Below are 115,343 nucleotides of genomic sequence, written 5' to 3'. Positions count from 1 at the left end.
AATCTTACCTCAAGGATTTCATTCTTGAATCTTGTTCCTTTACAAACCTCACATTCAAGCTCGATATCTGCCATAAACTGCATGGAAACATTGATGACACCTTCACCTTTACATTCATCACATCTTCCGCCGTCTACGTTGAAAGAGAAATGTTTAGGCTTGTATCCCATCATTTTGGCTACTTTCTGTTTCGCGAAAAGATCACGGATGTCATCATAGGCTTTCAGATAAGTTACCGGGTTTGAACGGGATGATTTTCCAATCGGGTTCTGATCAATCAGTTCAATATTTTTGATCAGCTTTTTTGGAAATTCTACGGAATCGTAATCTCCTTTTTTACCACCCATTCCTAACTGAATCTGAATGTCATTGGTAAGAATTTCTTTCATTAAAGTAGATTTTCCACTTCCTGAAACTCCGGAAATCACCACCAGACTTTCAAGGGGAACATCTACATCTATATTTTTAAGATTGTTCTGGCGGGCACCTTTAATGTGAATCCATTCTTTGCCTTTTCTTCGCTTCTTCGGAACCTCAATTTCCAGTCTTCCGGTAAGGTATTCTGAGGTAAGTGTGTTGGCTTTTTTCAGATCTTTATAATCTCCGGCAAATACCAGTTCACCACCAAGATAGCCTGCTTCCGGACCAATATCAATAATATAATCAGCGGCTCTCATAACATCTTCATCGTGTTCTACCACAATTACGGTGTTTCCAAGGTCACGAAGGTTTTTCAGTACTTCAATCAGGTTTTCCGTGTCTTTGGAGTGAAGCCCGATAGAAGGTTCATCCAGAATATAAATAGAACCTACCAAAGAACTTCCTAAGCTTGTGGCAAGATTGATTCTCTGACTTTCTCCTCCCGAAAGGGTATTGGAAGTTCTGTTTAATGTTAAATATCCTAATCCTACTTTTAATAAAAATTCAAGGCGAGTTGTGATTTCATAGATCAGCCTTTTGGCAACTTCTTTGTCATGATCTGAAAGCTTTAATCCGTTGATTAATGGAGAAAGTTCGTCCAGAGGAAGCTCAATCATCGACTGGATATTGTGTCCGTCTACTTTTACCCAGCTGGTTTCTTCGCGAAGTCTCAATCCTTCACAGGTAGGACAAAGGGTTTTTCCTCTGTAACGGGAAAGCATCACTCTGTACTGGATTTTATAGAGGTTTTCTTCAAGCATTTTGAAGAAATTATTAATGCATGGGAAATTACTTTTTCCGTCACCTTTCCAAAGGAAGTTTTTCTGCTCTTTTGTTAGCTGATGGTAAGGTTTGTGGATAGGGAAGTCACCTGCTTTTTTGATGAAATCCTTTTTCCATTCGCTCATTGTTTCTCCTCTCCAGCATACGACTGCATCTTCGTAGATGGACAGCGTTTTGTTGGGAACCACAAGATCTTCATCAATTCCAATTACTTTTCCGTATCCTTCACATGCCGGACATGCTCCGTATGGATTATTAAAGCTGAAAAAATGAACATTCGGTTCAAGGAACTCCATTCCGTCCAGCTCAAATTTATTGGAGAATTCTTTTACTTTTTCAGTATCTGTATTCTTTAATGAACAATAGCCACGTCCTTCATAGAATGCCATTTGAATAGAATCGGCAAGCCTCTGTAAAAAACTTTCGTCTTCTTCATAAGAGAAACGGTCAATAACAAGATTGATTGCCATTCCTTTTTCAGGAGCAAATCCAAAGCTTTCCAGATCTTCAATACCCGCTACATTTCCATTGATTTCCAGTCTTGTGAAACCTGCCAGTTTTAAAACATTCAGCGTTTCTTTAAAATTGTCTGCATCATATTCCAAAGGAGCCGTTAACAGAAAAGAAGTATCTTTTTTGGAAGCTTTAATGAAGTCTACTACATCAGAAACCGAATCTTTTTTCACTTCTTCTCCGGAAACCGGTGAAAAGGTTTTCCCGATTCTGGCAAATAAAAGCTTCATATAATCGTAGATCTCTGTAGAAGTTCCCACAGTAGAACGCGGATTGGAAGAAATTACTTTCTGCTGGATGGCAATGGAAGGGGCAAGTCCTTTGATATCATCAACCTTGGGTTTTTCTAATTTTCCCAAAAACTGACGGGCATAAGAACTTAAACTTTCAACATACCTTCTCTGTCCTTCAGCATAAATAGTATCAAAAGCCAAAGAGGATTTACCGCTTCCTGAAACTCCTGTAATAACAATCAGTTTGTTTTTCGGAATCAGGACGTCTATATGTTTCAGATTGTTAAGATGTGCGTTCTTAACGAAAATCTGTTTTTTTATATCTATTTCTGTTGTGTTAGCCATATTTTGTTTATTCATATAAAGTATATTCTGCCTGGTAGGTATCACCAGTCAGCGTGATTGTTTTATTTCCGTAGCTAATATTTACATTGGCCACAACTTTATTTTCTGATTGAGTGTTGACTCTAACTATTCTTTTCTGGTCATCATAGGAAAATGTTTCAACATAGGCGGGCTCTTTACCATCAAATAATGTACTTCTTTCAGCAAGTAAGTCATTTTTATAATTGTAGTTAAAAACAAGTGAGCTGGTACTTGTAGAAGTATTCTTATCTGGATTATATGATGCTTTTATCATTTTTTTTATCCTACGATTTTCATCATAATCATATTGCTGATCTTCTGCTTTATTACCATTAAAAGTAAGCGTATATTTTGTAAGGAGATTATCCGTATAAGAATACTTTTTTTCTATAATGGATTCTTCATCTTTCAGCAAATTTGATATGATATTGCCCTTCATATCATATGCAAAAGTATGAAAGCTTGTTGATGGCTTTTCTTTGGAAGAAATATATTCACTGGATATTCTAGTCACTTTTCCTGCAGTATTATATTGATAAATACTAATTGTCTTTCCCCCAGAATATTTTTCAATTTTTTTTATCAATCTTCCATTTTCATATAGGTATTCAAATTCTTTTCCTTTACCGATTATTTTCGAAATATTATTTTTTGAGTCATAGAATATCTCATTTTTATGGGTTGGAAAATCAAGAGACGTTTCTTCAAATGAAGCAATTTTGCCTTCTGATACAAGAATTTTATACTCATCTTTTCTTGTTGGTTTATCAGATGGTATTTGTGTTATGTCACTTGCAAAAAGTATGTTTCCAAGAAGATCATACTTTCTAATCTCTATATTAAACTCATTTTCTATTCCTCTTGTTTTTTGATAGGATTCTTTAATTTTTTGCCCACCAATAATTAAATTGATAAGCTCATCCTTTTCTTCTATATCTTCTTCAGGACTAGATATTTTAGGATCCGGATAGGTGAACTGAGCATTTACAAAAATGCCTATAAAAAATATTGAAAAAAAGAATACTTTCATTGTAAAATTAAGACCCACAAAATTACGAAATTTTAGTGAAAATTTTATGCTTATCTTATTGTTAAAAATTATTATTGTAAACGTTAAATGAGAGGGATGAAATCAAAATATTTCATTCAAAAAATGATAGAAATGAATATATTTTGTGGACTTATTTTTATTTTACTATTTATTTTACAGTGGTTTTTATAAATTTTAAAAATATGTTGTGTTTTTTTATTTAAGTATTGTTTTATGTTGTAAAATTATTTAAAATTGTACCCGTAAATATGTAATATAGAAATGAGAAAATTATTCAGAGATCTAGTTACACATTTAATGAGAAAAAGATAAAATTACTCCCTCACACAGATGCAGCATTATGTTGCATCTTTTTTTATGACAACTATCATTTGCCTGTCTTGGTGAACTCCCTTACTTTTGGACTCTGTTAAAAAAACTACGGAAACGATTATGATCAAAAAGATAGGAAGTGCTTTTTTTCTGGGATCTTTACTTTGGGTACATGCACAGGAAAAGACAACAGATATTGAAAGCATTGAATTTCAGGGGAAATTTATCTCTACACCTTATAAAAGTGCTAATCAGAATATCAGTGTTATCACCAGAGAAGACATTGTAAATTCGCCTGCTAAAAGTATAGACGAAATTCTTCAGCAGGTACCGGGCATGGATATCAGAAGGAGAGGAGCCAATGGGGTGCAAAGTGATATCGGTTTTCGTGGAAGCTCTTTTGAACAGGTTTTGCTGATGCTGAATGGAATCAGGATGAATGATTCCCAGACCGGACATAATAATATGAATATTCCGGTAGATCTGGATGACGTAGAAAGGATAGAAATTATAAAAGGGCCGGCAGCCAGACGTTTTGGTCAGAATGCTTATGCCGGTGTTATCAATATCATTACCAAAGCCACTCCTGGAAAAAGAGTGAAGATAAGTGCAGATGGAGGAGACTACAGCACCTATGGTCTTGGATTCAATGCGCAGATTGGAAATGAGAAGTTTACGAACTCTCTTCAGGCCAATTCTGCTTCTTCAGAAGGCTACATGTTCAATACTGATTATGAAATCAGAAATGTATTTTATCAGGGAAAACTGAATATCAAAAACGGAGATGTAAAAGTACAGGCTGGTTTTTCAGAAAAGAAATTCGGAGCCAATGGTTTTTATGCTTCCAGTGCTGCCACAAAACAGTATGAGGAAACACAGGCTTCTATAGTAAGTGTAGCCCATCAGCAGACTTTTGGAAAGCTAAAGCTTAATTCAAATGTATATTGGAGAAGAGGACAGGATATGTACCTTTATGACAGATGGAATCCGGAATTTTACAGAAATATGCACATCGGAAATAATGTAGGAGGAGAAGTCAATTCCAGCTATCAATGGGGATTGGGAACAACCGGAATTGGTGTGGAATTAAGAAAGGAGTTTCTTGCAAGCAGTAATTTAGGGAACAGAAACCGTTTTGTCTCTCAGGTTTTCTTTGAACATCATTTTTCATTACTGGATAAAAAACTGAACATCAGTCCGGGAATTTCGTGGGCTAACTATTCTAAGGAAGGTAATTTTTTCTATCCGGGGCTTGACGTAGGATATAACTTTAATACCAATAATAAAATCTACGGAAATATCGCAAAAGTACACCGTATTCCTACTTTTACCGATCTTTATTATATCAGTAAAACGGAACAGGGAAATCCTGATTTACGACCTGAAAATGCTGTTTCATCAGAGGTAGGATATCAGTATCAGGATAGTAAAATCTTAGCGAAAGTCAGTGGATTTTTAAGAAACTCCAGCAATTCTATTGATTGGGTGAAAAAAGACCTGAATGATAAAGTATGGTATGCCCAGAATGTAGGAGATATTAAAACCAAAGGGATTGAAGCAGAGTGGAGCCATAGACCTGTAGATTGGTTAAAATATACGGTTGGATATACTTATATTGACAGCAAATATGAAGAAAAAGATGGCCTTGTTTCAAGATATATTCTGGATAATCTGAGACACCAGTTTGTTTCCAAATTAGAAGTAAAATTCCTGAAAAATTTCACCAATGAGCTTGTTTACCGTTACAATGAAAGGGTAAATCTGGGAACCTATAATCTTGTAGATGAGAAGCTAAGCTTTGCTAAAAAAGACTACTCAGTGTATGTGTTGATTAATAATATTACCAATACAAAATATACGGAAGCATTTGGAGTGGCAATGCCGCAAAGATGGTTCCACATTGGGTTTTCTTATACAATTAATATTAAGTAAATGTTAATTTGAAATGAATAAAAGTTAATATTAACAAATTGTTAAAAAATATACATTTGCAAAAATTTTTTATGAAACGTCTTATAGGCTTAGGTTTATTACTTGGAATTTCTTTTTTTAAAGCACAGGAACATATTTCCAGCTTCAATGCAGTGACTCTGACGTATAAGTTTCATCCAAAATTTTTCCTTTATGCTGAAGGGCAGATGCGTGGTAACGAAGATTATACCTACCCTGATTATTATGAAATAAAAGGGGGATTAGGGTATAATCTTACCAAGAATCACAAACCTTTCGTAGGATTGGGAAGATATGTGAACTATAAAGAGCATAGCCTAAGCAGAGAGGAGTTCAGGGTATGGCTTCAGGATGTTATCGATATTAAAAAAGGTATCGTGAAGTTCGAAAACCGTTTTCGTGCTGAAAAAAGCTGGTTCTATGAGCCTAAAACAGATCAGACTTCCCAGAGAATGCGTTACAGATACCGTTTGAATGTAAGTGTTCCTTTAAATGCGAAAACCATCAAAAAAGGAACTGTTTTTGCCAATGCCTATGATGAAGTTTTCTTTGTCTCTCCGATGAAGCCTACTTTTGCCAGAAACAGAGTTTACGGCGGTTTCGGCTATCAGATCGATGATTATTTTGGAATTGTGAGCGGATATCTGTGGCAGCGTGAATTCGAAGCAAAAGGAAATAAAAATTTACATTTCGTTTACCTTGCGTTAAACATTAATATCGACGGAACAGACCATCACACGAAAACTTACGATTTCCCGGGTGCGGATTAATATTTCTCTATCAGATAACGGTAAGCTTTCAGATATTTATTGAACCTTTTGATGTCTTTGGGAGTAAGCTCTCTGTTTACTCTTCTAAGATCCATATTATCACGAAGGTCATTCAGTTTTACCGCAACAGAAAGGAGAGATCTTTCTGTTCTTTTGATAAATTCATCGTAATCTTCTTCCGGATCAAGCTTCGTAAGACAGCTGATGGCAAAAATAATATATTCGGGAAATCCTTCCGATCTTAAATAATCCAGGCTGAACTCCAGAGGATGATCTTCTACTACATCATGCAGTACTCCAACAATTTTTTCATCCAATGTTTTACCATAGTTCATCACACGCATCACGTGAGCGATGTATGGAGCATGGTATTTATCAGTTTGTCCTTTATGAGCCTTATCGGCAATTTTGATTGCTTTATTCAGTAATTCTTCTTTTGTCATTTCTAATGAAAAATAGACTACAAAAATAAAAAATGCCTTAAAAAATAAAGCATTTTTATCAAGAATATTTCAGATGATTTTTAGACATTGGTTTCATCCTCTATATGAGCATGTGGCGCATTGTTTTTTACAGATTCGATTCCGTTTTCCATGCCGTTGTCAGATTCATACATTTGGCTGGTTCCTATGATCTGTCCGTTTCCGGCTTTAAGGTTGAAATAATATCTGCCATCATTGGCTGTATTTCTTTCAAATTTGGCATCTTCCTGTGAGTTGGTTTTTACAGTTCCGATTCCGTTTTCGCAGGATGGCTTGGTGCTGTATCCCTGACTGGTTAAAATTACCTGTCCGTTTCCCGCTTTGAGGTTAAACTGAAAGTCTCCGTTTATTCTTTTAGAGATAATAAATTTTCCCATGGTAATAGTTTTTTAGTTTGTGTTGTGTTTATTTGGATGGCGTTATCTTTTTCCGATCCACCTGAAGTTTATCGGGTGTAATCGCGTTTAAAATTTTATATTGTGAATAATCTTTTGAAGGCTCTTTTAAAGCCATGTAAAGAATTGTATCATTGGGTTTAATGGTCAATATCTTGTAAAGTTCTTTTTGAGAATGATCTGATTTAAGGGCAAAAGATCCTGGAAACTTCCCTTTAGAAACAATTTTTGTGGTATCAATCTTAGAAACAGGAACTATATTGTCTTTTTTTTGGGCTGAAAAAGCTGCTGAAATAAGAAGAAGGGGAAATAATAGAATTCTCATGTGTTTATTAATTTATAATAAAAATAATAATTTTTTTTGAATAACTTTATATAATACCCTGAAATTCAACGATGGATATTGGGAATACGGGTGAAAAAAAAGCGCCTCAAAAAATGAGACGCTAAATCAAATTTATGTTATTAAAGACTAATAAGCTCCTTTCCCGATATAGTGAGCTGCTACTTTTTCAGTAAGAGCTACCACATTCGGATGATTGGTATACTTTGTGAATCTTCTTAATCCTGAAAGCATCATTCTCTGCTCATCTCCTTCAGCAAAAGAAACGATTCCTTCTTTAGCAGAAGTAATGATTTTCTCAACAGCTTTGTAAAGGTTCAGCTGAGCCATAGCTGCTTCCACAGATTCAGGAGAGAAATGTTTCTCTGCTCTTAATATTGCAGATTCTGCCATATAGATCTGGTTAAGGATTTCAGAAGCATTCAATAATAAATGTTGTTGTTTCTCAATATCCATCATGAATTTCTGTAGTGCTGCTCCGGAAACCATTAAGAATACTTTCTTAAGATTAGCAATAATTGCTTTTTCTTCACTCATGAATTCTGAATAGTCAGGAACTTCAAATGAAGGGATACCCATCAATTCTTTGCTGATTGCCATTGCAGGAGATAAAAGATCTAATTCACCTTTCATTGCTCTCTTAATAAGCATTCCTACCGCTAATAATCTGTTGATTTCGTTGGTACCTTCATAGATTCTACCAATTCTGGCATCTCTCCATGCAGATTCCATTGGGGTATCTTCTGAGAATCCCATTCCTCCATAAATCTGGATTCCTTCATCCGCAGTATTTTGAGTAAGGTCAGAAACGAAAACTTTAAGGATAGAAGCTTCTACTGCAAATTCTTCAACCCCTTTTAATTCCGCTTGTTGATGATCCATTCCGCCAGCAACTAATTCTGCAATTTTATCTTCAACATTTTTTGCTAAACGGTAAGAACCTGCTTCACTCACAAAAACTCCGGTTGACATTTCTGCAATTTTCTTTCTGATAGCTCCGAAAGTAGAAATAGAAACACCAAATTGCTTTCTTTCATTGGAATATTGAATAGCATGGTTTAAAATTCTTCTTTGTCCGTCAAGGTTTGCAGCAGCTAATTTAATTCTACCAACATTTAATGCATTCAAAGCGATTTTAAAACCGTTGTTTCTTTCACCCAACATATTTTCAACAGGAACTTTCATATCATTGAAGAAAACCTGACGGGTAGAAGAGGAACGAATACCTAATTTATGTTCTTCTTCACCAAATGTTAAACTTTCCGGATTTTCTAATTCTGAACGGTTGATTACAAAACCTGTAATATTTTTATCATCATCAATTTTTGCAAATAATGTGAAAGTATCTGCAAAACCTGCATTGGAAATCCACATTTTTTGTCCATTGATAATGTAATGTTTTCCATCTTCAGACAATTTTGCTCTTGTTTTCCCTGAATTGGCATCAGATCCTGCATCCGGCTCAGTCAAACAATAGGCTCCGAATTTTGTTCCTGTAGCTAAATCCGGAAGGTATTTCTTTTTCAATTCTTCACTTCCGTAAAGCAAAGTAGGAAGAGTTCCAATTCCCGTGTGTGCTCCATAAGCTGTTGCTAATGATCCATTTCCACCTGAAACATAATCGCAAGCCAACATTGTGCTCACAAATCCCATTCCCAAACCTCCATATTCTTCAGGAACAGTGATTCCTAACAGTCCCATTTCTCCTAATTTACGCATTGTTTCTTCAGTCAATGCATAATCTTTTTTCTCAAAACGATCGTGTTGTGGAATAACTTCTCTGTCAATAAATTCTTTCGCAGAATCACGAAGCATTTTTTGTTCTTCAGAAAGTTCTTCCAAAGAGAAAATTTCATTAGCTGGAATTTGTTTAATTAGGAATTCCCCACCTTTAAGTATATTGCTCATTTGTTATTATTTTAAATTTTAGATTATAAATTTTAAATTAGATTTTGTTGTTATAAATTTTCAGATGATGTTTTAATGATTTTAGTTAAAATATTAATGATCATTTCAATGTCTTTTAAATATGAATTGATCTCAATTTGAACGAGATTTGAAGAATCATAAAGTTTCAGCCAGTATCTTGTTTCTCTCGCTTCTTTATTTGCAATAGAGAGCTTTGATATAAAATCTTTTTTAGATTGAGCCGCTATAGCTTCTTCTACATTTGCTCCAATGGAAGTCCCAGAACGAAGAATTTGTTTTGATAAAATAAACTCGTTTTGAGATTTGCACTCAGTATAAAATTTAATTATTCTTAAGGCAAAATCAAAAGTTTTTATTTGGATCAAATTGTCTTCTTTGAAACCCATTGCATCTAAAATTTATAATTTAAAATCTATAATTAAAGAAGTTCAAAGATTGAAGCCGCGCCTTGCCCCGTTCCAACGCACATAGAAACCATTCCGTATTTGTTTCCACGCTTTCTCATTTCATCAAGAAGTTGAACTGTTAATTTCGTTCCTGTACATCCAAGAGGGTGACCCAAAGCGATGGCTCCTCCGTTTACGTTTAAGATATCAGGATTTAAGCCTAATTCTTTCTTAATGGCAACAGATTGAGATGCGAATGCTTCGTTTAATTCAATTAATTCAATATCTTTTAATTCTAAACCTGCCTGTTTCAATGCTTTTGGAATAGCGTAGATAGGTCCCATTCCCATGATTCTTGGCTCTAATCCGGCTGCAGCATAAGCAACTAATCTTGCTTCAGGCTCCAATCCTAATTCTTTTACCATTTCCTCACTCATTACCATTACAAAAGCGGCTCCGTCACTCATTTGAGAAGAGTTTCCGGCAGTTACGCTTCCTCCGTTGGCAAATACGGGTCTTAATTTTGCTAAACCAGCTAAAGAAGTGTCGGCTCTAGGCCCTTCATCTATTGAAAAATCAAACTTTTTAGTTTGTATTTTCTGATTTTCATCCAGAAAGTTATATTCTACAGGAATCGGAACAATCTGGTTGGCAAATTTTCCTTCCTGATTAGCTTTTAAAGCCTTCATGTGAGATTCAAAAGCAAACTGATCCTGCTCTTCTCTTGTAATGTTATACTGTTTTGCAACTTCTTCCGCTGTGTAACCCATTCCCCAATAGTAATCAGGGTTGGTTTTTGCGATATCTGTTTCAGGAACCGGTTTGTAACCTCCCATTGGGATGTATGACATGGATTCTGTACCACCCGCGATGATACAATCTGCCATTCCAGCCTGAATTTTTGCAGAAGCAATCGCAATCGCCTCACTTCCTGAAGCACAGTATCTGTTTACGGTTACTCCCGGAACTTTATCAGTATTTAATCCCATCAAAGAGATCAGACGTGCAACATTCAGCCCTTGTTCAGCTTCCGGCATTGCATTTCCTACGATAAGGTCATCAATTCTGTTTTTATCTAATTGTGGAAGCTCAGCCATTAATTTTTCAATTACGGTAGCCGCCATGACATCAGGTCTTGTAAATCTTAAACTTCCTTTTGGAGCTTTTCCAACGGCAGTTCTGAAACCTTTTACTATGTATGCTGTTTTCATTTTTTGTAATTTTTTGTAAAATGTATAATGTAAAATGTCAGTTGTACCTTATTCAGTAGTACTGCATAATACCTTGTACGATTCTATTTTGAATAATTTTGTTTTAATTTAATTATCATATTTTGAATATGTCTGATTTCTGTCATTAGTAAATCAAAATCATTTTTCTGTATAAATTCCAAATCATTAGCAATTATGATTTGAGTTTCAAATTCAAATGAAGAACCTAATGCAATGTTCAAGAATTGACAAAATTGAGGGTTGGTATCTCTTCCTGCTCCTTCAGCAATATTAGATGGGATAGAATATAAACTCCTCCTTGATTGTGAGGTCAACCCAAATAACTCATCTTTAGGAAAATCTTTGGATATTACATAATAATGCTTACAAAGCAGAATTGATTTCTTCCAGACTTCTAAATCCCTAAAGTTATGCATGCCAATACTTTTTACATTTTACATCCGACATTGTACAAATTAATTTCTTAATGGTTTTCCGTTCTGTAGCATGTACTGGATTCTCTCAAGAGTTTTTCTCTCCCCACAAAGCTGAAGGAAGGTTTCTCTTTCAAGGTTCAACAGATACTGTTCTGTTACCACTGTGGGTTCAGATAGATTTCCACCTACCATTACGTTGGCTAGTTTATCAGCAATTTTCTTATCGTGTGCAGAAATGAAATTTCCGGTTAACATCTGGTCTGTTCCTACGTAGAACATTCCTAATGCATCTTTACCAAGAACTTTTACTTTTTGTTCGATAGGTTGGGTATATCCTTGTTCTGCTAATAATTTTGCTACTTTTTTAGCTTCCGCTATCTGTCTGTTTTTGCTTACGGAAACAATGTCTTTCCCTTTTTCAAGGATTCCCATATCGTAGGCTTCATAAGCTGAAGTTGCTACTTTACCCATTGCGATATTCATGAAAGCATCACGAAGTCTGTTATTTTTAACATCATCGTTGTGGAATTCTCTGGAAGTTCTTAAAGTCAATTCTTTAGTACCACCACCGCCAGGAATTACTCCAACTCCTGTTTCAACAAGTCCGATATAGGTTTCTGCGGCTGCAACCACTCGGTCTGCATGCATTGTCATTTCACATCCTCCACCTAGAGTCATTCCGTGAGGAGCAACGACTACAGGGATAGAAGAGTAGCGTACTCTCATCATTGATTTCTGGAAGTAAGCGATGGCCATATTCAAATCATCCCAATCCTGCTCGATAGCCATCATAAGGATCATAGCAAGGTTGGCACCTACGGAGAAGTTAGCTCCCTGGTTTCCTACAACCAATCCATCGTATTCTTTTTCTGCTAAATCAATTGCTCTGTTTAATCCGTCAAGAACTTCGCCTCCAAGAGAGTTCATTTTTGAACGGATCTCGAAGTTGATGATACCATCTCCTAAATCTTCAATAGCAGCCCCTGAATTACTCCAAAGGGTTTTGTTTTTTCTGATGTTATCTAAGATGATGAATGCATCCTGACCTGGGATTTTGTTGTATTCTCCTGAATTTTTATCCACGTAAATACTTTGTCCTTCGTCATTAACTTTATAGAAAGTCTCTACATTTTTCACCCAGTCTGAAACTTCATATCCAGCATCTTTTGCCAGTTCTATACCTTTTTGAACGCCTACAGCATCCCAGATCTCAAATGGTCCGTTTTCCCATCCGAAACCTGCTCTCATGGCATCGTCAATTTTATAAACTTCATCAGAAATTTCAGGAACTTTATGAGACACATAAGCGAATAATGCTCCTAAAGATTTTCTGTATAATTCGCCGGCTTTATCTTTACCGCCGATCAGAACTTTGAATCTGTCAATTGGTTTATCGATAGCTTTTGTTAATTCCAGAGTAGGGAATGATGATTTTCCTTGAAGTTCATATTCCAAAGTATCAAGGTTTAATCCGTGAATTTCAGATTTTCCTTCTGCATTTTTCACTTTTTTATAGAATCCCTGTTCTGTTTTTGAACCCAGCCATTTATTATCCATCATTTTCTGGATATACCCTGGAAGAGCAAATACGTCATTGAAATCATTCGCTTCAGCACCACTTTGACGAACGCCGTTAGCTACCATTACCAGAGTATCAAGACCTACAACATCAGCTGTTCTGAATGTTGCTGATTTTGGACGGCCGATCACCGGACCTGTTAATTTATCAACATCAGAAACGGTAAGTCCTAGTTTCTGTACATTATGAAGAAGATCCATCATAGAGAATACACCGATTCTATTGGCGATGAAAGCTGGAGTATCTTTAGCTAAAACTGTTGTTTTACCTAAGAATTTTGCTCCATAGTTCATATAGAAATCGATGATTTCCGGAGCGGTATCATTGGTTGGAATAATCTCCAAAAGAGGAAGATATCTTACCGGATTAAAGAAGTGCGTTCCTGCAAAGTATTTTTTGAAATCCTCGCTTCTTCCTTCTGTAAGGAAATGAATAGGAATACCGGATGTATTAGAAGAAATTAATGTTCCCGGTTTTCTGAACTGTTCAATTTTTTCATATACGGACTTTTTGATATCAAGTCTTTCTACTACTACTTCAATGATCCAGTCAGTGTTTTTTATTTTCGGCAAATCATCATCGAAGTTTCCGATGGTAATTCTGTCTGCAAACTTTGGTGAATAAAGAAGTGCAGGACTTGCTTTTTTAAGTTTTTCAAAGTTTTCGGAAGCAATTCTGTTTCTTACTACCTTGTCATCTTTGGTCAAACCTTTTTTTTGTTCAGCTTCAGTAAGTTCGAAAGGAACAATATCCAAGAGTGATACTTCAACGCCGATATTGGCGAAGTGAGCAGCGATACCGCTTCCCATAATCCCTGAACCAAGAACCGTTACATGTTTGATTCTTCTTTTCATATGTAAATTTTTATTTGTATAAGATTATATGAACCCGAAGGTTTCATCATAATTTATTTTCTGTTATTTAATAATTCGTTTGCTATTTTCATGATTTCAGTCATCACATCTTTAAAAGCATCCAGCTTTTCGGGGGCAATTTTTTCCATTACCTTTTTGTTGAAATTCACAACAACTTCCTTAGACATGTTTCTTGAGTTGAGTCCTTTATCCGTAAGTTTGATGATAACCTCTCTTTTATCAGTGGTTGTTTTTTCCTTATAGATATATCCGTTATCTTCCAGAAGTTTGATAATTCTGGTTAAAGAAGTAGGCTCAATAGCCATTTTTGGACCCAGGTTAGTACTTCGGGTTCCTTCTTTGGGATCAATTTTAAGAAGAGTAAGGGCTTGCACCGCTGTGGAATCATGTTCCTGGGCTAATTCTGTGTACATTTTAGAAACAGCCAACCAGGTCTGCTTTAAAATTAAATCTACGTTTTCTATTTTTTCCTTATTATTATCCATCATTTTTGCGCCAATGGTTTTACCCAAATTTAATAAATATTATGCATGCATAATATTTATTAACGTTAAATTTTGTTAATAACCTGGAAATAAAGCGATTAAATTGTATGATTAGCATAATACTATGCATGCATAGTATGTGGAATAGTCAAAGAAAACGTAGTATTAATGAATGTTTTGGATTAAATTGATGATTTCTTCAAAAGATTCACATTGGTAAGTGGCGGAATCTTTAGTAATTACCCAAAAAGTGTTCTGGAACTCGAAATTAAGGTCAGAGAGGTCTTTTTGGAAGTTTTTTTGAAGCAGAGAATACAGCATTTCCTTGTGAAATTGCGGTGCTGAGATAAAAGGTGGAATAAAGGTCTCGTTGAATTGAAATAACGAGGCGTTGGTGAGTTCATCATGCTGAAGCAAAATATCCTCCACAATCCCTGAATACAAATGGTTTTCCTTTACATACCATATTTTATCGGCAAACTCTTTGGCCAGCCGCCAGTCATGGGAAGAAAACAGGATAAGTTTGTTCTGTTCTTTAGCCAGTTTTCTTAAGGTTTTTAGAATAATGATTTTATTTTTTTCATCCAGATGGGTAGTCGGTTCATCCAGAATGATGATAGGAGAATTCTGGGTAATCGCACGCCCGATAAATGCTTTTTGAAGATTTCCGTCTGACAGGTTTTTCAGAAGGGTGTATCTATATTGATTTAAATCCAGTTCCTCAATAATGTGAGCAACTTCTTCACGGTCTTCTTTTTTTAATTCAAAATAAAAAGGGTAGTAGATATATTTTCCCAGAGAAATTAGATCCTCAACCGTATAATGCTGTGGAATAACCGATTTTGAAAAGACAATGGCAATATTTTCCGCCACTTCTTTTACAGAAAGATGCTTTATATTTTTTCCGCCAATAGAAATCTCCCCATTGAGTAATGGGAGCTGATGGAGAATAGATTTGATTAATGTTGTTTTTCCCACCCCATTATTACCAATCAGCAGACCTACATCACCGAGCTTTAAATCTGCATTGGCATTAGAGATTAATGGAGTATTGTAGCCGATATGAGCCTGTTTGATCTGTAGGTGCATGTTTAAAAGAAAAGGATTAGAAATAAAAGGATAGGTAGAAAACTTAAAAATAGATATAAGAATTTATTTTTTTTAACTTTCCATAAAGTGTACCCGCCTAAAATAAGAGAACCCCAAAAGGCACATGGCAACGCAAGCATAATCCACCAATTATGTCCCCAGGAATAAATCCAATGTAGTTTCTGGTTCATTCGAAACATTTTTGAATACTCCAAAAATACAAAACTGATTACAAACAAAATGATGTGTGCAGTAATTAGTTGTTTTTGTGTTATTCTGATGTTCATTACTTTGTTTATAGTTAGATAAATTGTGTTTAGTAGGTCATGCTGAAAGCATCTCTACAAAGATAGTTTAGATTCCTTCGGAATGATACATTATAAATAGGTCTCTCTTTTTACTTACAGAGGAAAGCTATGAAATTATCCTCAAATATCTGAGTTATTATTTTGATCCACAATGAATTTAAAGGTAACAATTTATATATGGATTATTACACCTTATTCTGTTTCAAAAGCATCATCAGAATCACAGGAATTCCAAATACGGAGCTTATTACATTCAGGGGAATCTGTGTTTTTTCTGCAATAACTGAGAAAAACAGCATAATCAGCATTCCCAGAAACATATTAAGAATCCATTGCTGCCATAATTTTGAAGGATTATAAACGAGTCTGCAAAAGTGAGGAACAATAATTCCGATAAATAAAATAGGGCCTAAAAATGCTGTAACAGAAGCTGAAAGTAGGGAAGAGGCTACTATTATTAAGAGTTTCAGTTGCTTCAGGTTTACTCCTAAACTTTGTGCATAGGAATTGCCAAGTGAGTTTCCAATGAGAGGTTTTATAGCCCTGAAACAAATAAACATTCCCATTAAAACCAATATAAGCAGTACATAAATCTGATTTCTCGTTACCATATTATTCGCTCCGAAAGACCATAAAATATAGTTTTTCAGGCTTTGATTTTCTGCGTAAAACTGAAGTAGTGATACAATAGCTCCGGCAAAAGCAGAAACCAGAAATCCGAAAATAATAAGATACGATTTGTCCTGAAATCTATTAGACATTGAAAGCAGTATCAACATTAACAGTAAGCTTCCTCCAATAGCTGATAAGCTGAGAAAACTATTTTGTAAAAATTCAGGAAGGAAAATGTTATGGGAAAAGAAAATGTAAAAGGCAACCGATAAGCTGGCAACCGAAGTGATTCCTAATATATCAGGTCCTGCCAGCGGATTTTGAAAATATTCCTGCATCAGAAAACCAGAGGTAGGAATTGAAATTCCGGCCAGCATCATAACCAGAACACGGTTGATACGGATTTCTGCAATTTGATTATGGGCAGAGTCCTGAAAGAAATCCTGGAAGCTTAAATGTAAAAATCCTGTGTTCAGATTAATGACAGCGCTTGCAATAATGGCAATCACGAATAATAAACACAGGATTTTAAATCTTTTTGACATGATTCAGAAAGAGTTCAGTCTATTTTATTTTAGGAAAGAATCGATTTTTGAATTCAATACATCTTCTGTCATCATTCCCAGATATTCATCGGTTTTATCTCCTTTTCTCATGAAAGTAAAAGGAATAGAACCTCCATCCCATTGCTTGAAGTTGTTATGGAAAAAGTTTTGATCCAATTTTTGTCCATCCAGTAAGATAATGCTGCCTCCCAATTTGTTTTCAGTAGCAAAGTTTTTAACAGCACCTTCCCAATCTGCCTTTTCATCAAGATTTACGAAAGTGAACTTTACAGGTTTTCCTTTTAATTCTTCCATTTTACTTTTAAAACTTGGAATCTCTCTCATACATGGACCGCACCAGGTGGCAAAAAAATTGGTTACATATAGAGTATCATTGTTTTTTGCTAAATGCTGGCTTACATTTTCAGGAGAAAATTCTTTGGGAATGGCTGCACTTCCTTCATTTCCTGTATTTTGAGATACGGAAACAGAGTCTGCAGTTACAGTGTTTTCAGTTTTCTGACCTTCTTTTTTACAGCTGTACAATGCAGTAAGAAGTAACGTGGATAAAATTATCTTCTTCATAAATTATTTTTTATCTATTTTTGAATTGAAGTTATGGAACAACAAATCTATAAAGGGAAACTGATACAGTTTCATCCGTTAAAAATAGCGAAAAAGGAAGAGCTGACCAAAAATACTTTTTCTCTGGAGTTTGATATTCCTGAGAATTTAAAGGAAAATTTCAGGTTTGAAGCAGGGCAGTTCGTCAGCATACGATTTCAATCACATGGGGAAGAGGTTATTAATGATTATTCAATGACTTCAGCTCCTTATGAAGGTAAAATCTGTCTGGGGATCAAAATAAATTCTGCTGAAGGCGCGACTTCTCAGTTATTTCAAAACTATAATACAGGTGATGAACTGTGGGTGAGTGAACCTGCAGGAAGGTTTACCATTGTATCTAAACCCAGTGAATTCAGGACTATTGTAGCTTTTGCTGCTGGGATAGGAATTACTCCTATTTTGAGCCACTTTAAAAATATTCTTCACAACGAACCCCGAACAAGATTGTTTTTATTTTTTGGAAATAAAAGTTCAGAAGATCTGGTTTATCGTGAGCAGTTGGATAATCTTGCCAGAACATGTGGTGACAGACTTCAGATATTTTATTTTTTCTCACAGGAAAAAACTGCAGATCAGTTTTTCTACGGCAGGCTGGACGAAAAAAAATTACATCTTATCATCAATCAGATCCTTCATTTGGATGATACAGATGAAGAATCTACCATTTGGGATGCTGTAGATGAAGTATTGATCTGTGGAAAAGGAGAAATGATCAAGACATTGGCCAACGCATGCTACCACCACGGAATTCCGAAAAAGAATATTCATTTTGAACTTTTTGAAGAATTTAATGATGATATTTATCCTGTAGAAAAAGAATTTCCTCTGATTGAAAATATAGAAGTGGAATTTACCATGCTGGGAAAAAAATATACGACACATCTTGCTGATAATAAGGATAAAATCCTTCAGCAGCTTCTTATTCAGAAATTTCCGGTACCTTATTCATGTAAGTCTGGAATCTGTGGAAGTTGTGAATGTTCTTTAGAGGAAGGAGAAGTGGAACTGTTGGAAAATGAGTATCTTACCGAAAAAGAAGAAGAGCAGGGGCATATATTGGCTTGCATGTCTATAGTGAAAAGTAAAAAAATAAAGCTTAACTTTGATCTTAGTTGAGAGTCATTAGGAACATATTTAACCTGGGTTTTATATCATTGGAATTAGGAATTCTGATGATATGTTTCTGTAATGTGTGGGTTTTCGGGCTTACCAACGGGAGAACCTATACTAAAATCTCAAAAATTCCCCCAAGAGAAATAGCACTCGTTCTGGGCACATCTCCAAAAATGAGATCCGGAAAATCGAATCCTTATTTTACGAAAAGAATGGATGCCGCAGCACTTCTTTATCATCACGGGAAAATCAAAAAGATTATCGTGAGTGGAGAGAAGAGTAAGGGGTATAATGAGCCGGGTGCCATGAAGAATTATCTGGTTAATCAGGAAGGCGTTCCGGAAGATATTATTGTAGAAGATCCGAAAGGCTTTAATACCTATAAAAGTATTCTCCGTTGTAAGGATGTTTATAAAAAGAAAAATGTCATTATCGTCTCCCAGGGATACCACAATCTAAGGGCATTGTTTTTTGCCAGAAATAATGATATGAATGCGTTGGGATTTGATGCGCAGGATGTCACAAAACCTGAGAGCTTCTACAGAAACCAGACGAGGGAAATCCTCGCCCGTGTGATTGCTGTAGTGTATTTTATTTTGGGTGTTTCTCCGGACTAGAAAGGATATCCGAACGCTATATTAACTGTTGGTTTGAAAGGCTGGATGTTTTTGAACCTCCATCGGTCACCTTCAGGTTTATTCGGGTCATAGATCTTGTATGCAAGGTCAATTCTTGCTGTTACATAGGCAATATTTAACCTTAGTCCGAAACCACTTCCGATACCCACCTGTTTCCAGAACTTACCGAATTTAAATTCATCTCCATACCCATCATTATAATTACGAAGACTCCATGTATTTCCGATATCAGTAAATAATGCTCCTTCATACGTTTTATTGAATGGAATTCTGTATTCAATATTGGTTGTAAGCTTTAAGTTATCGGTCATATAGGTACGTACTCTCTCATCCACCTGAGAATCAGCAGGACCTAACCCTCCAAAGGCTACCCATGCCCTGATATCATTGGAACCTCCATTGAAATAAGACTTGATGATTGGCATATCCTGAGAGTTTCCGTACGGTATTCCGACCCCGATAAACTGACGTAATACCAATGTCTGGTTTCCGTTAAACTTGAAATATTTTCTTGTATCAATATCAAATTTTACAAACTGTGCATAGGGCAGTCCGAAAATAGTTCCTTGCGGACCTGTAACAATACCTCCGCCGTTATCTTTTTTATTGAATATACTTAAGATGTTACCCGCAAGCTCCACTTTTCCGTTAAAATAAAAGGCATTTGGATATTCTTTCTTTCCAATTTCACTATAAACAAAATTGTAGATCATGGAAGAAATAAGAACATCCTGCGTCTGTCTGTCTTTGTTCACCAATGTTCCGGTAAATGCGGTTAAAAGATCTCTTCCCTGTTGATTAAGACTTCCACGGTAAGCGTCATTTTCAATGATTTTTTTAGAAACCTCATCTACACTCAGCTTTCCATCTCTATAATCTTGTCCGGTTTGCGCGGTTTCTGGGTTAAACATAAAATAATTCCCGAAAACCTCATCTTTTACTCTTCCGTCATTCACAAAGTAGTCATAGTAAGCATCTTTGTTTTTTGTCAGGCTGACCTGAGTATTGAATAAAGTAAGCTTATGATATACCTGATCATTAACACTTGCCTGGTAGTTTAATCCCGTGTTAAAAATCAATCTTCCCAAACCGATATTGTTCTGTATGGATGCCCCAAGCAAAATAGATGATGTAGGCGTATATCGTTTTGGAATAAACTTATAATAATTAAAAGGAAGCAGCAGTCTGGGGAAGTTCAGCGATGCCTGAGCTGATATTTCGTATGCCGCAACTCTTTTACTGATATCTTTTGTACTTCTGATAGAACCAAATGTCCCTGAAAGGCTGGTAGAAAGGTTTTCTGCTCCTCTGAAGACATTTCGGGTGGTAAGGTCAACAGAAGGAGAGATCCCCAGATTTAAAACCTGAGAATAATTGATATCTGTCCCCACTTTAAGCTCATACTTCGGAAGGGGTTTCAGTACATATAGCACATCAACAATACTGTCGTTAGGAGAAGTCATTCCACCTTGTCTCAGAGAATCTCTTGCTTTAACGATGCTAAAGTTATTCATCGCTAAAATGTTTCTCTTGGTTACATCCAGTTTCGTTTGGTCAAAAACTTTTTTACTGTCCGGAATAATAGCCCTCCATATCGATGACAGTTTGTATTTATCATTCATCGTATGGAATCTTATTCTCCTTAAGCTGTCTTTATTTGTATTTTTAGGATAATCGCCCGGTTCATCCACAATAGCAACGTCAATATTTCCAAAAGTGGCTATCTTATAAGGAGTATCCAGAGAGTCTTTATGAATTTCCAGGGTTAAAGGAACCTGTTTTCTGCTTTTAAGAGAATCGGCCACAAAATAAACCTCATCATTGGAGGCATTGAATCTATAGAAACCAAATTCTCTCATCAGGTCGGTAATTCTGGTTACTTCTCTTTCCAGAACAGTCTGATCAAGAATCTGTCCTGATCTCACAAGGCTTCTGTTTAGGTTATAGTTGTAATATCCTTTGATTCCCTGATCCGGAATATTATAGAAATAATCCTTAATGCGTGTAGGCTCGTTATGTTTGATAGAATAATTAACAGATGCCTTTTTGGACGCGGAATCCAATGTGTGTTTAAAGTTTACATCAGCATCCCAAAATCCTCTGTAGGTAAGCCTTTTCTTAATAGACTCCGCACTTTTTTCACTTCTTGTCTGATCAAGAATTACCGGTGGTGTTCCCCAATTGTGCAGTAAACGATCGAAAAGAAGACTTTTTCCGACACTGCTTTTCATATTATATTTAAGGAATAAAGAGTCTCTCAGTTTCTGATTTCTCATCTCACCGGGATAGGTCATATATTCATTAAGTATTGTATCGTATTTCGTATCCGCCATATTGTAGAGCAGTAAACTCAATGGCATGAAAAGAAATTGCTTCTTGTTAGGCTTTTGCTGAATGTAATCTTTCAGTTCTTCATCGAAAAATTCTCTCTTATCCTGGAACTCTAAACTGTTCTTGGTAAGCAGATATTCGCCTTCCGGAACTTTTTTTGTTGTACTACAAGCATAAAGGAGACCAACAAATGTTGCAAATGAGATAATTTTATAATATTTTTGAGGAGAATTCTTATAATGCTTACAGCTCATACAATAAAAGTTTTACAATCTTTAGATAAAAAGAAGTTCAGACAAAAATACAATTTGTTTTTGGTTGAAGGTAATAAAATCATTTGTGAACTTTTTAATTCTAACATTAAAGTTAAAGAAATATTGTCAACCGATCCACAAAAATTGGACCGTACTGATACTCTTGTGACCCATATCTCTGAAAATGAATTAAAAAAAATTAGTTTTCTTAAAACACCAAAAGATTCTGTAGCGGTATGTTATCTTGCCGAGGAAGAAAAATGGGAAGATAAGAAGATACAGCTGGTTTTGGATGGAATACAGGATCCCGGAAATTTAGGAACGATTATACGTCTGGCAGACTGGTTCGGAATTGAACAGATTATTTGTAGTGAAGATACGGTAGATGTATACAATCCGAAAGTAATTCAGGCGACAATGGGTTCTTTTACCAGAGTGAATGTGGTTTATACTGATCTTGTGGAATATCTTTCTTCAACAGAAAATGTAAACATAGGAACAGATATGGAAGGGGAGAACATCTATACTTTTGAGAAACCGGAAAAGATGAATCTTATTTTGGGGAATGAAGGAAACGGAATGAGACCGGAAACGGAAAAACTGTTACAAAAAAGTATAAGCATTCCGAGGTTTGGAAAATCCCAGTCTACAGAAAGCCTGAATGTATCTATGGCGGCCGGGATTATTTTAGGGCAGTTATTTTCAAAATAAGAAGCTAGAAACTAGAGGTTAGAATTGAGTATAAACTACTGATGAGTATACGCTAACTTCTAGTTTCTAGCCTCTAACATTTATATAAGTTGTTCCATACTTGAAACACTTTTGTTTTTCTGATAGACCTCCATTTTTTTTCTGACATATTTCAGCGCAATAGGAGCAAGGTAGATCAATGCTGCGCCAATCAGTTTTTTCTTCCAGTTGGAGCTTTTCATATTCTTTTTGGCATAGTTTCCTACGATCGCAGTAACACCAAGCTTAACAAGGCTGTCTGTAATATTTCCCCCCTTGAAAGCAGAGCTGGCAATTCCTACAGCCGTATTTTTATTAATCAGTAAATCTTTTACCTCTGAGGTAAGTTGTTTCGCAATGACATCCTTTCTCAGAACTACTTTTTCATCACCGTCTTCATCTACTTTTTCCTGAAGATACTGGTCACTTAAGCCATTGGTAAATGCACTTAGGCTTTCCTTCGTGTTTTTGAAGGTAAGAAGATTCTCCAGATCACTTATTTCACCTTGAAGCAGTTTTTTCTTTCTTCTTAATTCTTCTATGCTCTCGTATTTTCTGCCCATAGTTTAATGATTTAAAAATTTAATAACCTGATCTGCAACAGTGTTGACAATTTTACCTTTGAAGGCAATAACGAATGCCATTACCAACGCATAAAATCCAGCAACAATTAAGAATCCATATGAGTAATTATCCAGTGCTTTTCCAATAAGGAAAGCAATTCCAAAATTGAAAAGGATAATAAAAAAAGCAAAAGCAACAAGTAATACTACAAAGTAAGTAATGAGCCCAGCAGAAAGAGACGACTTTTCAGTCGCTTCAATTTTCAGAAGATCTATTCTCTTGGAGGCGTATTCTTTAATAGTTTCTATCATTGTTTTTTTTTAAAGTTACAAAAAAAGGAACTTTCGCACAAAAGTTCCTTTCCGTAATTTACTTAAAAAGATAAATTACTTATTTTATTTTTTCAGATCATTCAGTTCCGCTTCTACATCTTTTGCCAAATCTGCAGTTTTGGAAACAATCTGATCTTTGTATTTATCATATCCGTCTTTCACAGTATGTGCTACGCTGTTTGCAGTTTCTTTGAAAGTAGAAGAAATATTGCTGTACTGGTCTTTCATTTTTTCAGAAACCTCTCCGTATTTATCTTTAGCCTGATCTTTAAGATCATTTGCTTTATTTTTAATTTTTTTTCTGGTTTCTTTACCTTCTTCCGGTGCGTATAACATTCCTAAGATTACACCTGCCGCAGCACCTGCAAGAAGTCCTGCCAATATACCTGCTGTATTATTTCCTTTTCTAGACATTTTAAGTTTTTTAATAATTAATAATAGATTAGTTTTTACAGTAATAAAACTTGCAATTTGTATACCAAAGGAGGCCTGATGCCTATTAAAAATTGTTAAATCTTTTCGATGTGAGATAAAATAAGTTCTATGGTTTCTTCTTTGGTTAATTCAGAATTGTCAATCACGATAGCATCGTCAGCCTGCTTTAATGGGGCTATTTCACGCTCACTGTCGATCTTGTCGCGTTCTATAAGGTTTTGCTTTACCTGTTCTTTATCGGCTTCTATTCCCAGGCCTTTCAGTTCTAAAAACCTTCTGTTGGTTCTTTCATCAATACTGGCAGTCAGGAAGAATTTATAGTCCGCATTTGGCAGAACTACTGTCCCAATGTCACGTCCGTCCATAATTACGCCGCCTTTCTCTGCCAAAGTGCGCTGTGACTGCAGCAAAAAGTCTCTTACTTCTTTCTGTTTGGCAACAAGGCTTACGTGGTCAGATACGATATTAGTACGGATTTCTTTAGAGATATCTGTGTCATTCAGGAAAAGAATAAGGGTTCCGTTGTTGTTTTTAAATTCAAGTCTGATCTGATCAAAAGAAGAAAATAATGTATTCAGATCAATTTCACCATTTTCATTCAGACAGCGCTGCAGAGCGTACCAGGTAACTCCTCTGTAAAGTGCTCCTGTATCCATATGAATAAGTCCCAATTTATCAGCAATGATTTTAGAGATAGAACTTTTTCCGGTAGACGAGTACCCATCGATAGCAATTACAGGTTTTTTCATACTGCAAATTTCAAGATTTTTTTTAAAAAATCAAGAGGAAGTAAGAAATTTTCGGAATAATTAAAAAAATCAGTTGAAAAGATTACTCTCCTCTGTGGCTGGAAAGATCCATGGAAATTCCTATCTGGTTGACATTTGAAGAGTTGTGATACCTTACGTGGGCATAATCAATACGGAATCTGGAAATTTTAATTCCAAATCCTGCAGAAAGTCCTGAAAAGTTTCTCTGATCTGCAACAGCCAGCTCATTTCCTCTTTTCACATTATAACCCAATCGGATATTGAAGTTCTTTTCCGGAAACAATTCTGCTCCCAATGAAAAGTGGTCTGCAATTTTTCTTCCGGTTTTTACTTCCTGTCCATCCAGATTATATTCTGAAGAAATATCAAATTTCTGAAGATCATGTGCTGTAATGGTGATTGCAAGAGGGAAGTTCTTGATAATTTTGGTATATCCCAGATCAACTCTGAACGGAAGGTTTTCTCTTGTTCCGTTGAATGATTTCAGCTGGAAACCAAAGTTTCTCATCACCAGGGAAAGTACTTCTTTGGTCTTTTTATTATGATAGGTAACTCCCGCTGTTCCTGAGATGGCGGAAGAAGTATAGTTGTCAATTTTTGAGGTAACGAAATTAAGACCTCCACCAATCGTCCAGTCTTCTTCAAACTGGTAAGCATAGCCTGCGCCAATGGCTACATCTGAAGCTTTGAATTCTCCGTTTTCGAAACCGCTTTCGTCAGTCCTCGGAATACTTCCATAGCTCATATACCTAGCATTGATGGTAGCCATGTGGCCATTCTCAAAGTCTTTGGCATAAGCGATAGTTCCGTATTTCGAATCGGCAAGGTAAGCCGTTGCGTTTACAGAAAGCTGTTTATCAGAATCTTTGTTTAACAGGGCAGGGTTTGCAATAGCAAAGGAAACATCATAATCTCTTATCGAAATTGCATCGCCACCCAAAGCAGCCTGTCTTGCAGATACAGGCACATTTAAGAACGGATAAACATTTGTTCCTGTTTGCGCATAAGAAACAATTCCTGATAGAAATAATGAAAAAATGATAATTTTCTTCAACTCAATTTATAATTAATGCAAAAATAATCCTTTTTCGTACTTTTCAAAATATTTCTTACATTATTTCTATTTAAATATTTTTCTTTTATCAATATTTTTAATGATTATATTTGCAAAATCAAATTCTGGGGAAACCAGTACTAATAAAAAGTTACTAAAAATAAAAGATGAAATATAAAAGAATCCTTCTGAAACTAAGCGGTGAGGCATTAATGGGGAACAGACAATACGGTATTGACAACGACAGACTGCAGGAATATGCTGCTGAGATCAAAAAAGTAGTTGATAAAGGATGTGAAGTTGCCATCGTAATTGGAGGAGGAAATATTTTCCGTGGTGTAGCAGGAGCTGCCAAAGGAATGGACAGAGTGCAGGGAGACTATATGGGAATGCTGGCAACTGTTATCAATGGGATGGCCTTGCAGGGAGCATTGGAAGATGCAGGAATCAAGACCAGACTTCAGTCTGCTATCGAAATGGATAAAGTGGCTGAACCTTTCATCAAAAGAAGAGCTGTAAGACACCTTGAAAAAGGTAGAGTAGTAATCTTCGGAGCGGGAACAGGAAACCCTTATTTTACTACAGATACCGCTGCTACATTAAGAGCCATCGAAATTGGAGCTGATGTCATTCTGAAAGGAACAAGAGTAGACGGAATCTATGACAGTGATCCTGAAAAGAATGTTAATGCAGTAAAATACAATTCATTATCGTTTGATGAAGTATTCGAGAAAAATCTTAAAGTAATGGATATGACTGCATTTACTTTAAGCCACGAAAATAAGTTGCCAATCATTGTATTCGATATGAATAAGGATGGAAATTTAGAAAAAATCGTAGACGGAGAAAATGTAGGTACTTTGGTTGATTTATAATCAATGTAACCCCTGAAAATATAAAAACACCTGTTGCAATAGTTATTGTGACAGGTGTTTTCTTTTTAACACTAATCTTAATTATTTATCCACACTGGCATTTTGCGTGGCATTTTCTTTTTCAACCAAAACATAACGGGAAGAAATCCACCCAATGATCTGATCTATTATTTTAAGAATCATCTCCAATTCTGTAACAGCAGTTACTCCCGGTACCAGTTTCAGATCTGGTTTTGGTAATGGCTGTGTTAAAATAAGACCATTCACTTGTGGATTAGACCCTTCCGCAGGAATACCATTATACATTCCCACATGCTGTACGGATAGCTGAAGCATATAGTCTTGCAAAGACTCAGGCGGTGTTTTGATGCTAATCGAGGAGGCACTTGAGTGTTGAAGTTGCCCCGGAAGCGATTGGTTCTGTATTCTTGTATAGCTGGCTCCTGAATTTGAAGAATCACTAATTGCCATCTTTTGTAAAGCGTTTAATAAAGCAGCCGTCATATAAGTAGGGGCCTGGCCATAAATAGTTGCGATTTTTGCCAGTTCCGATACCGGCCATGCATGAGGCACTACATCCAGATCATTCCAGTGCATGGTATTCCAGCTTTGGTAGGTGCCTGTCTGTTGCTGCCACCCTGAAGGCAATGGCGGGAATTTACTGTTGAACAGATTGGCAAATGCAGCCTCACCGGGAGTTGGTCCGGCAGTAGGATATACAAGCGTTACCCCGAAAGCATCCAGATCTTTATTCTCTTTCAGATAAAGGGCAAGGGTAGGAGATAATGCTCCGGCAAGGCTATGTCCACAAAATATAATGGCTGTATTCGGGTCAGGATTTAAGCTGGCAATAAACTGTTGCAGTGTGGTATTAGGTGAAGCGGCAGATTGAGGACTTGTAAGCCCCAGCAGTATACCTATTCCAGTAGCAGTTCCTTTTGAAATATATGGATCTGTACCATTATAAGGTGACGGAGCGAAATTGGAAGGGTTATAAGTGGTCCAGTTGACCACTTCTGAAACTGAAAAATCTTCTGTTTCCCAATCGTAAAGTGATGAAGGATTGGTAGCAGCAATAGCTACAACATAAGTAGGCAATGTAGGTCCTCCGGGAAATGCGACAGCATTAGACTTAACGACATATAATGCATTATCTGCAACTCCGGTAGGAACTCCCTTTTCATTTTTCTCTTCGATCAGGGCTGGCCCCCAGACCAAATCCCAGCTTCCTAATTCCGATACGGCTGAAGGATTAGCTATGGAAGGTGTTTTCTGATCCATTATTTTAACCGGAGGAACATTGTTAAAATAATAGGATAAATCATACTGAAGCTGTTGCTGCAGCTGGATACCAAAACCGTTGTAGCCTCCGGCACGGTTGGCAAGACCTGCCATACCGAAAACTTGTTGATAGGCATCTAATGATGGATTTGTCATGATGTGATGGGTTTAAATTAGTTTTAAATTTTTAGTTCATAAGAAAATGTCTTCTTTGAGACTTTCTGTTTGCCTTCCAGATATTATACTCAAATACCTGCTAATGTTCTGTTTAAAAGACATAGTAAAGGAAGCTAGAAAAAATGAAATCACACTAAGTAGAAATAACCAAAATATTCGGTAGGTGTTTGTACCCGAAGTTTTTGCTTTTGTTGAGTTTTTAGGTAAAAACAAATTTCTTGTTTCAAAGAAAAGGCAAGTACACAAAATCATGTTGGAAATAGCTATTATTCGAAAACAATCATTATTTTTGCAGCACTGAATAGTAAAAAATAATTTAAAACAGTAAGAAAACCCTGATGTTTACAGTGTTTTTGGATTTAATTAGTTGATATTCAGTTGAATTAATAGATGTGTAATTTATCAAACTTTAATATAATAATGGAAGAATTAGATCTTATATTAGAATCTGTAAAACAAGACATGGATGCAGCGGTAAAGCACCTGGATCACGCATTTCAAAGAATTAGAGCAGGACGTGCTTCTACATCAATGGTTCAGGATGTAATGGTAGAATACTATGGAGCAATGACTCCTATCAACCAGGTTGCGAATGTTTCTGTTCCGGATGCAATGACAATCTCTATTCAACCTTGGGACAGAACTGCAATCAATGCGATTGAAAAAGCGATCATCAACTCAAACTTAGGTTTTGCACCTTCTAACAATGGAGAAAACATTATCCTTAATGTTCCGCCTTTAACTGAGGAAAGAAGAAAGGAACTTGCAAAGCAGGCTAAAGTAGAATCTGAGAACACTAAAGTAACGGTAAGAAACGCAAGACAGGATGGTTTGAAAGAACTTAAAAAGCTGGATGGAGTTTCTGAAGATGTATTGAAAGGAGTAGAAGAAGAAATTCAGACTTACACTGATAAATACGTTAAGCTTTGCGAAGAGCATCTTAAGACAAAAGAAGCTGAAATTATGAAAGTATAATTTCCAGCTGTTGAAAATACTAAAGAGGTTTCCAATGGGAGACCTCTTTTTTTGTTTTTTTGCTATTTTATTTAACTTTTTATAATGCAATGCATTCTTATTCCATACTATATTGTGAAGTATTTACGTTCATTCATTATATTTAATAAAATTATTCCTGGTGTCTAATTAAAAAAACAGGAGACGAATACTAAAATGATGACAAAAATTATCGGGGTAGGAAATTATATCCCATCGGAAACAATAACTAATTTATTTTTTGATAACCATGTTTTTCTTAATGAAGAAGGGATATTGTTAAAAGAGGATAATGCCTCCATTACGGATAAGCTAAAAAAGATTACAGGCATTGAAGAAAGAAGATATGCGCACAGTACACAGGTCACCTCAGATCTGGGATTGATTGCAGCGCGTTCAGCAATAGAAAATGCAGGAATAGATCCTGAAACATTAGACTATATTATATTTGCCCATAATTTCGGGGATGTTCGTTTCGGAACAGTTCAGTCGGATATGGTGCCCAGCCTTGCCGCCAGGGTAAAACATTTATTAGGAATCAGAAATAATTTCTGTGTTGCCTATGATGTTGTTTTTGGATGTCCGGGATGGATTGAAGGGGTAATACAGGCTCATGCATTTATTAAGTCCGGTATAGCGAAACGATGTTTGGTGATTGGAGCAGAAACCCTTTCCCGTGTGGCGGATATTCATGACAGAGATAGTATGATCTATGCTGACGGCGCAGGAGCAGCGGTTCTGGAAGTGAATCAGAATGATGATTCCGGGATTAAAGCTCATTTATCAGCTTCTTATACATTGGAAGAAAAAGATTATCTGTATTTTGGAAAATCTTATAACAATGAGAGATGTCCGGATACCCGATACATTAAAATGGATGGCCGAAAAATATATGAATTTGCCCTTGTCAATGTTCCCGATGCCATGAAAAAATGTCTTGACAACAGTGGATATTCTATTGATCAGTTAAATAAGATTATTATTCATCAGGCGAACGAAAAAATGGATGAAGCCATCGTGAGCAGGTTCTATCAATTGTATGGAAAACCGGTTCCGGAAAACATTATGCCTATGGTTATTCATAAACTGGGAAACAGCAGCGTGGCTACTATTCCTTCTTTGCTGACAATGATTCTGAAGGATGAGCTGGAACATCATCAAATCAGCAAAAATGATGTGGTTTTATTTGCTTCTGTAGGAGCAGGAATGAATATTAATGCTTTTGTTTATCAGTTTTAAAATATAAAAAAGAGATTGGCTCAAAGGTCAATCTCTTTTGTTTTTATAAACATTGTATGGAGCCTTTCTGGTCTTTATGTTTTAATAGAGATAGGTAGCTCTTAAGGATTTCATCCACACTACACTGAATTTCTTTTCCCGGAATAGTATCAGGAGCTGTTTTTTCTTTCTGATCGGATTTTATGCTGTATTTCTTTTCAAGACATTTCAGCGGCTGATTATTCTGAAGGTAGATACGGGTTTCTGTAATGTCATCTTTGGTCACTGGTTTTTCGGGAGTGCCGCCATCAAAACTCCACACGGTCTCTTGTCTGAAAATAAAAAATGGCTTTCCATCTTTAATAAAATACTTTTCAGATCCGGAAAAATGACTGTGTTCTGCATAAAAATGTTCTATCACTTTAATTCCATCCTTGTCAGAATAGAAAGTAACTTCCCCTGAAGGTTCGTCATTACAATCATAATTGAATTTTGAAGAACTCAGCTTTTTAGTTTCCAACTGAGCCTGAAGGGCAGCATATTCTTTTTTGATCTCAGCAATAGGGTCTTCTTCAGTGCTGCTCTGCATTGAATCCTTTTTTATGACAAGACTATCCCTGGAAACGGATTCTTTATAAGAAGTTTTCTCTTTTTCATTTTTACAGGAAACAATAAGAAGCAGACCTGCTGCCAGAAATAAGGTTTTCATATGATAGATACTTTGATGGCTGATAAAAATACAAAAAAATTAAAAGCATGAATTATCAATATAAAATCGTATAAAAAAGCTCCGGAATTTCTCCGGAGCTTTCTTTTATTTCAATATCAGATTTATTGGTATCTCTGATGTTCTTTACTTTTTGTAAACCTTTTCGTAATCGGTTTGAATAATGCTTTGTATTTCTCTGCATCAAATAACTGTGAATCTGTAAGGGCTTTATACGTCATCCAGACTCCAAAAGGCAGAAGGATCAGGTTGGGAAGCCACGCCGCAAGATAAGGGTTCATTTTCCCGCTCCAGGACATATTTTCCACCCCAACATTCATGACATAAAAGACAATGAAAATAACAATGGCGATGATGACCGGAAGTCCCATTCCTCCTTTTCTGATAATGGAACCTAAACTTGCCCCAATCAGGAAAAAGATAATACAGGTTACGGAATAGGCCACAATTCTCTGCTGGTAAATCACCACTTTACTGAAGTACTTCACATTGGAACTGTATTCATTCTTTTTAGATTCCAGTGTTGATTTCAGATTATCAAGCCTGCTGTAGGAATTGTAAATAATTTCCAGCTTTTTTTCTCCTTTCACGGTATCCAGTTTGATCTGGGTTTTGGGCGCTACTTTATGCTTGTTGCCCTTATCCATATAGGTAATGACAGAATTGGTCTGGTTAAGAACTTCCGCCCCGATATTATCAAAGAACTGTTTGTTATCTTTCTTGTTTTTGGCAATCGTTCCGTCAAGCTGGTTATAGGTCTGGAAACGATAGTCATCCGTAATCTGTTCTTTTTCGATGGCTTTATTGATGATTTCACTGATGTCAAAGTGAGAAACCAATGTATCAAATTTAATGGCTTGATCAGGCTGTTTTAGTCTTACATTATCACCTTTTCCGGCAAAAGCATCTTCAAAAACATATCCGTTATAAAGGACAAGCTTTAGGAAGTTCTTGTTGGCAGCCGGAACAAATTTTCCTTTTTCTGCTACCACAGATTGCTGATTTTCGTAAGCGTTTGCTTTCTTATGCACAAAAACACCTTCAATATTCTCTCCGTTTTCTCCGTATATTTTGTCAAACTTCACCATATACCCGGGAATCTGATCAATAAACTGTCCGGGAGTAAAGTTGATGGCCGGTTTTGTCTGGGCAATATTGAAAAGCATGTTTTTTGCCTTTTTCTGAAAATCCGGGATAATATTATTGGAGAAGAAAAACAACATGATGGCAAGTGCCGTTGAAATTCCAAGAAGGGGAATCATTACTCGGGTCAGAGGAATTCCCGCGGCTTTCATTGCTGCAAGCTCATAACGTTCTCCAAATTCACCGAATGACATAATGCTCGCCAGAAGGATCGTAAGGGGAAGAACCATACTGATTACGTTTACCCCCAGATAAAAGAGTAGTTTAAGGATTTGCCAGTAGCTTAATCCTTTTCCCATAAATTGTCCTAACTGAACCCAGATAATGTTTACAATAAAAATGAAAAACAATACGCTGAATATAAAGAAAAACGGTCCAAAGAAGGTTTTTATGATATATCGGTCTAGTATTTTTAACATGCGCCAAAATTAATCAAAAAGCCACAAAGTTTACTTGTGGCTTTTTATATTTTGTTATTTTTTTAACTTAAAAAGGAAATTTGCGTGGTTGCGAATTCACTTTCAGCTTTTTAAAGTTCTGTAATGATGTAGTTTTTGAACTTATTTTTGTCGAAAACAAACATATTAGGATCCAACTCCTGGTTTTCTTTGTATTCTTTAATAGCGATTACCGCAACATCTTTGTTGTTGCCATGCTGCTCAAGTTTTACCATTTGTTTTTTCGCAGAGTCTACAAAAAGGTATACATACTTTATTCCGTTTGCTTTTACCGGAGTCAGTTTAATAAAATCGGAATTAACCCCATTGACCATTTTCTTACCGTTGTAGGTTACATTATAATCGTTTCTATAGGTCGTCAGGTAGTTGATAGGGGAGAACATGGTGCTGTTTCCGTTAGGTTTTGCAATGGTTACTTCCATATCATCCGCGTTGATATTATAAATTTTGTTTCCGTCGAAGATCTGTTCTGTATCCATGATCTTCAGTTTGTATTTTTCTCCGGCAACATAATAAATACCAGGTTCTGTTTTTGCCACCTGCCCGTTAAGACCGCTTCCAAAAGAAAATTTGAAGTAAGAATTCTTTTTAGAATTGTAGTTGGCTGTAATATCATCCAATATCTTTTTAGCTTTAGCATCAATCTTCTGAGCGTTCGCCATACCTACTGCACTTACAACAAAACTTCCTAATATAACTTTTGAAATAATATTTTTCATTTTTTTATTTAATAATCTTTAGACATTTTTAATTTTGAAAGGTTAAATCATTCAATTTTTTCCTTTAACTACGCAGATCTTCCAAAAACTGTTCCAAAGAATGCAAGTCACTGATCAGAACCTCTCTTGCCTTAGCTCCGTTGAAACCGCCTACAATACCACTTGCTTCAAGCTGATCCATAATTCTTCCGGCTCTGTTATATCCCAGTTTCAATTGTCTCTGAAGCATCGATGTAGATCCCTGCTGTGTAGAAACGATGATCCTTGCTGCTTCTTCAAATAAAGCATCCTTTTCGTTCGGGTCAAAAGTACCTACTGTACTTGTAGAGTCTTCAGAAACATATTCAGGAAGCAATAACGCTGAAGCATAGCCTTTCTGCTCTCCGATAAATTCTGCCAGTCTTTCCACTTCCGGAGTATCTACGAAAGCACACTGAAGTCTTAAGATCTCGTTTCCGTTGAAATAAAGCATATCCCCTTTACCAATCAGCTGATCTGCACCTGGCGAATCTAGAATGGTTCTGGAGTCTACACTGGAAATTACCCTGAAGGCAGCTCTCGCCGGGAAGTTGGCCTTGATCATACCCGTAATTACGTTCACGGATGGTCTTTGTGTGGCAACAATAAGGTGAATCCCTACGGCTCTTGCAAGCTGAGCAAGTCTGGCAATGGGTAATTCAACTTCTTTTCCTGCGGTCATGATCAAATCTGCAAACTCATCTACTACCAATACAATATAAGGTAAGTAACGGTGACCGTTTTCAGGATTTAATTTTCTCTCGGTAAATTTCTTATTGTATTCTTTTAAGTTTTTACAGAAAGCATTTTTAAGAAGATCATATCGTGTATCCATTTCAATACAAAGAGAGTTCAGTGTATTGATTACTTTATTGGTATCCGTAATGATTGCTTCTTCAGCATCCGGTAATTTTGCCAGATAGTGTCTTTCAATTTTTGAGTATAATGAAAGTTCCACTTTCTTAGGATCTACCATGACGAACTTCAGTTCGCTTGGGTGTTTTTTGTAAAGAAGAGAAGTAAGAATTGCATTAATACCAACAGATTTACCCTGACCTGTAGCTCCCGCCATCAATAAGTGAGGCATTTTTGAAAGGTCAGCCATGAAGATTTCGTTGGAAATAGTCTTTCCGAAAACTACCGGAAGATCCATATCCGTATTCTGGAATTTCTGAGAAGCAATCACAGAACGCATGGAAACCATGGTAGGATTTTTTCTTGGCACTTCAATACCAATAGTTCCTTTTCCAGGCATTGGAGCAATAATTCTGATCCCTAATGCAGAAAGGTTCAGTGCGATATCATCCTGTAGTTTTTTAATGGCTGCTACTCTGATTCCTGCTTCAGGAACAATTTCGTACAGCGTAACAGTAGGACCAATTGTTGCCTTGATCTCTGCAATTCCAACGTTGAAATTCTTAAGAAGTCCAACAATCTTATTTTTATTTTCTTCTAATTCTTCCTTATTGATAGAAATTTCTTCATTTCCATAATCTTTCAGTAATTCTACAGGCGGCATCTGGAAATTGGGCAGATCAAGCTTATGGTCATACAATCCGTGCTTTTCTACAAGTTCCTGAGACTTTTTATCAGAATCGTCCAAAACATCAATCACCTGGGCTACTTCTACATTGAATTTAATGTTTTCCTGTGCAGGTGTGGGAGTTGCCACTGGAGACGGAGCAGAGGGTCTGATGTCAAATGCTTCCTCCGGACTGGAAACCGGAACAATGGGTTTTGCAGAAAGGTTTAAACTTACCGGTTGAGAAACATCCCTCGGTTCTGCTTCAAAAGAAGTATGGTTGGGAGTAGTAATCGTTTCTATCTCACTTGAAACCGGAACTTCAGGAAATCCTTTCGGAGTGCTTACCGGTTCTGGTTCTTTCATTGTATTAATCGGATTATTGGGAGAGTGGTTTGTAACATCAGTTACTGTAACTCTGGATGCCGTTTCCTCTGCTGTTTCCTCTGCTTCTTCTTTCAATTCCTCATCGGCCTCGAAATCATCATTAGAGTCCGGCATCATAGATTTTACTTTTCCAATAGTATTTTCATTGATCTTATCCAGTTTTGCTTTGATAGAACTTGGACGAAGATTAAATTCAAGAATAAAATATAAAAGGATACTGGCCACGAGAACGGTCCACAAACCTACCGTTCCGATAATAGAGTTAAGGTAATCCATGATCTGATATCCGTACACACCTCCTAAAACCCCTTGTCCTTTAGTAAGTGCTCCCATAAAGATAGGAAGCCAGCAGATAAAAAATAAAGAATGACCAATAGTTTTCCAGGGCTTAAAGATCTTCTTTTTCAGGATCAGTGTACCCACAACAAGAAGTAAAAAAGCGATGATAAATGAAGCAATCCCAATACTTTCAAAAATAAAAATATTCCCAAGCCAATCACCTACCTTGCCAAAGATATTTGAAGATTTTATACTCTTGTCAAGCATCGTTCCAGCCTGGCTTTGATCTGCCTTCCAGTTCATCAGATAAGAGACGAATGAGAATGCAAGAACAGCCGATAAAAGTATAAAAGTAAGCCCGAAAAAAATACGTGGCTTAGATAAGATTCTGCCTTTTTCAGGCGATTCAGTCGGTTTTTTTTGTGTCTTTTTATCCATAATATCAATGTCGCAAATTTAATGTTTTATTCAACACTAAATGAATCTTTTTTATCCAAAAAACATTTTGGTAATCCCGCTTTTATAAAGGTTATTTAAATTTTTCCCCTTAAAAATATTTTCTTTTACAGTACAATAAAATAAGGCTATTTTTTTTGCTTATCCAAATCTGATACCGTTAAATTATATTAACGGATTAATATTTATATTCTTTAAAAAAGATAATAAAATTTCTTATTTAAATTGATGTAAATGAAAAAAAGTAGCAATATTCAAAATTTGATGGATATTATAATATATCAGTGGTGTTTTTTTGAACTAGTTCAAAGGTCAGGAGGAGAAGCCTGTGTAATTTTGACCTATAAAATTTGAGACATGAAAAATACATTCAAAACTATTCTGACTCTAGGTCTGATAATAATTTCACTGATTACAATGAACGCACAAAAACAAAAAATGGAAAACACAGCACTATTAATTATCGATGTACAAAACGATTATTTCCCGGGAGGAAAAATGATGTTGGAAAATGCCGAACAGGCTGGAGAAAACACCCGGAAAGTTTTAGAGTATTTCAGGAAAAATAATCTTCCTGTTATTCATATTCAGCATATTTCTACCAATGATGGAGCTACTTTTTTTCTTCCGGATACGGAGGGTGCTAAAATCAATCCTAGGGTTTTACCTCGCGAAGATGAAAAAATAATTATTAAACATTTCCCCAACAGCTTCAGAGAAACGGATCTGATGGATTATCTTCGGTCAAAGGAAATCAAAAATCTGGTGATCACAGGGATGATGACGGATGTTTGTGTAGAGGCAACTACCAGAGCTGCTTTTGATTTTGGGTTTACGAATACAATTATCGGAGATGCAACAGCAACCAGAAACCGGGAGTTGAATGGGGAAGTGGTGAAGGCGGCAGAAGTACAAAGGGCTACTTTGGCCGGAATATCTGCTCTTGGAAATCTTTATGCACGGGTCATAAATACTCATGAACTTTTAAAATAAGCTATCGGGGAAATGGAAAGGCACAAAGATTTTTTGATAATCTTATAGGTAATCATTTGAAAAATCAGCTCAATCTGTGAGAAAATAAAATATTAAAAACGCAAAGACGCAAAGATTTTTTTTGAAATATAAGCGGTTTTTAGGTCGCAAAGATTTTATCTCCGATAAAATTTAAAACAGTTCAACTTGCTGAAAATCTTCGATTTTCTTGCGCCTAAAAGATAATTACAATGTATTATGAGCTTTTTGCGCCTTTGCGTTTACCCAATAAAAATTGGAGCTCTACTGCTTAGTACAACAATAACTTAACATAACTTAATTTTATAAAGGTGTCAATAATTTTGATACCTTTATTTGACTTAAACAAAATAATGTCCGATTTACTTCTTAAAAATATCAGTCAATATATCAACCTTTCGGAAGAGGATTTTAAACAGTTTGTAAAGCCATTTGAATACAAAAAGTTTAAAAAGAAAGAAGTTGTTCTCAAAGAAGGAGATTGCTGCCTCTTCGAAGGATTTGTTCTGAATGGTTGTTTCAAAATCTATTACCTGAATGAAAAAGGATTTGAGCAGACTTTATATTTTGCTGTGGAAGGCTGGTGGATTACCGATATAGACAGCCTTATCAATAATGTTCCGAGCATTTTGAATATTGAAGCCCTGGAAGACAGTGAAGTTTTGATGATTGCTAAAAAAGATAAAGAATATCTGTACGAAACAATGCCACAGATAGAAAAGCTTTTCAGGATCATGAATCAAAAATCTTCGGTAGCCCTGCAAAGAAGAATTCTTTCATTAACTGGCAAAACAGCAGATAAACGGTATCTTGAATTCCTTGAAAAATATCCGGGACTCGAACAGAAGCTTACCCAGCAGCAGGTTGCTTCTTATCTGGGAATTACTCATGAATTTTTAAGCAAAATCAGAAAAAAAGTACCAGTGTAGAAATTGTTTTATTGTCTTTTCTTTTTCTGAAAAACACAATTGACATTTGTTGTTTGATAATCAGATGATTAGTCGTTATTGTTCTATTTTTGAATAGAAGTCTTCAATCATTGAGATAGGTATTATAAATCTGTATTCAGTTGATTTCCGGAATTGAATTTTTCCCAATGTTTTCAGGCTTATTAAGAATGTTTCAAAATAAGCAAAACCGAGGCCAAAGTGATAAAAAACAGCTTTTTTTAAGCTCTTTGTAGTTTATCATGCTTATTTTTGCATGTCAAGTACAATAAATCATGAAGAAGCTCCAAGATATTCTTATCTCAACCAGGACAATGGCTGTATTGTTGCTGGTGTACGCATTCGCGATGGCTTATGCAACGTTCTTAGAAAACGACTACGGAACTCCTACAGCAAAAGCATTAATTTATGAGGCTAAATGGTTCGAACTGATCATGGTCTTACTGATTCTCAATTTCATAGGAAATATCGGAAGATACAGGTTGTGGAAGAAAGATAAGTGGCCGGTTCTTGTTTTCCACCTTGCCTTTATTTTTATTTTTATCGGTGGTGCCATCACCAGATATATCAGTTTTGAAGGACAAATGCACATCAGAGAAGGTGAAACATCCAACGAAATCGTAACCGATAAAAATTTCTTTAAAATTCAGATCGAAGAAAAAGGTGATGTGCTGAACTATCAGGATGTTCCTTATCTGATGTCTCCGTTACACAAAGATTTCAATGCAACCTATGACTTCCACGGAAAAGAAGTGAAAGTGTCTGCAAAGGAATACATTCAAAGAAAAAAAGACAGCCTTGTCGCTGAGCCAAACGGTGCTGAGTATCTTCATTTGGTTTCTACCGGAAATACAGGAAGACAAAATATTTACATCAAACCGGGGGAAACAAAATCCATCAACGGAACTTTGGTGACATTCAACAGAGCGATTGAAGGCGCAGTGGAATTCAAAAACGAAGGAGGAAAATTATTCATTAAAACTCCTGTTGATGCAAGCTATATGACCATGGCGACTCAGGCTACAGGAAGTACAGCGAAAGATCAATTCCAGCCTTTGGCACTAAGAAGTTTATATACGATCAACGAACTGAAACTGGTAGTTCCTGAAGGTCTTAAAAAAGGAAGACTGATGGCTATTGAAGGGGACAGAAAGAAAGATGCTAATGTTCCGGATATGCTTCAGATTGAGCTTCAGGGACCAAAAACAAAACAAATTGTAGACCTTTCTGTTGAAAAAGGAAACCCAAATGCTTACAAGCAGGTGACTATGGATGGATTAAACATTATGGTAGGTTTCGGACCAAAAGTATACAACACACCTTTCGCTCTGAAATTAGATGATTTCGTAATGGAAACTTATCCTGGAAGTTCATCTCCAAGTGCTTATGAAAGCCATGTGAAAATCATTGATGAAGGTAAAGAAACTCCTTATAAAATTTATATGAACCACGTTCTTAACCATAAAGGTTACCGTTTCTTCCAGTCGAGTTTTGATCCGGACAGAATGGGAACTGTTCTTTCTGTAAACCACGATTACTGGGGAACTCTGATTTCCTATATCGGATACGGACTTTTATTCTTAGGAATGTTTGTGATCTTCTTCTGGAAAGGAACTCACTTCTGGAAACTGAATAAAATGCTGACTGATGTTAACAAAAAGAAAGCAGCAGCAGTACTTTTACTATTCTTAAGTTTAGGGTTAAATGCTCAAAAAATTGAAACTCATGGAACAACTGATGGAAGCAGAGAACACATTCATGTAGAAGGAGACAACCATTCTCATGCTCCAGCTCCGTCTGCCCAGCCGCTTGACGGTGCTGCTCCAAAGCAGAACTCTTTGGCAACGCCAATGGGTAAAATGAGATCTATTTCTCCGGATGAGATCATTGCAAGAAACAAAATCAGCAAAGAGCATGCGGATAAATTCGGATACCTTCTGGTACAAAGTTTTGAAGGAAGAATTGTTCCTATCAACACAGAAGCATTAGATGTTTTAAGAAAATTATACAAAAAAGACGAATTCAAAGGAACAGACGGAAAGTCTCTTACAGCTAACCAGTGGTTCCTTTCTATCAATACAGACACACCAAGCTGGACGATGGTTCCTATGATCAAAGTGGGACCTAAAGGTGGTGATGAACTGAAAAATAAAACCAAAGCAAACGAAGACGGGTATACTTCATTAATGAACCTTTTCCCGGCAGATGCAAACGGTAATCTTACTTATATTCTGGAGCACGATTACAATACTGCATTCCGTAAAAAACCAGCTGAACAAACGAATTATGATAAAGAAGTAATTGCTGTAAACGAAAGAGTGCAGATCTTCAACGAATTCTTCAGTGGTCAGTTTATGAGAATTGTTCCTGTAAAGAATGATGCTAATCACACGTGGCATTCATGGTTAGACCAGAAATTCGAACCGGATATGGAATCTCAGCAGGTAATGGGTCCTTATTTTGCAGAAGCTCTTACAGCACAGAAAACAGGGGACTGGAGCAAAGCAGATACAGAATTGGCGAAGCTTTCAGAATACCAGCAGAAATGGGGTAAAGCTGTTGTTCCTGCTAAATCTAAAGTTGATCTTGAGGTTTTCATGAATAAAGCAGATATTAACTTTAAACTGTTGATTTTCTATACTATTATTGGAGGACTTCTTTTAATCTTAGGATTTGTTGAGCTGTTTAAATCTAATAAAGTATTAAATAAAGTAATTAAAGTAATCATCGCGGTTGGTTTAGTAGGATATCTGTGTCATTTCTTAGGACTTGTCGCAAGATGGTATATCTCAGGACACGCACCGTGGAGTAACGGATACGAAGCGATTATCTTTATCTCATGGGTAGGTATTACTGCTGGTTTATTACTATATAGAAACTCAAACGCATTAATTCCTGCAGCCGGATTTATGGTAGCAGTGATTATGATGGGATTTGCTCACGGAGGTTCAGCTCTTGATCCGCAGATTACACCGCTTGTTCCGGTATTGAAATCATATTGGTTAATTGTTCACGTAGCAATTATTACCTCCAGTTATGGATTCTTCGCACTGTCGATGATCATTGCAGTGATCTCATTGGTATTCTATATTATATCCAATAAAGAAACTTATAAAATTCACCATGATACTACATTGAAGGAATTGGTAATCGTTTCTGAAATGTCATTAACCATAGGATTGTTTGCTTTAACTGTAGGAAACTTCTTAGGAGGAATCTGGGCAAACGAATCATGGGGAAGATACTGGAGCTGGGACCCGAAAGAAACATGGGCTTTCATCTCTATCATGGTGTACGCGTTTGTATTGCACATGAGATTAGTACCTGGATTGAGAAGCAGATGGGCATTCCACGTAGCAACGATGTTTGCGTTCTGCTCAATGGTAATGACTTACTTTGGGGTAAACTATTACCTAAGCGGACTTCACTCGTATGCAGCAGGAGATCCGGTACCAGTACCGGCATGGGTATACATTGGAGTAGGTACAATGATCCTTTTATCAGCGGTTTCTTATATCAAGTTTAAAGCTTTAACGAAGAAATAAAAGATTGAACATATCAATTAAAATCCCGGAATTTACTTTCCGGGATTTTTTTATTTCTGTTGTTTCTGACTTTGGGATGAGTTGTTTTAACGCTATGTTCGCAATGATGTATATTATGATGAAAGAACGTTCGCAAAGGCGTTTCACTCAGCAAGAGAAGAAGTGTTTATTTAAGCTGAAAGTGTTGTAAAATGTAAAGAACTTGTGTTCTTATAAACGCTATGGTTCGCAATGATTTTGTTGATGAGTTGTCGTTCGCAAAGGCGTTTCACTAAGCAAAGAAACTACTGGTCGCAGCTAAACGAAGTGGCTTTGCGAACAAAAATATAATGCATCCTAATAAATTAACCTCGTGAACTTTGCGTCAGTTAAAAATACCCGAATCCCGAAATCTGCAGCTCATTCAAAAAACTCAAAATTTATCATTCATAATTCAAAATTCATTAGTATCTTTATGATATCAAAATAATATCAAATTAAAAATTCAATCATGGAAAAAACATTAAAACCCATGTCGGGTTATCTTACACTGGTCATCTGCCTTGCTCTGTTTGTTGCAGCAGTTTACTTCTTTGTTAGTGGAGTAGATCAAAGTATCGTCTATGTGGCTATCGCTATGCTTTGTTTTCTTCTTTCGTGCTTTTTCTTAAAAGGGTTAATGATTATTCAGCCTAACCATTCAAGAGTGTTAAACTTTTTTGGAAAGTATGTAGGGAGTGTAAAAGAGAATGGGTTATTCTTTATCAATCCTTTGTATTCATCACAGAAAATATCTTTACGTTCTGAAAATTTACAAGGTCAGACTTTGAAAGTCAATGATAAAATGGGTAACCCTATTGAAATTGCCGTTGTAATCGTATGGAAAGTGGGAGATACTTACAAAGCTGCTTTTGATGTAGAGCGTTATTCAGACTTTGTAAAAATGCAGAGTGAAGCAGCTGTGAGACATTTAGCGATGAGCTTTCCTTATGATAATTTAGAAGATGATCATGCTCCGATTACATTGAGAGAGGGAGGTGATAAAATCAATTCTATTTTGGAACAGGAGCTTACAGATCGTCTTTCCAAAGCAGGAATTGTAATTCAGGAAGCAAGAATTTCGCACCTGGCTTATGCTTCGGAAATTGCGGGAGCAATGCTTCAGAGACAACAGGCTACAGCAATCGTTGCTGCAAGAACCAAAATTGTAGAAGGAGCTGTGGGAATGGTAGACCTTGCATTGAAAAAACTTTCAGAAGATAATATCGTTGAATTGGATGATGAAAGAAAAGCTGCAATGGTAAGCAATTTAATGGTAGTTCTTTGCGGTGAAAAAGCGGCAACTCCAATATTAAATGCAGGAACACTTTACAATTAAAAGTGAAAAATTAACAGTTAGATTTTAGTGAAGATATTTCTGCGCTAAAATAGTTAGAAATAATGTTAGAGAATTTAGAAAATGAAATCAGAAAAAGCTCAGAACTCTTCGGAAAGCAAAGGTAAAAAATCCTTTGTGATAAGGATAGATGAGTCTACTTATAAACTTCTTGAAAAGTGGGCCAATGATGAATTCAGAAGTGTGAACGGACAGATAGAATTCCTGTTGCATCAGAGCCTTGTCAACGCAGGGAGGAAGAAGAAAGAGTAGTTTAAAAGGGTGGATCAAACAGGGAAAATAACCTTTTTGGGAAATACTCGCACAGAAATCGAATATTTTTCCCCTTTTTAAAATTACAGAAAGTATAAAAAAGACCTCCTTTTTTAGCTTTTCAATAAAGAAATAACAATTCAGTTAACCTTCGCCTAAAAAAGAAAGCAGAGAAATTTTCTCTGCTTTTTTATTGTATACAACTCTGGAGACTATCTGCTCCAACGTAGAATATAACGAGCCAAATCAAGCCTTTAATGGTAAAGAAAGCTAATCCTGCCCATCCCACACGCTTGAACCACTTTTTAAGCTTTGAGTTGTTTTCTTGTGAATTTTCCATTGGTGATTATCAAAAAGATTACGCTACAAAGATAAGCATGTTTATAATTAGTCCAAATAAAAAGCGTATTAAAAATTAAAGTTTTGAGGTTCACATAATATTTTTATCTTTAGAGAGAACGAAAAGTAAGATTTTATGTCAAAAAAAGTAAAGGATTTCGGAATCGAAAAAACGCTGAAAAATTTAGGTATTAAAGAAGAGAACAAAGGTACCTCAACAGGCGGGAAATATTTCGCTTCAGGAAAGGTGATAGAAAGCATTTCTCCTGTGGACGGAAAGTTGATCGCTAAAGTAAAAACTTCCGGAGAAAGTGATTATGACAAAGTAATTGAAACTGCTCAAAAGGCATTTCAGGAATTCAGGCTGATCCCGGCTCCCAAAAGAGGAGAGATCGTAAGACAGCTGGGCTTAAAATTAAGAGAATATAAAGATGACCTTGGTAAACTTGTTTCTTATGAAATGGGTAAATCATTGCAGGAAGGACTTGGTGAAGTTCAGGAGATGATTGACATCTGTGACTTTGCGGTAGGACTTTCAAGACAGCTTCAGGGGTACACCATGCACTCTGAAAGACCAGGACACAGAATGTATGAGCAATACCACCCGCTTGGAGTAGTAGGAATCATTACTGCATTCAATTTTCCGGTGGCTGTATGGTCTTGGAATACAGCTTTAGCATGGATCTGTGGTAATGTTACCATCTGGAAGCCGTCTGAAAAAACACCACTTTGTGCTATTGCATGCCAGAATATCATGATGGAAGTTCTGAAGGAAAATAACCTTCCTGAAGGTATTTCAAGTGTATTGGTATCAGACCACGAAATCGGACAGAAATTAGTAGATGATAAAAGAGTAGCGCTGGTATCTTTCACAGGATCTACAAGAGTAGGAAGAATGGTTTCTTCGAAAGTAGCAGAAAGATTCGGGAAGTCTATTCTTGAATTAGGAGGAAACAATGCGATTATCATTACTAAAGAAGCTGATATCGACATGTCAATCATCGGAGCTGTTTTCGGAGCGGTAGGAACTGCAGGACAGAGATGTACTTCAACAAGAAGACTGATCATCCACGAAAGTGTTTACAATGAAGTGAAAACAAGATTAACAAAAGCTTACGGGCAGCTGAAAATCGGAAATCCATTGGATGAAAACAACCATGTAGGACCACTTATTGATACGGATGCTGTAAACCAGTACGAAGAAGCGATCAAAAAATGTAAAAAAGAAGGCGGGAAATTCGTTGTTGAAGGTGGCGTTTTAACAGGAAAAGATTACGAATCCGGATGCTATGTAAAGCCTTGTGTAGCAGAAGTGAAAAACTCTTATGAGATTGTTCAGCACGAAACTTTCGCACCTATCTTATATCTTATCAAATACAAAACATTAGAAGAAGCTATCGCTATTCAGAATGATGTTCCTCAGGGATTATCTTCTGCTATCATGACTCAGAACCTGAGAGAAGCAGAGTTATTCCTTTCCCATGCTGGTTCAGACTGTGGTATTGCCAACGTAAATATCGGAACTTCCGGTGCTGAAATTGGTGGAGCTTTCGGGGGTGAAAAAGAAACCGGAGGAGGAAGAGAATCAGGATCTGATGCCTGGAAGTATTATATGAGAAGACAAACCAATACTATAAATTATACCGCGCAACTTCCTTTAGCGCAAGGTATTAAATTCGATTTATAAAAGCTTTACTTAAAGCACTTAAAAAACAAAAAAATTAATAACCTGAATGGTTACATGTTTCATTCTTTGAGCCATTTGAACATTCACTTATTAAATCACACTACAAATTTATTATGGAACACACATTAGATATAAAAGCAAATAAAGTAAAAGAAACAGTAGGAAGACATGTTCTTGCAGACGGTTTCGATTTTGTGATGGACATTGAAAAATCACACGGATCATGGCTTTATGATAAATTGACAGACAGAGAATACCTGGATATGTTCTCTATGTTTGCATCAGCATCCATCGGATACAATCACCCTTATCTTGTAGAAAGATCAGAATGGTTAGGAAGAATGGCTGTAAACAAACCTACTTTGGCTGACGTTTACTCAGAAGAATACGCTCATTTCCTTGAAGTATTCGAAAGAGTGGTTATCCCGGAAGAATTACAATATGCGTTCTTTATCGAAGGCGGAACTATGGGCGTTGAAAATGCTATGAAGGCATGCTTCGACTGGAAAACCCGCAAAAACTTTGCAAAAGGACTGGAAACGGAAGCAGGAATCTGTATCCATTTCAAACAGGCTTTCCATGGAAGAAGCGGTTATACTTTAAGCTTAACCAATACTTCTGACCCAAGAAAATACCAATATTTCCCAATGTTCAACTGGCCGAGAATTTTAAATCCAAAATTAAAATTCCCGATTACAGAAGAGAACCTTGAAGAAACCATCAAAAATGAAAACCTTGCGCTGCTTCAGATTGAAGAGGCTATTCTGATGAACCCTGATAAAGTGGCTTGTATCATCATTGAACCTATTCAGGCTGAAGGAGGTGACAATCATTTCAGAGATGAATTCTTATTAGGATTAAGAAGAATCTGTGATGACAACGAAATCTTACTTATTTTTGATGAAGTTCAGACAGGTATTGCCATTACAGGGAAAATGTGGGCTTTCCAGCATTTTACAGCAAAACCGGATATCATTTCTTTCGGGAAAAAAGCTCAGGTTTGTGGTGTTTTGGCCAACAAAGAGAAGTTTGATGAAGTTCCAAACAATGTTTTCAGAGAAAGTTCAAGAATCAATTCTACATTTGGAGGAAACTTTATTGATATGCTTCGTTTCCAACTGGTAATGGAAGTTATCGAAAAAGAAAACCTTGTGGAGAATGCAAGAGTAGTTGGAGATTTCTTATTAGAAAGCTTAAAAGCCATGGCTGAAAAGTATCCTGAAAAAATTTCAAATGCAAGAGGAAGAGGTTTAATGTGTGCTATTGATCTTCCAACTGCAGAGCAGAGAAATCACCTGATGAATGAGCTTTTTAACGATGGATTGATTATTCTTCCTTGTGGAGATCAGTCTCTTCGTTTCAGACCTCATCTGAATGTTACTAAAGAAGAAATCCAACTTGCTTTAGATAAAATTGAAAACAAGATTAATAAAATTTAAAACCCGGTATTTGTAATTTTAAAAAATATATCGTATATTTAGATACTTAAACAGTTAGAATATGGAAAGAAGTACGAGAGTATCAGTTTATGTAAGTGATAATCCTTCAGAAATTCAGTTGGTTAAGTCTAAATTGGATGACGCTCAAATTACAAATACCGTTGAAAATAACTATCTTACATTTACTACAACCCCAACAGCTACTTCGCTGAAGGTAATGGTAGATTTGGAAGATGAAAAAAAAGCATTTGAAATTATTGATGCTTACCTTCAACAAAGTGAAAATCAATAAACAATTTCATAATTTTAAATTTTACTACTTCAAACCGAAAATTAATCTTATTAGTTTTCGGTTTTTTAATTAATTACAAACGATTAAAAAAAATTATTCTTGCAATTATTAGTTATTCTAATTTTTAAATTTTTAAATCAAATTTTACCACATGAATCCAGAGATTAAGCTAAGAAAAGCGGAAATTGAAGAAAGAAACATTATTTGGGAAATCATCCAGCAATCTATCGAAAGAAGAAGACAGGATGGAAGCACCCAATGGCAGAACGGATACCCTAATCTTGGAACCGTAGAAAGTGATATTGCCAAAGGATTCGGACATGTTCTGACGGTAGATGGAGAGATTGCTGTGTATGCAGCTTTGATTTTAAATGATGAACCTGCTTACAGTACTATTGAAGGCGCATGGCTGAGCGATGGTGAATTTGTAGTGGTTCACAGAGTTGCTGTAGATGAAAAATTTGCAGGACAGGGCATGGTGAAAAAGTTTTTTGACCATATCGAAGAATTTACAAAATCCCATGGAATTCAGAGTATTAAAGTAGATACGAACCATGACAATATTGCTATGTTGAAAATCCTTGAAGGCAGAGGTTATTCTTATTGTGGAGAAGTTCTTTTAAGAGACGGAATGAGAAAAGCTTTTGAGAAGATTATATTTTAAGCCAAAAGTTAAATCCTATTTCATTGAATTTTTAAAACGCCCTGTATTTATAAACTCTATCAGGTTTGTTCGTTTGGTTCTGAACTAATTTCTACTTTTGTTCAAAATTTTTATATTATGCACCAAAGTATAGAAATTGATGAGAAAATTTTTCAGGATGCCGTAAAATTCTATGGCACCGTGTTCAGCTTACCCCCTTTAGCATCGAAAATTTATTCCTACCTTCTTTTTGACTATGAGAAAGTAGGAATTACTTTTGACGAGTTTGTTGAAGTATTATCCGCCAGCAAAAGCTCTGTTTCCACCAGTATTTCTTTGCTGTTGAACGCCCAGCTTATTGTTGATCATAATAAGATGGATGAGCGCAAACGATATTTTTTCATCAATGATGAATACAAAAAAATACGATTCGAGAAAATTGTCCAAAAAATGCAGGACGAACTAAAACTATTAGATGATTTAAACAATTTTAAAAAAAGTAAAGACGATGGATACAATGAAAGAATAGAAGTTTACAAAGCACTCTTAAATAAAAACATAGAAAATATACAGGAATCTCTTAATAAACTATAAAATGAATAATAAGCTAGTTATACTTTCCCTTGCAGCGTTTTCACTAACTGCCTGCAAAAAAGAAGCTCCGAAGCAGGATGGTGCCAAGCCCTATCCGGTTGTTTCCGTGGAGTCGAAAAATATAGTGGGTTATCAGACGTTTCCGGCTACCATTCAGGGTAGGGTAAACAATGATGTACGTGCAAAAATACAGGGGTATATTACCCAGGTATTGGTAGATGAAGGACAATATGTTACCAAAGGGCAGCCTTTGTTCCGTCTGGAAACCAATATTCTGAATGAAAACGCCGCAGCTTCCAAAGCCGGAATCGGTGCTGCTGCATCCAGTGTTGCTGCTGCTCAGGCTTCTGTAAATGCTGCGCAGGTTGAAGTAAACAAACTAAAACCTCTGGTTCAGAAAAATATCATCAGTAACGTACAATTACAGACTGCTCAGGCTCAGTTGGCTCAGGCTCAGGCTCAGTTACAGCAGGCCAATGCTGCCAAAAGACAGGCTGAAGCCAATTATAAAGGAGTAGAAGCCAATATCGAATATTCCATCATTCGTGCACCTATTTCAGGGGTGATCGGAAGACTTCCTTTAAAAGTCGGAAGTTTGGTAGGACCATCTGATCAGACTCCTCTGACAACGATTTCTGATACTTCTGAGATTTTTGCTTATTTCGCAATGAATGAAAAGGCTTATTTTGATTTCCTTGAAAAAGCTCCTGGGGCTTCTATGTCTGAGAAAATCAAAAACTTACCAATGGTTGAACTGCAGTTAGCAAACGGAAGCCTATATCCTGAAAAAGGAAAAATTGAAGCCATTACCGGTCAGATTGATCCTACTACAGGAACCATTCAGTTCAGAGTTGCGTTCTCCAATGCTCAGAAATTATTGAGCAACGGTAACAGCGGAACCATCAGATTCCCTCAACGTTATGACAATGTTTTGGTAGTTCCTGAAAGTGCTACTTACGAACAACAAGGTATTGTTTATGTATACAAAGTAGAAAAAGGAGATACTGCAAGAAACGTTGTAATCAACGTTATTGACAGAATCGACAATATGGCTCTGATCAAATCAGGAGTTAATAAAGGCGAAACCGTCGTTGCAGCTGGTATCGGAGGTCTGAAACCGGGAACAGCAGTGAAGCCGAAGCCCATCAAAATGGATAGTCTTGTTCAATCAATAAAACCGAAATTCTAATGATAAAAAACTTTATTAACAGGCCGGTTTTATCTACCGTAATCTCAATTTTGATTGTGATTCTCGGTGTGCTAGGACTGATCTCGTTACCGGTTACACAGTATCCGGACATTGCACCTCCTACGGTGAGTGTTTCCGCAAACTATACGGGAGCCAACGCTGAGACGGTGATGAAAAGTGTAGTGGTGCCTTTGGAAGAGCAGATCAACGGGGTGGAAGGAATGGATTATATTACTTCCAGTGCCGGAAATGACGGTTCTGCCCAAATCCAGGTTTTCTTTAAACAAGGAATTGATCCGGATATTGCAGCGGTAAACGTACAGAACCGTGTCGCAAGAGCAACACCACTTCTTCCATCCGAAGTAACGAGATCGGGAGTTGTTACCCAGAAGCAGCAGACAAGTGCCTTGATGTATATGTCTTTCTATTCTGAAAATAAAGATCTGGATGACGTATATCTTCAGAACTTTTTGAATATTAATATTATTCCAAACCTGAAAAGGGTAAATGGTGTAGGGGATGCCAACGTTTTCGGAGGTAAAAACTACTCGATGAGAATCTGGCTGGACCCGGCAAAAATGGCAGCCTACAGTGTGACTCCTACGGATGTTACCAATGCTATCAACGAGCAGAGTAGAGAAGCGGCTGCAGGTTCAATCGGCCAGAACAGTGGAAGTTCTTTTGAATATATCATCAAATATGTAGGTAAATTCAACGATAAAGAACAGTATGATAATATCATCATTAAATCTCTTGCAAACGGACAAAACCTGATGCTGAAAGACGTTGCTAAGGTAGAACTCGCAGGTCAGTCTTACACGGGAATCGGGGAAAACGGAAACAATCCTTCCATCAGTATGGGGATTTTCCAGACTCCGGGATCTAATGCACAGGAGATTATTAAAAATATCAAAACTTATCTGAAATCGGCAGAAGGTACTTTCCCGAAAGGAATTAAATATACCTTTAACTTTGATACCAATGAATTCCTGGAAGCTTCTATTGAAAAGGTAGTTCATACCCTGATCGAAGCATTCATCTTAGTATTTATTGTTGTATATATTTTCCTTCAGGACTTCAGATCTACCCTGATCCCGGCTATTGCAGTTCCGGTATCTATTGTAGGGGCGTTCTTCTTCCTGAATCTTTTCGGATACTCATTAAACCTATTGACCCTTTTTGCATTGGTACTTGCCATTGGTATTGTGGTGGATGACGCCATTGTGGTCGTCGAGGCCGTCCATGCGAAGATGGAGCACGGTATTTCCGATGCGAAAAAAGCTACGGTGGAAGCAATGGATGAAATCACAGGAGCAATTATCTCTATTACCCTGGTAATGGCAGCGGTATTTATCCCTGTGACGTTTATTACGGGTCCTACTGGGGTATTCTACCAACAGTTTGGTATTACGCTGATCATTGCAATCATTATCTCAGCAATTAATGCATTAACGTTGAGCCCGGTTTTATGTTCATTATTCCTGAAACCTCACGAAGCGCATCATGCAGAGTACAAGAACTTAAACATTCTACAGAAATTTTTCTATAAGTTCAATATAGCTTTTAAAACTACAACTGAGCGTTACGGAAGAGGGTTTGTATTTCTGTTAAGACATAAATGGGTAACCCTTATTATTTTCGCTATTACCGGAGGTATTTTATTCTGGGCAAGCAGCAGTATGAAGAAAGGGTTTGTACCTACGGAAGACAGAGGAATTATCTTTACCGATGTTCAGCTTCCTCCGGGAGCCTCTATGGAAAGAACTTATAATGCATTGAAAACGCTTCAGGCTAAAGCATTGAAAGTTCCGGGAGTTCAGAATGTAACGATTTCTACAGGGAGAGGATTCTTGTCCGGAAACGGAAGTAACAACGGTCTTGCCTTTGTAAAGCTAAAACCATTCGAAGAAAGAAAAAAAGATGGTCAGACTTCTGAAGATATTACCAAAAAATTATTTGGAATTGTAGGATCTGTACCTGATGCAAAAGTGGTATTCTTCCAACCTCCAAGTGTACCAGGATTTGGTAACAGTGCCGGTTTTGAAATGGTATTGCTGGATAAATCAGGTGGAGAATATGCTGATCTGGATAATAAAACCAATGAATTCATCGGTAAGCTGATGCAGAGACCGGAAATTCAGTTTGCACAGACCTCTTTCAATACAAAATATCCTCAGTATCAGATGGAAATTAATGTTCCTCTGAGCAAGCAGCTTGGAGTTTCTGTAAATGATATTCTGGCAACCATGCAAGGGTATATCGGAGGTGTTTATACCGCTGACTTTACCAAGTATGGGAAACAGTTCAGAGTAATGGTACAGGCTCTTCCTGAAAACAGAAAGAATATTGAAAATCTGAACGAACTTTATATAAGAACAGGTTCAGGGATCATGTCTCCGATTTCACAGTTTGTAACATTGAAAAAAGCCTACGGACCACAATCTGTAAGCCGTTATAACCTGTTTACTTCAGTGAAAGTGACAGGAGCCAACTCTGACGGATACAGTTCCGGTGATGCTATTGCCGCTGTACAGCAGGTTGCTGAAGAAACGCTGAATCAAAACTATGCGGTAGAATTTACCGGGTTGACCAGGGAAGAATTAAATTCAGGATCTCAGACTCTTCTGATCTTCGGGTTGAGTTTGGTCTTTGTTTACTTTATTCTTTCTGCACAGTATGAAAGTTATATTCTTCCGCTGATTGTTGTAATTTCCCTTCCTCTTGGGGTAATGGGAGCTTATTTCGGGCAGAAGATAATGGGCTTGGAAAATAATATTTATTTCCAGATTGCCCTGATCATGCTCGTTGGGCTACTGGCGAAAAATGCAATCCTTATTGTTGAATTCGCTGTTCAGAGAAGGCATCATGGCGAAACGATTGTCATGTCAGCTATCAATGCAGCGAAAGCCAGAGTGAGACCAATTCTAATGACATCGTTTGCCTTTATCTTCGGTTTATTACCGTTAGTATTGGCCAGTGGAATTGGTGCAGTAGGTAACAGATCTATTGCAACAGGTGCAGCAATTGGACTATTGATAGGAACGGTTTTAGGATTATTTGTTATTCCGGTATTGTATGTCATCTTTGAAACATTGCAGGAAAAAATTAAGCCTATCAAAAAAGAAGATATCAATTTAGCAGAATAAAATTAAGATTTAAGAAATTAGAAGTTAGACATTAGAGATGCATCTAAAAACTAACTTCTAACTTCTAAACTCTAACTTCTAATTAAAAATAATGAAGAGTTTATTAAACATCATAAAAGGAATCACTTTTTCAGTGTTCATACTCGGAGCCATCTCATCTTGTATGGCAAGAAAAGAATATGAAAGACCGAAGAACGTTGTAGACGAAAAGCTGTTCCGTACAGATATGCTTCCTTCAGACAGTGCCAGTATCGCAGATATTTCATGGAAAGAAATATTTACTGATCCGATATTGCAGGGGCATATTTCTAAGGCGCTGGAAAACAATCTTGATATCAGAATTGCCCTGGAAAGTATTAATTCTGCAGAAGCTTATCTGAAGCAAAGCAAAGCGGCATATCAGCCGACACTTTCTGTAGGACCCAACTATACGTTTCAGACCCAGTCTATTAATACGCAGTTTGGACAGATTATCGGATCAAGACGTTATGTGAACCAGTTTGACATTACAGCCAGTATCGGATGGGAAGCTGATATCTGGGGAAAATTAAAAGCGCAGGAGAAAGCGCAGTTAGCGACTTATTTAGGTACTGTTGCTGCCCATAAAGCAGTAAAAAGCAGCCTTGTTTCATCCATTGCTTCTGCCTATTATCAGTTGCTTACTTTTGATGCCCAGAAGAAAATTATCACGGAAACCATCGCTGTACGTGAGAAAAACTTAGAGACTACAAAAGCGCTGAAGATTTCCGGAACAGTAACAGAAGTAGCCGTACAACAAAGCGAGGCGCTTGTTTTCAATGCCAAATCATTATTGATTGATATTGATACACAGATCCAGCTGCTTGAAAATACGATGAGCCTTTTAATGGGTGAGCCTTCTCATTCTATTGAAAGATCTACCCTGGAAGGACAAAAACTTCCGATTGATTTAAAACTGGGATATCCGACCCAGCTTCTGGCTAATCGTCCCGATGTAATGAGAGCAGAATTTAACTTAATGAATGCTTTCCAAATGACGAATGCAGCCAAAGCACAGTTTTATCCTACTTTAAAATTAACAGGGAGTGGAGGGCTTCAGTCTGTGGATATTGACCACTTATTCAGTGTTAATTCATTGTTTGCGAATGTAGTAGCAGGACTTGCCCAGCCAATTCTGAACAAGAGACAGATCCAGACTAACTATGACGTAAGTCTTGCCAATCAGGAAACGGCTTACCTGAACTTCAGAAAAACAGTACTTACTGCCGGAAAAGAAGTTTCAGATGCTATCAGAGTTTTCTCTGTACAGGATTCATTTATTGAATTAAAACAGCACGAACTGGATGCCTACAAAAAATCGGTTGACTATTCTCAGGAATTGGTAAACTATGGTATGGCCAACTATCTTGAAGTGTTGAACGCCAGTGTAAATTCATTGAATGCAGAATTGAACATTTCCAATGCAAGATACAGTAAAATGAAAGCTGCCGTAGAGCTTTATCAGGCTTTAGGCGGAGGCTGGAAGTAACCGTGTTTTGTAATATAATAGCATAAAAACGTATGTCAGTAATGGCATACGTTTTTTTATTTACAAACATCCAAAAGTTAGAGTGGATCAGAATTTACTTATAAAGTTAAATTTTCAGGTGTAAAAGACCATAAAAAATGGCCGGAATAAAATCCCCGGCCACGATTAATTTTATACTCTTTTTCTATTGTACGTATGCTACATAAGACTCATTAATAGCTCCATTGGTAGTCTTAGCAAAGAATGCATAATTTATCCAGAAAAATCCATGGTCTCCCCATGATGTGCCCCAGGAATTTTGTACTTTAAAGGCTTGTTTAGCATCGTCATAGCCCACTACGCAAATGGCATGCCCACCTCTTACAGCACCAGAATGGCTTTTCCATATCCAATTGTTTGCTGAACTTAAATTATCAAAGCTTCCATCTACCGTAACGGCAATGATAATTGGTAAATTCATACTTAGAAGGGTCTTTACATTATTGATATTTGTTTTATCTATAGTAGCCCATGTTGTAAATTTATGCGTACTTGCTGCACTTTTTTGAGTAGTATTAGGCTGTGTAGAACACTCAACATCTGTATAGGGCATTTCATTCCAGCTGCAGACTCCTTGATCTTTTATTAAATTTAATCCACGGGATATATAAGTTCCATTAGGGCAGCCACTTAATTTTATTTGATTATATACGTATTCTGGACTTCTTGGATTAGTTATCCCCTTAAAATTATGTTCCAGAGTACTTGCGGCAGCATACGCTGTAGCAAAAGCAACGCATGAGCCTTCCTGTCCCTGATTTAGTATTGGAGGGGTGTTTGGTATGCTGTAACTTGATGGAATCGTAGCTGCTGCTGCAATTGCAGATTTGCCTTTAAATTTCATTGTTAATGCTTCTATATCAGCTTTAGCAAATGAATCGTAGGTTTTCTCATCTACTAATACAGCGCCTAATGAACGCATTGCTTGATTTTCTTTATTAGGTTGCTGAGTATTTTGCTCTTCTTCATTTCTGTTACATGAAGACAGAGATAGCATTCCCAATACGATAGCTAATAATTTTAGATTTTTCATAAATGTATTATTTAAAATTTATCATGCGAAAGTATGTGTTATTTTTAAATATTTAAAATATATTTTAAATATTATCTAATGTTTTAACTTTTTTTATGTGTTTATTTGTTTTATTTATTAGTTTTGTTTGTCATTGTTGATATTATTCATTATTTCATGCATTTTAATGTAAAATTATAAAAGAGGATCCCGTGATCCGTTACAGGAGAGTTTTTACCTGGTTTTCGATGAATGGAAAGTTCATTGTTTTTCTATTCAAAGAGATGGAAGTATAGGTTCGGAAAGTTCAATTCCCGCTTGCTGTAATAGTTTTACTGTGATTGTTGTCTCATAGTGTTGCCGCTTCAGGCTTTCTATTTTTGTGAGTAGATATCAATGTTTATGTAAAAAAAATGGATACATATCATTACATGTAGAACTTACAGTCTCGGATAGCCCGTGTTAAATTTCTTTAAAAATAAAAATCAATTTGTATATATGTATTTAACTACGTAGTTTTGTACTTTAAAATACACACTCTATGAAATTAGAAATACAATCCATAGGAAATTCTTATTCAGAACAGGTCATTGACTTGATTTTGACAATTCAGCAGAAAGAATTCAATATTCCGATTACGATAGAGGATCAACCTGATTTATTGCGGATTGAAAGTTTTTATAAGGAAGCCGGGGGAAATTTTTGGGGTGCTTTTGTGGATGGCGAACTGGTAGGTTCCATTGCACTGGTGAAGTTTGATGAAAAAGCAGGAGCAATCAGAAAAATGTTTGTTAAAAAAGAGTTCAGAGGAAAAGAACTGAACATTGCACAGGAATTGTTGGATGTTTTAATTTCTTTCTGTCGCAAAAACGGAATTAACGATCTATATTTGGGAACCATAACGGTACTGAAAGCAGCACAGCGTTTCTATGAGAGGAATGAATTTTTGAAGACTGGAAAAAGCGATCTTCCTGTGAAATTCCCTTTAATGAGCGCTGATGATATTTTTTACCATTTAAATATTGACTGAATATGAATGTGATCAACGAAGCAGGCATTCTTGCCATATCAACCAGACTTCACCGCCTCAGTGAACAATTGAGGAAAGATGGAGCGCTTATCTATAAAGCATTCGGAATTGATTTTGAACTGAAATGGTTTCCGGTTATTTTTACGATTTATAAAAAAGAAATAGCGAGTGTGGTAGAAATAGCCAATGAAATAGGGTATACCCATCCATCCACCATAACGCTGCTTAAAGAACTCGAAAAACAGGAACTGATTCAATGGCAGAAAGATAAACAGGATGAAAGAAAAAGGCTGTTTATGCTGACTTCCAAAGGGCAAGAACTTATTGAAAAAATGAAGCCTGTTTGGGAACTGATGTCTCAGATTTTAGGAGATATTGCAGATAATAAAAACAATCTGCTGACTGCGATTGATGAAGCAGAAGAGAAAATTGCCAGCCAGTCTTTTTATCAGAGGGCGCTGCAACGTAAAAATTCCAAGTAAATATCGGAGTATTTCCTCTATGTACTTTAGTAAATAGTAATGTATAAAAAATAAAAAAAATTAATTCCTTCTTACTGGTCATCTAATGATAATAGGCCTTTTTGTTCAATAATGTGAAAAAGCTTTATTGAAAAACTCATTGTCGTAGAACTACGACAATTTTCCAAATAATCGGTAATTCATTTTGGAGTGAATATTTAAGGTTATATATTGCAATACCAAAATCACTAAAAAAACTTATGAAAAAATACCGAAATCAACCACTTTTTAAAGTGTTACCAAGTATCTAAAGCGGAATTATTTTTCTGAAAATTCCCACTGCACCCATCTCAGGTCAATCATTGAAGAGCTTGTTCAAGAGACCGTTACATGCTTGTAGATTGATTCCTTGAACCGAAGGGTCTCACCTTATTCAATTAAGCCATACACTAAAAAAAAGATGTCATGTTTAAGGAACAGAATAATCTTCCCAAGCCGGAAATAGATTCAGACAAGACTGATTTTGTAAGCAAAATCAAAGACAATAAAAAAGTTAAAGAAGTAAAGAAAGCTGCTTCAAAAGTGAATAATGCAGTCAATATGGTGAATACAGGAAAACAATTCCTAAACCAGCCTTTACTGCCCAATGAACCCTCCATAATTAAGGATAAGCTCTGGGTTAAACAGCCTACTTCTAAAATATTCAATGCTGACAGTATTCCGGAGAGTGCCATCGTAGGAATCAACCGGGTAGTAAAGCTTGATATCCATGTGGAAGGTAAACCTATAAAATATTTCAAACATTTTAGCCTTACTCAAAGTGCTACCAAACATCACCAGTTTGAGCTCATTCTTGCTCATGATACGTTAGGAAGTGCAGAAAATCATAATCTTGAAGAAATACAGAATTTCCTGGGAAAAAGGATTACTGTCGTTTTCAAATATAAAGATGTGGAAGGCGGAGCTGAGCGAAATTTTGTAGGAGTGATCACGGAAGTTGGATTCAGCCAGGAAAAAGGAAGCCTGGGTAATCTTGTGCTGTCAGGTTTCAGCCCAACAATTTTGTTAGATGCTGCCCCTCATATTCAAAGTTTCGGCGGAGCCCAACCCATTAGTCTGAACAGCATCGCCAATGAAGTGATTAAAGAAGGATTAGGGCAGGGGAAATTTGACTTCAGAATAGATGCCCGCCATGGCAATGTATCTTACAGTTCTCAATACGGAGAAACCCATTATAACTATCTGGCCAGAATTGCTGAAGCTTATGGAGAACAATTTTTCTATGATGGAGAAGTTTTACATTTCGGACAATTGCCGCCGCAGGAAAAGCCTGTGTTGCTAACCTATGGCAGTAATCTGACGGATGTTAAAATTAAAATGAAAGCTCAACATGTGAATCCTACATTTTATGGATATAACAGTAGTAAAAACGAAAAATTTAAAGGCGGAAGCTCAAAAATAACGCATACCTCAGATATTGCGAAGAGGGCTTATGAAATTTCAGAAAAAACTTTTCAAACCCCATCTTTAAGAGTGGCTCCTATCAAAGCATCATCTTTTATGGATATTGATGCTTCTCAAAAGGGAACTGCAGGAAGTAAAGCCTCAGAAGTTTTTGTAACTTCCGGTAATACAACCGTTCCTTTTCTTTATCCAGGGTGTATTGCGGATATCCAGATGCGTAAAACAGATACTAACGAGACCTCTTATTTCACTAAATTAATGCTTATAGAGGTAACCCATCGGGTGGATGCCCGCGGTTACTATGACGGATCTTTCCAGGCCATAGCTTCTGATACCGGATTTATTCCAAGACCCGAATTTACTGTTCCGGTGGCGGAACCCCAGTTTGGAAAAGTAGTTTCCAATACCGATCCTGAAAATCAGGGTCGTGTGCAGGTTCAGCTTGACTGGCAAACTGGCCAGGATACCACAGAATTTATCCGTGTAATGTCTCCTGATGCCGGAAGCAGTGAAAAGGTAGGTAAAAACAGAGGATTTATGTCTATTCCTGAAGTGGGAGATCAGGTCATTATCAATTTTGTACATCTTCATCCCGACCGTCCTTTTGTGATGGGGGGAATGTATCATGGCGGAATTGGAGCAGGTGGCGGCACTGGAAATAATATTATGAGTTTCAGTGGGCGAAGCGGTGCCGAATTGAAATATGACAATGGAGCAGGATCTATGAATCTTAAAGATCAGGGCGGTGCCAATATGAATTTTGACGGAACCGGAAACGCTACTACCAATGCAAATAGCAACCATACTGTGAATGCAGGAAGCTCCAATGTCATCAATGTGGGAGGTAAAAAAGATGCTCCGCCACAATCATTGTTGAAAATGGATGCAGGCGGAAATATTACCCTTGACGGAAAAACAAGTATTACCCTACAGGTAGGAGATAATTCTATCACCATATCCGAAGCAGGTATTATGGCTTCGGCAGGAAAAGGAATGATTGATATCACTGCACTTACCGGAGCTCTGGGATTGTCAAGTAAAGGCGGTCCTATGGATATCAGCACAGATTCGCCACTTACCATTACCGGCGGACCAAGCGCTGTGATGTCTTCAGGAGATACCAATATTATGTAATTCTAAAACCGAAATCATGGATGAGTTAGAATACATAACCCTCAATGCCCTGATGATGTGTGACCAAGGGGCAGCTCCGGATTTCTTCAAACCTACGTTCAATACGAAGGTGAAAATCCATGGCTGTCTTGTGGCGACCAACCAGGATGCTACTCCTCTTATTAATATCCCTTCCTTTAAGGTGTGTAAAATCAGCGGAGGACCTTGTACCCCTACTACTGTTCCTATGACATGGCAGGATACCTGGCAGGTAAAAATTAACGGGATCCGGTCTTTAATAGGAAAAAGTACCTGTCAATGTCCTATAGGCGGGAAGATAGAGTTTATGACCAGTGGACAGGTTCCACTTCCGGATGATGCGGCCAAGGAGGTAAAAGATATGCAGGATCAGGCACAGCGTGAGCTTGACGACAGTGGACATGGCGATAGTGTAGGAGAGGCAGGTTTTGTAGAAGGTATGATCCCGGTTTGGGGAAGCGGTCGTGACCTCATCAATGATATACAAACCGGAGATGTAGGCGGTGGCCTTATGAATGCCGGATTTTTAATCTGGGATGTCGCTTCCATAGCTGTAGGTGTGGTTTCTTTCGGAACCGGAACCGTAGCCATGCAGGGAGCAAAAGCAGGAGTAAAAGGAGCTATAAAAGCAGGAGCAAAAGCCATATCTAAAGAAGCCCTGCAACAGATGGGGAAAGCAGCACTAAAAAAGCTGAGCAAAGAAGCTTTAGAAAAAAGTATGCAAAATTTAGCTGGAAAAATAGGCTGTTTTTTTGTAAAAGCTTGTTTTACAGGAGATACTTTAATTCATACTCCTAATGGTTTAAGACAAATAAAAGACATTAAAATAAATGATGAGGTTTTTAGCTATGATCTACAAAAAAAAATAATAACAATTAGACGAGTCATCCATTTACATGAAGAAAATGTTACAGAAACACTTGAACTTGAAACCGAAAAGGAGATAATTAAAACAACACGTACTCATCCTTTCTTTATAAATGGGCAATTTAAAGACGCAGAACAGATAGAAGCAAGCGAAACATTATTTACATACAATCAAACAATAGCCAAAGTAATTTCACTAAATTATATTCCTAATATTGCTAAAGTTTATAACTTTGAAGTAGAGGATGATCATTGCTATTTTGTTGGCACAGAAGGCTTATTAGTTCTAAATGCTTGTTATCATACGACTTTCTTTAAAGCAAATCCATTATTAAAAGGAAAAGTAGTTGTACACCATGCCGTAGAGCAACAAGTGTTAAAAAAATGGCCAGGACTATTTGATAAGGAATTTATGCATTCCTTAGACAATTTACGAGGTATTCCCAAAAGCGTAAATAATACACTACATTTAAGTACTATTAGAAAAGAATGGAATAAATTTTATAAAAAATTCGATGATGCAGGTATAATACCAACAAAAGAACAAGTATTAAATTATGCAAATGCAATAGACAAAAAATTCGGACACCTTTTTGATCCACCAATTTAAAATAAGAAATATCAATTATATGAAAACATATCAAACAATCCAGCCAGAAGTTATTGTTGGGCTAGGCGAAAAAACTGAATTTCTGGAGAAAGAAGCTCCATTTTTAACAGTCATAAAATTACATATCCAACTTGAAGACTGGTTAGGTGATGACCTAATGGAATGCCATCCTTGTTATATTGTTACTGAAAAGCTCAAAACCGGATTACAGACAACAAAATTCACAGGATTTGAGTTTTCAGAAATGATCGTAACTAAAGATGAGTACTTCAACGATAACTACCAATTAAATAAATCATTACCTGAATTTTACTGGATGAAGATTATTGGAAAGCAGGATTTTGACGATATCATTATTGGCCCAGAAAAGTCGCTATTAGTTGATGAAGAACTTCTTAATTATCTGAAAAAAAATTTTACACTCAATTATATGGATGTCAATCCGGAAAGAAATGAGTTTGATGATTTATTAGATCAGATGATAGCGGAAAGTAAAAAAAATAAATAAAATATTGAAGACATCCGCATAGGAGATCAAGTGTGGGCTTATGATGAAGATACAGATACTGTAGCCCTTCAGCCGGTTATTGATCTTATCGTCAATGAAAGTGATCATACCATTAGTATTTATACTGAAGCTGAAGTGATTGAAACAACGGCAATACATCCTTTTTATACTGAAGAAGGTTGGAAAGATGCTTCAGAATTAGAAATTGGCGAAAAGATTTGGACCAAAGATGACACTAAAGTCACCATTGAAAAAACTGAATTTAGCTATGAACCTAAAAAAGTTTATAACTTTACGGTAGCTCATTTTCATACCTATTTTGTAGGCCTTTTAGCCTTACTGGTACATAATTCTGGTAGATGCTTGTCTCAGATGATGTTGGAATCTCAGAAATGGTTTCAAAAAGTTAGACGTGGATATTTTTTTAATTTAGTATGGAATAGCGAATTAAGAAAGCAAGCATTAGAAAAAGGATTTAAATATTCTCATGAAGTTGAAGTCTTATTAAAGAAAGGGAAAGTTGGAAAAATAGATGGATTAATAGAAAATGCTGACGGGACTTTTAAAATTATTGAACGTAAAGCCAGTGATCTAAGTAAAATTTCAGATAAAACAATCAAAAGTTATATTGATGATGCAGCAAAATATAATGGTAAACCTATGACACAGACAGGGCAGGTAATAAACTCAGCTGGAGATAAAGTAATATTACATGTTGAAAAAGTTGGTAACCTAAGTAAAGAAGTTCTTGAGCATGCAAGAAAAAAAGGAGTAGAAATAGTGGATAATCTTTCCGGATTAATTTAATTAAAAATTTATTATAAAAATGTATAAAACAGAGTTTTCGAAGTATAATGGACTTATGGAAAAGATAATGGATGAACAAACTACATTAGAAGTTCATTTATCAACGGAATTTAGCCAAAATGTTCCAAAGAAGTTTTTAAAATATACCCCTGATGAATGGGCCAGATATGCTTTTGAAAATGAACTCGAATATAGTATTAACTTTTATAAAGAAGAAAAACCTTATTGCCAGGTTACCATTGATTCTATGAGTATAATATTAAATTTTTACGATAACAATATACTTAAGCATAATTTAATGATAGTCTTTTCCAAAGGTGACATCGTTAAAGGAGATTTTAAGGGATATAGTAACAATAAAATTTTTTTAAAACAAATTTCCTGGTATGGTGATCTTGGAAAAACACTATTATTCTATTCAAATAAGAAGAAAGACAATGTTTTTTTGAAGGAATTTGTAAAGGAAAATGAAAAAACAGTACTCATCGAACAATTTGGAACTGCAGACTTATCCAAACATTGGTTCGATACTCCTAAAAATTATTTAGATTATGAAGCATTGTTAGATTATCAGAATCTTTTTAATCAGCTTCCATCAATACCAGCTTAAAATGATGATCTGACTATCAATCAGAAACTGGAGTTAGAATCATAAAATATATAAAATTCATTTTCAGCAAAAGGCATTCAGAGTATACAATAGTAATGAAATGAGTATTTCAAATTTTTTATTCGGGGAAAATATTCCTCTTTTTCAACTGGAAAAGTTCTCACAGGAATACACCCTGAAGGTAGAGAATACTTTTATGATGGGTAAAGAGAACAAACCAATCTCATTAAAAACCTCATCAGATATTATTATTGAACAGGAAAAAAGAGATCATGATATCAACAACACCATAAAGCTACAGGAAATCACGGGTGATACTGATGATACTTTGATGAAGCCTTTTTTGTTGCAAAGTCTTACCCTTGCAGATATTTCCCGCAATATTCAGTTGAAAAGAAATCTTAGCGGGAAAATACTTTCTATTGAGAATAAACCTGATCTTTGGAAAAATTGGGAAGAATGGAAGGAGAATAAGCTGGCGAGTGCTTTCCCGGAGGAAAAGGATCAAAATAAGTTGATTACAAATTATGAAAAGGGATTGAAAAACTTTGATGTTGAATTGAAGAAGAATCTGCAATACATTCTTTTACTGCCGGAAGTTTATAACCTTATATTTCCTCCTAATGAATATTACAGTTTTCTATTCAGTCCGTCAAATATTCATTCCAGGATGATTGATGGGGTAGAATATCACTATCAGTTGAAACTGGTAAAACTTGAAGAGGAAAACGACAATCTTTTTGTAGAGTTTCATTCCGTACTGAACAACCAGGACGAACTTATGAAAAGCCATATCAAAAAACTTTATGAAAAGGAGAAAGATTTTTCTACTGACCAGTTTGAATTCAGTATCAAAACCAAATACAATTTTGAAAAATCAACAGCTAAGATCCTGAACGCTGAACTTCATTTTGTAGAAAAAATGCATGAACATCTGGCTTATTTAATGGATATGGATTTAAATAGTAAATAATTAGTTTTAAACAAACAGTGCTAACAATAAACCCTATCAAGAGCTATACACTATGATCGGGAAATATTGATGATAGGATTGAGAAAAGATTTTTGTTTTAAATGCTGTTTTTCTTCTTCCGTTAGTTCATGGGTTCCAAGGCCGATCCCGTTCCATGGTTTTCCGTTATTCGTTCTATCAGCTAATTCAATAGATCCAATTGTAATTTTTTTATGAAGCCCTAATACCGTTAAATCCATCAATTGACCTGGATGTATTTCTCCTTCTATAATTTCCCCAAGCAGATAAAAGCTTCTGTTGGTAAGCTGAAAAACACTGTCAATCTTAAATTTAGCAGTAACATCATGCCAGCTGTATCCACAATGTCTGCACTGCTTTGCATAGGGAGTACGGGCAAGCTTATTACACTTTGGGCAATTATTGAAAAAAACTTTCTCAGGAGTTTCAGTCAATATCCGCATTACAACGTTTTGCTGAAAGGTCTCATATCCATTTTCTAATAGCTTTGTTATTTCAGGATCAGACTTTATCCAGCCACGCTCCATCATCAGATTTCTCAAATAGGCATTTTCGGAACTCTTTGAAGAGTACATATGATTATTCAGGGCTAATGCTTCGTTTGCGGTCATTAATTTCCCAAAATATCTGATAATATAATCTATAGTTTCTCTGTCCATATCCGATTGAAAAAGGTAGAATGTTTTTTAGTAATTTGTTTTGCCTAATTTACCATTTATTTGAGATAGGCTTACCTCATGGAATGTCATAATTAAGAAATTGAAATTTTAATACTGACAAACTATTGTCACTAAAGTCTTTTAATTTTACAGTATCAATAAAAAACTATGGGTACAATTGCAGAGAAAAAAACCTTTTATGTCAATACAAAGGAAGAGTGGCGGCAATGGCTGGAAGAGAATCACCATATAGAACAGTCTGTATGGCTTATTTGTAATACCAGAAAATCAAATTTACCCATTGTTCACTGGACTGAGCTGGTGGATGAAGCCCTTTGCTTTGGCTGGATTGACAGTACAAGGAAGACGATTGATGAAGGTTCGTTTATGCAGTTATTCAGTAGACGGAAGCCGAAGAGTACCTGGTCAAAAATTAATAAGGATAAGGTTCAGAAGCTGATAGAAAATAATCTGATGACTAAGGCAGGATTTGAGACGATCAGCATTGCAAAAGAGAATGGTTCCTGGAATATTTTAGACAGTGTGGAAGAGCTGGAGATTCCGGAGGATCTGAATGAAGCATTTAAAATTCATGAAGGCTCCGAAATCTATTTTCTAAGCCTGAGTAAATCTATAAAAAAAAGTTGCTGCAATGGATTGTACTTGCCAAAAGACCCGAAACCAGAAAAAATCGTATTGATGAAATTGCAAGACAGGCAGCTCAGAATAAGAAACCTAAGAATTTTTAGACTGTAAAAAATTAGATATTACTGTAGAACTTATGATTAAGATAAAAATAGGCTGTCCCAAAAAGGACAGCCTATTGATTTGACTCATTATTGAAATGATATTATCTTAGAATCTCAAAGTTGCTGAAACAGACCATGTTCTTCCAAAACCTAGGAATCCTGTGTTCCCGTCTGCAACACCCTGATACACTCTGCCAGTTTCCTGATATGTTTTTCCGGCATCTGGACCATTGGCAATTTTATCTCCGGCGAAGATATTGGAGCTTAATTCAGAAATATAATATTTGTTGAATAAGTTGTATACATTCGCTCTCAATGTTAAAGATTTTTTTGCATCAATAGTGAACTTGTAAGAAGCACCTACATCAAATAAATGATAGCTTGGCAATTTTACAATTCCTTTTTCTCTTGCCGCTTCAGTAAGGAAGTTGATCGGGTTGAACTGAGCATAAAGTTTGTCATAATATTCCCAGTTAGCATCAATACTGAAAGCTTTGGTGATATTATAATCTGCTCCAATACTTGCAGTTGTTTGAGCGGCATCTCCAACCTTCAGGTCTTTTATATTGATTGTTCCAGTTGCCCCGGCTATTTCTTGGTTGTTCTGAACATCAAGAATATTGAAGTTGGCGTTTCCTTTATATTTCCAGTTACCCATTGATACCATTCCTCTCAGTCTAAGGTTGGTAAAAGGTCTTGCCTTTGCTTCCAGTTCAATTCCCTGGTGCAGCTGACCAACATTCAGGGCATTGTAGAAATAGGCGTTTCCAAGGCTTAACTGAGGGAATTTTGCAATATCCGCAGCAGTAGCATTGAATGTTCTGGAAATGAATCGGTCATCCCACTGTGTTCTGTAAGCGTTGATATTCACATCGATATAACGCGATTTGAAACCGTATCCTAACTCTACAGAGAAGATTCTTTCATTCTTCGCATCGTTATAAATATTCTGGTTTGAAGGGAATAAAGCGTTGAATAACGGCTGTCTTGAAATAACTCCTGTATTGAAAAATACATTATGGTGATCATCTATATTATAATTCGCACCTCCTTTTACAATATAACCTGTTTTGTGATACCATTTTGTCTCCTGATTTCCCGGAGTATACAGCATATAGTCTCTTCTCTTGTAATACTGCTCAGAAACAGATCCCTGAACAGATGCACTTAGTTTTTCAGAGCTGTATTCAACCATTCCATAGATTCCAGCCCATTTTACCAGCCCTTCGTTGTGAATAGAAACTTTCTGAGCATCTTTAAGCTTGGTAAGCGGTTCCGGCTTTACGGTTTGGTTAATATAATATCCTTTTGGAGCGTTGGCTGTACCAGGAACAAATAATGCATCTGATCCTAACATATCAGTTACAATATCATATAATGCTCCTTTGTATGTTTTAAGGTCAATACCTCCGTTAAAAGTCCAGTTATTTTTTTTATAATTAAGGTCTGCAATCACACCATACCAGTCATGAGCATTGATACTTTGCTTTCTTACGATACCACTGGTTCCGTTCAGCGTTGCTACATATTGCCCGTTGTAATCACCTGGAGAACCTGCAGGAGCAGTAAAGGTTGATTTCTGGAAGGTATTTCCATTATAATCTGTTACCATACCACCTCTGTTATAGCGATAAATCATATCCCAGTTGATGGTACCGTCTCCGCCTGCACCATAATTCATGAAATTCATGGTTTGTCCGCCTGCATTTTTGATAGAACCGTTCAATCCGGTACCACCGCCGCCACGTCCCCATGAACCATAAAGAACGGTAGATAACTTCAGGTTGTCATTCATAGTCCAGTCCCAGTTCAAAGATGCAATAGGTTTATGATAGAAGTTAGGAGCCAGGTTGAATTGAGAACCGTTCAGCATTCCTGTTTGTGGATTGTATCTTCTTCCGTAAGTTTCAAGCTGCTGCAGCGTTGCCACATTAGCTCCGGTTGCAGAAGATCTTCTCGTATCGTGTACCTGAGGTGCTCCGGTAGCAATTAAATTGAATGCATGCTTTTCATTAGGCTTAAATCCTGTAGAGAAAAACCATGAGTAGCCTTCTCCTTTTGTTCCGTTGATGTATCCGTCACCTTGCCAGCGGGAAAGCAATACGGTTGTTCCCCATTTGTTTTTTAATCCTGAAGAGTACATTGCTGATATTCTGGAGTAGTTATCATTTCCAACTTCTCCTTTAATCATTGCTTTTTGCTCAGAATCGGTAGCTTTGGTTACAATATTGATGGTTCCTCCTACAGAAGGGACCACGAATTTAGACGCTCCCAAACCTCTTTGGATCTGAATATTGCTTGCAATATCAGCCAGCCCGGTCCAGTTGGACCAGTACACCGTACCTCCCTGCATATCATTCACCGGTTGTCCGTTGATAATGACCGCAATGTTGGCTCCGTCAAAACCTCTCATGTTGATTCTGCTGTCTCCGAATCCTCCACCTACTTTGGTTACATAAACGGATGGAGTAGACTTCATAATCTCAGGGAATTCTCTGTTTCCCAGCTTCTCCTGAATTTCTGCCGCCTTAATGTTGGAAACCGCAACAGGGGTTTTTCTCTCTTTGGCTGTTTGGGAAAGGTTTCTACCTACCAACATAACCTCATCAATAGATTTAGATTTCTCTAAAGAATCCTTCGTACTCTGTCCATAATATATGGCTGCCGTAGGTAATACAAGCGCTATAATAAGTCGCTTTTTAAAAGTAATGCTCATGAAATAAACTAGCGTTTTTGAATTTAAGGCTGCAAAGATGAATAATTATTTTTGAATTGAGTATTAAATCTTAGCGATGTGATTTTATTCAGTTTTTGGAATATGCTCTATTTCTTAATTTTTTGAATATGTTAATTATTATACATCTTTCGTTTACAATTTGTTATAAAAGAAAATGATGAAATAAATAGTTTGTTTTTAAGCGATATAAATAATTATGTGGCTCTCCATATTTTTAAATAAAACTAAAATATGTTGGAAAATATACTATAATAATAGCTAACTAATAAAAGGGGTAAGTGACTTGGGTCATAATTTTTATAGTATCGTTTTCATACATTGTATTATTATTTATTTAAAAACCGTGATTATAAGAACTTGATCAGTTTCATAAGTATTATGAAAAATTAGGGAAGCTTTCCAATGAATCAAAGCCCGCCTCAGATTCTGCAGGACAGCAGCACCGATATAAATAATCGCAATTTCAAACCTTCTCAACCTGTTATCTGCGAAGGTGTGGATAAAGAAACATAAGTCTTATAATAACTAAATTTTTCAATGATTTTAGATACCACATCTCAGCATTTCAGGCAGAAATGGTCTTATAGTTGCAGATTCATCACCAATCAAACACTAAATTATTATATTATGGAAACTAAAACAGCAACCAAAAAATCACCCGCAAAAAGAAAGACAACAGCGAAAGCATCTGCAAAAACACCGGCCAAAAAAAATGCGGCCAAAGGTTTGGAAGATCTTTTTGAAGATTCACTTAAAGACATTTATTGGGCTGAAAAAGCACTGTTGAAAGCGCTGCCGGCAATGATGAAAAATGCGACCAGTGAAAAGCTTAAAACAGCTATTGACAAGCACATTACTGAAACGGAAGGCCATGTTAAAAGACTCGAAGAGTGTTTTAAAGCATTAGGAAAAAAAGCCCAGGCAAAGAAATGCGATGCCATGCAGGGATTATTGGATGAAGGAAAAAGTATTTTGGAAGAGACAGAACCCGGAGCAGTAAGAGATGCAGGAATCATTGCTGCGGCACAAAAAGTTGAACATTACGAAATTGCCACATATGGTACACTAGCAGCCTTTGCAAAAGTATTGAAAGAGAAGGATTGTCTTAAAAATCTTTTGAGCACATTAAAAGAAGAGAAAAAATGTGACGAGCTGCTAACGAAAGTGGCTGATACCAATCTTAACAGCAAAGCAGTATAAGTATGTATTCATTATAAAAAAGGAGACCGGGTTTATTCTTGGTCTCTTTTTTATTGTTGAAATATCATTAGATTCAAAAATGGAACATTTTGATTTTGGTTATTTTTGTATCATTTTTAATATATTTGCAGATATTATTTGTATCAAATTTATTTGCTTAAATACCATAAGCTTTTCTCCTATTAAAAAAAAAATATGACTCAGCTCAGCTTGTTCGACTCAGAAGAATTATATGAATTTCCAAAAGACCTTCTGGAATACAGTGAGCATTTCCTGAGTCAGCATGAAGCAGATAAACTAAAGAATCATCTGCTCGAAACAGCACCCTGGAAACAGCGTACCCAGAAAATGTATGATAAAACGGTTCTGACCCCACGCTTAACCGCATGGTATGGGGATCCGAAAACGGATTATCCATTAGGAAATGGTGAAGTGGAGAATAACCTCTGGACCCCTGAATTGTTTTCTTTAAAACAAAGGATAGAAGAAACATTCGGTTATCAGTTCAATTCTGTATTGCTGAATCTTTACCGGGATCATAATGATTCTGTTGCCTGGCACAGAGATAAGGAAAGCAGATACGGAAAGCGTCCTGTGATTGCATCAGTAAGTCTGGGGCAGACCAGAAACTTTGATTTCAGGAAAAAAGACCATCATCAAAGTAAATATAGTCTGCCACTTCCTCATGGGTCATTATTGATTATGAAAGGAGATCTTCAGGAAAACTGGGAACATCGGATTGCTAAGTCTGTAACTTCTATGAAAGAGCGTATTAATCTTACATTCCGGCTGGTTCGATAATTATAAAATGTTTATTCATAATATTTTATGAAAATAAATGATTTGCTGAAAATATTATTTGGCCGATAAATTGTTGCTATTATAAAGAAGTCTCATAGATTTCACACCTATCACCACTTAAAATTTATTATTATGAAAAATTTTGTAGCAACAATTTTTGCAGTAGCTGCTTTAACGGCCTGCAAAAAAAACGAACCGACAACAACGAGTCAATCTGAGGAAAGTACAACAATGTCTGCCCCTGCGGAATCCGGGATGACGGTAAGCGACTCCACCAAAATGTCAGACACCAAAGATCAGAAAAGTATGCTCAGTGATCAGGACAAAAAATTTGCAGATGCTGCAGCCATTGGAGGACTGATGGAAGTTATGATGGGAAAACTAGCAGAAACAAATGCTGAAAATCCTGTTGTAAAATCTCTGGGTTCCATGATGGTAACAGATCATACCAAAGCGAATGACGAACTCAAAAAATGGGCCTCCACTAATGGCTATACACTTCCCACAACTTTGGACGCAGAGAAGCAAAAGATGTATAATGATCTGAAAGATAAGAAAGGAAAAGATTTCGACAAAAAGTATACGGATCTAATGGTAAGTGATCACAAAGAAGATGTAGAAGCATTCAAAAAAGAGGCATCAGAAGGAACAGAAGCCTCATTAAAATCTTTCGCAGCGAAGACCCTTCCGACACTTGAACATCATTTGAAGGAATCCGAAAAGGCGAAAAATGCTGTCAGATAATTTACGGTTAATATGACTTGCATCATAAGACAAACAGAATGTATTCGATACTTTTGAATGATTAAATATTATTTTGTTCTTGATTATTACGCTCCTCTTTTTTAAGGGGAGTTTTTTATTCTTCTTTCTTTTTGTATTCTTCAATTTTTTTAAACTGCTGATAAGAATCTTTCAGCTTACGAAGCTGTTCTGAGACGGTTTTAATTCCTTTTTCACTAAGATCTCCACTGTCCATAGCATTTTGATATGCCTCTATAGCTGCTTTTTCCCCAAACACTACATTTCCTAATGTAGATTCTACCAAATTACCCATGGTGAAAGAATTTTTAATATCAATCCATGTCCTGTGAATGGCTCCTGCAATGGAAGTTGAATTTTCCGGATTACCCTGTTTTTCTGTGATGAGGTTTATAAGTTCATTCTTCATGATTTTCGATTGTGAAATCATATGATCATACTCATCCTTTACATCCGGATACATTTCCCAGACTTTTCCTTCTACTTTTTCGAAGCCTTCCATTCTGTCATTTGTAATGTGAAGTAAGTCATTAAGTACCGAGATTTCTTTCTGTTTGTCCATAATATAAATTTTTAAATTAAACATAATGATCTACTAAATTATAATTTAACACTCAGATCTTTTATAATCCTGGTCATATACGTTAAAAAGTTAGTCCGATGTATTTCTTTTTCCACAAAAAAGCTGCACCTTTGCTCCACAATGGGGTGCTACAGATAACGGTGGCTGAGATGATACCCAGGAATGTATTTCCACACCTGATCCGGACAATGCCGGCGTAGGGATTGCTTACTTATCATCTCATCATTTGATTTCTAACAATTAATATGATGCAGGACATTTTAAAACAAATTACCTTACCGGAATGGTTCGGAGTCTTATTTTCAGTGATTCAGGTTTTACTGGCCCGTAAAAACAATGTCAACAACTATCTTTTCGGAATTGCAGGTATTCTGCTGACGTTGTACGTAATGCTTACATCAAAGCTTTATGCTGAATTTACCTTAAATCTTTATTATCTGATTATGAGCATCTACGGATGGTTGTACTGGAAATTCGGGAAACAGAAATCCGAAATGGAAATCTCCGTGACCACCACCACTGAAAAATGGATTACCGGAGGAATTGTTTTGGGAACTTTTATCTTATTCTGGTCTTTTCTCACTCATTTTACCGATTCGGATGTTCCTGTTTGGGATTCTCTGGTAAGTGCTTTTGCCTGGGCAGGAATGTGGCTGATGGCAAGACGGAAAATTGAAAACTGGGTGATCCTCAATATCAGTAATATTATTTCCATTCCTTTAATGATTCACAAGGAATTATATCTCTATGCTGTTTTAACATCATTCTTATTTTTAGTGGCAATCTCCGGTTATATAGAATGGCAAAAAATCATTAAATCCAAAGCTCATGCTCAGTACTAAGGACATCAGAAAAGAACTTCAGGGAGCTTCTGTAATTTCTGATAAAGTGATGCTGCATATTCACGAAGAAGGATTGCTTAAAATCTGGGTTCCCAAAAAATATGGAGGACTCGGCTATCGTTTTGAAGAAGGGCTTAAAGCATTATTTGGCTGGGCGCAAACTGATGGAAGCTTTGGCTGGATGCTGACACTTTGTGCCGGAGCCAACTATTTTTCCAGAAATAGTAAACCCGAAGTTGCCCAATTACTCTTCACCCATACCAAAACCTGTTTTGGCGGAAGCGGAATGGTTGGCGGCACCGCAGAAAAGCAGGATGATAATACCTATCTGATCAGCGGTTCATGGAATTTTGCAACGGGAGCACCTCATCTGACCCATTTTACACTGAATGCCAGGATTACAGAAAACGGGAAACCTATAACGGATAAAGACGGCAATGAGGTGATTCGCTCATTCATCATTCCGAAAGAACATGCTGAAATTATCCCCAACTGGAAATCTATGGGAATGAAAGCAAGCGGTACCTATTCCTTTACCATTGAAAATGTTATGGTAAGCGAAGACTACAGTTTTGTATACGATCATTTTTTCACGAATGATATTCTGGACAGCATTCCGTTTCGGGTTTTTGCGGATTTGACGCTCTTGGTCAATTATTTGGGAATGGCCTATCATTTTATTGAAGAAGCAGAAGGCATTCGTCCTGAAATCAATTTCAAAAGTTTTGCAGAATCTGTTGAAAAGCATTTGGGAAAAGTTTTAAACATAGCCAGAGAAGTAGAAAATATACTCGGTGATCACAAAGGAATTTCAGAAGATAAAGAACACGAGATTCACCAATATGGAGTAGAACTGGTTCAAAAATTATCCCATCAGATCATTACCGTTTATACACAGCTGGGAATCCGGGCTACGGATACCCGTTCGGCAGTGTATCAGGTATTCTGTGACTATTTTACTGCAGCAATGCATTCCAATTTCAGACCTTCTGCGGATAATGTAGACTTTTCTTTCTGAGAAATAATCAGAGAATACTTCTTTGAAAATCCGGCGATGAGTGAATGCTAAAGATTTAAACTTAATATATATTTAATATGATTGCCATAGGTTTTAGATACTTTTGTATCACCAGTTTTGAGTTCAAAGACGTATTAAAGAATGGATCATTTTAAAGAAATATATTCCGGTTACAAGCACAGGGTGTATTTTTTTGTGGCCAAATACCTTTCGGAAGAAGAAGATATTGAAGAAATTGTACAGGACATTTTTATGCATGTCTGGAAATATCTGTCCAAAACCTATTCTCCATCAGAAATTGAAGCGCTTATTTTTAAATCTGCCAAACAGGAAGTCTCCAATTTCTACCGTAAAAGAAAAATGATTTTCGTTCCTCTTGAAAGTTCCCCGGAAAGTCAGGATGAAGAAAACTCAGAAATAGAAAAACAAATACAGCAGGAAGACCAGCTCAAAAAGATTGAAGATCTCCTGGAACAGGTTCCCGAAAAAAGCCGTGAGTTTTTCATCAAAAATAAAATCCAGAATCTCAGCCTTTTTACCATCGCTCAGGAAAATGATATTTCCAAAACGGCTGTTGAGAAACATGTGAATAAGGTGTTGAAGTTTCTGAGAGCGAATTTGAATTTTTTCTTTTAGATTATACTTTTACTATTCCAATTTCCTTCATCATCTAATTTCTTTAAATTAGTTAGGCTTGAGTTAACTTTAACTCAATGTCAACCAATATGAACAAATCGTTAAATCAAAAAAATATAGGTTGACGATTTTGCACTTCCTGCGTATTCTCTAATAAAGATCAAATAGGAGCGTATGGATTTCGAAAATCAATGGAAATCAGTCAAAGAAGAAAACAGGAAAATGAAGGATTCGGCAGATCAGCGAATCTGGAACGGACTTGAAAATAAAATCAGATCCAGAAACAAGACAAAAAGGTTTTTGTGGGCTGCAGCTGTTCTTTTGCCCTTATTTACCGTGATGACTCTGTTCTTTACTGAAAATGCTCTAAGCTCTTCATCTCATCAGCAAATGGTTTTCATAACGGAAACGACGCAAAAGGAATTCACCTTACCGGACGGAAGTATTATTACCCTGCAACCAGAAAGTGAATTGATACTGACAGATAATTTCGGTAAGAAAACCAGAAATGTTTCTTTTAAAGGAAAGGCATTCTTCAGTGTTGCTAAAAATAAAGCGTTGCCCTTTATCATTGATGCCAATGGATTTAGAGTAAAAGTATTGGGGACAAAATTCCTGCTTGATCAAAGATCCGAAGATAAAAAAGTCTATCTGAAAGAAGGAAAAGTGAAAATTGATTACAAGGGTCACACCACTTATCTTTTGCCTAAAGAAACATGGCTGGCAGACAAAAACGGAACTGAAAAACATTTCTATGATCAGGATGTTGTAAGGACATTTGATTTTAATGAGATGAAATTCGGACAGGCCATTTCACAGTTGGAGAAGACGTACAATATCTCGATAAGCTATCCTCAGCAGTATAGAGAGAATGTTATTGATGGAGATATCACCGGAGACCTTAATAAAGTTATTAAAACCATAGGATTTCCATTTAGTTTAAATACTAGAAAAGAATCAGATTATCATATCATTTTAGAAAAATAATGCACCAGTAATTGGGGTTACCGATGCATTGAATATAAATCAGTCAAATAACAACTAATTTCAGCAAAGCTATGAAAAAAACAACAATTAGCATGATGTTGTTGGGTCTTTTGTGCGCGCCACAGTTTACCTACGCAGAGGCTAACAAATGTTTTCAACAGTCCGTCATTCAGCGGAAAACGCCTTTAATCAAAATCTTTGAAAAACTTTCAAAAGAACATGGCGTAAAATTCTTTTATTCGGTTTCAGACCTTAAGGATATTCAGGTGGATGAATCTCAGGTTAACTATCAGTCATTATCATCGTCTTTAGACTATCTGAAGAAAAATGTTGGTCTGGATTTTAATGTAGATCAGAAAACAGTCACCGTTCGTCTCAATGCAAGAGCAATTACAAAAATTCAGAGGAATAATGCTCAACAGTCTGCGGAATATTTAAATCCGATAAAAGACACAGTAACATCCAGGGAAAAAAATATTGATGAGGTTGTTTTGGTAGGGTATGGAAAACAGAGTAAGAAAAACAATTCCGGCTCCATCTCTTCTATTGACGAGAAACAGATGAAAGGGGTTGCCTCCAGTAATTTCGGGGATATTATTGCCGGAAAAGCTACCGGAGTTCAGATTACCCAGGCTAATGCAACGCCGGGAGGTTCACCTTCTATCAGAGTAAGAGGTATCGGAACATTAACAGCGGGTTCGAATCCCTTGATTGTTGTTGACGGACTTCCTCTCACCGAAGGTTCCAATCTGAATGCTATTGATCCTAATTCCATTGCAAAAATTGATATCTTAAAAGATGCCGCCTCCGCAGCCATTTATGGTTCCAGAGGAGCCAATGGAGTGATTATCATTGAAACAAAACAAGGGAAAAAAGGCAGAATGGCTGTTTCTTTTGATTCCTATTACGGAATGCAGATGAGAAGCGATAATGTAAAATTGGTGAATGCTTACGATATGGCCACTTTTCTGAAAGAAGCCAGAGATAACAACTATCTTTCCAAGGGCAGCAACAGAAGTATTTCTGATGATAATGCTACAAGAATAAGTAAGGGAGCATCTTTAAGAGAGTTAATCCCTGATTATCTCGCCCCTTACCTGGCAAAGCAGCCTGGATTAACAGATACCGACTGGCTGAATACTGTAATGAAACCGGCACCCATAAGCCAGACTTCATTAAATGTTACGGGAGGAAGCGATAAAAGCAAATATGCTTTTACCATGAGCTATTTTAACCAGAAAGGATTGGTGATCGGGACAGACTACGAAAAATTTTCCACCAGCGTTAATCTTTCCACAGAACTTACAGATAAATGGAAAATAGGAGTAACGATGACACCATCTTATGCAACGGGAACCATCAATGCAGCAGAAAATTCGAGAAGTTATAATCCACTGCAGATGGCTACTGCAATGTATCCTTTCTTTAAACCTTATAATGATGACGGAAGTTTGGCCATTTCCAAACAAATCTTAGGAAATACAGCAACTGACGGTGCTTTGGTAGAGAATCCCGTTGCGATTCAGGAAATGACGAACAGAAAATATACTTTATTTAAAACATTCGGAAATATTTTCACAGAGCTTGAGCTGTTGAAAGGCTTGAAATACAGACTTTCAGTAGGCGGAGATTACACCAACTACGAATATAATTTCTTCGATCCTTCTACAGTGGGAGCCTACAGAGCAGCCGCTCCGGATGTTACTTTTGCGAACAGAACAGAATATATCCGCAAAAATTATCTGATTGAAAACCTGCTTTCATTTGATAAAAAATGGGGTGAGCATAGAATAGATGCCATTGCCGGACAGTCTTTTCAGCAGGAAGATAATACTCAGCTTTTAACCGAAGCTACCGCATTTCCAGACAACAGCATCCGGAATATTGCAGGCGGAACTTCATTTAAAAACACGCTGACACAATACAAATGGAGATTGCTGTCTTATTTCACCAGAGTTAATTACACCTTTGATAATAAATATAATCTGATGGCTTCTTATCGTAGAGACGGCTCTTCACGTTTCGGGAAGAATTCCAAATGGGGAGATTTCTATGCATTTTCTGCAGGCTGGACGATCAGTAATGAAAATTTCTTTCCTGAAAATACTATTGTAACGGATTTAAAGCTAAGATACAGTCTTGGAAGCAACGGAAATAATCAAATTCCTAATTTCGGGGCACTTTCGCTGATGAATCCTGATAATTACAACTTTGGCGGTGTTCTAACACCAGGGTATACAACGGCAACGGCTCCCAATCCTAATATTTCCTGGGAAAAGTCCAGATCAAACAACTTCGGAATTGATTTCTCTCTGTTTAAAAATATCCTGAATATTTCTGCAGATTATTATATTCTGAACAGAGACGGTTTGTTACTTGATGTTCCCGTTCCACAGCAGTCTGGTTTCAGTACATCGCTTCAAAATATAGGAAAGATCAAAAACTCCGGTTTTGAATTACAGATTTCTTCGAAAACTTTCAATATTGCCAACGATTTTACTTATTCGGGAAGCTTTAATTTTTCAACCAATAAAAATGAAGTTTTGGCCTTGGCAAACGGACAGAATCAGATTATTACGGGTGAAAATAATTTCTCTGTCACAAAAGTGGGCGGTTCTATTGGTGAAATGTATGGGTACAATATTGTCGGAATCTACAAAACTCAGGAGGAGATCAACAATTCACCACACATTACCGGAACAATGGTTGGAGACTATATTATGGAAGACCTCAATGGTGATGGGAAAATTGATGTCAATGATAAAAGAAGTTTCGGAAGCGGCGTTCCCAAATACATTCTTAGTTTCAATAATAATTTCAGATATGGACTTTTTGAATTAAGCTTCTCATTATACAGCGAAATAGGGAAGAGAATTTACAATGCAGATGCAGTAACTACTTTAGAATCGGGAGAAGGTTTCGGAATGGCCTCGCAGTATTATTTTGACAACCGCTATAATGCAGCAACCAACCCCAATGGATTTTTCGGAATGCCGAATATGAACTTTTCCAACAACAGAAAAGAAGCCAGAACTTCAAATCTCTATTTTAAAAATGCCGATTATGTGAGATTGAGATCGCTGCGTCTTGCTTTCAATTTTCCAAAATCAATGCTTGGAAATATCGGGTTGGAAAACGCACAGATCTATGTGGTAGGAAACAATCTTTTCACGCTGTCAAAATATAAAGGAATGAATATCGATGCCACTTCAGACAATGTTCTTACCCAAGGATTTGATCAGGCTTATTATCCGGTAGCTAAAATATATTCTGTAGGCTTTAACCTTAAATTTTAAAATCATGAAAAAAATATTCTTTACAATATTCAGTCTTTCTGTGATGTTTTCTTGTTCGTCTGATCTTTTGGATGTAAATCCTGAAGCCCAGAAAGTTTCCTCACAATTCTATACCAATGCTTCTGAAATTGAGCAGGGAATTGTTTCAGTTTACGGAGCCCTTCAGTACACCGGACAGTATCAGCTGGCAATGCCTGCGTTGGGAGAATTGCCTTCTGACAACACATATGATGAGGTTCCAGCCAATGATTCTTTTACGTATGGAGAGCTGGATTTTTTCACTATTCAACCTAATAACAGCCTTATTGCAAGTACCTGGAAGGACAATTATGTTGGAATTCAGCAGGCGAATATTATTCTGACAAGGATTGGAAAAATCCCTGATATGACCGATGCCCTGAAAAATACGAGAACCGGAGAAATGAAGTTTCTGAGAGCGCTGATGTATTTTAATCTGGTAAGAATTTATGGTGATGTTCCATTGGTATTAAAAGAAACCACGAATGTTAACGATTACTTTGGACAGCCAAGAACGCCTGTCGCAGAGGTATATTCAGCAATAGAAAAAGATCTGAAAGAAGCGATTGATCTTTTACCAACCACCACAACGCAAAAGGGTAGAGTAACCAAAGGAGCGGCTTTGGGAATTTTGGGTAAAGTGCTTCTGACACAGAACAAGTTTGCAGAATCACTGACCTATTTAAGTCAGATTGAATCTTTAGGCTATCAACTTTTGACCGATGTCAATAAAATTTTTGATGTCACTAATAAAAATAATGCTGAAATTATTTTTGATGTACAGTTCACCTCCGGATTGAACGGAAATTCGGAAGGAAGTTCGGCATTTCAGATGTTCAGTCCTTCCGGATCAGTTTCCGGAGCGAAAGGCCATAATCTTCCCACCAAAGAAGTCTACAATCTTTATTTGGCGGGAGATACAAGGAGGTCTGCCCATATCGGACTTACGTCAAACGGAATTCCTTTCAGTAAAAAACTGGTGAAAACATCCAATACCATTGCCGATGGAGGAAGCAATTTTGTGGTGTTGAGATTGGCTGATGTTTTCCTGATGATGGCGGAATGTTTTGCGCAGCAGAATGATCTTACAACCGCAAATTTATATCTGAATAAAATTAAAACCAGAGCAGGTATTGCTTCTGTAAACCTCTCAACAAAAGAGACATTACTGAATGAAATTGACCGCGAAAGAAGGCTTGAATTTGTAGGAGAAGGACACCGATGGTTTGATCTCGTGAGGACGGGAAAGGCTATTTCAGTGATGACTGCTCATTTTAGCAATAATGCGGGATACAGCACAGCGCAGATTAAGCCATACCACCTTCTGATGCCGGTTCCGCAAGGTCAGATTAATACTGATCCGGCCATTAAACAAAATCCAGGATATTAATTTAACATTTGAAATTATGCTTAACAATAGATTATTACCACTTTCTTTTCTTATTTTTTCTTCTTTGTGTTTTGCTCAGCAAAAGAAAATCTCACTTTCCACTTTTCCAGACCGTAAAGTCATGGTAGTTGCTCACCGTGGTGATTGGAGAGAGGCTCCGGAAAATTCGGTGTGGGCAGTAAAAAAAGCCATTGAAAAAGGAGTCGATATGGCTGAGATAGATCTTGCCATGACGAAAGACAGTGTTTTGATCCTGATGCATGACAATACCATCGACAGAACGACAACAGGGAAAGGAAAGCCGTCTGATTTTACATTAGCCGAGATTAAAAAACTCCATCTGAGAGATGGATTAGGAGTGGAAACCCAAATGAGTGTTCCTACTTTACAGGAAATTTTAGAGATTTCTGATGGAAAAATACTTCTGAATCTGGATAAAGGTTTTGATTATATAAAACAGGTATATCCTTTGGTGAAAAAACGAAATATGCTTGATCAGATTTTGTTTAAAGGTCATGAATCTTACTCAGAGTTCAATCAAAAATACGGTGATATAAAAAATGAAATTCACTATATGCCGATTATCCAGCTGGGGAAAGAAGAGGATCTGAAAAAAATCTCAGAGTACCTTAAGAGCTATAAAGTTTATGGTTTTGAATTTACAATCGGAACAACAGAAAAGAACCTGATTGATTTTAAAAAACTCAGAGAAAATAAGGTTAAAATCTGGGTAAATTCATTGTGGCCCCATCATAATGCCGGAAATAATGATGACCTGGTTCTCGATCATCCCAATATATATGACTGGTATATTCATAATGGAGTCAACATTATCCAGACTGACCGCCCGAAAGAACTGATCCATTATTTGAAAAGTAAAAAACTTTATTTTTAAGAATTAGAAGAGCTGAAATAATCAATTTCAGCTCTTTTTATCTATTGGGTAGTTGTATAAGCGATTTCCTAAAATGGATTGTTCATGATGACACTCAAGGAAAATATACTTTGGAAATTGAAAGTTTAAGAAAAAATAACTGGAATACGCCTTTTTTAGGATATTTTAACACGTGTTTTATGATTTGTGTCATAAAACAAATGCTATGTATTTCACTATATTTGGAATAATAAAGCTAACCATGAAATAAGCCAGCATAAAAACTTGTTAAACTAAAAATTATTAAAGATTACCAAAGATTATGAAAGACTTATTTTCACTCAACGGAAAGAGGAAGGATTATGTTATCAGTCATTTTGAAAAAGAGATGTATCCATTGATAGAAAATGATAATTGGATTATCGTTATCATTAAAAAGTGGTACCATACCATGATTGTATCCTATTTGATTTGCAATGATTTAGTTGCTTTAACTATTGTAAGAACAAAATTCCCTCCATTTTACGAAAAATATACGGTACAGTAGTGCCTTGGTAAACTATTTTTATTTTCAACCCATTCATTTTTCCAGAACAGACTTTTCACAAAGTGTCCTTCTTTTCTTAAATCCATTCTTTCCATCAGTTGAATGAAAGCTGTGTTCTCAGGATCTACGGAACCTGTAATTCTATGTTTATACAAATCATTACAAAGAAATCAATAATTCCTTTTAAAGCTTCAGCAGCATATCCTTTACCATCCAGATTTGAAATATATTGGTTTCTGTATCTGAACGGGAATTTATAGTTGTGGATATTTTTCCACAAGCCAGTAAATGTATTTCCACGGCATCCGGAGATTCTTTACATCTATATTAGGATACCTTTACCCCATAATAATATCAATTAAGATATGTAAAACAATAATGAATGGTTAAAATTTATACAAAATTAATTGTGACAGTGTTAGCTTTAAGCCCCACTTTTGCTTTTGCCCAAGCAGGAAATGTTGGTATTAATACTGCAAATCCAGGTTCCACTATGGATATCGCCGGATCATTAGCAGCAAATTATAATGCTGTCAATGCAAACTCTTATAATTTGAACTCATCAGATTTCCATGTCTCTTATAACGGGGGTTCCAATGCTGTTTTTAATCTTCCTTCTGCAATCAGTGGGGCTGGAAATTATAAAGGACGTATTTATAGGATTAAAAATAATACAAACTTTAGTATTACAGTAAATTCTGCACCTCCAGAGACTATTAATGGAAATCCCAATGTTCTTGTACCGGCAAATCAAAGTGTAGAATTAATCAATACCGGGCTTACAGGAGCTGCTTCTACATGGGAAATACTTTCAAAAGGAACTTCCTCTACAGGAGATTATATTGTTGTAAAACCAAACGCCATTCAAACAGTATCTACCGGATCGGATGTTACGTTTGGGTCTGTAATTGCAACCAATAACATTACTTATAATGCCGGTGTCTTTAATTTGAAAGCCGGGAAAACCTATGTGCTCCGTTGCCAACTGCATGCTACAGAGTTCTCACTGGCTGGAGGTTTCTTTGTCTATGAATGGGTGGATGCTTCAAATAATTCTGTTCTTCCTTCCAGTACCACCGGTGTTGTTGATGCAATCAATAATTATCCTGCCACTACAATAGGAGGCCAGCCAGAAGCCTATGCTATTTACAGACCTACGGTTGATACCTCTGTAAAAGTAAGATTAGGAGGAGCAGGAACAGCTCAGTTGAATCCTCAAATAGGATTTATGACTGTTACAGAACTTGCAGGAGGTAACGGTAACGGAGGAACAACGATTATTAATAACAATATTACCGCAAGCAATGGTCTTACATTATCAGGTACAGATGTAAAGCTGGGAGGAACCCTTTCACAAGCTACAGATATTGCAATGGCGGGAAACAATTTAAGTATTAATGGTGCAGGGAAAGTCCTTATGGGAACCAATACAGTACCTTCGGGTGCAGCAGATGCAAAAGTTATTATTGATAATGGAACTACCAATGGAGCTCTTCAGATTAAAGATGGTACCCAGCAGCTGGGGTATGTACTCACAAGTGATGCCAATGGTTTAGCAACATGGTCATCCACTGTTACTACCGCATTTGCCAATAATTGGACACCCTATACCGGAACATTGATAAATCCTTATACGGGAGGAACGGGGGCTGCCGGATTGAATACGGGAGTTCAGGTCACTATTCCTGCAAAGGGCTGGTATTTTTTCCGATGTGGAGTTGCTATCAATTCTGACTGTAATGATTACTTTTTTTATATTAATGGTATTGGTGATGTCTGGAGAAGCTATTGTGGATCAAATACTGCTGCGTTCATGTTTCCAAGGGATCAGAACCGTGTATTATATTTTGCTACACCAGGAACCTATACTGTGTTAGCTGGTAAAACAAACGGAATAATTCCAGCCTCATTCAATGCCGGAAATCCTTCTTTTTACTTGGATTTTGTAAAATTCCAAAACTAATATAGCCTCTTTTTTATAGAAATAATTAGGTTCGGAGATTCTAAAAACACATAAAAAAATACTGCAGGGATTTATTCCTTGCAGTATTTTTTATGGATTAAAAACGAAAATCTTTTCGTACTACGAAAAAGTAGCAATTTTATGTGATTTGTTTATAATAAAAAAGACAGGAAGAGCCAAAACTATCCTATAGTTCCATTTTTACATTTCCTATAGATTTTCAATACAATAATTAAAATGGGATGAAAGATACAGAGGTAGCATCATAGATTCAAGCTACAGCAGAAACATTGCTCGTTTTGAGGACATCGATCCTTTTTTAATGTACAATAATTGTTAGCTTTGTATCCTGGATTTGTTGAGTAACCCATAGACGGTTAAGAAGAAATAAAATAATAAAAAGAGTGCGAAATGACTGACGTATTTGAAAATTACCTATCCTCCATAGGAGGATTATCAGCTGAGGAAATTACCTTTGCGGAGAAGTTCTTCAAACCGATCAGTTTAAAAAAAGGTGATTTTTTTATTCGTGAGGATGAGCCCTGTCGTTATATAGGATTTGTCGCCAGTGGCTCTGTAAAAGCATATGCCACCGATAAAGAAGGAAGGGAAAATATCACCTGTTTCAAGTTTGAAAATGAATTTGCCACCTCCTTTCCTGAGTTTATGGCACAGGAAAAATCCAGAAGGAGTATCAGGGCGATTGAGGATAGCATAATCTATAAGATAAGCTACCTGGACTATCAGTATCTGCTTGGTCAGTTGGCCGCTTTGAACGAAGTTATAAAATTGGTGATGGAGCAGGAGTATATCCAAAAGGAACGTTATATGCTGAATTATAATAATAAGTCGGCTGTGGATAAATATCTTCATGTCTTATCTAGTGAACCGATACTCGTTCAGCGTGTAACAACACAGGATCTGGCATCGTATCTGGGTCTTACGCAGCGATCACTTACACGGGCGAAGGGACAAATCCACAGACCCAGTATATTATAGGACAAATGTCCTTATTATGCCCTGATCAGCGATGTAGATTTGCACAAAAAAAGCTATGTTACGTCAAATTGCTCCCGAGGTATTCCAGATTTCACTGATGCCACGAAATAGTATCAACTCCTATATTATCGAAGGTGTATTGATAGACTCCGGAATACGGAGTTCATATACCACTATAAAGAAAGCTCTCCAGAAAATCCCCGTTTATCAACATGTACTAACCCATGCCCATGCAGACCACCAGGGCTGCAGCGATCAGATATGCGCTGAGTTCGGAATACCTTTGCTCTGTCATCCTGATGAAGTTTTGAGAACCGAAACAGGTAGGGTAACCAATGACTATCCAACTCCCCGGCATTGGGTAGCAAAGCTTCAGCAAAAGTACTGGGCAGGGCAGGGACACAAAGTAGATCAGACAATCGTTGAAAATGATAAGATCGGAAACTTTCGGGTAATAGAGACTCCCGGACATTCGGCAGGTCATATTTCTTTATTCCGTGAGCGAGATGGTGTACTGATCATCGGAGATGCAGCGACAAATATGAACCTGCTCACAACAGCAACGGGTCTCCGGCTTCCACCAAACATATTCACCTCAGATCAGCAGCGTAACATCAAATCGCTTCAGAAACTGGCAGAACTGAATCCTGCCATACTCTGCTTCGGTCACGGACCAGTCATGCAAAATAGAGATCGGAAGTTTGAGGAATTTGTGGCTCAATGCAGCGTTTTTGTTTAATAAAAATAAACTGTGCGGTAAATTACGGATTGAATGTGCTTTATGCAGGCTTCATTCATATGGTGTTATTTTTCGTTCATATACTAATGGTTCTATGAAATAATTGGTTATCAATTGTTTATCCCTGATGTTGATTATTTTCTGTCGAAATAAAAATGACACTGTTTTTTTTAAATGGTGTCATTTGGTTTTATTGAACTTTAAATTATTTACAGGATTATGATGGATGAATTGAAAAGTATGATTATTTATGAGCTATTAGTACCATTTCCTATGATGAAACTCTAAGTTTATCATCTTTATATTGAAAATATTTTCTATTTTTGGAGAAACTGTAGACCTCTATGTATGAATAAAGTAAGTTTTAAATTAATTTGCGCAATCGATTGCATTTTTTCTTGTTTTTTATATGCTCAAAGATCTGTAAAGATTGTTAATCCTTTGGATGTTTCCAGAAGTGAGGTAGTGGCAATTCCCAGGACTATGCTGAAGTCATTTTTACATAAAAACAGGGAGGAGGAACTTAGAATAAAAGATGCAAAAGGGAAATGGTTACCAATTCAATGGATAGATTATGATGGTGATGGAAAAAATGAAGAATTACTTTTTCTGGTAAATATTGATGCAGGAAAAACCAATGTATACACTATTATTGCGGATGGGAGCGTTCAAATCCCAGAAATCGGAATTTCTACCTATTCGAGATTAGTCCCGGAAAGAGTAGATGATTACGCCTGGGAAAATGATAAAATTGCTTTCAGGGTTTATGGTCCGAAAGGCCAGCAGGAAGCTTTGCAGGGAATAAAAAGCAGTACACTCTCAAGCGGTGTGGACATCTGGCTGAAAAGAACAGACCAGCCTGTTATCAACAAATGGTATAAAGGTTATCTTACAGATCCCATGTATTATCATAAAGATACAAGAGGGGAAGGCTATGATCCTTACCATGTGGGAAACAGCAGAGGAACAGGTGGAATTGGAATCTGGAAAAATGAAAAACTTCAGGTTTCCCAAAACTTTGTTACTTCCAGAACAATTGCTGAAGGTCCTTTAAGAACAGTTTTTGAACTGACTTATCAGCCATGGAGTGAATATGAAGTGAAAGAAACCAAAAGAGTTTCTTTGGATCTGGGTTCCAACTTTTCTAAGTTTGAATCTGTTTTTGAATCAGAAAAACCTGTTCCTAATTATACTATCGGAATTTCGCTGCATAAAAATGAAGGAAAAACCCAACTGAATGATCAAGACGGATATTATCTTCACTGGGAGAAAATAGACGATGCTTTTGTGGGAGAAGGAATTGTTGTAAACCCGAAAATTGTTGAAAAATCAATCGCTTTTACCTCAAATATTCCTGATGAAAGTAATTTGTATGTTGTAACCAAACCTTCAAAAGTCTTAACGTATTACGCCGGATTTGCATGGCAGAAAAGCGGGCAGGTTCATACAGAGAAGGACTGGGAGAAAATGCTTCAGAAGCAGGCTCGGATCATTGCAAAACCATTAGTAGTGGAAGTAGGAGAATAATGAAGTGGTAATTTTTAAATAATATAAAATGAATCTAAAAATATACACATTGGCATTAGGACTGCTGTCGGTAACTTATTCTGCCCAGATTAAGGATACTCTGGCGGAGAAAATGCTGATCTATCAGCTTCCTAATGGTGGCTGGGGAAAACAGCTGGAAGATAAGTCAGTGGTAAACTATAGTCTGTCGATTGATAAAAACCTTTTAAGAAAGATAAAATCTACCGGGGATGATCATGCAACTATTGATAATAATGCAACATCCAGAGAAATCAGCAGCTTGATTAAAGCGTACGCAACAACCAAAAACCCAGATTATTTAAAAGCTGCGGAAAAAGGAATCAGTTATCTCCTTCTGATGCAGTATGATAATGGAGGATTCCCGCAGTATTATCCCAATACGGGGCTTTATAGAAAGCAGGTGACTTATAACGATAATGCGATGATCAATGCTCTTACTGTTTTGTACAATGCTGCGGAAGGCACGAATAATTTTGATGTGATTTCATCTTCTTTAAAAGAAAAATCAAAAATAGCTGTTCAGAAAGGTATTGGATGTATTTTGAAAACTCAGGTAGTCCAAAAGGGAAGTCCTTCCATCTGGGCAGATCAGTATCATGAAATTACATTGCAGCCGGATAAGGCAAGAGCTTTCGAGCCTGTTTCACTAGCCACCGGAGAATCGGTAGGAATTATAAGGTTTTTGATGCAGCAGCCCGTGACTCCTGAGATTGAAAAATCAATAAAAGCAGCAGTAGCATGGTTTAAGCAGAATAAAATTGAGGGATATAGCTACAATGTTACCAAACAGAATGGTAAAGCAGTTAGAGTATTGGCTGAAGATAAAAATTCCGTGATCTGGGCAAGATTTTATGATATTCATACCAATAAACCTTTGTTTGGAGACCGCGATGGCAGTGTAAAGTATAATTACAATGAAGTTTCGGAAGAAAGAAGAAACGGATACAGCTGGTTTGGTGATTTTGCAGAAAAGCTTTTAGCCAAGGAATACCCGAAATGGCTGGAGAAAAATAAACTAAGTGAATAATTGATCTTAACAGAAGCGGGTTTAGGCCCGCTTATTTTTTGTAAAATAAAAAAGAGCATCTCATTTCTGAGACGCCCTATTCCTTTTATTATTGTTGTTATTAAGCCTTCTTTTAAAACTGATCACAGACATTTCCTCCTAAAGTAGCACCTGCATTAGCCGTTACATCTGCTTTCACATCTGCCACGTTAAGTTTTGTGATACTGTATGGTGGAGTGAATGCCGTTCCGCTTCCTGCTGTATTTCCGGTAACATTGATGAAACTGCTTCCGGATTGGGTTACCGCGGTAAATCCACTCATCAGATTGATAGGCTCTTTTACATTTTCAAAAACATTTCGTTCTACCAGAATATTCGCCTGTACTCCGGCAGCAATACATTTGTTGCTTACGGAACTGTTGAAATAGCTGTTCAGGATATGAATTTTACCAAATCGTACTCTCGGCATACGCTCTCTGCATCCAGGCGCCCACCAGCATCTGACAAAAGTTACATTCAGTTTTCCGGCATCAGCAGTTGCTCCGTCGCTGGATCCGATAAGGTTCGAGAATCTGTGGTCATCCGTTCCTCCCGAACCTCCAGGTTTTGGAGCTTTCAGATAATGAAATTTGGTATAGGAAACCGTAATATAGTCGGATTTGTTTTTAATGTCGAAATTTCCATCTACACCATCTCTGAATTCGCAGTGGTCTATCCATACATTTCGGCAGTCATCCAGAATAGCGTTATCCCAACCATCGGTGTCATAAGCACCCGGACCTTCAAAAATCAGGTTTCGGATAATAATATTGTTGCACCTTTTAATATTGATAATGCCTGAACCATCTTTGGTCTGGTTTGTAGAAACCAGTTTGGCTCCGCTTGTTCCATAAATTGTTTTTCCTGTTTGATCCTGAAGCGATAAACGGGTAGTGATGGTAATGGTTCCGGTTACTTTGATCACTTTCACAGCTGTATTTTCAATAGCAGCTTTTAACTGAGCGTAGTTGGAAACGGTTGTTTCGGCTGCTGTTCCACCACCGGTTGTTCCACCGTTTTGAGAAGCCCATCCCGGAGCTACGCAATTGGCCAGAGGAACAATCTTTTGTGTCAGAGCGTTTTTAATGTTGAGTTCGCTTTGTGTAAGGTCGTTGTTGATTTCTTCCTGACCACATCCGGTTAAGGCAAAAGCAGAGCTTAGAGCGGCTGATAACAGAGCCGCTTTGAACGTTGTTTTCATAGTTTATATTTTGTGATTTGTTCTGGTGTAAAATTATAGTATTAATATTAAATTATTTTATATTTTACTATATTAATATTTATATAATTATAATGTTAAATATTTTATTTGATCAATCGGTTGCATTTTATATTTTATTTAAAAATTTGTTTATTGTTTTAAACTGGTAGCTAAAAATGACAGTATTTTATATTTTTAATGCTTTGTTTTTGTAGGATTATCGCAAAGGCGCAGGGATATTTAGGATTTGCACAATGTGAAATATCAGGCAAATGAGTGTTATTTTTTTTTCTCATAGATTTTACAGATTTCGCGGATCTTTTCATGATGATCGGCTCAACTTGCAAAACCTGAAGAAACTCATAAAATATTTGTTGTTCAATTTTATCGGAGATAAGATCTTTGCGTCTTAAAAACGGATAGTATTTCAAAAAAACCTTACTCCTTTGCGTCTTTCCAATCTCTATTTACCTTATTAAACAAGAAAATCTTCCCGAAAAGGTGTAAATGAATCAATGAGCTTTCCTTCTTCAATACATTTCACCCCATGGAAAATATTGGGCTGTGCAAAAAATCCATCTCCTTCCTGTAAGATTTTTGTTTCATCATCTACTGTAACTTCAAACTTTCCGGAAGCCACATATGTGATCTGGGAATGAAAATGCTGATGCAAAGTTCCTACAGCATTTTTTTCAAATTTTACAATCGCCATCATTATCTGGGAATTATATCCAACAAACTGCCTGGAAATACCATTTCCTAAATCTTCCCATGCCGTGTTCCTATCGAAGAAAGGTTCTTTTTTGAAATCCATTTTATCTTTTTAATTAAAATTTTGTGCAATCTGTACAATTCGTATTATTTAATATACTTCTCTAAGCCTATTTTCAGATCTTTCAAAGAAGTTACAGCCAGTTTTGCAATAGATGCTGCCCCTAGCTTTGATAAATGGGTATCGTCATCTTTTCCTTCCGGATAATAAGGTTCATCACCTTTTTTATAATGCAGATGCAGTTTTTTTGAATTTTCCGGACCATAAGAAATTTCCAGCTGCTCTGACAATAATTGTAAATCCACAAAAGGAACTTTAAGATCATTGGCAACCATTCTGACCACCAAAGGATATTCTTTATGTGTATCCACCAAAACACCGTTCTCATTAAAGTTTCTTCTGACAATAGACGTCATCAGAATAGGAATAGCACCTTTTGATCTCGCTTCAGTTACGTATCTTTCAAGATTGGCTCTGTATTGAGTATATGGATTGGTAAATCGTACCGAGTCATTGATTTTCTGGTCATTATGTCCAAACTGGATGATCACAAAATCCCCCTTTTTAAGCTGATTCATCACTTTATTCCATCTTCCTTCCGTTCTGAAGCTTTTTGAACTTCTCCCGTTAGTTGCATGATTCTGAATAGAAATTCCGGAGGTAAAAAGAGAGGGAAGCATCTGCCCCCAGCCATGTTCCGGGTTTTTATCCGGATTTTCTTTATTGGCCATTGTTGAATCACCAATCAGAAATAGAGTAGGTTGCTGTGCATAGGTGATGATGGAAAGGAAGAAGATAAGAAGGGTAAGTTTTTTTTTCATGTTTATTTTATTTAGTATAATTCTTTTGTATTGAAACAAAAGAATCAAAAATTCAAGACTGGGAATCTTCCGCTAAAAATTAATTCTATTCTCTAAAAATTCTAAACTCGTGCGAATTCGATTTTTCTTCTTCGGGTCATTACTGGTGTCGCACTCAAACAATAGAATTTTCTTAACGTTCACAGAAATAATTTTTTTAACGCTTCATATTCCAATGTCAATGGGATAGAAAAATTGGTCATTATTTTTCATTTGCTTTTTTATTTAAATATCTTCTGTATATTGGATATTACTTATTACCTATTGCTTATTATTTATGTTAGGGTTCCAGCCATCAAATATTTTTTCCAGAGTGTAATTTTTCAGGTCTTTTTTGGTTAGCTGATGAGACCAGCTTACCCGTTTTGAAGAATTTCCTCCCTCGCCTTTACTGCCGGATTCTGCGTAATAAGTTGTTTTTTCTTTATCGGGAAACATTTTATCTCCTTTCCAGGGATTCCAGCCTTCGGGCAGAATGTGTTTTCCCATTTCCGTATTGATAAAAACTGTTTTAGCATAAGGTCTCCACGGCCTTCCGAGATAAACTTTAGATACCTCATCTTTAGCAACAAGCTTACAATCGAAAAAAACAAATCCATATTTTCTGTCAATTTCCGTGGCGGCAGCAGTGATGTAAGAATCGGCTAAACTTTTAATCGTACAGTTTTTAAAAACAACGGTTGCCTGTCCGAAAATAAAATCGGTAGTTCCTTCTATATAACAGTTTTCAAAATACTGTCTGCTATGGTTGGTTGCAGCATAAAAAGTGTCCTGACAACCAATAATATCAGCGTTTTTCATTACAAAACGGTCGCCTTCTACATGAAGCGAAACAGCCTGTCCTTCATTGCATGAACTGTTTTGAACGGTCAGATTGCTGATTTTGATATCATCACCCATTACCAGAAGAGTATAGGAGTTGAAAGTCGTCATCTTTTCAGGAAAAGCATCTGGTTTTCCGGAGAAATCATTGTTGGTAATTATCGTATTGTTTCTGTTTTCCCCTTCCAGTGTGATCTTATGCTTCGAAGAAGGAATAACCACTTTTTCATGATAAATCCCAGCTTTGATTTTAATTAAAGCTTCTGCCGGACCAAGATCTCTTACTGAATTGATTGCTTTCTGAATGGTGGTAAAATCTCCGCTTCCATCCTGAGCCACTGTAACGCTGATGTAAGGTTTGCTCTGTGCCCATAGAAACTGAACGATTGGCAGGAACAGAATTACAAATAATTTTTTCATAAGATCCGGTTAAAAATTATTTCAACACTTTATTTAAAAAATCAACAGTATAGTTCAATGTTTGAGTGAACCATGGTTCTGCCGACCAGAATGAATGTGGAGAATCTTTAATTTCATGAAATTCAGTAGGGATGTTGTAAGCCTTTAGTTTTTTCATCATATCATCTCTTCCGGCATGAAACCTGGGTTGAGAGCTGTTGATAAAAAGAGTAGGCGGAGTATTTTTATCAACATATTCCAGCGGTGAAGCTTCTGTCCAGTTTTTGAGATTGGTATTCCGGTCTCCATCCAGCCAATAGGAAGCGTAGGTACTTTCCTCAGCTTCAGGATGGATGAACGAAACAATTCCATCAACATTGATGATTGACTTTATTTTGTTTTTGGCTTTTACGCCTACCAGGGTTGCCATCTGTGCACCGGCAGATTCACCAAAAACCACCATTTTATCTTTATTTAAAGAATATTTTCTGTGATTTTTTCTGATCCATTGAATAGCCGTTTCGATATCTTGAATACCTGCAGGATATTTGGCAATATCAGCAAGGCGATAACCAACAGCTATGACTACAAAACCTTTTGATGCCAGCTCCATTGCCATATATTTTTCATTGTCCTTACTTCCGGAAATCCATCCGCCACCGTGAACCATTGCAATTCCTACATGCTTTTTTGAATCATCAAGAGGGTAGTATACATCGGCTTTTAATGATGAACCATTGATGTTTTTGTATTCAATATCCTTGTCGATTTTAATATTTGGAGGAACCGGGCGATCAATAGGGGTAATAGAGGGATATTTTTTCTTTAATTTTTCAAAAGTTCCTTCATTGGTGTAAGGAGAAGCATTCGGTCTGCTTACCTGCCCGAATGCCATCGTCCCTACGAAGAAAATAGAAATATAAGTATGTCTTTTGTTAAAAATCATTTTGTCAGATTTTTACATTGAAACCGTTAAGAATCTTAAGCTATTAAGATAAATGAAGAAAATCCTTCTGATTTTTTAGAGGAACTTTTAGTGTAAAATCCAGCTTAATATTCTTAAAGATTTAATTCATCTTAATGGTTTTATAATTGTTTATAAATGTTGGAATACGCAAAGGCGCAAATTTTTTATTCTTTATTTTGGTTATAAGGCGCAAGAATATTTCGACTTCGCTCAATATGAGATTTTCAGCAAAATGAGAGGCTTTCAATTTTATCGAAGATAGAATCATTGCGTCTTAAAAATACTGTTAATTTAATTTTTTGCGTCTTTGCGATAATCAACTATTTTACTGAGTTCTTAGCTACCTCTGTTCCTATAGAAACAGCGCTTTTATCAGATAGTAAATCTTTAGGTACAGCTACTGCTCCGGTTTTGTTTCCTAAAACTTTGATGTAAGGCTTGATTGGTGATTCGAATTTCACAGTAGACAGGTTAATGTTTTTACTGTTATAAACCGTTGCTCCCGTTCCTTCAGTGTATTTCAGGGTTACATTCTTTAACTGGATTCCATCTGCATCAACAATTGTCAGTGCCTTTTTGGTATCAAATTTTGAATCTTCAATTACAATATTTTTAAGGTTCATTTCAGCCAGACCAAATAGGGTAATAGCTTCATAAGAATTAATGGCATTGATGTTTTTAAAGAAGATATTTCTGAAAACCGGAGTTTCTTCCGTTACAGGATAAACTTTTTCCGGGGTTTTATTTCCTTCCTGTTTTTGCCCCTCTTCTAAAACAGGGGAAGAGCCCTCATAGAACATATTGAAACCAATCGTTTGGGTAGGAATATTAATCATATCAATATTTTTAATGTAAATATTTTCTACAATTCCGCCTCTTCCACGGGTTGTTTTAAAACGAAGCCCGATATCTGTTCCGATGAAAGTACAGTCGGAAACATGAATATTTCTGGCACCTCCGGACATTTCACTTCCCACAACAAATCCTCCATGGCCATGATACACTACATTGTTTTTGATGATAACATTTTCAGTAGGCATTCCTCTTTTTCTGCCATCCTCATTTTTCCCGGATTTGATACAGATAGCATCATCACCTACATCAAATGTATTATCATAGATCAGAACATTTTTGCAGGATTCCAGATCTACACCGTCACCATTTTGAGAGAACCATGGATTTCTTACGGTAAGATTTCTTAGGATTACATTGGAGCACATTAATGGATGAAGATTCCACGCCGGGGAATTCTGGAAGGTAGGACCATCTAACAATACTTTGTCACAACCCACCAGACTCACCATCACCGGACGCAGAAAGTCTTTTACTGTGTTGAGTTCGTCTTTTGAGATCTTATCAGGAACATTGAAGCTTGAGCTGCTTTCAAATCCTTTTTTATAACTTTCTGAAGGATACCATGTTTTGCCATCGGAAGATAGAATTCCCCCTGATTTTATGATTTCTTTCCATTCAGATTCTGCAACTTTACTTTTTTTGATGGCTCTCCATGCGTCACCACTTCCATCAATGACTCCTTTCCCTGTAATGGCAATATTCGTAGCATTTTTTGCGGAGATAGGAGACTGGCATCGAATGGTATTGAGCCCTTCAAAACTTACATCTACCAAAGGATAATCATTTTTATCTTTACTGAAAATAATGAAAGCGCCTTCTTCCACATGAAGATTGATGTTGCTTTTTAATTCAATAGGTCCCGTGAGCCACATTCCTCTGGGAACTACCAGTTTTCCGCCTCCTTTTTTACTAAGGTCTTCAATGGCTTTTTTGAAAGCGGCCGTATTTTTTACATTTCCACCTGAGATTCCTCCAAATTGTGTGATGGAAACTGTTTGGGCAGGAAAAGAGGTTTCTGCAACCTGAGGCATTGTAAACTCAATGTTTTTGTAAATATCCAGGTTCTGGGCAAAAGCCTGCCCGGAAAACATCATTGCTGTGGCTAAACCTATAATTGTAAGTGACTTCTTCATGTTATTTTTTTTGAGTTTTAATTATTTTTTTAAATTCCTGATAGACCAAAGAGGCGACTGCTTTTGCTCCTTCAGGCTGAAAGTGGGTATTGTCTTTCTGTCCTTTTGGATAAGCTTCATATGTATTTTCCGGAAGATTCATAAAATAATGATTCGTTGTAAAATCCTGTCCTTTTTTAGTAAAATACTCCATGGATAGCTTGTTTAAATCAATATAAGGAACGTTCATTTCTTTAGCGACATCCATAGGAGCCTGCCAGTATTCACCGTGTACATTTTCAAGTTTTCCGTCTTTCCAGGGGTAATTTCTGGCTACCGGAGTTACAATAACTGGATTTCCTCCTTTCTGTATCGTCTGAGAAACGAATAACCGTAAAAATTCCTTATATCCCTGAATATTCACATAACGTTCAGGATGCTTTTCAGAACTATCGTTATGTCCGAACTGCATGATCACATAATCATTAGGCTGAAGATGCTCATACACATAACGCCATCTTCCTTCCTGGAAAAAAGTTCGTGTGCTTCTTCCGCCATGAGCCCTGTCAATAACCGCCACAGAATCAGTTTTAATAATGGGCTTCAGAGATTGTATACTGTCTTTCACAAAAAATGGCTGAAAAACCTGTCCCCAACCTGTAATGGGATACCGCACTTTCATATAGTCTTTTCCTGGATCATAATTTCCTGTATAATCAGCCATTGTGGAATCTCCGATGAGGTAAATATGGGTTACTTTTCTATCTGTTTTTATTGCCGTTTTTTGTGCTTTATCCTGTGACTGACAGGCTGACAGAACCAGGGCACTTACTAAAAACAAAACGGGTTTATATATTCTTTTCTTCATGACTCTTTTTGTTGGATAATCGGAAAGGCATCATTTTTTATTCTCTACTTTATTTCTTAGTAACTCTGAACCAGTCAAAATCGGCATATCCTCCTCTTGGTGCTTTTGCCGTACTGATGCTATAAAGCCCTACTTTTGCTCCAATCCATTTTCCCGGTTTTGCCTGGAAAACTTCACCTGCTTTGATGAAATTTTTACCATTTTCACTATAACTGAACTGGCATAGACCATTAGGCTCATTTACATTGACTTTCAAATAAACTTCATTACTTTTTAATAGAGTTTCAAATAGTATTTTTTCTTCACCTCCTTTTTCTGCTTTTTCAGCCTTTCTTAGTTGTACATAATAACCGTCAGGTTTGTTGGTGATAACCAATGATGCATGGTCTAGTCCCATGATCAATAATCCCGCGGTCTTGCCTTCCTTAGCTTCTTCGGGAACTAATTTTACCTTTGTTGTGGCAGTAAAATTCGGAGCCGGGAATTTTTGGGTTAACAGATTCGGTACATTCCACAGATTTTTTTCACCTTCCGGAACTTTTATAGAGAAGAGTCTTAAAAATTGTTGTCCGGGAAGTTTGGAAGACCATACAATATTTTCATTCGCGCTCCATTGCCACTGTAATCCTAATTTTTCACCGTCAAATTCATCAGTTTCCGGAGGAGTTGAAACAGGGTAGAGTTGTCCAACATCCGGTTTTTTATGGGTTGAAACAGGTTCGCCTATTCCATTTTTATTATAATCTACTCCCATTACAGGCCAATCTTTTTCCCATTTCATAGGCTGTAGATGAACAATTCTTCCGCCGGTATCCACATCCTGAAAATGATAAAACCAGTCTTCACCGGAAGGAGTATTTACCCACGCTCCCTGATGAGGTCCGTTAATGGTTGTTGAGCCCTGTTCCAATACTATTTTTTCTTCATAAGGGCCATAGATATTTTTTGATCTCAGCGCAAGCTGCCAACCTGTTGCTACACCGCCTGCCGGAGCAAAAATATAATAATAGCCGTTTCTTTTATATAGTTTAGGCCCTTCCACGGTAGGATGAGCATCATGACCGTCAAATACATGAATACCTTTATCCAGAACTTTTGTCCCTTCAGGATTCATTCTGTTAAGAGTTAGAATACTTTTTACTCCTGCACGGCTTCCCGCCCAGCCATGAATCAGGTAGGCATTGCCGTCTTCATCCCAGAACGGACAGGAATCTATTAATCCTTTTCCATCCATTACCAAAACCGGTTTTTCCCAGGTTCCTAATGGATCTTTGGTTTTCACCATATAAATTCCAAAATCCGGATCTCCCCAATAAATATAAAATTCTCCTTTATGAAATCTGATACTGGGTGCCCAAACTCCGTCACCTCTTTTCGGGGTTGAGAAATGTTCCTGAGGAAGGATGTCCTGAATGGCATAATTAACCAATTTCCAGTTGATCATATCTTTGGAATGAAGGACAGGAAGTCCCGGAGTTTCATTAAAGCTGGATGCCGTCATATAATAATCGCTGCCCACACGGATCACATCTGGATCGGAGTAGTCTGCATATAAAACAGGATTTCTGTAGTTTTTTCCCTGATCAGCAGTCCATACTTCGGAAACATAGTTTTTCTCCTGTGCCTGAAGGTATGCTGATGCTACTGAACATGCTGTGACGGCAATGATATTTACAATACTTTTTGTCTTCATAGAATCAATTAAACATTAAAGTTATCTTGACTTTTTTTGAGAATTTCTCAATTTTTTACTTTTCAAATTCTAAACTGGCAAGAATAAACGGACCAGTTCCTTTCGGATCATTGGAACGGACTTCTTCATTCACGTAATATTCGTAAGAACCACTTCTGTAAGGTGTTCCACCCAATCCTGCCACAGCGCAGCATTTATTTAAGCTGACAACGCCGTTTTCATCTACTGTTATCAGGTTTTTGATAATGCCATCGTATCCTTTTTTCGCATATGTTTTATACGATTTGGGTAAATATCCTTTGTTAACGGACTTTATCATGGTGTATACAAACATAGATGAGCCAGTAGCTTCCAGATAATTTCCTTTTTCTCCGCCTTTATCCAATACCTGATACCAAAGTCCTGTTTTGGAATCCTGTACTTTGATGACCGCATCACAATATGATTTTAAATAGGAAAGTAGTTTTGCTCTTCCGGGATGATTCTGAGGCAAATAGTCTAAAACATCTACGATAGCCATTCCGTACCAACCCATTGCTCTTGACCAGAAATTGGGTGAAAGACCTGTTTCTTTGTTGGCCCATTGCTGTTGACGGCTTTCGTCCCAGGCGTGATAGAGCAGGCCTGTTTTTTTGTCTAAAAGATGCTTCTGAATCAGTTCAAACTGATTGATGATATCACTGTATGCCTTTTCAGCTTCTTCTCCTTTTGAAAAATAATGAGTGTAGTGTGCATAAAATGGTTCACCCATATATAATCCATCCAGCCACATCTGGTTGGGATAAATTTTCTTATGCCAGAATCCACCCTCTGAAGTTCTTGGCTGGCCGTCTATCTGAGAACGCAGGGTTTGTAAAGCTTTTAAATATTTATCTTTTTTTTCCTGCTGATAGAGGTAAAGAAGAACATTTCCGCAATTCAGCATATCTATATTGTATTTGGAAAGATCGTAAGAAACGATGCTTCCATCTTCTTTCACCATCGTATCACCGAAGGTTGTTATATACCTGTAATATTCTTTGTTTCCGGTTTTTTCGTATAATCTTTCGGCACCTTCCAGAACGATGGCTGTGGGATAGCTCCATTTCGGAGCTTTGTTGTAATCCAGCATCCATGCCTGAGGAAAGCGTTGTATTTCAGAAAGAAGCATTCTTTCCGACCATGGAAGTTTGGCTGAAACTTTTCCGTTTACTTGTGATTGTATTTCAGATGAAGAATTTTGCAACGGTTGTTGTGCGCAGGAAAAAAAGAGTCCTGAACATACTGCTGCCAATGCATAGATTGTTATAGAATTATTAATAAAGTTCATAAGTTTAAACTTTAAAGTTGTTGAGTTTTATCCAGAATATCCAGTTTTTGATCCAGATCCTTGTAGAAAGCATCTTCGGTGATTAAGCCGTTAGCTTCCTGAGACCATGCTCCCATAAAATAATAGGATACATTTTTAGTTTTTTTGAAAACGATGGTATGGGTAGATTTTGTCTTTAGATATTGATCAAAGCTTTCAAGAGGGTAGAAGACTGCCATTCCCAGATTGTCTTCTTTTTTGGCTAAAGTTTGCGGTCCATAACTCGCAATATAACCCCATTTTTTATTTTTACTGATTCCTTGTTTTAAGGGAATGTTTTTAAAAGCAACGATTCCTGTACATAAACCTGAAAGGCTGTTGCTTAGGGTAAGGTCTACTTTTACGAAACGGTCTTTGGGGAAAATCGTCAGTTTTGACTGTAGATCTACCGGATTTCCCCATGTTTTCCAACCTTTGTAATCGATCGTAGCATAAGACTGGTCTTTTTCATTAACCACTTTTGCGGTAGTCTTTTTTACGATTTTAAAAGTTTCCACATAATCATTCTGTTCATCATATCTTCCGTAAGATCCGATTCCGATGGTGCGGCCGGATTTCAGAATATCCTGTCCCCAGGGAGCATCATGATGATAAGATTCAAAACCGTCCTGGCCAACTTCAGGTAATACGAGTCCTGTTACCTTTTTACCGAAAATATCCGTAGCATTTCTCCAGTCCAGATAGAGTCTGTAGCCAACCTGATTGTTTTCCAGACCAATTCCTTCATATCTGATATACGAGGAGTGATCCGTATGGGCTTCCGGCAGGGTAAGTTCCTGAACATTTTTGAAAGTTCCTCCAATGTATTGATTGCCTTCCCATTTTCCGCCTTCTTTTACAGACAGTTCAGCGTAAGAAAAAGGTACTTTTGGGTTTTTCTTAATGGTTTCAATCACAGAAGTCTGTGCTGAAAGGTTTGTGCTGATAAAAGCGCCTGCTATGACTATTTTAAATAAACTGAGTTTCATACTTTTTCCTGTTGGGTTACCGATTTCTGTTGATGAGCTTTCATGGTTATTAGTTTTGCCCATCGGTTATTTTGCGGACAATATCATTCATATACACTTCTATATTGTCATAGTTATGATCCAGATCTCTGCCGTTGGCATTGGCAGATTTTGGGTTTAAATGATGTTTAATTTCCCATTCATCCGGGATTCCGTCATTGTCGGAATCTGGGAGAGGATTTGCCTGTTTTAACAGAGGAAATCCACCTGTGTCATTTTGGGAATCAATGATTCCTTTTTTACTTCCTTTTGAACCTTTGTAAGTAAAACTTCCGGTTTCAATGTCTTTTACAACATGAAGATCTACAGCATCTCTTACCAGGCTTGCTCCGCTGAATTTAATCACTTTCTTGTAAGCTTGCTCCGCAGAATGGGTTTTGATGTTATTTTCAATATCATGAGGCTGATTGATTTTAATAGAATTTCTATCCTTTTCTACTAAGTTGTAGCCTGGCTTCATCTGACTGAAAACACCTTCTGTCCAGTTATCTTTGGTAACTTCCGGATTTCCTTCCATCACATTTCCGTGGATGTAGTATTTTCCCCAGATATTATAGACTTCGGTTTTTGGGTTTTCATTTTTATCGATGGCGGCAATCCGTTGTCTGGTTAACGTTGAAGGGCCCGGTTTGTAATAATTATTAACGAGATTCACGTTCATTCCTTCACCTCCATAGATACTGTTGTGGCCCCAGTTGTAGATCAGATTATTCCTGAAATCAGTAAGGTCTGTCAGTGCAAATTTACTTCCTGCATATTCACCCAGTCTTGGATTTCTGCTGTCGTGATGAGCATAGATATTATGATGGAATGATGCCCGTTTACCTCCGGCAATTCCGCCATAACCATGAGCACCTTTCTGATGGAAGCTGTTTCTAAGGCTTTCCGCAATGATACACCACTGAAGGGTTGTGTTTTCGTTGGCATAGATGGAAACGGTTTCGTCTGTAGACCAGCTCATTGAGCAATGATCCACCATCAGATTTTTGATAAATCTGGCTCCCAAAGCATCGCCTTCAAATTTTTTCTGATCTCCCATTCTGAATCTCAGATAACGGATAATAACGTTGTCAGCCGCTACAAATGTTTCGTAGTTGGCAACGGTAATTCCGTCTCCGGGAGCGGTTTGTCCGGCAATGGTGACATCACCTTCTTTTATTTTTAAAGGAGACTGCAGGTAAATTGTTCCACTGGTTTTAAATACAATATATCTCGGACCTTTTTGATCTAAAGCGTATCTTAAACTTCCTTCAGAGCTATCGTCTCTCAGATGCGTTACGAAATATACTTTTCCGCCACGTCCGCCTGTTGTGAATCTTCCAAAACCTTCAGCACCAGGAAAACTCAATGTTTCCTGCGCATTAGACAGCGTGGAAACACTGCATACAATTCCGGTAACGAATAGTTTGATTAAGCTCTTTGCCATGATTTTAAAATTCTCTTTAGGAGTAGGTTAAATTATTGTAGGCTCTTTTTTATATTCCATTGATCATTTCCTTTAAGAATATTCTCCGGAGTATATTTTTTTCTTTCTTCTTTATTTAATTGATGCGACCACGAAACTCTTTGAGCAATAGTAGCTCCAGCTCCTTTTGAGTTGCTTTCTGCATACAATGCGGTCTTTTCGGCTTCCGTTTTGTTCCAGTTATGCCATCCTTCTGGCTTTATAGTTGTGTTAAGCTCACAGTCAATATAAACCGTCCTGGCAAAAGGTCTCCATGGTCTTCCCAGATAGACGGAATGGTCTTTTGCATTTCCAATAATCTTTGAATTGATAAAAACGAACCCAAATTCATTTCCCTGTGGAGTAGAAGCGGCTGTAATATAACTTGCTGTTTCTTTGGAGTAGATCATACAATTTTCAAAAACGGCTGTTCCTGCTCCAAAAATATAATCCGTTGTTCCTTCTATATAACAGTTTTTAAAATAATTTCTTGATGGTTTTGTCTTGTCTTCAAGATCCTGTGCTCCTTTTAAATATAGAGTATCCTGATTTCCCAGGAATCTGCAGTTTTCAAACGCAATCCTGTCGCCGGAAGTTAATACGGCAACGGCTTGTCCTACTTTGCCGGAACTGTTTTCAAATGAAATATTCTTTGCCGTAAAATCATTTGAATAAATAAATATTGTAGACGAACCTGTAGTTCCGATCTCTTTTCCTTCAGGATTCTTTTTGGAGGCATAATCATCGTGAGTAATGATCGTTGTTTCTGGATTTTCACCTTCCAGCAGTATGGCTCCTTTTGTTTCCGGGATGGTAATCTTTTCTTTATAAATTCCGTTTTTAATAAAAACTTTTGTTCTTACTAAAGAACTGTTTTCAATAGCATTAATCGCCTGCTGGATGGTTGTGAAATCACCTTTTCCGTCTTTCGAAACAACGATGGTTTTATCCTTTGTTTTGAAAGAAAGAAGGCTAAATAAAGCAATCAAAGCAACAGAAAACAGAGCCGTGTTTTTTAAAAAAATGGAATATTTCATAAAGCAATTTTGGTTTAAAATACAGGCTGTGTCCCCAAAGAGAGCAACCTGTATTTTTGATATGAATGTAAACTTAAACTGTCTAGTATCCGTAATCCTGAGTAAGATTATAATTTGAATTGATTACGTCCAGTGCTATAGGAAGAAGTTCCTTTTTATTAGGCTGGAAATAATAAGCATAACTTTTCACAGGATCTCCGTTGATGTAAGGCTGTGTCATGGCAAGTCTCCAGTTGATTTTCGTATATCCTGAAGGTGTGGCAACACTTTGGTTAGGATTGTAGAAAACATCGGCTTTATTGATTCCATTGACATAAATATCCATATCCAGTACATTTTGCTGAGCCGTTTTTGCAGGCACATAATTAACAACAGTGGAAGCTGGTTTTTTATAAAAAATATACTCGGGAACATTCGCATAAGCTCCGGTACCGTTCATGAAATCTGTAAGCTTTTGTCTGGTTTCATTGATCTTTGTTTCCAGAAGATTCCAGCGGATCAGATCATATTTTCTTAAACCTTCGCCTCCGAATTCCAATAATCTTTCCTGAACAATATATTTGAAAAAGTCATTTTTAGAAGTTGGAATGGTTCCTACCTGGCCAATATTTCCGGCATAAGCTCTTTGTCTGACAGCCATTACGGCATCGATAGCTTCCTGAGAAGGAGCACTGTGAATTTGATTATCTGCCTCTGCAAACATTAATAAAATATCTGCATATCTCAAAAGCGGCCAGTCGATTCCCAGGTTCTGTGATGTTCCGGTAATACTCGTCCAGGATTTTCTGAATTTCCCGTCATTCCAGTTAATAGAAGTCTGAAGATCTTCCTGTTTGCCTGTACTTACTCTAAAAATAGCAATATTGACATCTCTTCTCAGATCATATTTGCTAAACTCATAGAAATAAGTAGGAATAGCACTGATTCCTCCTGCTGATTTCCAGTCTGAGTCATCATGTCTTAACCCATTATAATATCCGATTTTAGAATCTGTTCGTGAGTTTCCTCCAAATGCTCCGATAGCGAAAATAATTTCATTCGTTGTATCCGGGCTGTTGGTATGCAGTGATCTGAAAAGGCCTTCATAACTAGGATTTAGCTTATGCTGTCCGGAATTGATGATTTCTTTACACTCATCATAAGCGATCTGATAATACTTCTGAGGATTGGTGCCTTGTACCATTAATTGGGGGCTTCTCCTCAGAGAATATCCTGCTCTTGCCAGGGCGATTCTCGCTCTTAATCCTTTTACAGCAGCTTTTGAAAGTCTTTGTGCTGTAGTTCCTCCTTCAGATTTCCATGGAACTAAAGTTGAAGCTTGAGCAAGATCCTCCAGTATCTGATCATAAATGATGTCACGATCTGTTTTAGGTAAATATACCGAAGGAAGATCAGCTGAAGGTTTGTCCTGAAACGGAACATCTCCCCAGTTTTTAATAAGATCAAAGTAGAACATTGCTCTTAATGTCAACGCTTCTCCAAGATAACGGTCCATCAGCTTTTTATCAGCTGCGGATCCTGTTTGATATACAGGAGAAAGTGGAATGTTTTTAATAACCAGATTGGCTCTTTCAATACCCGTGTAAGTATCCAGGAAAGGTCTTAATAATTCTGTATTGGTAGGAATTGCTCCAAAACAGCTGACTCCTCTTCTGTCATTGGCATTGTAATCTCCTGACGTCCTGAAATCGTCTCCTGACTGGGAAAGAATAAGGTTCATTCTCTGTCCATAGGTATTGTCACCCATAGCACTGTTGTAAACTCCTACAAGAGCAGCAAAAGTATCCGGTGCTGAATCAAATTGCTGTTTTTCTGCAGTGTTGGAAAGGTTTTCTACCTCTAAATAGTCGCTGCATGAGTTCAGGGTTAATACAAAGGCAAGAGATAGAAAAAGGCTTGAAAATTTATTTTTGTTCATAGCGTTCGTTTTAGAAAGTGATATCTACTCCTGATAAGATAAATCGGCTTCTTGGATAAGCTGAATAATCAACTCCCGGAGTTAATGGATTTCTTCTTGTATTGGCTTCCGGATCAAATCCTGAATAGCCGGTAATTGTAAATAAATTATTCACAGTAGCATACAGTCTCAGGTTTTTCACTCCGATGGCTTCTAAAGATCCTTTTGGAAGACTATATCCGATGGTCAGATTATTCAGTCTTAAGAAAGAACCATCTTCAATGGCATAGGAATGCAGGAAGTAAGCACCTGCAGGCGGAGTCCACATGGTTGTATTGGCATTAAGGGCAGCAAGAGCTGTTGGGTCTGTCACCTTATTTCCGGCGTTATCAAACCATCTCCAGCGGTCCGCTACTTCTGCCAGCATGTTATTATCCTTATACAGATACTGAGTAGTGTATTCTATTTTGTTGGCATTGTATACTTTATTTCCTATTGAGAAATTGAAAAGTAAGCTCATATCCCAGTTCTTATAACGGAATGTTTGCGTAAAACCACCATAGAATTTAGGTTGTGCGCTTCCAAGATCGGTCATGTCTTTATTATCAATCACTCCGTCACCATTGAGATCCTGAAGTTTAAGATCTCCCGGCTGTACAGCTTTTGCCCCGTTAGCCACAGCGGCAGAGCTTGCAATTCCGTTTTTTAAAGTATAGATCTGAGTGGCTGCATCATAATTAAAATCACTCACTTCATATCTTCCGGCCGTAACATATCCCCAATAAGTTCCTACCGGTTTTCCAACCTGTACAAGGAAATCAAACAGGTTATTCTGCCATCCGGAAGGGTAGTAGTAAGAATTGGAACTTGCAGAAGCATTGTTTCCTAAGCTTTTGATCGTATTTCTGTTGGATGAGATATTGGCATCAATCTTCCATGAAAAATTTTCTTTACTGATTATGGTACTTCCCATTGATAATTCTATCCCTTTATTTTCACTGCTTCCTGAGTTCTGATATTGAAACTCATACCCCGAAGTCTGGGGTATTTTGGCCAGTAATAAAAGGTCCTTTGTATGCGTTTTATAGACATCAATAGTACCATAAAGTCTTCCTTTAAATAAACCAAAATCAAGACCTGCATTATAAGAAGTTGCAGTCTCCCATTTCACGTTAGGGTTTGCCATGATATTTCCTGTTGTGGCACCTGGTGTAACGCTGGTTCCAAAAGCATATCCGTAGTCTGAAGAAGAGGTGAAGAAGGTATCATATAAAAAAGCTCCGATTCTGTTATTTCCCGATTTTCCATATCCTAAACGAAGTTTCAGTTCATTGACAAAATTGCTTTGTTTTAAGAAATTTTCTTCTTTGATTTTCCATGCTAAAGAAGCCGCTGGGAAATATCCCCACTGGTTGGGACCTGGCTTGAAAACGCTTGAGCCGTCAGCTCTCATGGATACCGTTGCGATATATTTATTATGATAGATATAATTTACTCTTCCAAAGAAAGATGCCAGACGGTCTACTTCTCTTGCGGTTTTAGGAGCATCCTGAACCATTCCTGACGGAGGTGAAGCCAGCTGTGAATTGGCAAATGCTTCCTGTGCCGAAGAAGATTTCGGGAACCATTTTATATTAATAGATGTTGATTCTCCGTCTGTTCTTACCGTTTCCTGACCCGCTAGCAAATCCAGCTTGTGATTTCCAAAGGTTCTTCTATAATTCAGGGTATTGGTATTGGTAATCCTTCTGGTTTGAGCGTTGCTTAAAAATACGACAGGCTGATCATTATTCTGTCTTGCAAGGTTGGTTACCGGACCGGAAAACTGGTTGACAATCTGATCTCTCTGCACATATCCGATTACACTTCGAAAAGTGAAATCTTTACTGATTTTATAATCAAGCGTTGCATTAAGCAATAAATCATTTCTTCCGCTTTCTTTTACTTCATCATTGGCCAGGAGAATTGGATTGACAAGATTGGTCTGATCTGCGAATAACGGATCAAATTCATCAACATCTACCGCTGAACCTCCTTCAAAAGGCTGATATCTTATAGCATTTCTCAATCTGTTGGTCGTTTGCGAACCGGAAGCAGAAGTTCCCGCGCCATAAATCATTTGGCGGCTGTAACGGGCATTAAGACCAATGCTCAGTTTTTTTGAAATATCATAATCATACCTGAAGTTGGCCATATTTCTTTTAAATCCCGAACCAATCATAATCCCGTCTTCTTCTACATTATTCAGAGTTAAAGAGAATGCCGAATTTTCATTTCCTCCGGATAGAGATACATTATGGGTAAAGTTGAAGGCTTCTCTTCCGAAGAGTTTATCCTGCCAGTTTACATTCTTGACAGATTTATATTTATCCAGCTGGTCAAATGTTCCGTAACGGGTGTTAAAAGTTTCAATATCTTTCAGGTCTCCGTTCTTATAATATTGTTCATACTGATAGAGTACATACTCATAAGGATCCAGAACATTAAGCTTATTCTGAATGCTTCTTACCCCTACAAAACCATTATAATTGATCGTTGTCTTTCCCTTTTTACGGCCTCCTTTTGTTGTGATCAGAACCACACCGTTGGCTCCTCTTGAACCGAATATAGAGGTTGATGAAGCATCTTTTAAAACCTCAATTGATTCTATTTCCTTTGGTGATAAGATCGTCAGGGCATTATCCATCTGTACACCATCTACAATATAGAGTGGGGCATTGCTTTGGGTAATGGAATTTCCACCGCGGATTACAATATCCACATCAGCGCCGGGAGATCCTTCACTCAGGGAAACCTGTACTCCGGCCAGTCTTCCCTGGATAGCTTCAGCAGCATTGGTAGACGGCATATCTTTAAGCGCTTCGCCTTTCACTGAAGAAACAGCGTTGGTAACATCTTTTTTAGAAACCTTTGTATATCCCACTAAAACCACATCATCCAGTTTGGTTTCTTTATCTTTTTTTGTTTCTTTTTCTTGAGCCATTGCAAGGACAGGAAGCAGAAAAACAGTTAAATATAACCACTTTATTGATTGTACTCTTTTATCCATTGTATATCCTTATAGTTTTAATTCTTGCTTGAAAGTTTTTTCAATCTTTCTTGTTTAGGACTGTTAAGTATTCTGCGGACTTTAGTGGTCATGAAGCTTTTAATATTTTTTACGCTTTTGTGCAATCGATTGCGTAATTTTTTATAAAACATTATTCTGGCTCCTAAACTAATATTATTTTTCAATATGCAAAGAAAAAAATGTTATTTTTTTATTAATTTGATGGTGTAAATAAAAATATTCTAATCGGATGTTGTGAGTTTTGATTATCTAACATGTTGTAAATAAGGCTGGTATTTGTTCGTTCTGAATGTCATGGGAGGGGATAGAAATTTTTCGGTTTTTTAATGTTTAAGATTTAGAAAACTTAAAAATAACTTAAAATTCATATGTTTTTGCATCAAAAAAATCCCTGAATTATTATCTTGAAACAAAATTTTGTGATATTTTCTGATTTTTGTCATCTTTTTTCACAGGATTTTGCATCTGTATTTTGTTGTTTTTAATGATATATCATAATGTATATAGTATATTTTGTAAAAGTGTTTAATTTTTATCAATTTGATATCTTAAAAATATCGTTTTATTTTGGCATGATTTTATATTTTTGAAGGTTCCTGGTTCTGTTTTTGGTTAATTTTTTTCGGATGAAAAGTTTTTATTTTAATTAAAACAAGCATTGTTTTTAATTTTATATATTTGAAAATCAATCACTTTAAAAATTAAATTAATTTTTTGTTAACTAATTAAAGAATAATTCTATATTTATCCCACAAGTATTTCTGTCAATTTTAGTGTAATTTTATGCAATCGATTACATTTAATTTAACGGGTTTGAGAAAACCGCAAAAAAGAAAAGTAAAAATAGGAGTATGATACAGTCAGAATTTCGTTACGCCCATCATCCGGAAGATGTTAAAAAGTATACTACAGAAGATCTTAGGAGTGAGTTTCTGATCAATGATTTATTCAATGAGGATAAAATAAAAGTTGTCTATTCTATGTATGACAGGCTTATTGTAGGAGGGGTAATGCCTTCGTCCAAAGCTTTGAAACTGGAACCTACAGACGACCTGAAAGCAGAAAACTTTCTGGACAGAAGAGAGCTGGGAATCATCAACGTAGGTGGTGCCGGAAAAGTAACGGTAGATGGAACGGTATATAACCTTGGGAATAAAGAAGCTTTATACGTTGGAAAAGGAGCTAAAGAAGTATTTTTTGAAAAAGATGGCGAAGAGCAAACCTATTTCTACATCAATTCAGCACCGGCACACCATTCATATCCCACAAAGAAAATCACGAAAGATGAAGCAGAAATTGTGGAATTGGGTGAAGAAAAGTACGCCAACAAACGTACGATAAATAAACTGATTGTTAATTCTGTTGTAGAAACCTGCCAGCTTCAGATGGGTATGACGGAACTACACCCCGGAAGTGTGTGGAATACAATGCCGGCCCATACTCATGCCAGAAGAATGGAAGCGTACTTCTATTTTGACCTCGAAGAAGGGCAGACGGTAAGTCATTTTATGGGACAGCCTCATGAAACCCGTCACCTGTTCATGAAGAACAGGCAGGCAGTATTGTCTCCCGAATGGTCTATTCACTCTGGAGTAGGAACTTCCCATTATACTTTTATCTGGGGTATGGCTGGAGAAAATATGGACTACGGTGATATGGACGGTATTAAAACAAACGAACTAAAGTAATTTTCCCAATGAATTTATTTGATTTATCCGGTAAGGTAGCAGTCGTTACCGGCGGTACTCACGGATTAGGAATGGCAATGGCAGAAGGCCTTGCTGCTGCTGGTGCCGAACTGGCAATCACCAGTACAACGCCATCAAAACTGGAAGAAGCATTGAATTACTACCACGAAAAAGGGTATAAAGCAACAGGCTATATTTTTGATGTGACGGATGAACTGGAAGCTGCCCAAAAAGTAGCGTTAATGGAAGCCACCCATGGAAAAATAGATATCCTTGTCAACAATGCAGGAATTATCAAACGTATTCCGGCTATTGATATGGAAGTGGAAGACTTTAGAAAAGTAATTGATGTAGACCTTACCGGACCTTTTATCATGTCGAAATTAATCGGGAAATATATGATTAAAAGAAAATCCGGGAAAATTATCAATATCTGCTCGATGATGAGTGAGCTGGGACGCGATAATGTAGTGGCGTATGCTTCTGCAAAAGGCGGCCTTAAAATGCTTACTAAAAATCTGGCAACAGAATGGGCAAAACATAATATTCAGGTGAACGGAATCGGTCCCGGATATTTTGCTACTTCCCAGACAGAACCCATCCGTGTGGATGGAAATCCTTTCAATGATTTTATCATCAGCAGAACTCCGGAAGGAAGATGGGGAAATCCGGAAGACCTTGCAGGAACAGCTATTTTCCTTGCTTCTGATGCAAGCAGATTCATCAACGGACAGATTATTTACGTTGACGGAGGAATTCTCGCCACCATTGGAAAACCTGCTAATGAATAACTACAGATTAGACTAGAATGAAACCTTTTATAACAGATCAATTTTTATTACAAAATAAATACGCTGAAGAACTTTACTTCAGATTCGCAGAAAAACAACCTATCATTGATTATCATAATCATCTGATCCCTAAAGATATTGCAGAAGACACTGTTTTTGAAAATATCTCTAAAGTATGGATTGCCGGTGATCATTACAAATGGAGAGCCATGCGTACCATGGGAGTGAATGAAAAATTCATCACGGGAGATTCTACTGACAAAGAGAAATTTGAAGCATGGGCAAAAACGGTTCCTTATACATTGAGAAATCCTCTGTATCACTGGACTCATCTGGAATTAAAGAGATATTTCGGAATTGATGAATTATTAAGTGAAGATAACGCATCAGAGATCTATGAGAATATCACCGCTCAGCTTCAGACACCGGAAAAATCTACCAGAGGTCTTTTGAAAATGATGAATGTGGAATCTCTATGTACCACAGAAGATCCTACAGATATTTTGAATTACCATCAGGATCTGGCGAAAAGCGATTTCAGTATAAAAGTAAGCACGGCGTTCCGTCCGGATAAAGCCATTTTGATTGAAAATCACAATTTTGCAGATTATATCGCAAAACTGGGGGCTTCAGCAGGTATTGAAATCAATTCTTACCAGACTTTATGTGATGCTTTGCTTAAAAGAATTGAGTATTTCCACGAAAACGGATGCAGACTCTGTGACCATGGTTTAAACAATATTTCTTTTGAAGAAGCTTCAGAAGTCGAAGTGAATACTATTTTCAATGATAAATTAGCCGGAAAAGTGATTGCCGAAAAGCAGGTGAACCAATTTAAAACAGCCATTTTATTATTCTTAGGGGAGGCTTATCACCAATACGGATGGGTGCAGCAATTCCATTTGGGAGCTTTGAGAAATAATAATGAAAGAATGCATAGAGTTCTGGGACCTGATACCGGCTGGGATTCCATTGGCGACTTTGTGCAGGCGGAAACGTTGTCCCGATTTTTGAACACTTTAGACGGAAAAGATAAACTTACAAAAACCATTTTATACAATTTAAACCCAGCTGATAACGAAATTTTCGCGACAATGATCGGAAATTTCAATGATGGAAGCATCAAAGGAAAAGTACAGTTTGGTTCAGGATGGTGGTTTCTCGACCAGAAAGATGGGATGATCAAACAAATGAATGCCCTTTCCAATATGGGATTGATTAGCTGCTTTGTAGGAATGCTCACAGATTCCAGAAGTTTCCTTTCTTATCCAAGACATGAATATTTCAGAAGAGTATTGTGTAATCTTTTCGGAGAAGAAATGAAGAATGGCGAACTGCCGGATGACATTGAACTGATTGGGAAAACTATTTCAGATATCTGTTATCATAACGCAAAAAACTATTTTGATTTTTAATTGAATATCATGAGCAAAATAGTCACATTCGGTGAAGTCATTATGAGGCTTTCTCCACCCGGAAACAGAACCATGAAACAAAGTCATGAAATGGAGTTCTTTTTTGGAGGAACAGAGTTGAATGTCGCTGCTTCATTGGCAACAATGGGTTGTGAAGTACAGCATATCAGCTGTGTATCCGATGATTTTGTTGGAGAATCTGCGGTTTCTTTCATTCAGAGTTTTGGTATTGATACCACTTTTATCAACAAAAATGAACATCCTCTGGGCCTGTATTTTCTTGAGGTAGGATCATCAGTTCGTGCCAGCAGAATTGCTTATAACAGGCTGAACGGTTCCTTTGCAAATATTCAACCTGAAAAAATAGACTGGAAAAATGTGCTTGAAGGATGTGGATACTTCCACTGGACAGGAATCAGTCCCGGTATTTCGGAATCAGCCTATGAAGCTTTAAAAGAGGGGTTGAAAATCGCTCAGCAGATGGGGATTGAAGTGACAACCGATCCTGCTTACCGTTCAAATCTCTGGAAATATGGCAAAAAAGGAAATGAAGTACTGAAAGAACTGGTTTCTTATTCCACCATTTTTATCGGAGGAGTAAACGAAATCAATGAAATTTTCGAAACTCAGTTTTCCTCAGACAAAGAAGGTTTTATTGAAGCCTGTAAAGAATTAAAACAACAGATTCCTTCCGTTCAAAGGATTTTTGATAAAGTAAGAATTGGGGTCACAGCCAGCACTCAGCAAACCCAGGGAAGAGCATGGGTAGATGAAACCTATTTTGAAACCAATCTCCTTGAAATCAATCCTGTCGTTGACAGAATCGGGACGGGAGACGCTTTTGCCGCAGGGTTAATCTATGGTTTAAAGAATTTTGATGACGAAAAAGCATTGAATTTTGCAAACGCAGCCTGTGCTTTAAAACATACTATTCCGGGGGATATTAACTATTCAAGTGCAGAAGACATCCTGGAAGTGATGAACGGAAATTCAGGAGGAAGAATAAAAAGATAATTATGGCAAGATTTAATAGAATAGAAGTTGCCTTGATGGCAAAGCAGACAGGGATTGTACCAGTATTTTATCATACAGATCTTGATGTTTGCAAAAAAATTGTGAAAGCTTGTTTTGATGGTGGCGCCCGTGTTTTTGAATTTACCAACAGGGGAGATTTTGCCCATGAAGTTTTTGCTGAGCTGGTAAAATATGTTGCCAAAGAAATTCCTGAACTGATCCTGGGGATTGGTTCTATCCTTGATCCGGCAACGGCTTCATTATACATTCAGAATGGTGCGAATTTTATTGTAGCTCCCATTTTAAATCCTGAAGTCGCAAAAGTTTGCAATCGAAGAAAAATTGCCTGGATGCCCGGCTGTGGTTCTGTTTCTGAAATTTCTTACGCCGAAGAACTGGGTGCTGAAATTGTAAAAATATTCCCGGCAACACAGGTAGGAGGTCCGGAATTCATCAAAGCAGTGAAAGGTCCGCTGCCATGGTCAAACATCATGCCTACAGGAGGAGTAATCCCTGTTAAAGAAAATATTACCGAATGGATTTCTGCAGGAGCCTATTGTGTAGGATTAGGTTCCCAGCTGTTTGTAAAAAATGAGGAAGGAGAATATGACTATGAAAAGATTACAGAAGCAGTTGCCCATTCGATTCAGGTTATTAATGAATTAAGATAACGAGATCCTTTCATTTTGTTTTAAGCCAGCAAGAAAAGTAAAAACTAAGTAAATACTTTCAAGAGGGTAACCATTGAAGCTCAACTTAACTGTTTTCAATTCTTTAATTAAATAATAATGGTTTAAAAAATTAATAGATTCTGTGCTTATATAGCATGGAAAGGATAGTTTTTGTCTTATTCTATTGTTAAAATCAATAAAAATCAATACTATTAACGATTGATATGAAAAAAGAAATATCTCCGAAACCGAGTACCTTCAGATGGACAATCTGCCTGCTCCTTTTTATTGCAACGACCATCAATTATATGGATCGGCAGGTGCTGTCTCTCACCTGGAAAGATTTCATCGCTCCGGAATTTCACTGGAACAATAATGATTACGGAAATATCACTGCATTATTTTCTATTTTCTACGCAATAAGTATGCTTTTTGCCGGGAAATTCGTAGACTGGATGGATACCAAAAAAGGATTTCTCTGGGCGATCGGAATCTGGTCGATAGGAGCGGTACTCCATGCTTTCTGCGGAATTGCTACTTCAGGGGTTCTGACCGGACACTGGTGGGTAGGTTTTGAAGAATCTAAAGAGATTATCGGAAGAGTAGATAATGTTGGGGCTATCATCAGTACCAGTGTCACATTGTTCATTTTTGCCCGTTTCGTTCTGGCTGTTGGGGAAGCTGGGAATTTTCCTGCTGCGATAAAAACGACTGCAGAGTATTTCCCAAAGAAAGACAGAGCGTTAGCAACCAGTATCTTTAATGCCGGAGCAACGGTTGGAGCTTTAGCTGCGCCGGTTACCATTCCTTTTATCGCAAAATCGATGGGCTGGGAATGGGCATTTATCATCATCGGAGCATTAGGTTTTGTATGGATGGGCCTTTGGGTATTCTATTACAAAAAACCTCACGAACATCACAAGGTTAATGAGCATGAGCTTATCTATATTCAGCAGGATCAGGATGATTTGCCTGCAGAAGATGCATCGCTGCCGGAAAAGAAATTCTCTTTCAGGGAATGTTTCAGTCACAGACAAACCTGGGCTTTTGCCTTTGGAAAGTTTATGACAGATGGAATCTGGTGGTTTTTCCTGTTCTGGACACCAGCTTATCTGAGTTCTGTTTATAAAATGGATTCTACCCAAAGTGCCTTACCGCTATTTGTTCTTTATATGATCACTTTATTGTCGATTATTGGAGGATGGCTTCCAAAATATTTTGTAGAGAAAAAAGGGATGAATGCTTATTCCGGAAGGATGAAAGCGATGTTAATCTTCGCATTCTTCCCTCTGCTGGCTTTGTTGGCACAACCATTAGGTTCTGTTTCCTATTGGATTCCGGTTCTGATTATCGGAATTGCGGGAGCAGCACATCAGGCATGGTCTGCCAATATTTTCTCTACGGTGGGCGATATGTTTCCTAAAAAAGCCATCGCAACCATTACCGGAATCGGAGGGATGGCAGGTGGAATCGGCTCATTTTTAATTAATAAATCTTCTGGAGTTCTGTTTGATCATGCTCATAAAGCATGGACTACTGTGGACGGAATTCCTTTATTGGAAAAATATCCTCAATACATTAATGAACGTCTTCCTGAAAATTTTGTTCATGATCTGGAAAAATCCGGAGCTATTATTTCCGATGGAATTGATAAAGGCTACATGATCATTTTCTCAGTATGTGCAGTGGCTTACCTGATTGCCTGGAGTGTCATGAAGACTTTGGTTCCTAAATACAAAGTGATTAAATAGAAACAAAAGCTATCAGATCCAAAGATAGTTTCATTCAAATTAGAAAAAATGGAAAATCAGATAAAACAAAAATTAAATCGTGAATTCAATGGTTCTCACGAAAAGCTTCCGATCAAAATCGTACAGTTTGGAGGAGGAAATTTCATGCGGGGATTTACAGATTATATTATAGATCAATTAAATAAAAAAGCAGGTTTCAACGCTGGAATTGTCAATGTTCAGCCTACACAGGGTGGTTCTGTTCATAAACTGGAAGAGCAGGATAATCTATACACCCTTTTTACAAGAGGAATAAAAAAAGGTGAAATTATTGATGAAAAACAGGTGATTTCTTCCATTCAGAAGTCCATCAATCCTTATACACAATATGACGAATTTTTGGCTTTAGCAAAAGAAGAAGAGTTGGAATTTGTTTTCTCCAATACCACAGAAACAGGAATTACGTATGACGAAACTGAAGATCAGTATTCCGGACCGCACAAAAACTTTCCGGCGAAAGTGACAGTTTTATTATATGAAAGATTTAAATATTTCAAAGGAGCACCAGAAAAAGGATTAAGAATTATCCCTTGTGAACTCATTGAAGATAATGCCTTTGTCTTAAAAGATATCATTATTCAATATGCCAGATTATGGAATTTAAAAGAGGATTTTGTGCAATGGATTGAACAGTGTAATTATTTCCACAATACATTGGTAGACAGGATTGTTCCGGGATATCCTAAAGATGATGCAGAATCTTATGAAGAACAGTTGGATTATGAAGACCAGATGATGGTTGTTTCTGAGGTATTTTTACTTTTTGTCATTCAGGATGCTAAAAATCTGAAAGAAAGAATTCCCTTCGATCAGATCAATGAACAGATTCTGGTAGTGGATGATATTCAGCCTTATCGCCTGAGAAAAGTAAGAATTTTGAATGGCGGCCACACTTTAATGCTGGCTCCGGCACTTTTATCAGGAAAAGAAACGGTAAAAGAATCCATTGACAATCCATTTATCGGGAAGTTTTTACGTGATGCGGTTTTCAATGAAGTCAACCCAACCTTAGGATTTGATGAGAACGAGTTGAAAGATTTTGCTGAAGAAGTGTTTGACAGGTTTAGAAATCCTTTTATTAAGCACTATCTGGCAAGTATCGCCTTGTATTTTGTTTCTAAATTTAAAGTAAGAATTCTTCCGAGCCTGTTAGGGTATGTTGAAATTAATCATAAATTACCGCTTAATTTAACCTTCTCTCTGGCAAGTTTAATAAGATTCTACCAGGGAAGTTTTAATGGGGCAGCCCTTCCGTTGAATGATGAAGAGGCAATTATCAACCGATTCAAAGATATCTGGACAACAAACGATTATGAAAAGGTAGCAACACTGGCACTAAGTGAAAATGCTTTCTGGGATACTGATCTTACCCAAGTTAAAGGTTTGAAAGAGGCGGTGGCAAAAGCATTGTGGGAAATTGATAATCATGATGTGGAAACAGCGTATCAAAACTTTATTCAATCTTACTCTTAAATATTATGCAAAAGAAAGTACTGAAGGTAAATCCTGATGATAATGTAGCAGTTGCGCTGGTTGAT

General features: G+C 36.9%; 97 protein-coding genes and 1 riboswitch (2 of these 98 only partly in view). Of the genes, 53 read left to right on the top strand and 44 right to left on the bottom strand.

Annotation, left to right across the window (positions count from 1 at the left end; translation table 11 throughout):
• Both uvrA and JOE44_RS05315 read right to left on the bottom strand, forming a co-directional pair.
• On the bottom strand, positions 1 to 2,294 hold the 5' portion of the coding sequence (gene uvrA, locus JOE44_RS05320; protein WP_209789104.1) for an excinuclease ABC subunit UvrA. The gene continues 499 nt to the left of window position 1, outside the view; only the first 2,294 of its 2,793 coding nucleotides appear in the window; its start codon is at positions 2,292 to 2,294; its stop codon lies beyond the left edge, outside the window.
• 7 nt (positions 2,295 to 2,301) lie between these two features.
• Positions 2,302 to 3,345: a hypothetical protein gene (locus JOE44_RS05315; protein WP_209784658.1), complete on the bottom strand. Its 1,044-nt coding sequence runs from the start codon at positions 3,343 to 3,345 to the stop codon at positions 2,302 to 2,304.
• Positions 3,346 to 3,798: 453 nt separating this feature from the next.
• Here JOE44_RS05315 and JOE44_RS05310 point away from each other — a divergent pair, with 453 nt between their 5' ends.
• Together JOE44_RS05310 and JOE44_RS05305 are read left to right on the top strand one after the other, a co-directional pair.
• Positions 3,799 to 5,610, top strand: a complete 1,812-nt coding sequence (locus tag JOE44_RS05310; protein WP_209784657.1) for a TonB-dependent receptor — start codon at positions 3,799 to 3,801, stop codon at positions 5,608 to 5,610.
• A gap of 71 nt (positions 5,611 to 5,681) precedes the next feature.
• A complete protein-coding gene (locus JOE44_RS05305) occupies positions 5,682 to 6,398 on the top strand; it encodes a DUF2490 domain-containing protein (RefSeq protein ID WP_034694295.1) in 717 nt (238 codons plus the stop codon).
• On the opposite strand, the gene JOE44_RS05300 is transcribed toward JOE44_RS05305, so the two are convergent.
• The 12 genes from JOE44_RS05300 to JOE44_RS05245 all read right to left on the bottom strand — a co-directional run bounded on the left by JOE44_RS05300 (position 6,395) and on the right by JOE44_RS05245 (position 17,659).
• A complete protein-coding gene (locus JOE44_RS05300; protein WP_034694511.1) occupies positions 6,395 to 6,841 on the bottom strand; it encodes a phosphohydrolase in 447 nt (148 codons plus the stop codon). The genes JOE44_RS05305 and JOE44_RS05300 overlap by 4 nt on opposite strands.
• Before the next feature lie 80 nt (positions 6,842 to 6,921).
• Positions 6,922 to 7,257 carry a YegP family protein gene (locus JOE44_RS05295; RefSeq protein WP_209784656.1) on the bottom strand — a complete coding sequence of 112 codons (336 nt, stop codon included), beginning with the start codon at positions 7,255 to 7,257 and terminating at the stop codon, positions 6,922 to 6,924.
• 28 nt (positions 7,258 to 7,285) lie between these two features.
• Positions 7,286 to 7,600 carry a hypothetical protein gene (locus JOE44_RS05290; protein ID WP_209784655.1) on the bottom strand — a complete coding sequence of 105 codons (315 nt, stop codon included), beginning with the start codon at positions 7,598 to 7,600 and terminating at the stop codon, positions 7,286 to 7,288.
• 147 nt (positions 7,601 to 7,747) lie between these two features.
• Positions 7,748 to 9,526, bottom strand: a complete 1,779-nt coding sequence (locus JOE44_RS05285) for an acyl-CoA dehydrogenase family protein (RefSeq protein WP_209784654.1) — start codon at positions 9,524 to 9,526, stop codon at positions 7,748 to 7,750.
• A gap of 50 nt (positions 9,527 to 9,576) precedes the next feature.
• Positions 9,577 to 9,933, bottom strand: a complete 357-nt coding sequence (locus tag JOE44_RS05280) for a four helix bundle protein (protein ID WP_209784653.1) — start codon at positions 9,931 to 9,933, stop codon at positions 9,577 to 9,579.
• A gap of 32 nt (positions 9,934 to 9,965) precedes the next feature.
• A complete protein-coding gene (locus JOE44_RS05275; protein ID WP_209784652.1) occupies positions 9,966 to 11,144 on the bottom strand; it encodes an acetyl-CoA C-acyltransferase in 1,179 nt (392 codons plus the stop codon).
• Positions 11,145 to 11,227: 83 nt separating this feature from the next.
• Positions 11,228 to 11,581 (bottom strand): four helix bundle protein, encoded by a 354-nt coding sequence (locus tag JOE44_RS05270; RefSeq protein ID WP_209784651.1) that lies wholly within the window; start codon positions 11,579 to 11,581, stop codon positions 11,228 to 11,230.
• Between the two features lie 39 nt (positions 11,582 to 11,620).
• Positions 11,621 to 14,014 carry a 3-hydroxyacyl-CoA dehydrogenase/enoyl-CoA hydratase family protein gene (locus tag JOE44_RS05265; RefSeq protein WP_209784650.1) on the bottom strand — a complete coding sequence of 798 codons (2,394 nt, stop codon included), beginning with the start codon at positions 14,012 to 14,014 and terminating at the stop codon, positions 11,621 to 11,623.
• Positions 14,015 to 14,067: 53 nt separating this feature from the next.
• On the bottom strand, positions 14,068 to 14,520 hold the full coding sequence (locus JOE44_RS05260; RefSeq protein WP_034694513.1) for a MarR family transcriptional regulator: 453 nt from the start codon (positions 14,518 to 14,520) through the stop codon (positions 14,068 to 14,070).
• Positions 14,521 to 14,685: 165 nt separating this feature from the next.
• Positions 14,686 to 15,609, bottom strand: coding sequence for an ABC transporter ATP-binding protein (locus tag JOE44_RS05255; protein WP_209784649.1), 924 nt, complete (start codon positions 15,607 to 15,609; stop codon positions 14,686 to 14,688).
• Between the two features lie 493 nt (positions 15,610 to 16,102).
• The gene (locus JOE44_RS05250; protein ID WP_209784648.1) at positions 16,103 to 17,074 is read right to left on the bottom strand and encodes an iron ABC transporter permease; all 972 of its coding nucleotides are present in this window, start codon (positions 17,072 to 17,074) and stop codon (positions 16,103 to 16,105) included.
• 24 nt (positions 17,075 to 17,098) lie between these two features.
• On the bottom strand, positions 17,099 to 17,659 hold the full coding sequence (locus tag JOE44_RS05245) for a TlpA disulfide reductase family protein (protein ID WP_209784647.1): 561 nt from the start codon (positions 17,657 to 17,659) through the stop codon (positions 17,099 to 17,101).
• A 33-nt stretch (positions 17,660 to 17,692) separates the two neighbouring features.
• Between JOE44_RS05245 and JOE44_RS05240 the strand changes: the two genes are divergently transcribed.
• Together JOE44_RS05240 and JOE44_RS05235 are read left to right on the top strand one after the other, a co-directional pair.
• The gene (locus JOE44_RS05240) at positions 17,693 to 18,817 is read left to right on the top strand and encodes a ferredoxin--NADP reductase (RefSeq protein ID WP_209784646.1); all 1,125 of its coding nucleotides are present in this window, start codon (positions 17,693 to 17,695) and stop codon (positions 18,815 to 18,817) included.
• Positions 18,814 to 19,431, top strand: coding sequence for an ElyC/SanA/YdcF family protein (locus JOE44_RS05235; RefSeq protein ID WP_105682529.1), 618 nt, complete (start codon positions 18,814 to 18,816; stop codon positions 19,429 to 19,431). Before JOE44_RS05240 ends, JOE44_RS05235 begins: the two co-directional genes overlap by 4 nt.
• Here the strand turns inward: JOE44_RS05235 and JOE44_RS05230 are convergent.
• Positions 19,428 to 22,037 carry a BamA/TamA family outer membrane protein gene (locus JOE44_RS05230; RefSeq protein WP_209784645.1) on the bottom strand — a complete coding sequence of 870 codons (2,610 nt, stop codon included), beginning with the start codon at positions 22,035 to 22,037 and terminating at the stop codon, positions 19,428 to 19,430. The two genes, JOE44_RS05235 and JOE44_RS05230, sit on opposite strands and share 4 nt — an antisense overlap.
• Between JOE44_RS05230 and JOE44_RS05225 the strand changes: the two genes are divergently transcribed.
• Positions 22,023 to 22,748, top strand: a complete 726-nt coding sequence (locus JOE44_RS05225) for an RNA methyltransferase (RefSeq protein ID WP_209784644.1) — start codon at positions 22,023 to 22,025, stop codon at positions 22,746 to 22,748. The two genes, JOE44_RS05230 and JOE44_RS05225, sit on opposite strands and share 15 nt — an antisense overlap.
• An 80-nt stretch (positions 22,749 to 22,828) precedes the next feature.
• On the opposite strand, the gene JOE44_RS05220 is transcribed toward JOE44_RS05225, so the two are convergent.
• The 5 genes from JOE44_RS05220 to porQ form a co-directional block, all read right to left on the bottom strand.
• Positions 22,829 to 23,329 (bottom strand): phosphoribosyl-ATP pyrophosphatase, encoded by a 501-nt coding sequence (locus JOE44_RS05220; protein WP_209784643.1) that lies wholly within the window; start codon positions 23,327 to 23,329, stop codon positions 22,829 to 22,831.
• A gap of 3 nt (positions 23,330 to 23,332) precedes the next feature.
• Positions 23,333 to 23,641: a phage holin family protein gene (locus tag JOE44_RS05215; RefSeq protein WP_209784642.1), complete on the bottom strand. Its 309-nt coding sequence runs from the start codon at positions 23,639 to 23,641 to the stop codon at positions 23,333 to 23,335.
• Positions 23,642 to 23,725: 84 nt separating this feature from the next.
• Entirely contained in the window at positions 23,726 to 24,076 is a 351-nt protein-coding gene (locus JOE44_RS05210; RefSeq protein WP_105682525.1) for a YtxH domain-containing protein, read from the bottom strand.
• Positions 24,077 to 24,171: 95 nt separating this feature from the next.
• Positions 24,172 to 24,846 carry a (d)CMP kinase gene (gene cmk, locus JOE44_RS05205; protein ID WP_209784641.1) on the bottom strand — a complete coding sequence of 225 codons (675 nt, stop codon included), beginning with the start codon at positions 24,844 to 24,846 and terminating at the stop codon, positions 24,172 to 24,174.
• 82 nt (positions 24,847 to 24,928) lie between these two features.
• Positions 24,929 to 25,921, bottom strand: coding sequence for a type IX secretion system protein PorQ (porQ, locus tag JOE44_RS05200; RefSeq protein WP_209784640.1), 993 nt, complete (start codon positions 25,919 to 25,921; stop codon positions 24,929 to 24,931).
• A 167-nt stretch (positions 25,922 to 26,088) separates the two neighbouring features.
• On the opposite strand from porQ, the gene pyrH reads away from it, so the two are divergent.
• Positions 26,089 to 26,796 (top strand): UMP kinase, encoded by a 708-nt coding sequence (gene pyrH / locus JOE44_RS05195; protein ID WP_105682522.1) that lies wholly within the window; start codon positions 26,089 to 26,091, stop codon positions 26,794 to 26,796.
• A gap of 81 nt (positions 26,797 to 26,877) precedes the next feature.
• Here the strand turns inward: pyrH and JOE44_RS05190 are convergent, their stop codons facing one another.
• Positions 26,878 to 28,233 (bottom strand): hypothetical protein, encoded by a 1,356-nt coding sequence (locus JOE44_RS05190; protein WP_209784639.1) that lies wholly within the window; start codon positions 28,231 to 28,233, stop codon positions 26,878 to 26,880.
• 441 nt (positions 28,234 to 28,674) lie between these two features.
• On the opposite strand from JOE44_RS05190, the gene frr reads away from it, so the two are divergent.
• Both frr and JOE44_RS05180 read left to right on the top strand, forming a co-directional pair.
• Positions 28,675 to 29,229, top strand: coding sequence for a ribosome recycling factor (gene frr / locus JOE44_RS05185; protein ID WP_209784638.1), 555 nt, complete (start codon positions 28,675 to 28,677; stop codon positions 29,227 to 29,229).
• A 195-nt stretch (positions 29,230 to 29,424) separates the two neighbouring features.
• Positions 29,425 to 30,486 (top strand): ketoacyl-ACP synthase III, encoded by a 1,062-nt coding sequence (locus JOE44_RS05180; protein WP_209784637.1) that lies wholly within the window; start codon positions 29,425 to 29,427, stop codon positions 30,484 to 30,486.
• Between the two features lie 43 nt (positions 30,487 to 30,529).
• Here JOE44_RS05180 and JOE44_RS05175 read toward each other — a convergent pair whose 3' ends face one another.
• The 4 genes from JOE44_RS05175 to JOE44_RS05160 all read right to left on the bottom strand — a co-directional run bounded on the left by JOE44_RS05175 (position 30,530) and on the right by JOE44_RS05160 (position 36,156).
• Positions 30,530 to 31,174: a hypothetical protein gene (locus tag JOE44_RS05175; RefSeq protein ID WP_209784636.1), complete on the bottom strand. Its 645-nt coding sequence runs from the start codon at positions 31,172 to 31,174 to the stop codon at positions 30,530 to 30,532.
• 122 nt (positions 31,175 to 31,296) lie between these two features.
• On the bottom strand, positions 31,297 to 32,754 hold the full coding sequence (locus JOE44_RS05170) for an LptF/LptG family permease (protein ID WP_105682515.1): 1,458 nt from the start codon (positions 32,752 to 32,754) through the stop codon (positions 31,297 to 31,299).
• 110 nt (positions 32,755 to 32,864) lie between these two features.
• Positions 32,865 to 33,512, bottom strand: coding sequence for an outer membrane lipoprotein carrier protein LolA (locus JOE44_RS05165; protein ID WP_209784635.1), 648 nt, complete (start codon positions 33,510 to 33,512; stop codon positions 32,865 to 32,867).
• A gap of 64 nt (positions 33,513 to 33,576) precedes the next feature.
• On the bottom strand, positions 33,577 to 36,156 hold the full coding sequence (locus tag JOE44_RS05160; RefSeq protein WP_209784634.1) for a DNA translocase FtsK: 2,580 nt from the start codon (positions 36,154 to 36,156) through the stop codon (positions 33,577 to 33,579).
• A gap of 375 nt (positions 36,157 to 36,531) precedes the next feature.
• Between JOE44_RS05160 and JOE44_RS05155 the strand changes: the two genes are divergently transcribed.
• The 13 genes from JOE44_RS05155 to JOE44_RS05095 all read left to right on the top strand — a co-directional run bounded on the left by JOE44_RS05155 (position 36,532) and on the right by JOE44_RS05095 (position 54,140).
• Positions 36,532 to 37,167: a cysteine hydrolase family protein gene (locus JOE44_RS05155; protein ID WP_209784633.1), complete on the top strand. Its 636-nt coding sequence runs from the start codon at positions 36,532 to 36,534 to the stop codon at positions 37,165 to 37,167.
• Between the two features lie 371 nt (positions 37,168 to 37,538).
• Complete coding sequence (locus tag JOE44_RS05150; RefSeq protein WP_209784632.1) at positions 37,539 to 38,114, top strand: Crp/Fnr family transcriptional regulator; 576 nt, start codon at positions 37,539 to 37,541, stop codon at positions 38,112 to 38,114.
• Between the two features lie 293 nt (positions 38,115 to 38,407).
• Positions 38,408 to 41,677 (top strand): cytochrome c biogenesis protein CcsA, encoded by a 3,270-nt coding sequence (gene ccsA, locus JOE44_RS05145; protein ID WP_209784631.1) that lies wholly within the window; start codon positions 38,408 to 38,410, stop codon positions 41,675 to 41,677.
• A 490-nt stretch (positions 41,678 to 42,167) separates the two neighbouring features.
• Positions 42,168 to 43,034, top strand: coding sequence for an SPFH domain-containing protein (locus tag JOE44_RS05140; RefSeq protein ID WP_105682509.1), 867 nt, complete (start codon positions 42,168 to 42,170; stop codon positions 43,032 to 43,034).
• 81 nt (positions 43,035 to 43,115) lie between these two features.
• Entirely contained in the window at positions 43,116 to 43,304 is a 189-nt protein-coding gene (locus JOE44_RS05135) for an Arc family DNA binding domain-containing protein (RefSeq protein WP_209784630.1), read from the top strand.
• A gap of 475 nt (positions 43,305 to 43,779) precedes the next feature.
• Entirely contained in the window at positions 43,780 to 45,330 is a 1,551-nt protein-coding gene (locus tag JOE44_RS05130; protein WP_209784629.1) for an aldehyde dehydrogenase family protein, read from the top strand.
• A gap of 113 nt (positions 45,331 to 45,443) precedes the next feature.
• Positions 45,444 to 46,769: an L-lysine 6-transaminase gene (lat, locus tag JOE44_RS05125; RefSeq protein WP_209784628.1), complete on the top strand. Its 1,326-nt coding sequence runs from the start codon at positions 45,444 to 45,446 to the stop codon at positions 46,767 to 46,769.
• 61 nt (positions 46,770 to 46,830) lie between these two features.
• Positions 46,831 to 47,061 (top strand): DUF2007 domain-containing protein, encoded by a 231-nt coding sequence (locus tag JOE44_RS05120; RefSeq protein WP_209784627.1) that lies wholly within the window; start codon positions 46,831 to 46,833, stop codon positions 47,059 to 47,061.
• A 151-nt stretch (positions 47,062 to 47,212) separates the two neighbouring features.
• Positions 47,213 to 47,725, top strand: coding sequence for a GNAT family N-acetyltransferase (locus tag JOE44_RS05115; protein ID WP_105682505.1), 513 nt, complete (start codon positions 47,213 to 47,215; stop codon positions 47,723 to 47,725).
• A gap of 117 nt (positions 47,726 to 47,842) precedes the next feature.
• Positions 47,843 to 48,298: a transcriptional regulator gene (locus JOE44_RS05110; RefSeq protein WP_065394571.1), complete on the top strand. Its 456-nt coding sequence runs from the start codon at positions 47,843 to 47,845 to the stop codon at positions 48,296 to 48,298.
• 1 nt (position 48,299) lies between these two features.
• Complete coding sequence (locus JOE44_RS05105) at positions 48,300 to 49,487, top strand: efflux RND transporter periplasmic adaptor subunit (RefSeq protein WP_209784626.1); 1,188 nt, start codon at positions 48,300 to 48,302, stop codon at positions 49,485 to 49,487.
• Positions 49,487 to 52,633 (top strand): efflux RND transporter permease subunit, encoded by a 3,147-nt coding sequence (locus JOE44_RS05100; RefSeq protein WP_209784625.1) that lies wholly within the window; start codon positions 49,487 to 49,489, stop codon positions 52,631 to 52,633. The genes JOE44_RS05105 and JOE44_RS05100 overlap by 1 nt, the downstream gene beginning before the upstream one ends.
• Before the next feature lie 91 nt (positions 52,634 to 52,724).
• Positions 52,725 to 54,140 carry an efflux transporter outer membrane subunit gene (locus tag JOE44_RS05095; protein ID WP_209784624.1) on the top strand — a complete coding sequence of 472 codons (1,416 nt, stop codon included), beginning with the start codon at positions 52,725 to 52,727 and terminating at the stop codon, positions 54,138 to 54,140.
• Between the two features lie 184 nt (positions 54,141 to 54,324).
• Here JOE44_RS05095 and JOE44_RS05090 read toward each other — a convergent pair whose 3' ends face one another.
• Positions 54,325 to 55,212, bottom strand: coding sequence for a C1 family peptidase (locus tag JOE44_RS05090; protein ID WP_209784623.1), 888 nt, complete (start codon positions 55,210 to 55,212; stop codon positions 54,325 to 54,327).
• A 520-nt stretch (positions 55,213 to 55,732) separates the two neighbouring features.
• On the opposite strand from JOE44_RS05090, the gene JOE44_RS05085 reads away from it, so the two are divergent.
• The 8 genes from JOE44_RS05085 (at position 55,733) to JOE44_RS05050 (ending at position 63,673) form a co-directional block, all read left to right on the top strand.
• Positions 55,733 to 56,221, top strand: a complete 489-nt coding sequence (locus JOE44_RS05085) for a GNAT family N-acetyltransferase (RefSeq protein WP_209784622.1) — start codon at positions 55,733 to 55,735, stop codon at positions 56,219 to 56,221.
• Positions 56,222 to 56,223: 2 nt separating this feature from the next.
• Positions 56,224 to 56,703, top strand: coding sequence for a MarR family transcriptional regulator (locus JOE44_RS05080; RefSeq protein WP_209784621.1), 480 nt, complete (start codon positions 56,224 to 56,226; stop codon positions 56,701 to 56,703).
• Positions 56,704 to 57,282: 579 nt separating this feature from the next.
• Positions 57,283 to 59,280, top strand: a complete 1,998-nt coding sequence (locus tag JOE44_RS05075) for a phage baseplate assembly protein V (RefSeq protein WP_245169876.1) — start codon at positions 57,283 to 57,285, stop codon at positions 59,278 to 59,280.
• 16 nt (positions 59,281 to 59,296) lie between these two features.
• Complete coding sequence (locus JOE44_RS05070) at positions 59,297 to 60,775, top strand: polymorphic toxin-type HINT domain-containing protein (RefSeq protein WP_209784619.1); 1,479 nt, start codon at positions 59,297 to 59,299, stop codon at positions 60,773 to 60,775.
• A 19-nt stretch (positions 60,776 to 60,794) separates the two neighbouring features.
• Positions 60,795 to 61,283: a hypothetical protein gene (locus tag JOE44_RS05065; RefSeq protein WP_209784618.1), complete on the top strand. Its 489-nt coding sequence runs from the start codon at positions 60,795 to 60,797 to the stop codon at positions 61,281 to 61,283.
• Between the two features lie 3 nt (positions 61,284 to 61,286).
• Positions 61,287 to 62,090 (top strand): polymorphic toxin-type HINT domain-containing protein, encoded by an 804-nt coding sequence (locus tag JOE44_RS05060; RefSeq protein WP_348635069.1) that lies wholly within the window; start codon positions 61,287 to 61,289, stop codon positions 62,088 to 62,090.
• A gap of 55 nt (positions 62,091 to 62,145) precedes the next feature.
• Positions 62,146 to 62,700: a hypothetical protein gene (locus JOE44_RS05055; protein WP_209784616.1), complete on the top strand. Its 555-nt coding sequence runs from the start codon at positions 62,146 to 62,148 to the stop codon at positions 62,698 to 62,700.
• A gap of 100 nt (positions 62,701 to 62,800) precedes the next feature.
• Positions 62,801 to 63,673 carry a hypothetical protein gene (locus JOE44_RS05050; protein ID WP_209784615.1) on the top strand — a complete coding sequence of 291 codons (873 nt, stop codon included), beginning with the start codon at positions 62,801 to 62,803 and terminating at the stop codon, positions 63,671 to 63,673.
• Between the two features lie 50 nt (positions 63,674 to 63,723).
• Here JOE44_RS05050 and JOE44_RS05045 read toward each other — a convergent pair whose 3' ends face one another.
• Positions 63,724 to 64,350 carry a hypothetical protein gene (locus JOE44_RS05045; RefSeq protein WP_209784614.1) on the bottom strand — a complete coding sequence of 209 codons (627 nt, stop codon included), beginning with the start codon at positions 64,348 to 64,350 and terminating at the stop codon, positions 63,724 to 63,726.
• Between the two features lie 644 nt (positions 64,351 to 64,994).
• Between JOE44_RS05045 and JOE44_RS25350 the strand changes: the two genes are divergently transcribed.
• Positions 64,995 to 65,099, top strand: a complete 105-nt coding sequence (locus tag JOE44_RS25350) for a YdeI/OmpD-associated family protein (protein ID WP_309512136.1) — start codon at positions 64,995 to 64,997, stop codon at positions 65,097 to 65,099.
• A gap of 106 nt (positions 65,100 to 65,205) precedes the next feature.
• Here the strand turns inward: JOE44_RS25350 and JOE44_RS05035 are convergent, their stop codons facing one another.
• A complete protein-coding gene (locus JOE44_RS05035) occupies positions 65,206 to 67,815 on the bottom strand; it encodes a TonB-dependent receptor plug domain-containing protein (RefSeq protein ID WP_209784613.1) in 2,610 nt (869 codons plus the stop codon).
• A gap of 648 nt (positions 67,816 to 68,463) precedes the next feature.
• Between JOE44_RS05035 and JOE44_RS05030 the strand changes: the two genes are divergently transcribed.
• The 3 genes from JOE44_RS05030 (at position 68,464) to JOE44_RS05020 (ending at position 70,581) form a co-directional block, all read left to right on the top strand.
• Positions 68,464 to 69,036, top strand: coding sequence for a ferritin-like domain-containing protein (locus JOE44_RS05030; protein ID WP_209784612.1), 573 nt, complete (start codon positions 68,464 to 68,466; stop codon positions 69,034 to 69,036).
• Between the two features lie 195 nt (positions 69,037 to 69,231).
• Complete coding sequence (locus tag JOE44_RS05025; protein ID WP_209784611.1) at positions 69,232 to 69,837, top strand: alpha-ketoglutarate-dependent dioxygenase AlkB; 606 nt, start codon at positions 69,232 to 69,234, stop codon at positions 69,835 to 69,837.
• Positions 69,838 to 69,969: 132 nt separating this feature from the next.
• Positions 69,970 to 70,581 (top strand): DUF4142 domain-containing protein, encoded by a 612-nt coding sequence (locus JOE44_RS05020; protein WP_209784610.1) that lies wholly within the window; start codon positions 69,970 to 69,972, stop codon positions 70,579 to 70,581.
• A 115-nt stretch (positions 70,582 to 70,696) separates the two neighbouring features.
• Here the strand turns inward: JOE44_RS05020 and JOE44_RS05015 are convergent, their stop codons facing one another.
• Positions 70,697 to 71,161: a PA2169 family four-helix-bundle protein gene (locus JOE44_RS05015; RefSeq protein ID WP_209784609.1), complete on the bottom strand. Its 465-nt coding sequence runs from the start codon at positions 71,159 to 71,161 to the stop codon at positions 70,697 to 70,699.
• Positions 71,162 to 71,293: 132 nt separating this feature from the next.
• Positions 71,294 to 71,402: riboswitch (TPP riboswitch) on the top strand.
• Between the two features lie 25 nt (positions 71,403 to 71,427).
• Between JOE44_RS05015 and pnuC the strand changes: the two genes are divergently transcribed.
• The 7 genes from pnuC to JOE44_RS04980 all read left to right on the top strand — a co-directional run bounded on the left by pnuC (position 71,428) and on the right by JOE44_RS04980 (position 80,264).
• On the top strand, positions 71,428 to 72,024 hold the full coding sequence (gene pnuC, locus JOE44_RS05010; RefSeq protein ID WP_209784608.1) for a nicotinamide riboside transporter PnuC: 597 nt from the start codon (positions 71,428 to 71,430) through the stop codon (positions 72,022 to 72,024).
• The gene (locus JOE44_RS05005; RefSeq protein ID WP_209784607.1) at positions 72,011 to 73,042 is read left to right on the top strand and encodes a hypothetical protein; all 1,032 of its coding nucleotides are present in this window, start codon (positions 72,011 to 72,013) and stop codon (positions 73,040 to 73,042) included. The genes pnuC and JOE44_RS05005 overlap by 14 nt, the downstream gene beginning before the upstream one ends.
• A 141-nt stretch (positions 73,043 to 73,183) precedes the next feature.
• Positions 73,184 to 73,678 carry a sigma-70 family RNA polymerase sigma factor gene (locus JOE44_RS05000; RefSeq protein WP_209784606.1) on the top strand — a complete coding sequence of 165 codons (495 nt, stop codon included), beginning with the start codon at positions 73,184 to 73,186 and terminating at the stop codon, positions 73,676 to 73,678.
• A 174-nt stretch (positions 73,679 to 73,852) separates the two neighbouring features.
• On the top strand, positions 73,853 to 74,665 hold the full coding sequence (locus JOE44_RS04995) for a FecR family protein (RefSeq protein WP_209784605.1): 813 nt from the start codon (positions 73,853 to 73,855) through the stop codon (positions 74,663 to 74,665).
• A gap of 71 nt (positions 74,666 to 74,736) precedes the next feature.
• The gene (locus JOE44_RS04990) at positions 74,737 to 77,961 is read left to right on the top strand and encodes a SusC/RagA family TonB-linked outer membrane protein (protein WP_209784604.1); all 3,225 of its coding nucleotides are present in this window, start codon (positions 74,737 to 74,739) and stop codon (positions 77,959 to 77,961) included.
• Positions 77,962 to 77,965: 4 nt separating this feature from the next.
• Positions 77,966 to 79,369 carry a RagB/SusD family nutrient uptake outer membrane protein gene (locus JOE44_RS04985; RefSeq protein WP_209784603.1) on the top strand — a complete coding sequence of 468 codons (1,404 nt, stop codon included), beginning with the start codon at positions 77,966 to 77,968 and terminating at the stop codon, positions 79,367 to 79,369.
• A gap of 16 nt (positions 79,370 to 79,385) precedes the next feature.
• A complete protein-coding gene (locus tag JOE44_RS04980) occupies positions 79,386 to 80,264 on the top strand; it encodes a glycerophosphodiester phosphodiesterase family protein (RefSeq protein ID WP_209784602.1) in 879 nt (292 codons plus the stop codon).
• A 650-nt stretch (positions 80,265 to 80,914) separates the two neighbouring features.
• On the opposite strand, the gene JOE44_RS04975 is transcribed toward JOE44_RS04980, so the two are convergent.
• Complete coding sequence (locus JOE44_RS04975) at positions 80,915 to 81,070, bottom strand: hypothetical protein (protein ID WP_209784601.1); 156 nt, start codon at positions 81,068 to 81,070, stop codon at positions 80,915 to 80,917.
• A gap of 102 nt (positions 81,071 to 81,172) precedes the next feature.
• On the opposite strand from JOE44_RS04975, the gene JOE44_RS04970 reads away from it, so the two are divergent.
• The 5 genes from JOE44_RS04970 to pelA all read left to right on the top strand — a co-directional run bounded on the left by JOE44_RS04970 (position 81,173) and on the right by pelA (position 87,066).
• Positions 81,173 to 82,753: a hypothetical protein gene (locus tag JOE44_RS04970; RefSeq protein WP_209784600.1), complete on the top strand. Its 1,581-nt coding sequence runs from the start codon at positions 81,173 to 81,175 to the stop codon at positions 82,751 to 82,753.
• Between the two features lie 411 nt (positions 82,754 to 83,164).
• On the top strand, positions 83,165 to 83,752 hold the full coding sequence (locus tag JOE44_RS04965) for a Crp/Fnr family transcriptional regulator (protein ID WP_209784599.1): 588 nt from the start codon (positions 83,165 to 83,167) through the stop codon (positions 83,750 to 83,752).
• Between the two features lie 55 nt (positions 83,753 to 83,807).
• Positions 83,808 to 84,491: an MBL fold metallo-hydrolase gene (locus tag JOE44_RS04960; protein WP_209784598.1), complete on the top strand. Its 684-nt coding sequence runs from the start codon at positions 83,808 to 83,810 to the stop codon at positions 84,489 to 84,491.
• 348 nt (positions 84,492 to 84,839) lie between these two features.
• Positions 84,840 to 86,018: a DUF4861 family protein gene (locus tag JOE44_RS04955; RefSeq protein ID WP_209784597.1), complete on the top strand. Its 1,179-nt coding sequence runs from the start codon at positions 84,840 to 84,842 to the stop codon at positions 86,016 to 86,018.
• Positions 86,019 to 86,046: 28 nt separating this feature from the next.
• Positions 86,047 to 87,066, top strand: a complete 1,020-nt coding sequence (gene pelA / locus JOE44_RS04950; protein ID WP_209784596.1) for a pectate lyase — start codon at positions 86,047 to 86,049, stop codon at positions 87,064 to 87,066.
• Between the two features lie 112 nt (positions 87,067 to 87,178).
• Here pelA and JOE44_RS04945 read toward each other — a convergent pair whose 3' ends face one another.
• From JOE44_RS04945 to JOE44_RS04880, 14 genes are all read right to left on the bottom strand, one after another.
• Positions 87,179 to 88,285: a pectate lyase-like adhesive domain-containing protein gene (locus JOE44_RS04945; RefSeq protein WP_209784595.1), complete on the bottom strand. Its 1,107-nt coding sequence runs from the start codon at positions 88,283 to 88,285 to the stop codon at positions 87,179 to 87,181.
• 475 nt (positions 88,286 to 88,760) lie between these two features.
• On the bottom strand, positions 88,761 to 89,099 hold the full coding sequence (locus JOE44_RS04940; RefSeq protein WP_209784594.1) for a cupin domain-containing protein: 339 nt from the start codon (positions 89,097 to 89,099) through the stop codon (positions 88,761 to 88,763).
• 44 nt (positions 89,100 to 89,143) lie between these two features.
• Positions 89,144 to 89,878 (bottom strand): rhamnogalacturonan acetylesterase, encoded by a 735-nt coding sequence (locus JOE44_RS04935; RefSeq protein ID WP_209784593.1) that lies wholly within the window; start codon positions 89,876 to 89,878, stop codon positions 89,144 to 89,146.
• 300 nt (positions 89,879 to 90,178) lie between these two features.
• The gene (locus JOE44_RS04930) at positions 90,179 to 91,159 is read right to left on the bottom strand and encodes a pectinesterase family protein (protein WP_209784592.1); all 981 of its coding nucleotides are present in this window, start codon (positions 91,157 to 91,159) and stop codon (positions 90,179 to 90,181) included.
• 16 nt (positions 91,160 to 91,175) lie between these two features.
• Positions 91,176 to 92,084 carry an alpha/beta hydrolase gene (locus tag JOE44_RS04925; protein WP_209784591.1) on the bottom strand — a complete coding sequence of 303 codons (909 nt, stop codon included), beginning with the start codon at positions 92,082 to 92,084 and terminating at the stop codon, positions 91,176 to 91,178.
• Positions 92,085 to 92,425: 341 nt separating this feature from the next.
• Positions 92,426 to 94,093 (bottom strand): glycoside hydrolase family 28 protein, encoded by a 1,668-nt coding sequence (locus JOE44_RS04920; protein WP_209784590.1) that lies wholly within the window; start codon positions 94,091 to 94,093, stop codon positions 92,426 to 92,428.
• A gap of 1 nt (position 94,094) precedes the next feature.
• Complete coding sequence (locus JOE44_RS04915) at positions 94,095 to 94,940, bottom strand: rhamnogalacturonan acetylesterase (protein ID WP_209784589.1); 846 nt, start codon at positions 94,938 to 94,940, stop codon at positions 94,095 to 94,097.
• Between the two features lie 49 nt (positions 94,941 to 94,989).
• A complete protein-coding gene (locus tag JOE44_RS04910; protein ID WP_209784588.1) occupies positions 94,990 to 96,633 on the bottom strand; it encodes a glycoside hydrolase 43 family protein in 1,644 nt (547 codons plus the stop codon).
• Between the two features lie 55 nt (positions 96,634 to 96,688).
• Positions 96,689 to 97,942, bottom strand: a complete 1,254-nt coding sequence (locus tag JOE44_RS04905) for a glycoside hydrolase family 88 protein (RefSeq protein WP_209784587.1) — start codon at positions 97,940 to 97,942, stop codon at positions 96,689 to 96,691.
• An 11-nt stretch (positions 97,943 to 97,953) separates the two neighbouring features.
• On the bottom strand, positions 97,954 to 99,012 hold the full coding sequence (locus JOE44_RS04900) for a DUF4861 family protein (RefSeq protein WP_245169712.1): 1,059 nt from the start codon (positions 99,010 to 99,012) through the stop codon (positions 97,954 to 97,956).
• Positions 98,999 to 100,414 carry a pectate lyase gene (locus JOE44_RS04895; protein ID WP_209784586.1) on the bottom strand — a complete coding sequence of 472 codons (1,416 nt, stop codon included), beginning with the start codon at positions 100,412 to 100,414 and terminating at the stop codon, positions 98,999 to 99,001. The genes JOE44_RS04900 and JOE44_RS04895 overlap by 14 nt, the downstream gene beginning before the upstream one ends.
• Before the next feature lie 32 nt (positions 100,415 to 100,446).
• The gene (locus JOE44_RS04890; protein ID WP_209784585.1) at positions 100,447 to 101,469 is read right to left on the bottom strand and encodes a pectinesterase family protein; all 1,023 of its coding nucleotides are present in this window, start codon (positions 101,467 to 101,469) and stop codon (positions 100,447 to 100,449) included.
• Positions 101,470 to 101,551: 82 nt separating this feature from the next.
• Positions 101,552 to 103,387, bottom strand: coding sequence for a RagB/SusD family nutrient uptake outer membrane protein (locus JOE44_RS04885; RefSeq protein ID WP_209784584.1), 1,836 nt, complete (start codon positions 103,385 to 103,387; stop codon positions 101,552 to 101,554).
• Positions 103,388 to 103,397: 10 nt separating this feature from the next.
• Positions 103,398 to 106,415: a TonB-dependent receptor gene (locus tag JOE44_RS04880; protein ID WP_209784583.1), complete on the bottom strand. Its 3,018-nt coding sequence runs from the start codon at positions 106,413 to 106,415 to the stop codon at positions 103,398 to 103,400.
• 872 nt (positions 106,416 to 107,287) lie between these two features.
• On the opposite strand from JOE44_RS04880, the gene kduI reads away from it, so the two are divergent.
• From kduI to JOE44_RS04840, 8 genes are all read left to right on the top strand, one after another.
• Positions 107,288 to 108,124 carry a 5-dehydro-4-deoxy-D-glucuronate isomerase gene (gene kduI / locus JOE44_RS04875; RefSeq protein WP_209784582.1) on the top strand — a complete coding sequence of 279 codons (837 nt, stop codon included), beginning with the start codon at positions 107,288 to 107,290 and terminating at the stop codon, positions 108,122 to 108,124.
• A gap of 8 nt (positions 108,125 to 108,132) precedes the next feature.
• On the top strand, positions 108,133 to 108,915 hold the full coding sequence (locus JOE44_RS04870) for a gluconate 5-dehydrogenase (protein ID WP_047430171.1): 783 nt from the start codon (positions 108,133 to 108,135) through the stop codon (positions 108,913 to 108,915).
• Positions 108,916 to 108,932: 17 nt separating this feature from the next.
• Entirely contained in the window at positions 108,933 to 110,330 is a 1,398-nt protein-coding gene (gene uxaC / locus JOE44_RS04865; protein ID WP_209784581.1) for a glucuronate isomerase, read from the top strand.
• Positions 110,331 to 110,339: 9 nt separating this feature from the next.
• Complete coding sequence (locus JOE44_RS04860) at positions 110,340 to 111,344, top strand: sugar kinase (RefSeq protein WP_209784580.1); 1,005 nt, start codon at positions 110,340 to 110,342, stop codon at positions 111,342 to 111,344.
• A 2-nt stretch (positions 111,345 to 111,346) separates the two neighbouring features.
• A complete protein-coding gene (locus JOE44_RS04855) occupies positions 111,347 to 112,015 on the top strand; it encodes a bifunctional 4-hydroxy-2-oxoglutarate aldolase/2-dehydro-3-deoxy-phosphogluconate aldolase (protein ID WP_209784579.1) in 669 nt (222 codons plus the stop codon).
• A 224-nt stretch (positions 112,016 to 112,239) separates the two neighbouring features.
• Entirely contained in the window at positions 112,240 to 113,766 is a 1,527-nt protein-coding gene (locus JOE44_RS04850; protein ID WP_209784578.1) for an MFS transporter, read from the top strand.
• A 48-nt stretch (positions 113,767 to 113,814) separates the two neighbouring features.
• Positions 113,815 to 115,278, top strand: a complete 1,464-nt coding sequence (locus JOE44_RS04845) for a tagaturonate reductase (RefSeq protein WP_209784577.1) — start codon at positions 113,815 to 113,817, stop codon at positions 115,276 to 115,278.
• 5 nt (positions 115,279 to 115,283) lie between these two features.
• Positions 115,284 to 115,343: the 5' portion of an altronate dehydratase family protein gene (locus tag JOE44_RS04840; protein WP_209784576.1), read on the top strand. It continues 1,554 nt past the right edge of the window; only the first 60 of its 1,614 coding nucleotides appear in the window; it begins with the start codon at positions 115,284 to 115,286; the stop codon falls past the right edge of the window.

This window comes from Chryseobacterium sp. PvR013, assembly GCF_017833095.1.
GTDB classification, from domain to species: Bacteria; Bacteroidota; Bacteroidia; order Flavobacteriales; family Weeksellaceae; genus Chryseobacterium; species Chryseobacterium culicis_A.
The sequence above is the reverse complement of the archived record's forward strand: the minus strand, read 5'-3'. Positions and strand labels throughout refer to the sequence as shown.

What these genes read in the sequence shown, in the direction of transcription:
- JOE44_RS05315 (WP_209784658.1), bottom strand. Translation starts at nt 3,345, where the DNA reads ATGAAAGTATTCTTTTTTTCAATATTTTTTATAGGCATTTTTGTAAAT.
- JOE44_RS05310 (WP_209784657.1), top strand. Translation starts at nt 3,799, where the DNA reads ATGATCAAAAAGATAGGAAGTGCTTTTTTTCTGGGATCTTTACTTTGG.
- JOE44_RS05305 (WP_034694295.1), top strand. Translation starts at nt 5,682, where the DNA reads ATGAAACGTCTTATAGGCTTAGGTTTATTACTTGGAATTTCTTTTTTT.
- JOE44_RS05300 (WP_034694511.1), bottom strand. Translation starts at nt 6,841, where the DNA reads ATGACAAAAGAAGAATTACTGAATAAAGCAATCAAAATTGCCGATAAG.
- JOE44_RS05295 (WP_209784656.1), bottom strand. Translation starts at nt 7,257, where the DNA reads ATGGGAAAATTTATTATCTCTAAAAGAATAAACGGAGACTTTCAGTTT.
- JOE44_RS05290 (WP_209784655.1), bottom strand. Translation starts at nt 7,600, where the DNA reads ATGAGAATTCTATTATTTCCCCTTCTTCTTATTTCAGCAGCTTTTTCA.
- JOE44_RS05285 (WP_209784654.1), bottom strand. Translation starts at nt 9,526, where the DNA reads ATGAGCAATATACTTAAAGGTGGGGAATTCCTAATTAAACAAATTCCA.
- JOE44_RS05280 (WP_209784653.1), bottom strand. Translation starts at nt 9,933, where the DNA reads ATGGGTTTCAAAGAAGACAATTTGATCCAAATAAAAACTTTTGATTTT.
- JOE44_RS05275 (WP_209784652.1), bottom strand. Translation starts at nt 11,144, where the DNA reads ATGAAAACAGCATACATAGTAAAAGGTTTCAGAACTGCCGTTGGAAAA.
- JOE44_RS05270 (WP_209784651.1), bottom strand. Translation starts at nt 11,581, where the DNA reads ATGCATAACTTTAGGGATTTAGAAGTCTGGAAGAAATCAATTCTGCTT.
- JOE44_RS05265 (WP_209784650.1), bottom strand. Translation starts at nt 14,014, where the DNA reads ATGAAAAGAAGAATCAAACATGTAACGGTTCTTGGTTCAGGGATTATG.
- JOE44_RS05260 (WP_034694513.1), bottom strand. Translation starts at nt 14,520, where the DNA reads ATGGATAATAATAAGGAAAAAATAGAAAACGTAGATTTAATTTTAAAG.
- JOE44_RS05255 (WP_209784649.1), bottom strand. Translation starts at nt 15,609, where the DNA reads ATGCACCTACAGATCAAACAGGCTCATATCGGCTACAATACTCCATTA.
- JOE44_RS05250 (WP_209784648.1), bottom strand. Translation starts at nt 17,074, where the DNA reads ATGTCAAAAAGATTTAAAATCCTGTGTTTATTATTCGTGATTGCCATT.
- JOE44_RS05245 (WP_209784647.1), bottom strand. Translation starts at nt 17,659, where the DNA reads ATGAAGAAGATAATTTTATCCACGTTACTTCTTACTGCATTGTACAGC.
- JOE44_RS05240 (WP_209784646.1), top strand. Translation starts at nt 17,693, where the DNA reads ATGGAACAACAAATCTATAAAGGGAAACTGATACAGTTTCATCCGTTA.
- JOE44_RS05225 (WP_209784644.1), top strand. Translation starts at nt 22,023, where the DNA reads ATGCTTACAGCTCATACAATAAAAGTTTTACAATCTTTAGATAAAAAG.
- JOE44_RS05230 (WP_209784645.1), bottom strand. Translation starts at nt 22,037, where the DNA reads ATGAGCTGTAAGCATTATAAGAATTCTCCTCAAAAATATTATAAAATT.
- JOE44_RS05220 (WP_209784643.1), bottom strand. Translation starts at nt 23,329, where the DNA reads ATGGGCAGAAAATACGAGAGCATAGAAGAATTAAGAAGAAAGAAAAAA.
- JOE44_RS05215 (WP_209784642.1), bottom strand. Translation starts at nt 23,641, where the DNA reads ATGATAGAAACTATTAAAGAATACGCCTCCAAGAGAATAGATCTTCTG.
- JOE44_RS05210 (WP_105682525.1), bottom strand. Translation starts at nt 24,076, where the DNA reads ATGTCTAGAAAAGGAAATAATACAGCAGGTATATTGGCAGGACTTCTT.
- cmk (WP_209784641.1), bottom strand. Translation starts at nt 24,846, where the DNA reads ATGAAAAAACCTGTAATTGCTATCGATGGGTACTCGTCTACCGGAAAA.
- pyrH (WP_105682522.1), top strand. Translation starts at nt 26,089, where the DNA reads ATGAAATATAAAAGAATCCTTCTGAAACTAAGCGGTGAGGCATTAATG.
- JOE44_RS05190 (WP_209784639.1), bottom strand. Translation starts at nt 28,233, where the DNA reads ATGACAAATCCATCATTAGATGCCTATCAACAAGTTTTCGGTATGGCA.
- frr (WP_209784638.1), top strand. Translation starts at nt 28,675, where the DNA reads ATGGAAGAATTAGATCTTATATTAGAATCTGTAAAACAAGACATGGAT.
- JOE44_RS05180 (WP_209784637.1), top strand. Translation starts at nt 29,425, where the DNA reads ATGATGACAAAAATTATCGGGGTAGGAAATTATATCCCATCGGAAACA.
- JOE44_RS05175 (WP_209784636.1), bottom strand. Translation starts at nt 31,174, where the DNA reads ATGAAAACCTTATTTCTGGCAGCAGGTCTGCTTCTTATTGTTTCCTGT.
- JOE44_RS05170 (WP_105682515.1), bottom strand. Translation starts at nt 32,754, where the DNA reads ATGTTAAAAATACTAGACCGATATATCATAAAAACCTTCTTTGGACCG.
- JOE44_RS05165 (WP_209784635.1), bottom strand. Translation starts at nt 33,512, where the DNA reads ATGAAAAATATTATTTCAAAAGTTATATTAGGAAGTTTTGTTGTAAGT.
- JOE44_RS05160 (WP_209784634.1), bottom strand. Translation starts at nt 36,156, where the DNA reads ATGGATAAAAAGACACAAAAAAAACCGACTGAATCGCCTGAAAAAGGC.
- JOE44_RS05155 (WP_209784633.1), top strand. Translation starts at nt 36,532, where the DNA reads ATGAAAAATACATTCAAAACTATTCTGACTCTAGGTCTGATAATAATT.
- JOE44_RS05150 (WP_209784632.1), top strand. Translation starts at nt 37,539, where the DNA reads ATGTCCGATTTACTTCTTAAAAATATCAGTCAATATATCAACCTTTCG.
- ccsA (WP_209784631.1), top strand. Translation starts at nt 38,408, where the DNA reads ATGAAGAAGCTCCAAGATATTCTTATCTCAACCAGGACAATGGCTGTA.
- JOE44_RS05140 (WP_105682509.1), top strand. Translation starts at nt 42,168, where the DNA reads ATGGAAAAAACATTAAAACCCATGTCGGGTTATCTTACACTGGTCATC.
- JOE44_RS05135 (WP_209784630.1), top strand. Translation starts at nt 43,116, where the DNA reads ATGAAATCAGAAAAAGCTCAGAACTCTTCGGAAAGCAAAGGTAAAAAA.
- JOE44_RS05130 (WP_209784629.1), top strand. Translation starts at nt 43,780, where the DNA reads ATGTCAAAAAAAGTAAAGGATTTCGGAATCGAAAAAACGCTGAAAAAT.
- lat (WP_209784628.1), top strand. Translation starts at nt 45,444, where the DNA reads ATGGAACACACATTAGATATAAAAGCAAATAAAGTAAAAGAAACAGTA.
- JOE44_RS05120 (WP_209784627.1), top strand. Translation starts at nt 46,831, where the DNA reads ATGGAAAGAAGTACGAGAGTATCAGTTTATGTAAGTGATAATCCTTCA.
- JOE44_RS05115 (WP_105682505.1), top strand. Translation starts at nt 47,213, where the DNA reads ATGAATCCAGAGATTAAGCTAAGAAAAGCGGAAATTGAAGAAAGAAAC.
- JOE44_RS05110 (WP_065394571.1), top strand. Translation starts at nt 47,843, where the DNA reads ATGCACCAAAGTATAGAAATTGATGAGAAAATTTTTCAGGATGCCGTA.
- JOE44_RS05105 (WP_209784626.1), top strand. Translation starts at nt 48,300, where the DNA reads ATGAATAATAAGCTAGTTATACTTTCCCTTGCAGCGTTTTCACTAACT.
- JOE44_RS05100 (WP_209784625.1), top strand. Translation starts at nt 49,487, where the DNA reads ATGATAAAAAACTTTATTAACAGGCCGGTTTTATCTACCGTAATCTCA.
- JOE44_RS05095 (WP_209784624.1), top strand. Translation starts at nt 52,725, where the DNA reads ATGAAGAGTTTATTAAACATCATAAAAGGAATCACTTTTTCAGTGTTC.
- JOE44_RS05090 (WP_209784623.1), bottom strand. Translation starts at nt 55,212, where the DNA reads ATGAAAAATCTAAAATTATTAGCTATCGTATTGGGAATGCTATCTCTG.
- JOE44_RS05085 (WP_209784622.1), top strand. Translation starts at nt 55,733, where the DNA reads ATGAAATTAGAAATACAATCCATAGGAAATTCTTATTCAGAACAGGTC.
- JOE44_RS05080 (WP_209784621.1), top strand. Translation starts at nt 56,224, where the DNA reads ATGAATGTGATCAACGAAGCAGGCATTCTTGCCATATCAACCAGACTT.
- JOE44_RS05075 (WP_245169876.1), top strand. Translation starts at nt 57,283, where the DNA reads ATGGTGAATACAGGAAAACAATTCCTAAACCAGCCTTTACTGCCCAAT.
- JOE44_RS05070 (WP_209784619.1), top strand. Translation starts at nt 59,297, where the DNA reads ATGGATGAGTTAGAATACATAACCCTCAATGCCCTGATGATGTGTGAC.
- JOE44_RS05065 (WP_209784618.1), top strand. Translation starts at nt 60,795, where the DNA reads ATGAAAACATATCAAACAATCCAGCCAGAAGTTATTGTTGGGCTAGGC.
- JOE44_RS05055 (WP_209784616.1), top strand. Translation starts at nt 62,146, where the DNA reads ATGGAAAAGATAATGGATGAACAAACTACATTAGAAGTTCATTTATCA.
- JOE44_RS05050 (WP_209784615.1), top strand. Translation starts at nt 62,801, where the DNA reads ATGAGTATTTCAAATTTTTTATTCGGGGAAAATATTCCTCTTTTTCAA.
- JOE44_RS05045 (WP_209784614.1), bottom strand. Translation starts at nt 64,350, where the DNA reads ATGGACAGAGAAACTATAGATTATATTATCAGATATTTTGGGAAATTA.
- JOE44_RS05035 (WP_209784613.1), bottom strand. Translation starts at nt 67,815, where the DNA reads ATGAGCATTACTTTTAAAAAGCGACTTATTATAGCGCTTGTATTACCT.
- JOE44_RS05030 (WP_209784612.1), top strand. Translation starts at nt 68,464, where the DNA reads ATGGAAACTAAAACAGCAACCAAAAAATCACCCGCAAAAAGAAAGACA.
- JOE44_RS05025 (WP_209784611.1), top strand. Translation starts at nt 69,232, where the DNA reads ATGACTCAGCTCAGCTTGTTCGACTCAGAAGAATTATATGAATTTCCA.
- JOE44_RS05020 (WP_209784610.1), top strand. Translation starts at nt 69,970, where the DNA reads ATGAAAAATTTTGTAGCAACAATTTTTGCAGTAGCTGCTTTAACGGCC.
- JOE44_RS05015 (WP_209784609.1), bottom strand. Translation starts at nt 71,161, where the DNA reads ATGGACAAACAGAAAGAAATCTCGGTACTTAATGACTTACTTCACATT.
- pnuC (WP_209784608.1), top strand. Translation starts at nt 71,428, where the DNA reads ATGATGCAGGACATTTTAAAACAAATTACCTTACCGGAATGGTTCGGA.
- JOE44_RS05005 (WP_209784607.1), top strand. Translation starts at nt 72,011, where the DNA reads ATGCTCAGTACTAAGGACATCAGAAAAGAACTTCAGGGAGCTTCTGTA.
- JOE44_RS05000 (WP_209784606.1), top strand. Translation starts at nt 73,184, where the DNA reads ATGGATCATTTTAAAGAAATATATTCCGGTTACAAGCACAGGGTGTAT.
- JOE44_RS04995 (WP_209784605.1), top strand. Translation starts at nt 73,853, where the DNA reads ATGGATTTCGAAAATCAATGGAAATCAGTCAAAGAAGAAAACAGGAAA.
- JOE44_RS04990 (WP_209784604.1), top strand. Translation starts at nt 74,737, where the DNA reads ATGAAAAAAACAACAATTAGCATGATGTTGTTGGGTCTTTTGTGCGCG.
- JOE44_RS04985 (WP_209784603.1), top strand. Translation starts at nt 77,966, where the DNA reads ATGAAAAAAATATTCTTTACAATATTCAGTCTTTCTGTGATGTTTTCT.
- JOE44_RS04980 (WP_209784602.1), top strand. Translation starts at nt 79,386, where the DNA reads ATGCTTAACAATAGATTATTACCACTTTCTTTTCTTATTTTTTCTTCT.
- JOE44_RS04970 (WP_209784600.1), top strand. Translation starts at nt 81,173, where the DNA reads ATGGTTAAAATTTATACAAAATTAATTGTGACAGTGTTAGCTTTAAGC.
- JOE44_RS04965 (WP_209784599.1), top strand. Translation starts at nt 83,165, where the DNA reads ATGACTGACGTATTTGAAAATTACCTATCCTCCATAGGAGGATTATCA.
- JOE44_RS04960 (WP_209784598.1), top strand. Translation starts at nt 83,808, where the DNA reads ATGTTACGTCAAATTGCTCCCGAGGTATTCCAGATTTCACTGATGCCA.
- JOE44_RS04955 (WP_209784597.1), top strand. Translation starts at nt 84,840, where the DNA reads ATGAATAAAGTAAGTTTTAAATTAATTTGCGCAATCGATTGCATTTTT.
- pelA (WP_209784596.1), top strand. Translation starts at nt 86,047, where the DNA reads ATGAATCTAAAAATATACACATTGGCATTAGGACTGCTGTCGGTAACT.
- JOE44_RS04945 (WP_209784595.1), bottom strand. Translation starts at nt 88,285, where the DNA reads ATGAAAACAACGTTCAAAGCGGCTCTGTTATCAGCCGCTCTAAGCTCT.
- JOE44_RS04940 (WP_209784594.1), bottom strand. Translation starts at nt 89,099, where the DNA reads ATGGATTTCAAAAAAGAACCTTTCTTCGATAGGAACACGGCATGGGAA.
- JOE44_RS04935 (WP_209784593.1), bottom strand. Translation starts at nt 89,878, where the DNA reads ATGAAAAAAAAACTTACCCTTCTTATCTTCTTCCTTTCCATCATCACC.
- JOE44_RS04930 (WP_209784592.1), bottom strand. Translation starts at nt 91,159, where the DNA reads ATGAAAAAATTATTTGTAATTCTGTTCCTGCCAATCGTTCAGTTTCTA.
- JOE44_RS04925 (WP_209784591.1), bottom strand. Translation starts at nt 92,084, where the DNA reads ATGATTTTTAACAAAAGACATACTTATATTTCTATTTTCTTCGTAGGG.
- JOE44_RS04920 (WP_209784590.1), bottom strand. Translation starts at nt 94,093, where the DNA reads ATGAAGAAGTCACTTACAATTATAGGTTTAGCCACAGCAATGATGTTT.
- JOE44_RS04915 (WP_209784589.1), bottom strand. Translation starts at nt 94,940, where the DNA reads ATGAAGAAAAGAATATATAAACCCGTTTTGTTTTTAGTAAGTGCCCTG.
- JOE44_RS04910 (WP_209784588.1), bottom strand. Translation starts at nt 96,633, where the DNA reads ATGAAGACAAAAAGTATTGTAAATATCATTGCCGTCACAGCATGTTCA.
- JOE44_RS04905 (WP_209784587.1), bottom strand. Translation starts at nt 97,942, where the DNA reads ATGAACTTTATTAATAATTCTATAACAATCTATGCATTGGCAGCAGTA.
- JOE44_RS04900 (WP_245169712.1), bottom strand. Translation starts at nt 99,012, where the DNA reads ATGGGCAAAACTAATAACCATGAAAGCTCATCAACAGAAATCGGTAAC.
- JOE44_RS04895 (WP_209784586.1), bottom strand. Translation starts at nt 100,414, where the DNA reads ATGGCAAAGAGCTTAATCAAACTATTCGTTACCGGAATTGTATGCAGT.
- JOE44_RS04890 (WP_209784585.1), bottom strand. Translation starts at nt 101,469, where the DNA reads ATGAAATATTCCATTTTTTTAAAAAACACGGCTCTGTTTTCTGTTGCT.
- JOE44_RS04885 (WP_209784584.1), bottom strand. Translation starts at nt 103,387, where the DNA reads ATGAACAAAAATAAATTTTCAAGCCTTTTTCTATCTCTTGCCTTTGTA.
- JOE44_RS04880 (WP_209784583.1), bottom strand. Translation starts at nt 106,415, where the DNA reads ATGGATAAAAGAGTACAATCAATAAAGTGGTTATATTTAACTGTTTTT.
- kduI (WP_209784582.1), top strand. Translation starts at nt 107,288, where the DNA reads ATGATACAGTCAGAATTTCGTTACGCCCATCATCCGGAAGATGTTAAA.
- JOE44_RS04870 (WP_047430171.1), top strand. Translation starts at nt 108,133, where the DNA reads ATGAATTTATTTGATTTATCCGGTAAGGTAGCAGTCGTTACCGGCGGT.
- uxaC (WP_209784581.1), top strand. Translation starts at nt 108,933, where the DNA reads ATGAAACCTTTTATAACAGATCAATTTTTATTACAAAATAAATACGCT.
- JOE44_RS04860 (WP_209784580.1), top strand. Translation starts at nt 110,340, where the DNA reads ATGAGCAAAATAGTCACATTCGGTGAAGTCATTATGAGGCTTTCTCCA.
- JOE44_RS04855 (WP_209784579.1), top strand. Translation starts at nt 111,347, where the DNA reads ATGGCAAGATTTAATAGAATAGAAGTTGCCTTGATGGCAAAGCAGACA.
- JOE44_RS04850 (WP_209784578.1), top strand. Translation starts at nt 112,240, where the DNA reads ATGAAAAAAGAAATATCTCCGAAACCGAGTACCTTCAGATGGACAATC.
- JOE44_RS04845 (WP_209784577.1), top strand. Translation starts at nt 113,815, where the DNA reads ATGGAAAATCAGATAAAACAAAAATTAAATCGTGAATTCAATGGTTCT.